The sequence below is a fragment of the Acinetobacter populi genome, from assembly GCF_002174125.1.
GTDB lineage: Bacteria > Pseudomonadota > Gammaproteobacteria > Pseudomonadales > Moraxellaceae > Acinetobacter > Acinetobacter populi.
The window spans coordinates 288,358-403,700 of the sequence record NZ_NEXX01000003.1 but is presented as its reverse complement, the minus strand read 5'-3'; the positions used below and the strand labels follow the sequence as shown (position 1 = coordinate 403,700).

Below are 115,343 nucleotides of genomic sequence, written 5' to 3'. Positions count from 1 at the left end.
GCGGACACATGCGCCCATTTTTGACTGGTATGCCGGCAAGATTTATCTTGCTGCGGGTCTGGGACATACAAAATGGGAAAGTGATAGCCGATCTGAAACATCAGCGATTAATGACCCGAATGCGCCTATTACCTATAAGGAAAGTACCAATGATTCTGCATATGCAGAGTTAACGATTCCATTTATTTCACCGGAAATGAAACTGCCATGGGCAAAATTACTGGAAGTGACTGCGGCTGGCCGTTATGAACGTTTTGACCTTGCATCGGATAATAGAAATGGCACAGTTTATAGTGCAGATTTTAATGCAACAACTCCGGCATTTAGCTTTAAATTTGCACCAAATGACACTTTAATGTTCCGTGGATCTTATGGTGAAGGGTTTATTGCACCAACTGTTTCTCAATTAAGAGATCCGGAATTATCAACTTCATTGACGGCAATTAATGATCCTGTTACAGGTGAGCGAGTACAAATTTATACCACAGGCGGAGGGAACCCGGAACTTGAACCGGAAAATGCAAAAAGCTATGGTGCAGGTTTTGTCTTTACACCACAATTCTTACCTGATTTTCGTTTGTCGGTAGATTATTTTAAAATCAAGAAAAGTAATAACATCACCAGTTTGAACGCACAAGCGATTGTGACAGAAAATGCAGCATCGGGTCGTTATGCAGATCGTATTATTCGTGATGCGGATGGAAACTTGGATACTGTGAATATTTCTCCTTTTAATGCTCTTTGGATGGAAACGAGTGGTATTGATACTCAACTTGCTTATGCATTTGATAGTGCAATTGGACGTTTAAATCTGAATGCGGGCTATACCTGGACACAAAAGTATTTGCAACAGGAGTCAATTGACGCAGAACCAATTGATTATCTAAATGATCCGGCTAGTGATGGGCCATTAAAACAACGTGTGAATGCATCCGCTTATTTGCAAGCCAATGATAAGTGGGGTTTTGGCTGGAGTATGCAGTATTATGGCAAATATAAGCTAAAAGATGAAACTTCGATTTTGTTGCAGGGCAGTGATACAGTCGCAAGTCAGACTTATCATGATGTCTTTGCACGCTATAAAATGCCAAAAGCAATCAGTGCTAAATATGGTTCTCCAGAGTTAACATTTGGTATTAAAAACTTGTTTAAGGATTATGAAGTAGATATGTCACAAACATATATCAGTAAATATACCGATCCACGTCTACGTCAGTATTATTTGAATCTTAAATTTAATTTCTAATATAATTTAATATTTCTAAATAAACCTATTATAAAATATAATAGGTTTATTTTTATATCACCATATTTTATTCACAATTGATTGATATCATCTTTAAAAGATTTAATCTGTTTTAAATATTATGGTGTCGTCGTATGGAATTTTATCAGCAGTTGAATGATGTAGGGTTGAGAGCTACAACTGCACGATTAAATATCTTAAAAATACTAGATCATCACCATGCACAAATCACTGCGGATGAATTATATCTAAAATGTCTGGAGATGAACTTAAATATCAGCCTGACAACCGTATATAAATGCCTTGCAGATTTTGAAGCAAAACATATCGTAAAAAGAATTTTTCTTGGTAAAAACAAAAGCTTATATCTAAAAAGTGATAAACTTGTAAGTTGTAATATCCTGTCTTTGAAAACCAAAGAACCCATTGCATATGATAGTGAAAATATACGCAAACAACTGGAAAATTTCTTAAAAGGGTTGGATTTGGACATTGCAAGCGTTGAGTTAAACATTTACACCTATTAGTCTACAGTTCCTGCTTTGCTTGACCTTGCCTCAATTTGGTAATTGAGTTTCCTTTTCGGTTGAAAAAAATTCTCATCTTCATATTTTATTCATTATTTTTAAATAGAATTACAAAGTAATTATATGTTTAATTTTAGACTTTACTAAGGGTAATATTAAAATGGTTTCTGAAAATATAAAAGTTTCACCATTTGATCAGAAGCGGCCATTGTATATGAAATATCGCTTAACTATTTTATATCGCTTTGTGCTGGCAATATTTGGTGGATATGCTCTGGCTGTTGTAAGTTCATTATTACTGAGTGTCGTATTTTCAAGTATACCTGCAAGTGCAGTAATGAGTGCAACCATGTTGGCATTCATTATCCACTGTGCCGTTTTTATATGGGTTTTTATGGTGAATTCAACCCTTAAAGCTTCGTTGGGTGTGATTATTCCACTAATTATATTTACGATTATTTATAAAATAATGAAAGGATGATCATACGATGAGAGTTGATGGCAAAAAAGAAGGGCCACGACAGTCCATGTCTTGGTTGCATACATGGATTAGTCTATTGCTTGGCTGGTTATTGTATGCGATTTTCTTAACAGGCACTTTGAGTTTTTTCCAGAATGAAATTACCATCTGGATGAAACCTGAATTACACCAATCTTTGACCAATCAAACCCAGCAACAACAGTTGACCACGGCCTTAAAAGTATTACAAGAACGGGCACCAGAAGCAGCAGGCTGGAATATTAATTTGCCGACTGCCAGACAAACGACCACCAGCATTAGTATTCAAAAGCAGGGAGAGCAGAATCAAGGTGGCGGTCGAGGTGGCGGCGGCGGTGGTCGAGGTGGAAATCAAATTATTCTTGATACTGCAACGGGTGAAGAAATAAAACCACGTGAAACACGCGGTGGCGGTTTCTTATATCGTTTCCACTTTGAACTTTATGGTATGGATCGTAGCACTGCCCGATGGATTGTTGGTATTGCCACCATGTTTATGTTTGTTGCGATCATTAGCGGTATCATTACACACAAGAAGATATTTAAAGACTTTTTTACCTTCAGACCGGGTAAAGGACAACGCTCTTGGTTAGACGCACATAATGCAACAGCCGTATTTGCCTTGCCATTTCATTTAATGATTACCTTTAGTGGCTTATTGTTGTTGATGTATACCTTGATGCCTTATGCCGTAAATATGGTGTATGAAGGTGGGCGACGAGAATTTTTACAGGCACAAAATCAAAATCCACAACAGGTAAGTCAGCCTAACCAAGGTGCCGAGCGTGGTGGTGAAGGTGGACAAGGTCAACGTGGCGAACGTGGTGGCAATCCAAACTTCCAAGGCGGCGAGCGTGGCGAAGGTGGCATGCAGGCACGTGGCGAAGGTGAGCAGGGTCAACGCGGTGAACGCGGCGGTAATCCGAACTTCCAAGGTGGCGAAAGAGCCGAACGTGGTGGTGAAGGCCGTATGCAGGCGCATGGCGAAGGCGAGCAAGGTCAACGTGGTGAGCGCGGTGGTAATCCGAACTTTCAAGGTGGTGAAAGAGCCGAACGTGGTGAAGGTGGTATTGAAGCTCGTGGCGAACGCGGCGGCAATCCAAACTTCCAGGGTGGCGAAAGAGCTGAACGTGGCGAGCGTGGTGGTGAAGGCCGCATGCAGGCGCGTGGCGAAGGTGAGCAGGGTCAACGCGGTGAACGTGGCGGCAATCCGAACTTTCAAGGCGGTCAAGGTGTAGAAGCAAATAATGCTGAGGAAAATCAACCTCGTGCTGCTTTTGCCAAGATGGCAGATATTACAAAAATGCTTGACTATGCACAGCAGCAATGGAAAGACAAAAACGGTGTTGCAAGTGTAAGTATCACTGCACCAAATACCGTCGATACAACTGTTGAAATTCGTGCAATTAGTTCAAATAGTTTAATTCATCGTAATCAAACACCATCATTAAAATTTAATGGGGTTACGGGTGAGTTAATTCCAACACCGGCAGAAGACGTAAAAACTTCCGTGCCATCTGCGATTTATAATCTCACAACCTGGTTACATCAGGCCCGAGGTGTTGATTTAACTTTGCGCTGGATTCTATTTTTATCTGGTGTTCTAGGCACCATGATGGTTGCAACTGGACTGGTATTGTGGGTTGTCAAACGTGCACCGGAAATTGCCAAACTGGGTTATAAGCCGTTTGGTCATCGCGTGGTAGAAAGCCTAAATGTTGCAGCAGTTGTTGGTTTACCCATTGCATGTGCTGCATATTTCTGGGCGAACCGTTTTATTCCTGCGCAATTGCCTGAACGTTCTGCTCTTGAAATTAAAGTTTTCTTTATTGTCTGGTTGGTGACATTGATTCATTCTGCGATCCGTCCTTATCGTAAGGCATGGCTGGAACAACTGGCCTTGGTTGCGGTGATGTATGCATTGACGCCAATTATTAATTTTGCCACAGGCGGCCGGGCATTATGGAGCAGTATTTATTACGGACAGTGGGTTGTAGCAAGTTTTGATATTATTTGCTTGTTATTGGCAGTGATTTTTGCTTATGCCTACTATAAATTGTATCGCTATCCACAAACACCTGTAAAAGTTAAAAGAGTTCGACCAGCAGCGGTAGATACACAGGAGCAAACCCCATGAATGCTTTGTTATTGTGGTGTATTTTGGTTTGGGGTTTTAGTGCTTTAGCTGCCAGTATGAGTAAGCATCAACGAGATATTTTTGTTGCAAAAGTTCCCGAACAAAAAACGCGTATTTTCCAAATTACTGGCTGGGTGATTCTGACCGTTGCAGCGATATTGGCGATTTTTTACAAAGGTGCGTCAGTTGGTTTGTCTGAGTGGATTGGTGTCATGAGCTTTGCGGCGTTATTGGTGGGTTTAACCTTGACGTACTTTCCCAAAAAGCTATTTCAGCTCAATATTGTGATTGCTGTTTTATTTATTATTGTATTGGTGCTGCGTTTGGTTTAACTTCAGTTAGATTAAATACACATAAATACCGAATCATTTAACCCATGATTCGGTTTTTTTTATGCAGGAATTTTATACAAATTATATACAAACAATTCTCATTATCATAATATGGGTAGTATTCTCTCTTTTTTTAATTTTAATGATCAGCATGAATATTGCTTTAAAGTTTAAACAGCATCAGTTGTTTGCCGATCTTTATCAGGCGCATTATGCTTGGTTATATCATTGGTTACTTAAAAAATTAAGACAAAATGAACAGGCTGAAGATGTCGCACAAGATACCTTTATGCGCATCTTATATGCACAAAATTTTGAAAATATTACCCATCCCAAGTCTTATCTGGCACAAACTGCAACACGTATTATTATTGATCAAGCTCGACGCAAACAGATTGAACAGGCTTATCTGGATTATTTAACGGCTCAAGACCAACAATACGAGATAGAAACGCCGGAAAGTATTTTGCTCGCGGTAGAGTTACTGGAAAGGGTTGCACGTATGCTAGATGGTCTGCCGGAACAACCCCGACAAATTTTCTTAATGCGTTATCTGGAGGGTTTGACTCAATTACAAATTGCAGAACAGCTTAATATTTCACGTCGTATGGTACAAGGTGCTTTAGCAAAAGCCATACAGCACTGCGATCAAATTCTACAGCATGATTAAATAAAGGCTTGCTATGTCTGATATTTCCGGTCAAATTCCGTCAACATCTGATGAGGATATTTCTGCCCAAGCGGCAGAATGGTTGGTGCGGTTGGATGATGAGGGCGCTGATCAGACCATACAACATGAATTTGCTTTATGGCTGGCCAAAGATCCAAGGCATATACAAGCCATCGAAAGAATGAAAAAATTATTAGGTGATGTTGAGGCCATTCATCAACATTATCCGCATGGTGAAATTGCTAAAAATATTCTTCAGGAGAGTTTAAAGACGGCAGAGCAGTCCAGAGCACATTATCTTTATCAGGGACTTGGTGTATTACTCATGTGTAGTGCGTTGGTCATTTTCTTTGCTTCGCAATATGCACCATTGGACTATTGGACCGCGGATCAACGCAATCGCAGTCAATCTTGGCAGCAGTACGCTTTACCAGATAACAGTCATGTCAAAGTCAGTGGTAAAACTGCTTACAATCTACAATTTGATCAGCAACAACGAACACTACAATTATTGCAGGGCAATATATTGGTGGATGTGGCAAAAGATGCCCGGCGCCCATTTAAGGTGGTGACTTCTCACGGTACGATTCAGGCATTAGGTACGCGGTTTATGGTGACACAAGATGGTCAACGGACAATTTTAACCATGCTGGAATCCAAAACTGCTGTATGGTCAGAGCAACAGGCTAATGAAAAAATTCAGGTGGTCGAGGGGCAACGAATTGAAATCAATGCTCAAGGTATCGTAAATCGACAACCTATCCAGATTAATGCACATCTATTGGAACAAGCGTGGGAACAACATAAACTGGTTGCCAATGGTGATGACTTAACCGATATTCTGGATTATCTGGCGATGTATTATTCTGGAAAAATTATTTTTGATCGTGCGAGTTTACAAGGCATTCAGGTGACAGCTACCTTACCGCTGGATGATGTTGAAAAATCATTACAGGCTTTGGCAGAGGAACTCAATCTGGATATACAGCATTCCATACCGTATGTTGTTAAAGTGGTGAGAAAAGAATAAGTCGGTTATAGAGCAATTTTAAATGTTTTGAAATTGATTGGTCTACATACTGATGGCTACTAACATCGTGATGTAGTATAAAGTAATACTTGGTATTACCATTTTAATGAAGGATTTTGTTCATGTCTATTGTCTCAATGTCTATTAAACTTGATTCAAGTTACAAAGATCGTTTAAATCGATTGGCAATAAGCAAAAATCGTACAAGCCATGCATTGGCAAAAGCTGCGATTACGAGATTCATTGAGCAAGAAGAGCGTATTGAAGCAGAACGCAGAGAAGCTGTGGCATCCTATGAGGATTATTTAGAGACAGGCTTACATGTGACTTTAGCGGAAGCCGATGAGTGGTTGGAGAGCTGGGGAACTGATCATGAAAAAGATGCGCCTCTATGTCACAAGTAATTTTAACTAGAAATGCTATTAATGATTTGAGTCGATTAAAGGCATTTTTGCAATCAAAGAACCCTGAAGCAGCGAAGGAAGCTGTTATAAACGATCCGATCCTACTTAAAGGAATTAGGCACTAAGCCGTTGGCTCATGTACCTGATGATGAGCGACCAGATTTTAGGGTTTTAATTATTCCTTTCGGTTCAAGTGGATACAAGGCTTGGTATCACTACAAAATTGGTGGGAATATTATTATCGTTTCGATCAAGCATCAGCGAGAAGCTGGTTTTTAAATTTTTGATTGTTTAATGATTTTCAGAATATTTTAAACCCTAAATATTTAACTCCTTTTTATTTCTAAAAATAAATCATGAATATCAGCTACTTAAAAAGTATTTAATAAAATTTAAAAAATTCGCGTGCAGAAATAATTTTCATTCGTCTTTATAAGTACGCATTCATTCAAATGGGGAAAATAAAGATGAAAACTGCACATGGTCCGTTGTTAAAACCACTGGTTTTGGCAATTCAACTAAGTCTAGTAGCTGGAAGTAGCATATATGCTGTAAATAGCCATGCTGAAAATCAATATTTTCAATCTTATAATATTGGTGCAGGTGCTTTAAGTGATGCCCTAACGCAATTTTCACTTCAGTCCGGCACAACCCTAACGATTGAGCATAGCAAACTCGAAGGTCTTAAAACAGCCGGTTTATCAGGTCAATACAGTATTGAAAGTGGTTTTAATACATTACTGGAAAATACACCTTACATCATTCAAAAAAATAAAGATCATTATATTTTGGTCAAAAAACCGCAAGTACAACAGCCACAAGTTCGTGATATGGGGCAATTAAAGCAGATTGATTTAGTTTCGAATAGTAGCCGTGAAGGAGTAGTAAGTGATGGTATAAATCAACTCCCTGTAATTGTTGTAGAGGCAGAAGATGCGAAATCCTATACCGTAAAATCCAGTAAAGCTGCGACTAAACTGGATCTAAGCTTAAAAGAAACTCCGCAAAGTATTACTGTTTTTACTCGTCAACAAATAGAAGATCAAAATCTGAATAATGTCAGTGCGATATTGGCACAAACACCAGGTGTGACTAGTATAAAAATAGGGCAAGAAGGGACTGGTTATGTATCATATTATTCTCGTGGTTTCACAATTAATAATTATTTGCGTGATGGTATTCCATCGTCTAGTGCATCTTTTGGCGGAAGTGATTATATCGGACTGGAAGATTCTGCCATATATGAGCGAGTCGAAATTACTAAAGGCTCAACAGGTTTGACTAGTGGTTCAGGCAACCCCGCTGCTAGTTTAAATTATGTACGTAAACGTCCAACCGAAGATTTAACAGGCTCAATTCGTGTACAGGCGGGTTCTTGGGATAATTATCGTAGTGAAGTTGATATCAGTGGTGCATTAAATGATGACAGTTCTATTCGTGGTCGTGCTGTTGCAGTTTATGAACAGGGTGGCAATCAGCAGGATCGTTATCATCGCCAAAATGCCGTATTTTATGGTGCATTGGATATAGATTTATCTGATAAAAGTACATTAACTACCGCGATCACTGCACAGCAAATTAAACTTGATGATTCTTCAATACATAGTTTTGGGTTTATTACCAATGATACCCCACCGCAGCAACAAACCACTTTCGGACGCAAAGACAACTCCGCAACGGAATTTGCCTATAATGATATTAATAAACTCAATATTTTATTAGGTATCGAACATCAATTTAATGACAACTGGCAAGGTATTATAAATTACACCTTTAGTAATAACTCTAAAGAACAATTATCCAGTGGCGTGGGTACAGCAGCTATTGTTTACGATTCAGTATACACTGCATCTAGTGGGTTAGTTTATCAGCCTGGGGAAATGTCATTTGGCAATCGTAAATTGATAAGTTCTCCAGAAGTACGAGCTTTAGACATTTATGCTTCAGGTCATTTTAACGCTTTTGGTCATGAACATAATATTAGCTTTGGCATTAATGGTTATACCAATAAAGACAATGGTTATACCCTGATTGCACCAGATCGTGCAGTGCCGATCGCTGGTTATAATGGTCATGTACCTAGTCCGAATTTTGAAAATTCTACACGATATAACAGTATCGTAGATGAACAACAACTCGGTGCTTTTGCAGCAGCAAAATTACAAATTCTTGATCCTTTGAAACTCATAGTCGGCTCACGGTTTAGCAACTGGGAGCGAAAAGTCAGTGGCAGTGAACAAAAACAATCTGGCGTATTCACACCATATGCAGGCTTGATTTTTGATGTGAATCATAACTTCTCATTGTATGCCAGTTATACCTCGATTTTTAACCCTCAAACCAGCAAAGATGCTAATGGTAATTTTCTTGATCCACAAGAAGGAAATACTTTTGAAGCAGGCATTAAAGCCGATTTTTATGATGGACGTTTAAATTTGGCAGCTGCTTATTTTGATATGCAGCAGGATAATTACGCTATTGCTGATGGTACAAATATAACTCCCGAAGGTAATCAGGCTTATATAGGTGTTGATGGTACAACCGTCAAAGGTTATGAATTCTCGCTTTCAGGGGAAATTCTACCTAACTGGAACATTAATGCAGGCTACACGCATACTGATGCTAAGGATCGCAGTGGTAGTATTTTGAATGCACAGCTTCCAGAAGATACCTTTAAATTATTTAGTTCTTTTGGATGGAATAAAATAACTATTGGTGGTGGTGTAAACTGGCAAAGTGAGTTTTTCAACAGTAGTGCAACAACGGAGATTGCAAAAGCCAACCAACGTCAGGATGCTTATTGGTTAGTTAATTTAATGGGGCGCTACCAAGTGAATGATGCGGTTAGCATTGCTCTCAATGCAAATAATGTGCTGGACGAAGAGTATAAAACTTACGCCTATAACTCATGGGGTGATGGTCGTAACTTTACTGCTTCTTTGACCTATAAGTTTTAAAAGTAAATCCCTTCCAAAAATATAAATCCCCCCTAACCCTGAAAGGCATTGCCTTGCAAGGGGAAAGGAGGGAATTTCTACGAATTCAATGCATTATGTAATTCCTTGCGCAGTGCACTGCTTATCCTCCCTTTTTTAAATAGGTGAGCAGCTTTACGGAATATATTCCTCATGCGCAAGGCGGGATTTAGAATAAAGGGGGATTTTAATATGAAATAAGACTGCTTTTTTAAACATATGCTAGGTATAAAGCAAGACAGGAGATTTTTAATTTAAATAAATCTATTTTTTGGAAAAAGCAATCCATGCAATTAGGCTACCCAGCAAAGCCAAGAACATATCCTGATGTGCATCCCAGATATCACCTTGTTGGCCATTATAATTTTCTGCTTCTTCTGGAGATAAACCAATGGCAATCCACCATTCGATTAATTCATAAAACATACTGCTTGCCATCACCCACATAATACAGATCAAGGCAATTTTATAGGACTGCTTTAATGGGTTTAACCAGTGCTGGAAAATCTGATAAAAGAAAGGATAGAGTAAAAAACCATAGGCAAAATGTACAAAGCGATCAAACATATTGCGTTGCCAGCCAAAAAATGCATTTAGATCAAAATGAAAGAATGACTGAATCCATTGATTATAAGGCACATAAGAATATAAATAATGCGCAGCAACAATATGTACTGCCAGAAATCCACAATATAAAACAAAACTGAGATTGGATAATTTGATTTTTTGATTGGCATAGAATAAGGCAATTAACATTAATACTGTGCCAACCTGATGCAATAAATAGGACTGCATTTCTAATGGATTTATTGATGCAAAGATAATCATACTAAAAAGTATGACAATACAGGCCCATTTGATTTTATTCATTGAATAATAACACCATCTTTTTGATTCCATGAATAAATGCGTTTGCCAAAGAAAAATGATGAGGTGGGTTGACTAAACGTTTTAAAGTCAATGCCATTTAAATTTTTGATTGTATTGTAGGCGGTTTGGTTATAGGCAAAGCAGCCATCTTTTAATTCGGCATGTTGAATATTTAATTCTCTGATGATTTGTTGGGTGGTAGGGCTATCAGTCGGATCAATCTCTTGAGGGGTATAGCCTTTAAGTTCATTTTCTTGTGTCCATAATGCATTAGAATTGTATAGGGCATCATAATGATATTGTGAAAAATAAACATGGGAAGAATACTGGCCAAATTTTGAAGCTAATAAAACTTCGCTTGCAAACCATGCAATATTATTCCATGTTCCTTCCCGTAAGGCATAGTAGGGTTGAGCAAAAATATTATTTATATAATCAATGTATTCTTTTTCTTGAGCTTTTTTGGATAAAAAATCAGATTGGGTAGGATCAAAGTATGCATTATTATTTGAACTATCAAATTGCAAATAATTTTTATTCCACTGCGTTTCTACGACTTGATAACAAAGACTGCCTTGAGGAAAATTCTTTTGACCATGATTATTAAATAACTTAGTCAGGGTCAGATTTAAATTGGTATCTGATGTTGGACGATCTGGAAAATTTCCATATTCTCGGTAGCCCGGTAATAATCGATCAAAAATATTGGTGCCGGATAAATCAATTTTTTTAATTTTTAGTTGAAGTAAAACATCAGGCAGATACTGGTAAGTCCAGATATCATCATTTATCGTCAAATAGGCATCTTGTTTTTCAGTGGGTTGAAATAGTTTATTTTGTGTGAGTACATATTGATTGAGTGTTTGTGAGCTATCAGAAAATTTAATGATTTTGTTATTAATAGGGTATTGAGATAGACCAAAAAAATCCTGAGAAATCATTAATGATGGAGAGAATTGTTGATAATAAACTTGATAAAGTGTATCTAGACCATCAGAAGCAGTATAGGACGTATCGGAATTTCCACCACCTCCACAAGCAGTTAGCACGATTGAAGCAAAAATAAGGGTGTATTTATATTTTTTAATATCCATTAAACATCCTGAAAGTATGTCATCATTATTAGAATAACGATGACATACTAGCGATAATTCCTAAGGATAATCAATAGATATAAAATTCAAATTACAAATATTTCTTTAAATCCTTAGCTTGCTGTTCTGCATTACCTGTATAGGTTGACGGGCTAAGCTGTGCTAGACGGGCACGATCTGTTTCCGGTACTTGGGCTAGTTCTTCACTTTGTACAAAACCGACCATCATGTCACGGGTCATAGCTTGACCACGGGTTAATGCCTTGAGTTTTTCATACGGTTTTTCGATGTTATAACGACGCATCACAGTTTGAATTGGCTCGGCCAGAACTTCTTGTGCCTGATCCAGATCTTCCAATAAACGGTTGGCATTCAGTTCGAGTTTACCAATTCCTTTTAAGCAGGCATCAAACGCAATTAAACTTTGTGCCAGACCGACACCCATGTTACGTAGAACAGTCGAGTCTGTCAGGTCACGTTGCCAGCGGGAAATCGGTAATTTTTCGCCTAAATGTGCCAGTACAGCATTGGCAATGCCTAAATTACCTTCCGAGTTTTCAAAATCAATCGGATTGACTTTATGTGGCATGGTTGATGAACCGACTTCACCTTCTTTTAAGCGTTGTTTGAAATAACCCAGAGAAATATAACCCCAAACATCACGGTTAAAGTCGATCAAGATGGTGTTAAAACGACGCAGGGCATCAAATAATTCTGCCATATAATCGTGCGGTTCGATCTGTGTAGTGTATGGGTTAAACGTTAAGCCCAGTGATTCAACAAATGCCTGTGAATGTGCTGTCCAGTCAATATCTGGATAAGCAGATAAATGCGCATTGTAGTTACCTACAGCACCATTGATTTTACCCAGTAATTCCACTTGTTCAAACTGGCGGATTTGACGCGATAAACGATAGGCGACATTGGCCATTTCTTTACCCAGCGTTGTTGGGCTGGCAGTTTGGCCATGCGTACGTGATAACATTGGCTGTGCGGCATGGGTTTCAGCCAGTGCAGCAATTCCAGCCAGAATTTGACGCATGCTTTGCAATAAGACTTCACGACCCTGTTTGAGCATTAAGGCATGAGACAGGTTGTTGATGTCTTCTGAGGTACAGGCAAAGTGGATAAATTCACCAGCTTCTTTAAGTTCGTCAATGTGAGCAATTTTTTCTTTAAGGAAATATTCAACTGCTTTTACATCATGGTTGGTGGTGCGTTCAATTTCTTTGATACGCAGTGCATCATCCTCGGAAAAGTCACGCACAATGGCATCAAGTGCCGCATTGGTGTCTGCACTAAAAGGCTGAATTTCGCCGATTTCAGCATGGTTTGCCAAAGCTTGTAACCAACGCACTTCAACAGTCACGCGGGCATGAATTAAACCAAATTCGGAAAGATAAGGACGTAAGGCATCGCATTTGCTAGCATAACGTCCATCAAGTGGAGAAAGTGCGGTTAAGGTTGACAACATGGCAAATCCTTCATTTCAGTCAGGCGCAATTATAAAGATTCAGATTCCACTTCAAGCTGTTGTTGCTGATGCTGGAGTTCTGCAAAATATCGAATGTGTTTAAGAATTTTCCCTTTGGAAAAAATCAGTTTCCATGGGCTGCCACCGAGTTCTCGCCAATAATGGGCGGCTTGTAATCCTGCAAATAACAAGGCACGGATCAGGGCAACTTCATGGGTGTTTTTAAAAGCCTGTGATGAGCCTTTTACCATGATGCGGGGTTTTAAATGGCTGGCGGTATCACTATAGGCTTGTGCAAGTGCGGCAATAATACTGCTATTTTGATAGTCATAATCAAAAAAAGCGAATTGGCGGATAATCTTTTGCTGCGTCTGCTCAATTTTTGCTTGATAGTCTTTGTGAGCATAGACTTTGGCTGATAATTGTAGCAATGCCATCGCATAGCCAAGTGCCTGTTTGGGATTTTTGGTTTTTAAGCGTGGATAGCGTTGTTTGGGCTGTGGATCATAGGGCATCACCAGACTTTGTTCCAGCGTATGTAAGCCAAGATGCAGATCACTTAAGGATTTAAAAAACACCAAACTATTGGAATTGGGGTTTTGCCCGACACGAATATTTAAAGATGCCTGTAACAGAACCGTTGCATAGTGCTGTCCCAATTCGCCAATCCGCTGTGAACCGGCAGTGGCAATGGCATGCACCAGTTGAGCTGCCTGAAAAACCGCAGCAAGGGCAATCACTTGATGCTGTTCGGTATTGAATTGATCCTGATCGGTGAAGGGTGCTGGCATTGTCATGTTTTAACCCTGCAAATAATGGGGAAGCGGCGCATTGGTGCTATGAATTACACCACCACCCAGACAATACTGATCCTGATAGAATACCACGGATTGGCCCGGTGTCGCTGCACGTTGTGGCTCATCAAAGATCACCTTGACTCCTTGTGGAAACTCTTCATGAGGATAAATCACACAGCCTTGATCGGGCTGGCGATAACGGGTTTTGGCAGTACATCGGAAACCTGATGCAGGAATATCCTGTTCACCGGCAATCCAGTAAATTTCTTCACTATCGAGTTTGGTACTTAGCATGAGGGGATTTTCATGTCCTTGTCCAACCACCAGACGGTTATTGGGAATATCTTTATGCAGCACAAACCATGCACCTTCATCGGCATTTTTTAATCCGCCGATTCCAATGCCGCCACGTTGGCCGAGAGTGTAGTACATCAAACCATGATGCTTGCCAATAACTGTACCATCTTCCAATACAATTTCGCCGGGTTGCGCAGGGAGATATTGCTTGAGAAAATCATTAAAACGGCGTTCACCAATAAAACAAATACCAGTCGAATCTTTTTTGCTGGCTGTGGCTAACTCAAGTTTTTTGGCAATTTCCCGGACTTGTGGTTTTTCCAGTTCACCGACTGGGAACAGGGTTTTATTGATTTCCCGGCCATGTACAGCATGTAAAAAATAAGTTTGATCTTTATTGTTATCTACGCCACGTAACAATGGTGCATAGGCTTCACCTTTACTGTTATGACGTGTTTCACCACGACGGCAATAGTGACCGGTGGCAATATAATCTGCACCGAGTGTCACAGCATAATCAATAAATGCACGGAATTTAATTTCCTTATTACACAAAATGTCGGGGTTTGGTGTACGTCCGGCAGAATATTCTGCCAGAAAATGTTCAAATACCCGATCCCAATATTCCATGGCAAAATTGGCGGTATGCAGTTTAATGCCCAGACGATCTGCAACCGCTTGTGCATCGGCCAGATCCTTGAGTGCCGTACAATATTCCGTGCCGTCATCTTCTTCCCAGTTCTTCATAAACAGGCCTTCGACCTGATAGCCTTGTTCTAAAAGAAGTGCAGCCGAAACTGATGAATCAACACCGCCAGACATTCCGACGATCACACGTTTTTGCATATTGCTTGCAGGCATATTGAGTTAAGCTTCCAAATTTGAGGTAGGAGAAATAAAAGGGTGCTCATAAATCAGCGACAATGGATATTTTTGTCCATTTAACGCATCTTGAATGGCTTTAATGACCAAGGGACTGCGGGCACGTCCCGAGTTTTGTAATTCGGCTAGCGTCAGCCATGTGGCACGAATAATTCCGGTATCGAGTTTTTGTTGTGTATCTTTAATCGGTTTGGCTAGAAAACAAAAACGGAAATAGGTGCGATCTGGAAACATTGGTGGGGTATAAGTATAAAAGCCCAGTAGATCGGTAATTTCAACCTGCCATGCGGTTTCTTCCATGGTTTCACGCAAAGCAGCTTCAATCAGGGTTTCGCCTGCTTCGACATGCCCAGCCGGCTGATTATAAACAGCGTGGCTAAAGCCTTCGCTGTGTTCTTCGACCAGCAAAAAACGATCATCTTGTTGCACCACAGTGGCAACAGTGACATGGGCAGACCAGGACATTGTTTATACCCCTCAAAAAATTACGCTATATGATACGAAATTTAGCAGCTAAAGGCCAATATTTCTAAAAGATCAGGCGATTTTATCGATCTAAACAGCAAGTCTATACAGAATGCTCATTTTGATGCAATTTATGCTGATTCATGACTTTGACATAATGCAGGGCAGAATATGACAGAAAGGCCAGTTCTTTTTCCGTCAATGGACGTACTTGCTGTACAGGTTGACCGACATATAAATAACCACTTTTTAGCACTTTACGGGGCGGTACCAGACTGCCTGCACCAATCATCACATCATTTTCGATAATTGCATCGTCAAGGATAATGCTATTGATGCCAACGAGTACTCGATCGCCAATACGACAGCCATGTAAATTAACATGATGACCAACCGTAACTTCTTCACCAATAATCAGTGGGGAGCCTTGAGGTTTTGACGCATTTTTATGGCTGACATGCAACATACAATGGTCTTGTACATTGCTGTTTTTACCAATCTGAATAGAATCTACATCACCGCGAATGACAGCGAACGGCCAGACGGAAACATTTTCGGCCAAACTGACTTCACCTATGACAACGGCCATCTCATCAATATAACAACTGCTGTCAATCTGTGGGCGATGCTCGAGGTAGGAGCGAATATTATGTGTCATGGCGACCTGTAGCGGTGAAAGAAAACCACAGCATTATAAATAAAAAAAGCATTCACTTGGATAGGGTCTGTTGACATTTGATAAATAGATCATAGACGAAATGTTAACAGACCCTAAATGAATGCTTTTATTTAGCGGTTTATTCAGGATTAGAATAAATTACTAAAGAATAATTTGATATGGTCAATTAAACGCGAGAAGAAGCCAGCTTCTTCAACGGGTGTTAATACCACAAGTGGTTGCTCGGCAATGACTTTGCCATCAACCAGTGCAGAAATCTTACCAACAACCTGACCTTGTTTTAGCGGTGCTTCAAGTTTTGGATTTACATCCAGTTTGGTTTCGATTTTATTGCTTTGACCTTTTGCCATGGTCACGGCAAATGGATCGGCCACCCCAAGCGAGGCTTTATCTTCTTTACCAAACCAGACAGGTGCATTGGCCAGTGTTTTATTGGCAGGACGGATCACCACAGTTTCAAAGTTACCAAAACCCCAATTGAGTAATTCACGGGTCTGGGTAGCACGAGACTGCATGGTAGGTGCGCCGAAAATTACCGTGATCAATCGCATTGGACCGCGTTTACTGGACGTGGTTAAACAATATCCAGCTTCATTTGTATGACCGGTTTTTAAGCCATCAACACTTGGGTCGGTATATAGCAGAGCGTTACGGTTACCTTGCTTGATACCATTAAAGGTAAATTCTTTTTCAGAATAGATCGGATAATATTTTGAGCTGTCATGAATGATATGTTTTGCCAGTACTGCCATATCCAGTGCACTGGAATAATGTCCTTCGGCAGGCATACCGGTTGCATTGGCAAAATGCGTATTTTTCAGGCCAATACGTTCCGCTTCCTGATTCATCATGTGGGCAAACGTGCCTTCATTGCCCGCGATATGTTCTGCCATGGCTTTGGAGGCATCATTCCCGGATTGCACGATAATCCCACGCAGCATTTCCAAAACAGTGGCCGTGCCATTGAGTGGGACATACATACACGATTCAGCGCTACTACCACGACACCAAGCAGACTCATTCATACGAACTTTTTCATTTTCAGTCAGTTCGCCTTTTAATAGTTTTTGCTCGATGATGTAACTGGTCATCATCTTGGTCATCGAGGCAGGGGCAAGATGTTCATTTTCGTTTTTTGCCGCAAGGATCTGACCTGATTCGTAGTCCATGATGACATACGCTTTATTGTCCAGTTCCGGTGGTGAAGCAATTACAGTCGCTGCATAAGTAAAACTATATGATGTACTTGCTAATAAAAATAATGCAGCAGATGCAAGTTGGCGTGCCATTATTAGAGTTCCAGTAATTAAATTTTGATGTGGGATGAGTGCGTCATTCTAAAATAGTCAAGGCAACAAACCAAATGGTTTAAGGTCTTTATTAAAAAAAATTGTCATAAATCTATTTTTTCTTGCCCCATTCAATCATATCCAGACAGACTGCACGATTTTCTTCGCTACTGGCTGTGCTGACATTCTGACGGAATTGTTGTAACAGGTTTTTGTAATCTGTATCTTCTTCATTTAAAAACTGTACAGCAAGTTGGGGGTTGGACACATCTTTGAGTTTAACATCAATATAACGTTTGTAGGCTTGATCAAAATTTTTATTGTTACCAATCAGTTTTGGACAAATTTCTGAAAATACCTGTGCGTAGGCCAGATCTTCCTTTAATGATCCGATATCGGAACTGACATCGACCACATCATCATTATTATGATTGCTATGGGCATCCTGTGCTGCATTGGCAAATACCGACAATCCAAGCAATACAGTAGAAATACAGGCTGTTTTAATCAATTGATTCATTATAAAAATTACCTTTATTGGGGCATGTTCACATTTGACACGTACGTCAATCGTAGATGAAATATCAATAAGTGACATTACACGTTAAATTGCGTTTACAATACCCAACTGTTTTTAGTTTCGCTATATAAGTTTTGTAGAGATTTTACGTGAATATATTGATTTCCAACGATGACGGTGTTTTTGCACCGGGAATAATTGCGCTGGCCAATGCCTTGCGTGAAATTGCACATGTCACGATTGTGGCGCCGGAAAGTGAGAGAAGTGGATACTCTTCGGCCTTAACGCTGGATCGTCCATTACGACCTATTCAAATTTCCAAAGACGTCTGGGCCGTGAATGGTACGCCAGCAGATTGTGTCTATTTGTCCATGAACGGATTATTTAGTGACAGAGAATTTGATCTGGTGGTCAGCGGTATTAATAGCGGTCCGAATCTGGGGGATGATGTTTTGTATTCCGGCACAGTGGGGGCTGCATTTGAAGGCCGTTTAATGAAGCAGCCAGCAATCGCCGTATCTTTTTGTGGACAACATGTACGGACTTATCAGGATCCCAAGGATTATGAAAAAGCGGCACAGTGGGTCAAATCGTTTATTCAAAGTGGTTTGCCACAATTGCCGGCAAGACATATTTTTAATATTAATATTCCCGATGTTGCACATTATTCCGGTGTACACATTACCCATCTTGGACAGCGATCACAGTCAAAACCGATAACTACACAAGTTGATCCACGGGGCCGTCAGGTTTACTGGATTGGACTTTCAGGCGAAGCAGTGGCTGCACCAGGTAAAGTTGAAGGCATTCAATCCGACTTTTATGCGATTGCCAATGATGCCATTAGTATTACCCCGATACAGATGGATGCGACCAATTATGAAGTGTTGCATGAGTTAAACCGGATTTTGTCAACACAAGCACCCTCAACACAGAGTGGTATTGGTGAACAGACCTGATCGTTTGGGCTGTAGTGCAATTGGTGGTGAGTAGGTGATAAGCGCGCTTTTTTGTTTAAAAAGCAGGCAATTATCCGCAGTTATGTTATGAGTTTGTTTCATTCCCGATAAAGAGATATAAACTTTTCTTTTTGATTTGTTATGCTACGGCAAATACCTTGATTGATTGGATAGATGAATGGCTTGGGCAGCACCTTTGTTGATGAATAATAAATCTATAAAGACAATCTTATCGGCAAGTCTTCTTGCAAGTACAGTATTGATTGTTGGTTGTGCCTCAAAGCCAACCGTAAATAGTTCTCGAGTATTTTATGTGCCCGAGTTCTATACTGTACAGCCGGGTGATAGCCTAAGTAAAATTGCTGCAAAATACGGCCTCAATTACATGGATGTTGCGCGTTTAAATAATATTGATGCAGTTGATAAAATTTACGTCAATCAATCCTTAAGATTGCGTGACAATGACAAATCCTCGACCCGATTGGTACGCGGAACACCGATTGAAGCAGCACCAGAAATCAAGCGGCAGAGTATTGCGACGCAGGCACAAACTGCAACAGTGCCAACGCGGACAGTTCCTGTACAGCCTACAACGCCGCAAGTTGGATTAGGGGCAACGACAGCACCACAGATCAATCCGGGCAATGCGGCTGTCACCAATAGCCAGATTAAATGGGTTGTTCCGAGTTCAGGACCAGTTGTTGCGCGTTTTGATCTCAATCAAAATCGAAAAGGCATTTATTTTGGTGGAAAAATTGGTGATCCGATTTATGCGGCGGCCAATGGTGAAGTGGTATATGCCGATGATGGTTTAACCGAATATGGCAAATTAATTCTGATTCGTCACAGTAATGGTTATATCACAGCATATGCCCACAACAGTAAATTGCTGGTTAAAGTTGGCGATCGCGTTACTAGCGGACAAAAAATTGCCGAAATGGGCAATAGTGGCGCCTCCAGTACCATGTTGCAATTCCAGATTCGTCTGGATGGAAAACCGATTGACCCGACCACAGTATTACCTATCAGTTAATTTACTCAGCTTTAGTACGCGTGGTTTATATTCAAAGCCCTTATATTGAAATCGATTTTCTTGTATAATCGCTCATCGAATATGTAAAAATAACAAAGCTGTGAGCGATTATGTTAGATAATTTACGAGCAATGGGTGTTTTTGCTTGTGTGGTAGAGCGTAATTCTTTTAGTGGGGCAGCTAAAGAACTCGGTATTACAACAAGTGCTGTAAGCCAGCAAATACGCTCATTAGAACAAGAAATGAATGTAACATTATTGCATCGTTCTACCCGAAAGATTAGTTTGACCGAAGTGGGGCAGGCTTTTTATCAAAGTTGTCAGGAAATGATGGCAGCTGCGGAACGGGGTAAAATCCGAATCAGTGAGTTGCAGGATAATCTCATTGGAGAATTGCGTCTTGCTACCACACCTGAGTTGGGGGCAATGCATATTGTGCCTGCATTATCACAGTGGATGATGGCACATAGCAGTTTAAAAGTTCGAATTGAGGCAGCACATCATTATGTTGATCTGGTTGATCAGCATATTGATATTGCGATTCGCATGAGTCCCAAAATGGAACAGCGCGACGATTATGAATTTATTCCGATGGCTCGGGTTGAACAGGTACTATTGGTATCACCCTCATATCTAAATCAGAATCCTCCAATTGACTGTCCTCAGGACTTGATCAAGCATGAATTATTACCGATTGATCTGATGACGGATTATTCGAAGTTTAGTTTTACCCATGCAACAAGTGGCGAGAAAGTACAGATTGAAATGCCTGTACGTATTCAGACTAACAATGTGTTTGTGGCAAAAACGCTGTGCCAAAATGGTCATGGTATTGCCAGAATACTCTATCTTGATGCACAACATGAGTTGAGAAAATCGGAATTAATTGAGATTTTACCTAACTGGAAGTTACCGGAATATATTTTGTATGCGGTGATTTTAAAGCGTGAACAGCAACCGGTAAAAATTACTCGCTGTATTGAAACACTAAAAAACTTTTTTGCCCAATTGCCGGGTGGACGATAAGTTTTTATTGTGTTTCCAAATCTTATGATCTATTTATGTCTTTTTTATTGTATCCACTCTCTAACTGACGTTGTACTTTAAATAGTTTTTTAGAAGTACAACGCAATTGTACGAGATAACATTTTCTTCACCGAATGTAACGTCTGCATGGCATTACATGCTATGTTAAAACGCCAAGCAATTTTCATTTTTAAAATATGATGCCTATTTGCTTTAGAATCATACCCATCATTTTTATCATTACTTTGCTATGTATTGGGATTACAGGATGTGGTTTACCAATGAATCAGACTAAACCTGAGAAACCGTTTAAACCTGAAATGTCGTATTGGTTGAATGAAACCAATGTTCAGGAAAAAATCGATCAGGGGCTTACTGCTTATCTGGGCTTAAACGATGCCTTTATTAGTATTGCGTCGAGAGTCTATTTGATTCGCCATGCACAGCATCATCTGGATTTACAATATTATATTTGGAAAGATGATTTTATTGGTCATCTGATGCTTTCTGAACTTTTAAAAGCTGCGGATCGTGGTGTGCAGGTTCGTTTGCTGATTGATGATCAAAATGGGACACAGCTGGATCCTACCTTAAAAACATTGGTAAAACATCCGAATATTCAAATCAGATTTTTTAATCCTTATAAATTTCGCCATTTACGGGTATTGGATTATATTTTGCGCTTAAAACATATTAACCATCGTATGCATAATAAATTGATTATTGCTGATGGGATTATTGCCGTGACAGGCGGGCGTAATATTAGCAGTGAATATTTTGATGCCAGTGAACAGTTCCAGTTCACCGATATGGATATTTTGTTTTATGGTCATGCGGTTCAACATGCCAATACAGTTTATCTGGAATTCTGGAATGATCGGTTAAGTTATCCGGTACAGCAATTGATTGGTTCAGGCGATGAGCAGCAACTAGAGCAGTTAAGACAAAACTATGCTGCGTATCACCTTCATGATCAGAATGTTGATGAGAAAATTCGGCAAGCACAAGAATTATTAAAAGTTCATTTACAGGATGATCCGGTGGAATGGGCAGTGGCTCATTTTGTTGCAGATTCACCGAAAAAAATCACGGGTCAGGCAACCGGCAACGAACTGATTTATCATCAAATGTATCAATTGATGGGGCAGCCAAAACAGCATTTGGAACTGGTGTCTGCATATTTTGTGCCGACACAACGAGGCGAACAATATTTATCATCACTGGCAAATCGCGGTGTTGATGTACGGATTTTAACCAATTCATTTTTGGCCAATGATGTCGCTGTGGTGCATGCCTTTTATCAGAAATATCGTAAAGACCTACTTAAAAACGGGGTACAGCTTTATGAATTTAAACCCTATATCCATCGGGATAAACCGACTTGGTATGAACTGATTACCGGAAATATTATCCCTGCTAAGGGCAAAAATAATTCTAGTTTGCATGCAAAATTCTTTGATATTGATGGCAAAGTGTTTATTGGTTCATTTAATTTTGATCCACGATCTGCCAACCTGAATACCGAAGTAGGTTTGGTGGTCGAGTCTGATCGCTTGCAGGATCGTATCTCTCAGTCATTGGATCAATACTTACCCCAGATTGCATATCAACTTAAACTTGATGCACAAGGAGAGATTATCTGGATTGAATATACTGAGGATGGAAAACAAATTACACATAGCAAAGAACCTGAATCCAATAAGTTCCAACGATTTATGATTAAATTTGCTGCAATTTTTCCTGTAGAGTGGTTAATGTAAGATGGATTTAATACAAAAAGAAGCTGTCATAGGGACAACTTCTTTTTAACATCAAACAACTGCTTGACTTAGATTATTTTAAAAAGTCCTGAATAACTGGTACTAGACGATCAAGTAAGTCATCTGCCTGTTGCTGTGTCATGTTTAATGGTGGTAATAAACGTACCACATGACCGGCAGTCACATTAATAATTAATTGTTTTGTATCACGTGCGATGGCGACCAGTTCGGCGCAATCTTTGGGTAATTCAATCCCAATCATCATGCCAAAACCACGCACTGTGACATTCAGATGTGCAAGGCGGGCAGTAAACTGCTCAACCAGATATTGCCCAATCTGTGCAGCATTTTCTACGGCATTTTCTTTTAAAATGGTATCAATGACTGTATAGACCACACGACTGCCCAGTGCTGTACCACCATAAGTTGAACCATGATTACCAGCTGCCAGTACACCCACCGCTGGACCTGCCACCATCACCGCACCAATTGGGAAGCCATTACCTAAGCCTTTGGCTGTGGTGAGTACATCAGGCTTGATGGTGGTGTGTTGGTAGGCAAAATATTTACCTGTACGACCATTCCCGGTTTGAACCTCATCCAGCATCAATAACCAATTGTGCTGGTCACACAATTCACGTAATTGCTCTAGATAATGAAAACCTTGTGGTGCAGTATTAACACCGCCTTCACCCTGAATCGGTTCAACAAAAATGGCAACAATATCATCACGTTCACTGGCAAGTTGGGCAATGGCTGCGACATCACCATAAGGTACGCGTAAAAAGCTATCAACCAATGGCTCAAAACCTGCCTGAACTTTTTTATTGCCAGTTGCGGATAATGTTGCAATGGTACGACCATGAAAAGAATGATCGGCAACGATAATCTTACCGTTGTGAATACCCCGATCATTACCATATTTACGGGCAATTTTAATTGCACCTTCATTGGATTCTGCACCGCTATTAGAGAAAAATATCTCGTCCATGCCGGAAACTTCGGCAAGTTTTTGTGCAGCAGCGGTTTGCCATGGAATTTCAAAAATATTACTGGTATGAATCAAGGTATGTGCTTGCTCTGCAATGGCATCGGCAATCACAGGGTGAGCATGACCTAAACCACACACAGCAATTCCGGTCAATGCATCTAAATATTCCGTGCCATCTTCGGTATAAAGATATGAACCTCGACCTCGGACAAAGGCGATCTGTTGACGACCATAGGTTGGCATCAAATGACTAGGTTGATCGCTTTGAATTGGTGCGGGCGTATACTGGTTCATTTCTATCTCTTTATACAAAAACAAAGTGTTAATCTAAGCAAAATATTGTAATAAAAGAAAGCCTGAACGCCGATATTTTTGTCGAAAAAACCAATTGGTACTACGCAATGAGGATGTTTTGTCTATAATAGGCAGATTGATAAAGAGGAATACACCATGACCGAACAAGTACGTGATACCGAAGCGTTGATCCGTGATCAAATTGCCAAACATGCGGTATTGCTTTATATGAAAGGTACACCACAATTTCCACAGTGTGGCTTTTCTGCCCGTGCAGTAGAAGTTTTGAGCCAGATTGGTCGCCCATTCGCTTATGTGAATATTCTGGAAAATCCTGATATTCGTGCAACTTTACCAAAAATTGCCAACTGGCCAACTTTCCCACAATTATGGGTGGCAGGTGAATTGGTTGGTGGTAGCGACATTATGCTGGAAATGTTCCAGAATGGTGAATTACGTACCCTGATCGAAGAACACAGTCCTGAGCAAGGATAAGACGAGCATTGCTCGTCCCTTGCGCAAGGCGAGCAGCTATGCTGCGAGTTACAAGGATAAGCAAAACACTGTTTGCCCTTTGCGCAAGGCGAGCTGTAGCTATGCTGTGAGTTGCAAGGATAAGCAAAACATTGTTTTACCCTAGTGCAAGGCGAGCAGCTATGCTGTGAGTTGTAGGGATATTTGCCAGTTATTCAAATGTTAAGCTTAAGCAAAGCATTTTTTGCTTAAGCTGCTTTTAAAAGAGGGGATAACAAACCCTATTTAATGATGATCAAGAGAGTTATTCAATCACTTCATCGCGCTTAAATACATATTCAGATGCATTTGAGTTTTCTTCATCAAAATAATAACCATCCAGATCAAACGCTTTCAATTGTTCAGGCTGTGTGAGACGATTTTGGATAATAAAGCGTGACATTAAGCCTCGGGCTTTTTTTGCATAAAAACTAATGACTTTATATTTGCCATTTTTTTGATCTAAAAATACAGGTTTGATAATATTTGCATTTAAAATATTTTCTTGTACAGCTTTATAGTATTCATCAGAAGCAAGATTAATCAGAACATCATCTTTTTGTTGCTGCATATCCTGTTTTAATAAAGTACTAATCCGATCTCCCCAGAATTGATATAAATCTGATCCGCGTTCATTTTTTAGTTTTGTTCCCATTTCCAGACGATACGGCAGCATTAAATCCAGTGGACGTAATAAACCATACAAACCTGAAAGAATGCGTAAATGTTGTTGGGCAAATTCAATATCCTGTATAGATAAGGTTTCCACATCAAGCCCGGTATAAACATCACCTTTAAAGGCAAAAATAGCTTGTCTGGCATTATGTAAGTCGAAATCTTTTTGCCAATCACGAAAGCGTTCAACATTTAAGGTGGCCAATTTATCACTGATTTTCATTAAGCTGGCTAATTGTGTAGCAGAAAGTTTGCGACAGCTTTCGATCAATTCTGCGGATTGCTCTAGACAACGCGGCTGGGTAAATTGCTCGGTGGCAAGTTCTGATTCATAATCGAGTGTTTTTGCAGGAGAAATAACAATAAACATAATGATCGGACAAATTTGAAATGGAGTTTAAATACTGTAACAAATGCTGAAATTTATGCCAAGAACTGATTTGTATTGCCTGAATACTTGCTAGAATAGGCATGGACAAAATAGGTGTGTTATGACAGAACAAATTTTCCTTCAAGGTGAAGCCGGACAAATCGAAATTTTTGAAGATCGTCCAGAAGACATTAAAGCGATTGCAGTTGTCACCCATCCCCATCCATTAATGGGGGGAAATCCACAGCATAAAATTCCCCAGTTGATTACAGATGTTTTGGTTGAAAAAGGATGTCTAGTATGGCGGCCCAGCTTTCGTGGTATGGGACAATCCCAAGGAACACATGATCATGGCAATGGCGAAAGTCGTGATGTGGCACTGTTGAGTCTGGAATTGCAAAAAAGATATCCAGATTTGCCCTTTATTGCGGGTGGTTTCTCCTTTGGTTCCCATGTGTGGTCGAAAAGTTTTCATTTACTTCCCGAGGAAAAGCGACCTGAAAAACTACTACTCGCAGGTTTGCCCTGTGGTTTTGTACGCGGTGCTGTAGATTATCAAACACCGCAAATCGATAGTGATATTCTACTTGTACATGGCGAGCAAGATGATATTACACCTCTACAAGATGTAATTGACTGGGCAAAACCACAACGTCATCCGATTACCATTATGCCGGGTGCCAATCATTTTTTTACAGGTTACTTAAAACCTTTGAGATTAATTATTGAACGGTATTTTTTAATTTAATTCGAGATATAAATTAAATCTACTCAGTAAAGCTGAATTGAATAAGATGATTATTTTTAGATATCAGCTTTATTGAGAGGATTATTTTTTAAAGAAGAGATTTTCTTAATAATTACGACACATTGACGTATTGCTGGTATGATCCGGTCCCCATGAACGGTAGCCCTGCGTATCAATATGAATTTGCCCAGAAGCATAAACACCTAGACCCATATTGAGAGTTTGACCATGTTGGGTCCAGAAATTACATAATTTAATTTTGGTATCTTCAATCAGGATAATATCTTCAGGTTGGGTGGGTTGTTCCGGCCCAATGCGAAAATCGATTGCTGCATTGTGTACATGTTTGGAACCTGCTGCACCACCTGCACAAATATTTAATGAATAATCCCGATAAACTGATGTAATTTCATAATTTGTAAGGACTTTGGTATCGACTAAATATTGCAGGATTTTTAATGTTGGTAATAAATTCTGCCAAAGTTCTGGTGTCGGTACCGAATAGGGTGCATAACCACATTTTGCCCAGTCTCTTGCATTACGCAATAGTTGATAAGTAGGCACAGCAGTGTTGACACGATTTTCTTTTAAAAATTTCTCGTATTGCTGTACACGCTCTTTATGATCACTTTGATTTAACCAGACCAGATAATTTGCTGGCGGCTGTTGTAACCAGACTTGCTGTGCCGGGGCTTGCGGTGGTTGCTGCGGGTTGATAATGATTTTTCGGGCAGTCTCTGGCAACCTCTGCATTGGCTGAGTTGATGTCGTGGTACATCCAGATAATATGAATGGACATAAACTGAGAAGTAAAAAGCACTTTGCAGTATTTTTAAATTTAATGGGGGCTATAATTTGCGTCATTTTTATAGTTTATGGCTAAAGTGAGAAAGATACAAAATGTACTTTGCAAAAAAATGTACAACAAACGTATGTTGAGGGTTAAAACAGCCATAACCCTCAAATTTATGATGATATTATCGTTCCAGAAATTTCAATTTGTCTGGTTTGCCATTCCAGTCTTCTCGATCTTCTGGCTGGTCGCCAATCTGGGTAATGTTGGGCCAGGTTTGAGAAAGTTCTGCATTGATTTCAATAAAGACTTCCTGTCCCTCGGGCAGCTCATCTTCGGAGAAGATTGCATTGGCAGGACATTCTGGCTCACATAGGGCACAGTCGATACATTCGTCCGGATTGATGACCAGAAAGTTGGGACCTTCATAAAAACAATCAACAGGACAAACTTCTACACAATCTTGATATTTGCATTTAATACAGTTTTCAGTAACGACAAAGGTCATGGCGACAGCTATCCAATATTCAGTTTGGTGAAAATTTTGCTTATTCTAAGGAAAAAAAACATAAAGTACCAATCTCTTTTATTGATAACGGTTATAAAAACAATGTAAAAGCAGAGCTGAAGGCATGATATGACTGCATTCTTGCTTAAATTTCGAGATTAATAAATCTATTTACAAAGTATCAATAGGCTGTATTCGATTTATCCATAATTTTTATATGGTTTTTTTCGCCTAATACTGAATTCATCTCACAATATAAGGTAAAATAAAACCATATTCTATTTATGGTTTTATTTAAATGGCTGAGTTACTTTCTCCTGCGGGTTCTTTAAAAAATATGCGTTATGCTTTTGCCTATGGTGCAGATGCGGTGTATGCCGGGCAACCACGCTATAGTTTGCGTGTACGTAATAATGAGTTTGATCATGACAATTTAAAAATTGGCATTGATGAAGCGCATGCGCTGGGGAAAAAATTCTATGTGGTAGTAAATATTCAGCCGCATAATGCCAAATTAAAAACTTTTATTCGCGACCTTGAACCCGTGGTTGCCATGCAGCCAGATGCACTGATTATGTCTGATCCCGGTATTATCATGATGGTTCGAGAGAATTTTCCCGATATGCCGATTCATTTATCGGTACAGGCCAATGCAGTGAACTGGGCAACGGTAAAATTCTGGAAAAATTATGGCATTAGCCGAGTGATTCTTTCTCGGGAATTGTCGATTGAGGAAATAGCCGAAATACATACTCACGTTCCGGATATCGAACTTGAGGTTTTTGTGCACGGTGCTTTGTGCATGGCATATTCCGGTCGTTGTTTATTGTCCGGTTATATGAATAAGCGTGATGCCAATCAGGGGGCTTGTACCAATGCTTGTCGTTGGGATTATCAGGTTCATCCGGCACAGGAAAATGAAACCGGTGAAGTGGTATTGAAACCCTCCATACAAAAATCTTCTGCACAAAAAATTGAACCGGTATTACTACAACAAGGTGATAAACCGGAATTGATGGAAATGGATGAAGATGAACATGGTGCATATATCATGAATTCAAAAGATCTTCGTGCTGTGCAGCATGTTGAGCACTTGCTTAACATTGGCGTGGAGTCGCTTAAAATCGAAGGAAGAACCAAATCCTATTTTTATTGCGCTCGCACAGCACAGGTCTATCGTAAAGCCATTGATGATGCTGTCGCTGGAAAACCCTTTGATCAAACATTGATGACCACACTGGAAGGTTTGGCACATCGTGGCTATACCGAAGGTTTCTTGCGTCGACATGTACATCAGGAATATCAGAATTATGAAACAGGGTCATCTCGCAGTTTTCATCAGCAATTTGTCGGTGAAATTCTGGATCGTGACGGTGATTATGTCCGTGTTGCAGTAAAAAATAAGTTTTTATTGGGAGATCGACTGGAATTGATGACACCACAAGGCAATCATATATTTGTGTTAGAAGAAATGCTGGATAAAAATCATCGGCCAATTTCCGATGCAAAAGGTGATGGACATATTGTCAAAATTCCGGTTGAGCAAAGTATTGCCATTGAATATGCCTTATTGATGCGGTTTTTGCCGGAAGTTTCCAATCTGGATCGTATTGCTGTACAGGCATGTGGATAATGCTATGGCTTTGCTGATCACTTCAAAATGTATCAATTGCGACATGTGTGAACCAGAATGTCCGAATCAGGCGATTTCTGAAGGCAAAAAAGTTTATCAAATTGATGTGGATTTATGTACCGAATGTGTTGGTTATTATGATCAACCGACTTGTATTCAGGTTTGTCCGATTGATTGTATTATTCCCGATCCTGCACATATCGAAAGTAAGGAAGAATTGCTTATCAAGGCAAAACAGTTGATGCAGCAATAATTAGTATCCAATGATAAAAATTGGTGATCAATTCATCAATTGTCAGGCACAATTAACCTGTTGTACTTTGATCAAACCTGATTTGAATACAAATCAATGTTTAGGATCGCAGTACAACAGGGCGTATCTTTAGAAAATAAGATGTTGTGCAGACACTAAACAATAACTGCCCATAGCCAGTACAAAAGCACCCAGAATATAGCGGTATTTTTGTAGTTGCTGTTTATAGCGTTGTAATTGTTGCATCGTAATCATCATATTCTCCATTTAATTAGAATCCTTATTCACTAATGTTTATCCATTCGATTAATTCACTTGATCCAGCGCTTCTTGATAGCGGCGGTTTACTTCGTCCCAATTGATCACATTAAAAAATGCAGCAATATATTCCGGACGACGGTTTTGATATTTTAGGTAATACGCATGTTCCCATACATCCAAACCTAAAATAGGGGTGTTTTTCTGTATTAATGGGCTATCTTGATTGGCAGAACTTTCCACAACCAATTTCTTTTCCGGAGTCACGGATAACCATGCCCATCCTGAACCAAACCGAGTCAGGGCTGCCTGAATAAATTTTTGTTTAAACGCTTCAAAGTTATCAAAATACTTGTCAATTTCTCCGGCAACTTTTCCGGTAGGATTGCCACCAGCATTTGGTGCCATTACTGTCCAGAACAGGCTGTGATTGGCATGTCCGCCACCATTGTTGATCACTGTATTTTTAATATCTGCGGGGACATCATTAACACGGGCAACCAGTTCTTCAATAGGCAATTTTTCCCATTCGGTGCCTTCGATGGCCGCATTGATATTATTAATATAGGTTTGGTGGTGTTTGGTATGGTGGATTTCCATGGTTTTACTATCGATATGCGGTTCTAATGCATCGTAAGCATATGGAAGTGGGGGAAGTTGATATGTCATAGTCTACCTTGGAATGATAAAGTTGTTTACATATGCTAATAATTATCATATACAAAAGTAAATTTCAATCATTTACATGTGATAATTGTTTAAGACTTTATCTCATCATGGATTTATGTGACACTAGTGATAAACAAGTCAGAGTAATTGGTGATGAGTACAGAAAAAACACGTCCATGGATCGTGATACTGTTGGTATTGATTTTATTGGTATTTATTCTTGTAGGTGGTTACGCACTTTATCATGACGCATCGTCTATTCTGGGTTATTTGTTTTTGGGATTAGGTCTAGGTGGTTTAATTGCAGGCTGGGGTGCTTTGATGAACCATAAAGAGAATAAATAATACAGAAAGAAAAATTACCAGATTTAGGATAAGCGTTTTATGCCAAACATTGAAATCATTCAGGCTGATATCACCACAATCAAAGCTGATGCCATAGTCAATGCTGCCAATTCTTCATTATTGGGCGGCGGTGGTGTGGATGGTGCCATTCACCGTGTTGGCGGGGTAGAAATCCTCGATGAATGTAAAATGATCAGGGAAAAGCAGGGTGGCTGTCGTACCGGACATGCAGTTGCAACAGGTGCAGGGAAGTTACCAGCACAATATGTGATTCATACTGTTGGGCCAATCTGGCAGGGTGGCAACAATGAAGAAGAAAAGCTTCTGGCAGAATGTTATGTGAGCAGCCTTGAGCTTGCAGAAAAATTAAAATGTACCAGTATTGCTTTTCCAAATATTAGTACCGGTGTCTATCATTTTCCCAAAAAAGAGGCAGCAAAAATTGCACTTACTGCGGTAAAGAAACAATTGCATCATTTAACATGTATTCAGCAGATCATTTTTGTCTGTTATGATCAGGAAAATTATTTGATTTACCAAGACATCATGACTTATTTTTCAGATTTATAAGACCAGAAGTAATGCAATTTAAAATTCAAGCGGTGCCTACACATATTATTACCGGTTTTTTAGGTGCTGGTAAAACTACGGTATTAAAACATCTATTAAGTCAGAAACCCGCAGATGAAACGTGGGCAGTACTAATGAATGAGTTTGGTGAAATTGGCATCGATCAGACCTGGATTGCCGAGCAAAATGGTGTGGCAGTTAAAGAAGTATTAGGCGGTTGTTTATGCTGTACCTCACAATTACCCATGCAAATCGCACTGGCTCGACTGCTTTCGGAATTTAAACCGACACGATTGTTTATCGAACCTACAGGTTTGGGACATCCTAAAGAACTGGTAGATCAACTAAGTCAGGTACACTGGCAGACCAGTTTGTCATTACGTCAGGTGGTCACAGTAGTTGATGGACATAGATTGCATGAGCAGCTCTGGCAGCAGCATGAGATTTTCTTACAGCAAATTGATGTGGCGGATATTGTATTGGTGTCCTATCATCAGCAAATGTCGGCGCAGGATGAACAGCAACTGGCATTTTTAAAACAAGCATATGCTGAGGTGGATAAGCAGTGGTTTTTGATTGATCATGGCCAAATTGCATTGACACAACTAGATCAATTGCATACTGCTGTGCAGATGAAAAAACAATCTTTGTTAATCCAGCAACATCAGAATTTAAGCCAGACAGAAATGGCCGAGCCTAAAACACTGCCGTATCACTATGTTTCTAAAAAACAGGTTTTCGGACAACAAGCCTATATTGTTGCCGGCTGGCATTTACCTAAATCGTGGCAATTTGATGCAGATCAACTGTTATCAAGTCTACAGCAACTCAAACACTGCGAACGAATCAAAGGCAAACTCAATACCAGCCAAGGCTGGATTGATATTAATGCCATTCCGGCAAATTTTCAGATTGATTTTGCGGCACATGCCGGACTGGATAATCGTCTGGAAATTATTAGTCAGGTTGAACAGGACTGGTTGGCGATTGAGAAAAGCTTACTTGATAGCCAGATCGACAATCTCCAGTAACACTTTACCGATCCTGTTCTTCCGCTGAATTAGCCGGTAATTGTTCTGTCAGACGAGTGACCAATAGCTGGTCAATTTTATAATGGTCAATGTCGACGACTTCGAATTTAAAACCTTCATGTTCGACATAGTCGGCAGGACGCGGAATCTTGCGTAAGCGATACATGATAAAACCTGCAATGGTTTCATAGTTTTCCCATTCCGGGAATTCCTCAATATCCAGCGCATGTTTGACATCTTCAATTGGTGTTGAACCATCGATGAGCCAGGAATTTTCGTCACGTTTGATAATCTGTAAGTCTTCATCTATTGGGGTAACCCAGTCACCCATCACGGTAATCATGATATCTGACAGGGTGATTACCCCCACAACAAGCGCATATTCATTGATGACGACAGCCAGTTTTTCTTTGGTGGCACGAAAGCGATCCAGTAGCTCAGATAATGTCAAAGAATCAGGGATAATCAAAACATTGCGTATGATAGATTCATTCAGTTGAATAAAGGATTGATTATTCATGATTTTAACCAGAATATCCTTGGTGTCGACATAACCGATGACTTGATCGATTTGTTCATTACACACCAAAAATTTGGAGTAGGGATATTCTGCGATTTTCTGACGAATACTGTGTTCTGATTCTTTTAAGGTAAAATACACCACATTTTCACGCGTGGTCATACTTGATGGAACTGTACGTTCCTCAAGCTCAAACACATTTTCAATGAAATGATGTTCCTGTTGCTGGAGTACACCAGCCTGTGCGCCAGCATCAACAATTGCAGAAATATCATCAAAGGTAATATTGTCATCACGCGTGGTATTGATTTTAAGCAAACGAAAGATCAGGTTGGCAATCGCATTAATCACCCAAGCCAGTGGCTTACAGATTTTGATAAAAATACTGATGGGGTTAATGACAGCAATCGAGATTTTTTCTGGCGCAATCATTGCCAGACGTTTGGGCATCAGATCGGCAAATAGGATAAAAAGAGATGTGACAAAGGTAAAAGAAAGCATAAAACCAATGGTTTGGGCCCATGGACCGCTATAAAAGCGTTCCACAAAACCCATCAGATAAGGGCGAAATGCTGCTTCACCCAGTATCCCGCCAAGAATTGCCACAGCATTTAAACCAATTTGCGACGCAGCAAAAAAGTCCGCAGAGTTTTCCTGAAGTTTAAGAACTTTTGTTGCCCGTTCATCACCTGCTTCGGACAATAGTTTTAGCTTAATTTTTCGCGCACCCGCAAGGGCAATTTCCGAAAGAGACAGAAATCCTGCGCCGATTATCAATGTAATAATGACAATGATATTTTGAAATAAGCTCACGAATCACACCTATATGGAGTATTTGTATCTTAAGATACTGATCTTCTAAAATCCGATCTTTTGAAAATAATTTTTGATTCACACCTGTATCTGATCGATGATACAAAAAATTAAAATAGATTTGAAAGTTAGGGTTTGTTCTGAGTATTGTACTCGAAATTTTTATTGGAAGTATAAAAAATATCAAAAAATCAAAGGTAGGGATGATCAGGATCCCTATCTTTGAAGAGAGTGTGTAGATATATATTTTTAGAAGTGTGAATAAGGCGGTACAGGACTATTATTATTCGCCAAAAATTCACGTTTTTCCTCTTCGACCATTTGCCGTGCAACAAATAGGATTAACTGACGTAACCAGCGATGTGCGGGGTGATGATGTAATAAAGGGCACCATGCCATTTTTAATTCAAATTCTGGAATATAAAAAGGTGGATCTTTAATCACCAAACGAGAATTATTGGCTTGTAATCGTGCTATGCGTGACGGTAACGTAGCGATCAGATCGACATTTTGTGCCAATAGCGCAGGCATTTGATAATGCCGGGTAAATACCGAAATTTTGCGTTTTTGCCCGATGCGTTCCAGTGCCTGATCAATCCAGCCTAAGCCGGCTTGTTTTTCCGGATTTACCCCGAAACCAACACCCATACCTGTTTTGGACACCCAGATATGCTGGGCATCCAGATAGGTTTTTAAATTGAGATGTGATACAGCAGGGTGTCTATCATTTAATAAGCAGCTAAAACTGTCGCGCCATACCAGCACTTGGTGAAAACTTTGTGGAATTTCATTAAAACGATTGATAGCGAGATCAACTTTTCCTTGCTCCATATCTCGATAGGAGACATCGCTAGGCGTTAGAAAATCAAGAACAACATGGGGCGCTTCGGAACGTAAAGCCTTAATCAGGCGTGGCACCAATGTTGCTTCTGCATAGTCAGACGTCATGATGCGAAAGACACGGTTTGAAGTATAGGGACGAAACTCGGTACGAGGTTCCAGAATCATGGATAGATCTGATAGGGCATCACGGATACGTGGCTGTAATTCCAGTGCACGTTCGGTTGGGGTCATACCTTCAGAAGAGCGAATGAGTAAAGGGTCATTAAACAGGGTTCGTAAACGGCGTAATATATTACTCATCGCCGGTTGGGTTACGCCAAGTTGCTCGGCGGCACGCGTAACATTTTTTTCTCGTAATAATACGTCTAAATAAATTAATAAATTGAGATCGACCCGCTCAAGATTCATCTAAAGAATACCACAAAATAACGTCCTGAAATTAAGTGAATTATGCCACATTTCTAAATGATTGTATGCATATAAATTAAAAAAATGTCTGATGAGGGAAATGAGCCGAGAAAATACACAATATAGGGTGAAAAACCACTTTTTCACAGAGATAAAGTACCATTAGACATAAGTCGTAACAGGTTTTTTAGGCTCTTTTTTCGAGAAAAATAAATTTTGAGTGAGAAAAATATTTCAATAAAATTAAATTTAATCAAATAGTTAATTAATTTGTATTTAAATATGTTTTGGTTGTGATCATAGCATTTATTAAATAAATACTGAAAATCAAGGTAGAATATTGGATTAATGAAATGACTACTACTATGCTGTGTTTCATACAAAAGCAGGGTGTTTTGCAGTCGCTAAATACCAACTTTTAATCGATGATCCTAACATAAAATGCAGGAATATATCATGACTTATCAATCAGCTTTAGAGCACGTACGCTCCGTTAAAAACAAATTAGGTGGCACATGGAATGCGATCCGCCCAGAAGATGCGGCACGTATGATTGTTCAAAACCGTTTCCACACTGGTCTGGACATTGCGAAATATACCGCTGCTATCATGCGTAAAGACATGGCTGAATACGATGCAGACCACAGCAAATATACTCAATCATTAGGATGCTGGCACGGTTTCATTGCACAACAAAAAATGATTGCCAACAAAAAATATTTTGGTACAACATCTAAGCGTTATATCTACCTTTCTGGTTGGATGGTTGCTGCACTTCGTTCAGAATTCGGTCCATTGCCAGACCAATCTATGCACGAAAAAACTGCTGTACCTAAATTGATCGAAGAAATCTATACATTCTTACGTCAAGCTGATGCCAAAGAATTAAATGATTTGTTCCGTGCATTACAAAAAGCTGAAGCTGCTGGTGATGCTGCAAAAGTAAAAGAAATCGAATCTCAAATCGACAACTTTGAAACTCACGTTGTACCAATCATTGCCGATATCGATGCTGGTTTCGGTAACGAAGAAGCAACTTATTTGTTGACTAAACAAATGATCGAAGCAGGTGCTGCTGCAATCCAGATTGAAAACCAGGTTTCTGATGCGAAACAATGTGGTCACCAAGCTGGTAAAGTAACTGTGCCACACGAAGACTTCCTTGCAAAAATCAATGCAGTACGTTATGCATTCCTTGAGCTTGGTGTTGATGACGGTGTAATCGTTGCGCGTACTGACTCTGAAGGTGCAGACTTAACTCAAAAAATCCCTGTATCTAAAGAGAAAGGTGATTTGGCTTCTCAATACATCAGCTATTTAGATACGCAAGAAATTGACATCGCTGATGCTAAAGAAGACGAAATCCTGATCAAACGTGATGGTAAATTACATCGCCCAACACGCCTTGCTTCTGGCTTGTATCAGTTCCGTGAAGGCACACAGCATGACCGCGTTGTACTTGACTGTGTAACTAGCTTACAAAACGGTGCGGACATGATCTGGATCGAAACACCAACACCAGACGTTCAAGGTATTGCAAGCTTTGTAAATGATATCAAGGCACAAGTTCCAGATGCGAAACTTGTTTATAACAACTCTCCATCATTCAACTGGACATTGAACTTCCGTCAACAAGCCTATGATCGTTGGGTTGCTGAAGGTAAAGACGTATCCGCATATGACCGTGCGAAGTTAATGAGTGCTGAGTATGATGATTCTGAATTGGCTGCTGATGCTGATGACAAGATCCGTACTTTCCAAGCAGATGCTGCGCGTGAAGCAGGTGTATTCCATCACTTGATCACTCTGCCTACTTACCATACAGCTGCTCTTTCTACACATGAGCTTGCGAAAGGTTACTTCGGTGATGAAGGTATGTTGGCTTATGTTGCTGGCGTTCAACGTAAAGAAATCCGTGGTGGTATCGCATGTGTGAAACACCAAGCAATGGCTGGTTCAGACATCGGTGATGATCACAAAGAAATCTTTGCTGGTGAACAAGCGCTTAAAGCGGGTGATGACAGCAAAAACACCATGAACCAATTTGCAGCACACTAAGTTTTAAAAGACTTGGTTGTAGTTTGAAATAGTTCAGCGCAAAAATGTTGCTTCATTGATTAAAGACATTGGATTGATGAAGTAACATAAACTAAAAGCTGGATTCTGTAATAAGCAGAATCCAGCTTTTTTTATCATAAAAAATCAACAGGCTCTATTAAAATACAATTTATTAAAGCGCTACTTGATGAATCAGCGCTTTAACAATTTGATTTTTATCAGTACAGTAAAATTTAAAGCAATAATGATTTAATGGTTATGCTCTGATGCTGTAGCAGAATGTGTATGAGAGCTTTGTTGTTGCGCAGCATCTTGTTGCGGCATCTGCATTTCCTGCTGTTTTTTGCGCTGTTGACTTGGCATATAATCTGGTTCATTACTAATGGCAAGATATAGGATTGCCATAAAGATTGAGCCAAGTACACAGGCAATAATCACACCTTTCCATCCAAATATTGATTTTGAGGCGAGGTTTTCGTTACTCATATCTTTCACCTAAAGTATAAATCCTGAAATGTGAATCTAAGTCATTAAAAATCTAGGCGGATTGTGGCATGCTTAGCCCATCCACCCAAAAGTTATTTGTTAAGCCTTTTGTTAAAATTTCATACTAAGGCGTGTCCAGTAATTACGTCCAATACTATTGAACTGTTCCTCACTGGCATAGCCAAAACCTGCATTACCGGCTTTATTTAGATGTTCTGCATAGGTTTTATTCAATACATTATCGATACCGACGGATAAATCAACGGAGGAATTTAAACGATAGGAAGCATTGAATGACAGTGTGCTAAAACGCTTACTTTCTGCCAGATCATAACCGACAATATTTCCCTGATGGTAGGCAATCCGGTTTTGTTTGGCAACTGCACGTAAATATGCACCCAGACTATAACGATCTGCAACATATCTTAAGTTAAAGCGACCTTCTAGCGGGGCGATTTGGGCTAATGCGCTATGTTCACTATGATTTTCACCCCAAGCATAAGCAAGGCTGGCATCGGCTAGAATACGATCGGTAAATTGATAAGCAAGACCTGCTTCTGCACCGGCAATACGTGCATCAACATTTTTTGCCCCTGCGCTGATGCCATGGCTCATTGAACCCATCGCATGCTGATGGTAGCTCATCAAAATATAATCCTGTATTACACCAGCATAGATAGAGGTCCAGCCACGCAATGCGCCTTGCTCATATTGCAAGCCAAGATCGAGCTGGGTGGTCTTTTCAGGATTTACACCATTAAAAGTATTACTTGAACCTGCATTGCCATGTACCGGGCTAAAGAGTTCCCAATAATCGGGCATACGTTCTACATAGCCGAGTCCAACATAGCTTTTCAGTGTTGCATCAGAATTTTCACTTTCTAGACGAATGAAGCCGCTAGGCAGTGTTTTTGCAAGTTTGGTATTGTAGCCACTGATTTTGGATGCTTCACGTAGATCCTTAACCTCTATATGATCGGCACGAATACCTGTGACCAGTTGGTATTGTGGATGTAATGGATAGCTTATTTCAGTAAATATGCCAGAGGACTGAAATTGCATATCCTTGCTACGTCCAGCATCGATATAACTATTGCCCATACCACTGCGACTGGCATGTTGGTTATATTGATGGTCAACCCCCGACTTGATGCTCAGTTTGTGCCAGTCATAAGTCCCTGCAAGGCGGGCGTTTATGGTTTTACGGGATACATTACTGGACATTGGCATAGACATACCGCCAGATGGTGTAAATTCACGTAAGCTAAAGTTATCCATGACATGATCATTAAAACTATAGTCAATCTGTGCTTCAAGTTTTTTAAAATATTGACCTAAATTTTCCTGTGTATAACCAAGGCCAAGACTTTCCCGAGCAAACTTGGCACCGTCCATACTGCGTCCAGCATATTCGGCTTCGCCATCGGATTTTCCTGCTTTGAGTTCGACATGCGTATCTGTATCTGGCGTCCATCCTAGTGTTAGATCAGCATTCCATTTTTCCCAAGCGGAAGGTACAGTTTTTCCATCACCATCCTGATAACTATTCGATTTGGATCGGTTGGCATTCAATCGGCTATAAAAATGGTCATTTCCTACAGCAACATCTACATTGTGATCTATCCGCCCAAATGAGCCGATCACAACACTGGCTTGTCCTTGATAAGGTTTATCAGCATCAAAACGGGGCACATCGCGTTCAAACATCACCGTTGCCGCAGATCCTGTATTGGCATAAGCAACAGTTTGTGGACCTTTAATGACGGTGATGCGGTCATAACTTTCGGGAGAAATATAAGAAGTTGGTGCATCCATTCGACTTGGACAAGCACCTAGATTCTCACTGCCATCGGTCAAAACTTTTATTCTGGAACCAAACAGTCCACGGAATGTAATATCACCATTGGTACCACCACTATTGATGCTATTAAAACCTGCGATGCTTTTAAGATATGCGGCACCATCACTGGCAGGAATGGGTTGGATTGGCTGTTTTGGGTCAGCATGAATCATTAAGCCATTGGCTTCTGTATATTCATTTTGGGCAGTGACCACGATGGGTGCAAGTTGTAGGGTTGGCTCATCCTGTTGCTCTGAATGTGCAATCGCCAGAGTCGAGCTGAAAGCAAGTGTAATTGCAGCCGTAAGCGGTTGTAATCTAAAAAACGTAAGCATAATTGTACTCAAACATAAATTTAACGGGATTAAAGGGCATAGGCCTTTAATCAAAGAACGTATTTAAATTTATGCAAATACAGGCGGGGCACGTCCTTGTGGTAAGAGAAAGAGACGTTGTAAGGCAAAATAAACATGCGCCAGTGTGCGTTTAAACAGCAATAAACGAACCTGAATACGCTCCAGAACTTCTTTTACCCCAAGTTCAGGTGGCAAAACCAGATTGGCATAGACCGTACAATACTGACATTGGTGATGAATATCATGATGATGACCGTCATGTATAGTTGAAGACGTACTAAGTTGATGCTGTGAATGATCACTTAGACTGACATGATGTGATGAATGTTGCGGAGTATGCTGTTGCTCAATCGATAGGGCGCGTGAGATCGTTTCACAGATGGGTGAAATCTGATATTGCACGGGTAGCAACGCTTGTAAAAAAACAGCAATTTGCAAAAATACTGCAAAGAAACCAAGCAGTATGCCACTACGATAAAACAAATAATGCACTCAAAACAAAACTTTGCGCTACTATAACATAGACTTTGAGTTTTTAAACGGTGAATAATTTTAGATCAGACCTTATTCTGTTTGTGTGCTTATGGTGAGGACGCTGGCGCAAATATTGACAGGATTGCAAATAAATTGCATAAATCAAGTTGAATTTTAATGCCAATACCCTCATGTTAGTGAAATTGGTTCTCATTGAATACTGGAATAAAAACTATATGCTATTTCATTTACCGAAATTACCTGCCGAATTACGTATCGTTCATCTGAATAGTCGTGTTGAACAACAACGTCGCCGAATTGCACAAAGTACAATGGGGCGGATCGAACAATTACAATTTGCGGCGCAATTAAAAAAAGAGGCGGTATTACGCAAAAAGCATAATAAAAAAATCTTTGTATTAGATTTTAAAGGTGATATTCAGGCCAGTGCAGTCGAGCAGTTACGTGAAGAAATCACTATGATTCTGGCTACGGCAAAAGCAGGTAAGGATCGTATCGTATTGCGTCTGGAAAGTCCGGGCGGTGTGGTACATGGTTATGGCTTGGCTGCGGCACAATTGGTTCGTTTACGTGATGCCGGATTTCATCTCACCATTTGCGTAGATAAAGTTGCAGCGAGTGGCGGCTATATGATGGCATGTATTGCCAGCGAGATTGTTGCCGCACCTTTTGCAATTCTGGGTTCAATTGGTGTTGTGGCACAATTACCCAATTTCAATAAATTATTAAGACAGCATAACATTGATTATGAAGTTTTTACCGCAGGTGAATATAAACGTACTGTGACGGTTTTTGGTGAAAACTCAGAAGAGGGCAAAGCCAAATTTGAACAGGAGTTGCAACAAACTCATCAATTATTCAAACATTTTGTCGAGAACTATCGCCCACAATTAAATGTCAGTGATGTTGCAACAGGTGAACATTGGTATGGTGAAGATGCATTGAAGTTAAAACTGGTAGACAAATTGCAAACTTCGGATGCCTATTTGCTTGAACATTTACCACAGCATGATATTTATGTGATTAATACTCGGAAAAAACCGACTTTAGGTGAAAAACTGAGTTTACAGGCAGCGCAAATGGCGCAATCCGTATTGCCTGTAGTGATTGAAACGGCGCGTGAAAGTTTGATGAAATTGTCACAAAGAAGTATTGAGCTACGTGATCCCAAGATTTAATCATGTTGAAGTAAAAAATCAGTCTTTAGGCTGATTTTTTTGTGTCTGCTAAATGCTCATATATGTTTTTGATATTTAACTGCGATGTAGGAGAAGATCCGGATTCACCAGAGCAATTCTGCCGAATTACCAACAGACCTAAATAAAAGATTAGAAAGCACAGGCAACTATCGTTACAATACCGTCATCTTCAAAAATATAGAGCAATCCATGTTGGTTATTTTCTTAAAAGATGGTCAGAAAACAATTGAATTCACCGATTTTCCGGGTGAAGATCCGATTAAATTTATGATGAATTTTAAGAAAATTTTTCCATCTACTTTTGATTTATTACTCCCGGTTTTACCGGAAGATGAAACTCGTCTTGATGAGGTCACATGGGAAAGTAATGAGCAAAATTTTAAGCTTTTTAAACGTTTGATACAGGAATGGGCAACGGTTGAGATTCGTCTGGCTGCATTAAGCAAATATAAAAATCAGGAGTTTGCCAATCAATTGGTAAAACAGGCGCAACAGGCGCGCAAGAAATTTCAGCATGCCCAGCCTAGATTGAATCTATTATATGCCGACTATGTATTTTTACAGGCAATTCATAGCTTACTTGATGCCGAGTTGGTCGAACTGGGTGCAAGTTTTTATTTGCCAGTTTTACGCAAGAACTGGCGGGCGGATATTCCATCTGAGGTATTAAATGTTCGTGTTGATGCCTAATCTGAAAGAATGTTGAAAGTACAAATTAGTACAGTAAAAATTAATAAAGCCAATCAACAATGAGTGTTGATTGGCTGGTTTTATTGTCTTAATGCTGTATTGTCTGCAATCTCTCAGTTGCATGGGTTATCGTCATAATGTCCCTTGTTGTCATTTCAAATCGTCAAATTATTGTTATCAAGTCTTTGTATGACTCAATATAGATCAGGTTTCTTACAAAGAGATGAAAGTTGATTAAATACCAGCTTATATGCTTACTTTTTAAGCATTAATATTGTTTAGGAACTGTGAAATTTTTGATATTACGATTTCAGGTGCTTTTAACCAGACACTATGCGGATTACCTTTAATGTCTGTCGGTAATTTGATTTGTTCAATATGCGGATAGTGGTATAAATTGGCAAGCGCAACAATTGAGGTCATAGGCGCCCATTGATCTCCTTGTATTTGTAGAAAAAGATTAGCAGCATTGCTTTTATGATAGTCCGCTACAATATGACGATAATTGCCTCGGATTACGATACTGGCAAAATCATTGATCAAACCTTTTGCTTCCCGTTTGCCAAAACCAATCTTATCACCGGGTAAATAACCGAGTGTGTTGACCAATAAGCGAAAAGTGTAGGCTGTTGCCAGCATTTTATAACGTGCTTTTCCTTTCCAGTGTTTATAAAAAATATTTCCGGTGGCAATACCGATCACATTACATGGATGATGTTGGGCGTAGAGTGTGGCAATATGTGCCCCCAGACTATGTCCGATAAATGTTGGAGTTTTAGACATTGCAAACTGCTTGGCATCGGCAACTAAAGCCGGAATAAATTGTTCAATTAAATCTGCATAGCCATAAGAATGATGGCGATCTACCTTGGGTAAATTCTTTGCATAACCGGGATAGTCGGCAGTGATGATGGCAATATTGGCTTGATTCAACAGAGTAATCAATTTTTGATATTTATCAATAGTGATACCAATGGCGGGCAAAAGAATGGCAATATGCTGGACGTCCTGATCGGGGAAATAGTGTTGAATTTCAACATTAAAAATATGATTGAGCTTAAATGAACTTTGCATGTGTTGTCCTTTTTGAATTTGCCTTTGTATAAGAATCCCTGATGCTGCGATTTCTGGAGATTGAGATGTCTTACCATCTAGGCTTCATATTCAGGATTGTTTATTTCACCAAAGATCATAAATCCATGATGTTTTTTCCAATATTACCTAAACTGAATTTAGGCTGTCATAGAATAGTGCCGCAATACTGAAATTATAATTGCTGAAATTGGAGTAATCACTCTAATTTTGGTCAGTCTTATGATTCTGTTAATTTTTAGCCTGATGAATGGTTGATTTTTCATATTAATTTTGCAAAAAATAACGCAATATATTCTCTAACAATGAATAATAGTCCACAATCTAACGATCTCTAAGCAAAAAATTTATTTTTTATTTTGGAATAATTATGTTACGACGTGCGAAAAAATTAGTTTTGGCATTGTGTGTAGTTGCTGTCAGCAATTATAGTTTTGGCGAACCAGTTTTAATTAAATCTGAACAAGACATTTATGAATATCAATTAGATAATGGATTCCGGGTGGTATTGGCACCGAATCAGAAAGAAAATAAAGTATTTATCAATACCATCTATTTCACTGGGTCTTTAAATGATCCGCAAGGCAAAGGTGGTTTGGCACATTTGCTGGAACATCTGGCATTTAAAGGTACAGAGAATATCAAGCAAGAAGAATTCCAGCGGAGACTGGATCAATATACCTTAAGCAATAATGCCAGTACCAGTTATTACACCACGCAATATACCAATATCGTGCGCCCGGATAAAAATGCGCTTGCAGAAATGATGCTTCTTGAAGCCGAACGCATGGATAAACTGGTGTTACAGGAAAAATTTGTACCCAGTGAAATTGAAATTGTGCGTCGTGAACGTGAGATTCGACTGGATCAGCCTTTTGCTGTCATGATGGATCAAATCTGGAAAGCTGCCTATGGTAATCAATCTTTAGGACGTTTGCCTATCGGTGATTTGGAAGAGCTAAAATCGATTCAAATGCCAGAACTACAAACTTTTTATCGTCAATATTATGCACCGAATAATGCAGTGATGGTGGTTGCCGGTAAATTTGATATACAAGAGATATTAAAGGATATTGATCAGAACTTTTCCGGCATTCAATCGCGTGCTTTACCTGCACCAGTAAAAGTGCCGGTGCTTCAACCTGAACAAATCAAGCAGCGTGATTTTGTGGTCAGAAAAGGCAGTGACCTAGCGAAATTCCATATTTATATCAATGCTCAAGATCAGGCAATTCAGCCAGCATTGTCGATCATCCCTTATTTGTACACCATGGAACCGAGTGGTTATCTCTATCAGAATATGGTGCAAAACGGTATCAGTACCGGAGTCATGTCGACCACATGGCTGGATCAGAATTTTAATCTGGTATTTTTAGGTGCGGTATATGCACCGACTCAAGATGCCAAAGCAGTCGAAAAGACCTTGACACAGAAGGTTGAAAATACAACACCTTTTTCTGCCACTGATCTGAATCGTATCAAGAATATTGCCAAGAATAGTCAAAAAAATATGATGAGTAGTTCGGTTGCAGTGGGTACGGCTTTAAGCAGTTATCTTGCCAATCAACAAACTTGGCAACAATTTTTTAAAGATCAGCAAGCGGTTCAGGATTTGAATATTGAGCAGGTTAATCAGGTATTAAAAAACTTTCTGGTGTCCAAACATCGTATGAATGGCGATATTCAACCGACACCCGAAGATCAGAAACAGGCACAGCAGCAACTGACCGAACAAAATAAAACACTGGATCAGCAAGAAGCACAAGCACAGCCTTTGAAAGATCCAAAGGTCTATGAACAAGAAGTCATTAACTTTGTTAAACAATCTGCCCAACTTCTTGGCAAAAGTGAGCAAAAAATTCAGCGTGGTCAATTTTCTAATGGAATGAAATATGCATTATTTCCAACTTCAACTCGCGATGATCGGGTATATGCCACAATCAACTTAAATTTTGGTAATGAAAAATCATTATTTAATCAAAGTGAAATCATTGATTTAAGTGCCTACCTGATTTTACGTGGTTCAGACAAACAGACGTTTCAGGACATTACCGATAAGTCAATTGCGCTTGACGGTAGTGCCTCGGTCAATAGTAGCCTGAATAGCATGCAAATCAATATTAGTGCACCTAAAGAAAATTTTGAGCAATATTTTGATTATATTATTGATGTCTTAAAGCATCCGCGCTTCGACCAAAAAGAATTTGATCTGATTAAAGCACAGTCTTTACAAAGTTTGGATCGACCATATACCGAACCTGAAGTGGTTGCCGGTTTAACCCTGTCCCGCTTAATCGAGCGATATCCGGCAGGGGATTTGCGTTATCATTTTGAACCCGAATTTGCCAAAAAGCAGCTTGAACAAGCGACGAACCAGCAAGTAAAAGATTTTTATCAAAAATATTTTGCCATGAATCATGCACAAGTGGCTGTAACAGGGGCGTTTAATGCCAAGCAGATGCAGCGACTTTTAAAGAAATCTTTTGCATACTGGAATTCAAAACAACCCTATGCACCTGTTTTAGATCAATATCAAAGCTATGCTGCACAAGCCCAGCATGTTCTAGCAGAACAGCGAGAATTTGGTAATTACCAGAGTGTTCTGACAGTTCCTGTTGGTGTATATCATCAGGATGCCCCAGCATTGATTGTATTTAGCCATATTTTGGGAAATTCACAATTATCTTCTCGCTTAGCCAAGGCTTTAAGGGAGAAAAATGCGCTGGTATATGGTTTTGCAAGTCGTTTGAATCTGGATGACGAAACAAATGCAGGTGCATTAACAATCAGTGCCAATTATACATCAGGTCGGGCCAGTCAGGTTACTCAGACCGTGCATCAGGTCTTACAGGATTTACTGCAACATGGGGTGACTGAGCAAGAACTTGAAGCTGCAAAAGCCAATATTATGAAACAACGTGCGACGATGTTAGAAGATGATCGTAATATTCACCGTATTTTGACCAATCAACTAGAACAGGATAAAACTATGGCAAGTCGCGCTCAGCGTGATTTAGCCATTGCAAAATTAACCGTTGCTGATGTGAATGATGTGATTAAAAAATATATCAAGCCGAATCATTTTGTTGAAGTTATGGCAGATCAATATGGCGAGCAAATAAAATAATAATTGGTTAAAGATATATTTAGCGTTAAAAAACGCCTCGAGATGAGGCGTTTTGTTTAATGGTCGTGATCATGTTTGTGGGTATGAAAATCTTCCATTTTCCGAAAACGCAGATAATTATCAAATTGTTCGCAGTATTCATCATAATTATCTTCAAGCATGGCCTGAAATTGCTGTACCAGATAAGCCATAACCTGATCTTTGGCATCTTGCATTTCTTTACCATCTTTAAATGTATTGGCACTGACCCAAGTATTAAAGCGTGCTGCTGCAAATAACATGGCAGAACTGACTTGACCACGACGGTCGCCAGGTTCAACAGTTTCCCCTGTTTTAGGCCGACAAAATTCATTGGCAAGTTTGATAAATTGATCGGCACGATCAAAAAATGCTGCATTTAATGCTTCTTCTTCTGTTACATCGGTGGCATCAATACGATTAGACACAGGCTAAACTCTCAACATTTAAAAACGGCAATAGTATAACAGGCAAATGCCCGATACCAATATAGATTGTAAGGCGCGAGAAATGACAGCAGTAAAATTTTTGACGATTTTTAATGGGTTGGCTGAATATTAAACGGTTGCAGGGACTTTCGCTATGGGTACAGTTTGATACTTCTTGTTTTTTAAGGTGATCTTGGTTAAGATTGGCACCGCTTCAAAGTTTTGATTTAGCTTTAAACACTGCGCACTTTGTTGGTTGTGCAATGGAATCAAAGCATTATTTATATAAGATACGACGCATGCGTTTGTCTTACATAAAATTTAGAAGCGTGAGGTGTACTGTGCACCACAAGTAAATTTTTATAGGGCCTGTAGCTCAGTCGGTTAGAGCAGTGGACTCATAATCCATTGGTCCCCAGTTCGAGTCTGGGCGGGCCCACCATATTTTTAAAAAGCACTTAGATAGAATCAATACTAAGTGCTTTTTTTATAATGATAACAATAAGCTATGTGTAGAATGTTTGTTGGAGTAAATCGACAAACGCATCTCTGGCCTGATGTAATCCTGTATTTTTATGCCAGATAAAATAATTTTGTACCGCAGCCAATTCTTCAAAGCTATAGCCTTTTATACTGCCACTCTGTTTAAATTGTTCAAATATACCTTTTGGTACCAAAGAGATACCGGCACCGGCGCTGACACAACCTAGAATGGTGCCATAACTGGCAATGCTGGTGATCGGTACCGTGATATGATATTGAGCCAGCCAATGTTCCAGTGCTGTTCGATAGGGACAACCTTCTGGCCACATCAATATATTTTTTCCGATCAAGTCCTGTGGTCGTTGTATTTCTCCCAGTGTAGAAGAAGCAATCAACACCAGATCTTCCTGATATATTGCTAGACATTCCAGTTGCGGATGTGCTGGATTGACAGCAATGATTGCGCCATCAAGTTGATGATTAACGACATCACTGACCAATTGTGACCATGTGCCAGTACGAAACTGCATGTGTACTGCAGGGTAGTGTTGATGATAGTGTGATAATAATTTGGGTAATCTTGCTGTGGCGGAAGATTCAATTGCTGCAATTTTTAATGGCCCAGATGGCATTGCGGAAGGTTTCAAAGCCTGTCGTGCTTGCTCACATAAAGACAGAATCTGGTTCGCATAATCAAGGAATATACTGCCAGATGGACTAAGGATCAGGCCACGGCCTTGCCTAATAAAAAGTGTCACATCGAGTTCTTCTTCAAGACGCTTTATCCGTGTTGTGATATTTGATGGCACGCAATGTAATACTTCCGAGGCACGGATAATACTGCCTTCATCAGCAACCATTTTAAACATGCGTAATTGTGAAAGTTTCATGCAATATTCATTTAAACAGAATGATTGGCTTAATATAAGTTATTTGTAGTCAGTGATCTAGTGTTCTAATCTGCAAGCAGTTATTTTGGCTTGGCTGATCAATTGGATATGGATAATACGCATGTTTTGATGACTTTAGGTTTTTTTGCATTTTGTGGTGGATTAATTGATGCTGCTGTCGGCGGTGGTGGACTGGTGCAATTGCCTGCACTTTTACATGCTCTACCACAGAGCAGTTTAGCCACTGTTTTAGGAACCCATAAGTTGGCAGTTTTGGCTGGAACAATATCGTCTGCTTTTAGTTATGTCAAAAGAATAAATATTGTATGGCATCTAATGTTACCGACGATGTTTTCGGCATTTGTTTTTGCATTTTTGGGTGCGATGTCGATTAGTTTAATTCCCAAGGAATTGATGCTATATCTGGTTTTTCTACTTTTATTGATCATGGCAATTTATACCTTCTATAAAAAGGATTTAGGGCAAATACATCGCTATGTGCAATGTGGTCGGAAAGAAATGATATTGGGCATATTTTTTGGCGGCTTAATTGGCTTTTATGATGGTATTTTTGGACCGGGCAGTGGAAGTTTTCTGCTTTTTATTTTTGTAAAATGTTTTGGATTTGATTTTTTAAATGCTTCTGCATCAGCAAAATTGGTCAATCTAGGCACATTTAGCGCTTCGTTATTGTTTTTTATTCCATCAGGCCATGTGTTATGGAAGATTGCTGTGATCATGATGTTGTGTAGTGTCATCGGTTCCTTAACAGGGACATTTTTTGCTTTGCGTTATGGTAGTGCTTTTATTCGAATCTTTTTTCTTATTTTACTGGTGTTTTTAATTGGCAGGATGGGGTTTGCTTTGTTTTTCTAATTTAGAAATAGATAAGGTGGAGACCTTTTATAGATCTCTAAATTTTAAAACCAGTAATGCTTTTGACATCACTGGTTTATTAATTAACATGCATGCATTAACTTCAAAACTTTAAGGTTTAAAATTAAAGCAATGACTGCTGATAATATTTATGGTCTTTCTTGTAGATATTTAGGCGAACGAGGACCATATAAAAGTCCAGAACTTTGACGGCTAGACATTGTTGAGTTGGCATTACTTTTATCGTAAGGGGTAAATAACTGATAATTTAATGCATTCGAATAAGTATGGGCTGAATCATTTAAGCTACTTGATATCTGATCAATTAATGCACTGGCAAGCATACCGATAAGATTACCTCCACTATTATTTGTCGGTTGTGCTATAGACTGTTTACCTTCCCATAAAACTTGATTAGTCCTTAAGTCAATTAACTTGGCTTCGGCAGCTACACTTGTGACACTTTGGATCAATTGATATTTTGTTCCATATTCTGTGACTTTTATATATAAGGCTGCATCAGCACCAAAAACCTCTCTAAGTTTAGTGGTTGGTATAGACTGTGCATCATTTCCATTGGTGACACCATTTTCTTTTAGCATCTTGTCAACTATTGACATTGGGAAAACATAATAACCTGCTTCTGCAACTGGCTGATCAACAGTTGTCCAGTATCCATATGTTGCTTTGACATCAGGTGTATTATTAATAGGGGGAAGTACCAGTATGGATTTTGGCATATTCGATTTATACGTGGAATAATCATAAGTAAGTGGTGTGGTTGTACATCCTGTTAAAACTATTCCAAGTAATATTGTAGAACAGAGCATTTTTTTCATGATTTTGGCTCGCTTAGGCTTTTCTCATTGAGCAAACGATTAATAAGAGTCGTAGACTCTGGATAAACCTGTTTTTCCAACTGAAAATAATTTTCAGCTTTTGAATAATTACCTTCTTCAAGATACATAAGCCCAAGATGAGCATAGAATCCTGGTGGAATTGCCAAATTTTTTGCTTGTGCTTTTTGTATATCTTTTTCCAGAGTATTTATTTGTGCGCTTGGTGATGCTTTTGTAGTATCACTGTACATTAAATAAGTTTGGTTCGGATATGAGCCCCAATAATACAAAGACTTTGGGGTTGTGGTACAACCAAAAAGTCCGATCATACAGCATAGTGCAAATATTAAATTTTTCATTATTGATGTTACTCGAATTATTTATTGGGAGTCCATTGTTGATTTTGTATTCCAGAAACTAAATTATTCACGGCTTCACGAACTGCTAAATCTAAAACTTTGCCATTTAAGGTTGAATCATAGGAAGCAGTAGAACCAAAACCAAGAACTTCTCGCTCACTTAACGCATATTCGCCTGCACCTTGTACTGAATAAACCACTTCAGATGTTTGGACATCTACAATATTTAAATTTACTTTTGCGTAAGCAATTTGCTGTTTACCGCGACCTAAAATTCCAAAAAGTTGTTGATCACCTACTTCTTTACGGCCAAATTCTGTAACATCACCAGTAATGACATAGCGCGCACCTTTGATGGTTTGACTTGTTTTACTGTAGCCAACTTCCTGATTAATTTCAGACAAATTATCTCGATTTAGAACTGAAAAATAACCGGTTTGCTGTAAATGTGTTTCTAAAATAGTTTTTGCTTGACTACCTAAACGATCTGTATTGTCAGAGAAGATACCTCGCATATAACTAGAACGGTTGTCGAATTTTCCAATTGAAACTGGTGTTTTAACGCCTGAATAACGAACAGCAGTTGTAGCAGTATTGACTTGTGGACTTTGAATTGTACGAGCGCTTTCAGTAGTGGTACATGCAGTGATACTAAGTATAGATAATGCAATAATTGGTATGAAAATAGAATTCATTTTTGTGACTCTTGTGGTTAAATTAAGGCAGTTATTCTACTTACTATACATAATAAAAAATACGTTTTTTTAAAAGATAATCAATACTTTTTTATTGATAATTCAATAATTTATTTATTTTTATAAAAAGTAAATGCTAATTAGTAAGAGAAACTTAATAGTACTGCTAATATTTAAAAAGGATCTGTAATCCAATATAAACTCTTGGCTAGCGGATATTTGTAATAGAAATTTTCAGGCCAAGAGCTATTGATAAACAGTTTAAGGTTTAATTTTTTTATTCTGAAAAATATCCATTAAATTGACATTGCTGGCTTCTGGGCGGTCATCCAGCAGAATACTGGCATAGTCTTCCAGATGCTCTTCCATTAAAGACGTGGCCAGTTCATCATCTCCTTTTTCAATTGCATCGAGGATCGCTTTATGTTCCTCGACAGAACAATTGTTATGTTTGGGAATCTCATACATGCCAATCAATAAAGAAGTTCTTGCGATCAGTGTCTGAAGATAATTGGTCACGATGGTATTTTTATTAACTTCACTTAAACGGATATGAAACTCGCCAGAAAGTTTAATCCATTCTTTCCAGTGCCCAGAACCACGTACTTCCGCTTCCTGATCAACCAGATCTTTAAGCGGGTTTAAATCAATGACTTTTGCCTTGCGCGCCAGTTTCTTGACAGTTTCGATTTCCAGCATACTCCGAGCTTCGAAGACTTCCTTGGTTTCTTCCAGACTATGTGTTGCAATTAATGCACCACGATTGGGCTGAATTTCGATGACCTTGTCGTGTGCAAGTCGAACAAATACCCGGCGAAGTACGCCACGGGTCACACCAAATGCCTTACACAGTGGTGCTTCGACCAAGCGGGTGCCTGGCGTAAGCTGACGGTTGAGGATAGCATCAACAATGGCATTATAAATATGTTGATCAATTTCATCATTGCTCATTTCTGTGTCTTGTTGTGGTGCATCAGATGACATTGAGTTCTCCATGGTAACAATTATGCACTGGATGATGTGGGAAATATAAACAAATACATGCAGTAATTTAAGTGGCAATTCTGGAATATTTTTTTATTTCTCGCTAGTCATTTTTGCATAGAATTTAGACATTTATTGCACTGGATTGTAACAATCTAGCATTATTAAAATTTCTACATATCAAAAAGTTAAAAGTAATTTTTTTTGTATATACAAATTGAATTAATTTTCAGATATTTTTTTCAGCTCTTTATTCTAAATATTGAATAGAAATCATAAGTTTTAAGTTGGTCCGTTTTTTGCTTTAAATAAGATTGTGCACAATCTTATTTAAATATAGTAAACAATATATAAATATTTTGAGCACAAATTTAAAAAACACTTTGGGGTCAATCATGTTTGCAATAGATAAATTAGTTCTGGCATGTGCATTAACTACCTGTACGGTGGTCAGTCATGCCGATTTGAATGTCATGACAGGTGATGTCAATCTTAAAATCAGTGGAGTGATCGATACAGGGATTGCTTCTGTGACCAATGTCAAAGCTGGAACGCAAACCAAAACAACAGGCGTGGATAGTATTTTGGGCGTATCTAATCTTGGAGTAAGTGGGGATTATCAGATTGATGACGATTACAGCGCTTATTTTAAATTGCAGGCAGGTTTTAACCCGTCTAAAGGGGAACAAAGTAAAGATGGGGAATTGTTTGACCGCAATGCCTATGTTGGATTAAAAACACCCTATGGTTCTGTGAGTTTGGGAAAACAATGGACATTTAACGATGATTGGTTCGTCGGCAGTGTATTTAAAGGTGGTTATAATTCCGGTGCCATGTTTAAGTTTTCCGAATTTGATGCGGTCAGTGAAATTTATTCCAATTTAATTAAATATACTTCGCCCAATTTCAATGGATTGCAGATCGGGGCAATTTATGGCTTAAAAGATGATTCCGATAAAAATACCCATGGTCAGATTTTTACCACTGCTGTGAAATATGACGCACAACAATGGATGGTTGGCGCTGGTTACGAATATCATGAGGCGCAAGATACCGACAATCATTATAAATTGACCACATTGGCCGGTAAATATCAGATCGATCAATGGATTGCCCGCTTAGGCTTTGCTTATGCTGATATTTCCGGTCCGGGAAAATATGCGGCAATTCCAAGTAACTTAGGTAAACAAAAAGCATGGAGCAGTGAAGTGGGTGTAGATTATTTGATGACACCAAAATTAACTTTATCTGGAGATATTCTCTATCGTAAAAATACCACTTTTGATACCAATACCACAGTTTACCGGGCCTTAGCGATTTATCAGATTCGTAAACCTATTAGTCTATTGGCCAATATTGCCTATTTAAACAATGCAGATGGTGCATCTGAAAGTCTGGTAAATACAGATTCCGGACTACAAGGCGGTGGCTATACAGATAGAAGCCAACTTTCAACTGCGCTTGGTATAAGACTCACTTTCTAAGTGTGGCACTAAGCAGAAGCGGTGAAATACATCATGTATTTCATTGAATTAAAATCTAAAAATAGTGAGTTTTCACCATGATGAATGAATCGGAAGCAGTGATTAAACCTTCTTATGATCCAAAGCTGACCAATAGTGATTTGGCACCGTTAAAAAAGCAGACTTGGGGATCATATAATATTTTTGCTTTTTGGATGTCTGATGTACACAGTGTCGGTGGCTATGTCACTGCTGGTAGCTTGTTTGCCTTGGGATTGAATAGTTGGCAGGTTTTGATTTCCTTATTGGTTGGGATTGTGATTGTACAGTTTTTTGCCAATTTGATCGCCAAATCCAGTCAACAAACCAGTGCGCCATTTCCAGTGATTTGTCGTGCCACTTTTGGGGTACAAGGGGCGAATATTCCTGCTGTAATTCGTGGATTAATTGCGGTTGCATGGTATGGGATTCAAACCTATCTGGCATCTAGTGCATTCTTATTGGTGATACTTAAATTTTTCCCCGAGTACAGTGCTTATGCCGATGTCAATCAATATAGTTTGTTAGGCTTGTCTTATCTGGGCTGGGTTGGTTTTATGCTGATGTGGGTACTTCAGGCCATTGTTTTCTGGAAGGGCATGGACGGTATTCGTAAATTTATCGATTGGGCCGGACCTGCTGTGTATGTGGTGATGTTTGCCATGGCTGTCTGGCTGATTTATGAAGCAGGCTGGAGTAATATCGACTTTAATCTGGCTGGGGTAAAATACGAAGGTTTGGAAGTAGTACCAGTCATGATCGGTGCAATTGCCCTAATTGTGTCTTATTTTTCTGGTCCAATGCTCAATTTCGGTGACTTTTCTCGTTATGGTAAGTCTTTTGAAGCGGTCAAATTTGGTAATTTTCTCGGTTTACCCGTTAACTTTTTGTTTTTCTCAATCCTGACTGTGGTGTGTATTGCTGCAACTTTGCCTATTTATGGACAACTGATTACCGATCCTGTAGAGATGGTGGGTAAACTGGACAATACCTTTGTGGTTATTCTGGGTAGTTTAACGTTGATGATTGCAACAGTCGGTATTAACATTGTGGCAAACTTTGTTTCTCCCGCATTTGACTTTTCCAATGTGGCACCGAGTAAAATTAGCTGGCGTACAGGTGGGATGATTGCTGCAGTAGGTTCAATTTTTATTACTCCATGGAATTTATTTAACAATCCGCAAGTGATCCATTACACCATTGATATTTTAGGTGCTTTGATTGGACCATTATTCGGTATTTTGCTGGCAGATTTTTATGTGGTGAAAAAGCAAAAAATTGTGGTGGATGATTTATATACCATGAATCCCGAAGGCAGCTACTGGTATGAAAATGGTTATAACAAAAAAGCTGTGTATGCCTTGATTCCTGCTGCACTGGTCCCGATTATGGGGGTATTGATTCCGCAATTGTCTGCTATGGCAAACTTTTCCTGGTTTATTGGTATGGGACTTGGGTTTGTAATCTATATTGCATTAATGAAGAAAAAATAATGCAAAATTGAGTTGATGATGCCCGTTGCAAATATTGTGTTTTGTGACGGGTTTAAGTTTTAAGCAGAGACATTAGCACATTGTGTAGAGTATGGAAGTAGTGCCAGATCGGGTAAAATAAGCAATGATTGCAAGTTTTTATTTGATCAGTGCACATCTATTTTGACGGTTATTGAACAAAAGTATCGGGTTGGTTCTGTTGCTGGATTTTCCTGCACAGACCAAGGCACAACCTGAAATAAAAATGTTTTATGTATTTTAGGCTATGAATTATGGGTAGAAAGGTTAGATATGCGTATACAAGTTATTAATCCCAATACGTCTTTAGAAATGACCGTTTCAATTGGAGAAAGTGCCAACAAAGTTGCGGTAGCGAATACCGAAATTATTGCGGTTTCTCCGGAAGAGGGTGTGCCTTCTATTGAAGGTCATTATGATGAAGCCATTTCTGCCATTGGTGTATTAAAACTGGTACAACAAGGTCGAGAGCAGGGTGTAGACGGTCATGTGATTGCCTGTTTTGGTGATCCGGCGTTACATGCTGCGCGGGAAGTGGCTGATGCACCTGTGATTGGTATTGCGGAGGCGGCTTTTCATATGGCAACGCTGATTGCGACCAAATTTTCGATTGTAACTACTTTAAGTCGTACTAAAATTATTGCGGAACATTTATTGCACCAATATGGTTTTGCCCATAAATGCGCACAGATTCGCTGTATTGATTTGCCCGTTCTCGATCTGGAAAATAATGAACAGGCAACCTATCAAAAGTTGCTGGAAAATTGCCTTGCAGCAAAACAGCAAGACGGGATTGGGGCGATTGTGCTGGGGTGTGGTGGTATGGCAAAACTTGCCGAACGTGTTGCCGCAGAAATTGATATTCCAGTGATTGATGGCGTAACGGCTGCGGTAAAACTCATTGAGGCCCTACATGGTTTGGGTATTAAAACCAGTAAATGGGGCGATTATAATTATCCCGAACAAAAATAATCAGTGACTTTAAAATAAAAAGGGGCGCTGCAATGACAACGCCCCATTTTTATATCAAAATCCTCATTAAACTGGATAATGGCGAATCCTCCAGGCACGGTGGATTTTTTGATTGCGTTTATAATCCGGCCCAATGGTCCAGTGGGTGATTTCTTCCACCTGATACATGGCTTCGATTTCTTCATCGAGTTCAAAACCGCGGTAGTTATTGGAAAAATACAGGGTACCATCTGTGCTTAAACGATTCATAGCACGTTTTAATAAGGATAAATGATCACGCTGTACGTCAAAGGTACCGTAGAATTTCTTGGAATTCGAGAAAGTAGGTGGATCAATAAAAATCAGATCATATTGCTCATGACCTTCTTTAAGCCATTCAAAACAATCACTTTCAAAAAACTGGTGTTGCTCATCAGGATGATCAACAGTAAGGCCATTTAACACAAAGTTTTCTTTGGACCAGTTCAGATAGGTGTTAGACAAGTCTACACTCGTAGTACTGGCAGCACCACCCAAAGCCGCATGTACGCTTGCGGTGGAGGTATAACTATACAGATTTAAAAAGTGCTTGCCGCGGGCTTCTTTGGCAATCTGTAAACGAATCTGACGGTGATCAAGGAATAAACCGGTATCCAGATAGTCGGTCAAATTAACCAGAAGTTTGGCTTGACCTTCACGTACGATAAAGCGTTTTGATGCGCTGCTTTGTTTTTCGTACTGAGTTTTACCAGCCTGACGGGCACGGGTTTTGATAAAGATATTTTCACGGCTTAAGCCTGTGACAGCACGCAGCGTTGCGAGTGCCAGATTAAAGCGTTTTTTGGCTTTTTCTGGATCGATGGTTTTAGGTGGTGCATACTCCTGTACATGCAGTTTGTCACCATATAAATCCACCGCAATATTAAAATCGGGCAGATCGGCATCATACAAACGTAGGCAATAAATATTGTCCTTGATGGCCCATTTTTTATAGCCGGACATATTTTTTTGCAAGCGATTGGCAAAGTCCTGTGCACCTTCGATTTCAACAGCTTGTGGTTGCCATGTGGCTAAAAATGGCTGGTTGATACCGAGTGGTTTGATTTCTCCGAAACGAATGTAAATGGGTAATTTACCATTCATTAAACGTAAAGTTTCGGTATGTTGAAGTGCTAATACATCAGCCTGTTCAATTTGTGCAGCGATAACGGCAGCAGACTGATTTGGGAAAGTTTCCTGTAATAGTAGGGATAAACCCTGATATAACGCACGATTGGACGCTTTGTCCCCTAGACGTTCACCATATGGTGGATTGGTCACAATAAAGGCTTTTTGCTGTTCTTCAAGCTGAAAATCAGGCCAATCTCCCAATACCCGTTCTTCAATCCGGATATCATCAATAATGCGTTCAAAACCTGCGGCAATGATATTTTGACGAGTGGCTTTTACAGCTTCCCAGTCGGCATCAAAGGCATAAAATTTGGGCAATGGTTGTTCCAGTGCTGCATAATGACGCTCAACAGCTTCTTTTTTGATACTTTGCCACAGATCATGATCGTGGCCATGCCAGCCATTAAAGCCAAAACGACGTACCATACCCGGTGCACGATCGGTCAGAATCATCAATGCTTCGATGATAAATGTGCCCGAACCACACATAGGATCAAGAATTAAATCGTGTTGTTTCTGTTTTAGCTGAGCTTTTTGCAAGATTGCTGCGGCCAGATTTTCCTTAATCGGTGCATCGGTCATATAACGGCGATAACCGCGTTTATGTAAACTATCACCAGATAAATCTAGACAGAAGATATGTGCATCCTTACCTGCCAATACATAGAGGGTGATTTCTGGTTGTTTAATGTCGATGCTTGGACGTCGACCTTGACTTTCCATAAAGCTATCCACTACACCATCTTTGACCCTTAAAGTGGCAAACTGTGGATTTACTCGGATTTCACGTTCGGTGTGTAGGCGAATGGCGAAGGTACTTTGTGGTGCAAAAATTAGTGACCAGTCAAAATTTACAGCAGCCTCAAACAATTCTTCGGCGACATCACGGGCATCATGCTGATACTCAATTTCGTGCTGAAAAATAGGCACAAGTACCCGTGAGGCAAGGCGTGACCACATACAGATGCGATAAGCTGTTTCCAGTGTACCCTGAATGATTAAACGACCCATTTTACGTTCGGTAATGGTTGCACCAAGCTGTTCTATTTCTTCTTGTAACAGGTTTTCCAGACCATCAGCACAAGTAATCCAATAGGTGTTTAAACGCAAAGAGCTATTCATAAAATTAATAAACCAAAATTATTAGGTGCGAAATATGGCAAAGTTTAACGTATTTTCAGTCGAAACACTCTGTTTAATTTTTTATTCCTGTTTATTTTGTGATGATAATCACAAGTTTTGGATAAATAAGCAGATATTTTAAAACTTGGCATTTTTTTTGCTGTTTTACTGATCGATGATTGCCGCATCAAAATTTGTAATCAAATGGTGCGTATGAAGTTCAGTTGCTAAGGAAGATATGCTTATGAATAGTTCGGTACAATATAGTTTAAGTTCTGACCGGGATATATTTGCAATTGCCACACAAATGTATGTGCGGTTAAGACGTGTATCTGGTCGAGTAATGGATGTCAGTTATTTGGTTGAAAATCATAATTATGCACAATATATCATTGATCTTGCATTGGGGACACAGGATGCAGAGTTAGAGCGTTATGCATTGCGTTTAAAAAACTTAATTCAGCCTGAGCACGAGCAAGCTGTACAGCAACAAGAATATCTCTCGGTTGATACAGCGACATCAGCCGAATCAAATGAAGATCAAATCAGTGAAGAAGAAGTGTTTAAGGCGCAAGTGCCACATCATTATATTGGTGCTTTGCGATAGTGGTTTAAATGCAAAATAATTCCATCAGAATCTTCCTATTTAAGATTGAAATACATGAAGGTTGAAATAAGTATCGAAGATTCTGAGCCATTTCGCAAAAAGGGGTTTTATCAGGTTTAATCCTGTAGCTGTTTAAGTAATTCAAAACTACGTAATCGTGCCTCAGGCGCATAAACATCGCAGGTGAAAATTAATTCATCTGCTTGTGTGACATTTAAAAATTCTATCAATTGCTGTTTTACGGTATGTGGTGATCCGAATTTGGCAACACCAAGAAAATTATGTACAGTATTTTTTTCTGCTTCATTCCATAATCCATGCATGGACTCAATCGGTGGTTTTAATTTGATGGATTGTCCACGAATTAATCCCAAAATACGCTGATAAATGGTTGTTGCCAGATATTCCGCTTCTTCGTCACTGTCCGCAACCAGACTGGGCACTCCTAAAATGACATATGGTTTTTCCAGATCGTCGGAAGCCTGAAAGTTTTCCCGATACAATTGAATCGCCTGCATCATCATGCGTGGGGCAAAATGTGAAGCAAAAGCATAGGGTAAACCCAGACGCGCAGCCAGTTGTGCACTAAATAAACTTGAACCCAATAAATATACCGGTACATGGGTACCTTCTCCGGGTGTTGCAACAATTTGTTGTCTTGGTTTGGCATCATCAAAGTAATTTAAAATTTCCAGCACATCATGCGGAAATTGATCTTCGGTTTCCTGACGACCTCGTCTTAGGGCACGCATGGTGGTTGGGTCTGTACCCGGTGCACGGCCCAGACCTAGATCAATGCGGTTGGGGTACAAGGTTGCCAAAGTACCAAATTGTTCGGCGACAACAAGCGGAGCATGATTTGGGAGCATAATACCGCCAGAACCTAAACGTAATGTTGTGGTATTGGCTGCCAGATAACCTAGTAGGACACTGGTGGCGGAACTAGCAATACCGGACATATTATGATGCTCGGCAATCCAGAAACGATGATAACCCCATTTTTCGGCATGTTGTGCCAAATCGAGTGCTTGGTGTAAGGCTTGTTGTGCAGTACCATGATCATGGATTGGGGCGAGTTCTAAAATAGAAAATTTACACTGCTGTATTGTGCTCACTGACAATGTCCGGAAATTTAAATCATAAAAAAATTATAGCGGTTTTGTCCGGTCTGTTTTATACAGATTTGTAAGGCACTTTTTAGAAAAAATAGCAGTCGAAGTACAAAAAATCCTTAATACTTTAATAGATGAAAACATAGCCTTATTCTAATATTAGTTTAGGATAAGGCTACGCTTTGAATGATGAATCAGAAAAGGCTTAGCGATATTTTTTCTGATAACCTTTTTTCCAGTCATTATGACGTGGAGAATATTTTACCTTTTTATAGTTACTGCGTTGATTGACATTACGGTCATCACCAATTTTATTGCCCAAAGCGCCACCACCCGCAGCACCCAGCGCAGCACCGATCAGTTGACCGGTAGAACCATTCATGCTTTTACCGACGGCACCACCAGCGACTGAGCCTAGTCCTGCACCTATTGCCGATTCGGTACGGGTAGATTTTTTACTTGCTGCTGCGGCACCACCGGCACCGCCAATAACCGAACCAATTGTTGCACCGTTAGAACCACCTACCGATTGTCCAACCACATTACCGACGACACTGCCTAATGCACCAGCGGCAGCAACACGGGTGGTACTATCTGCATAACTACTGCCTGCAACCAGCAGGCTACTCGAGAACAGGGCGGTATAAATCCATTTTGCAGTTTGCATATCTATCTCCACTAAAGATGTATCAAAATTTTTCAATGAATGCACTGTAGCAAACTGCCTGTTGCTAAAAATGAAGAGATTTTTATCGAATGCTCTTTTTGGGTAGCCTTGTGTTGCAGAAATTTTACCAATTGTAATGACAAAGTGATGCTTATTGTGTTCTAAGATCAAAATGTGATGCAAGTTTAAAGTGCAATTTTAAAAGTTTAATTTAGTGCTATCAGCAATCAAGGTAGGATTTATCGACAAGAATAGGTAAACTATGCGGCATTTTATAAATTACCGTTTTCATGTGATGTTGTAATTGCATGAACAAGATGGATTGAGAAAGTCAGTATATGAAAGAGTCACTACGTTTACGTTTAGATCAATTGTCTGATCGTTATGAGGAATTAACTGCACTTTTGGCGGATGCCGAAGTGATTTCCGATAATAACAAATTTCGTAAACTCTCCCGTGAACATAGTGATTTGCAGGAAATTACCGAAGTCTGGCAGCAATATACTCAGGCCGAACAAGATATTGCCACCGCAGAAGAAATGCTTGCCGATCCAGATTTTAAGGAAATGGCCCAAGAAGAAATCAAAAGTAATAAAACGCTCTTAGAAGAACTGGAAGGGCGTTTGAACATTTTGATGATTCCAAAAGACCCCAATGATGCCAATGCTGCATTTCTGGAAATTCGTGCCGGAACCGGTGGTGATGAAGCTGCGATTTTTTCCGGTGATTTATTTCGTATGTATAGTAAATATGCCGAGTCACAAGGCTGGCGTATTGAAATTCTGTCCGAAAATGAAGGCGAACATGGCGGTTATAAGGAAGTCATTTGTCGGGTTGATGGTGATGGTGTCTATGGTCGCCTGAAATTTGAAAGTGGCGCGCATCGGGTACAGCGTGTACCTGCAACTGAATCACAGGGTCGGGTACATACCTCGGCCTGTACAGTAGCAATTTTACCGGAAGTCGATATTGATACCAGTGTGGAGATTAATCCTGCCGATTTGCGTATCGATACTTATCGTGCTTCAGGTGCGGGTGGTCAGCACATTAACAAAACTGATTCTGCGGTACGGATTACCCATATTCCAACCGGTACTGTAGTGGAATGTCAGGACGAGCGTTCACAGCATAAAAATAAAGCCAAGGCCATGGCTTTACTGGCTTCTCGTCTGGAAAATGCCAAACGTCAGGCACAGGCTGATGCAACTTCTGAAATGCGTCGTGATCTGGTCGGTTCCGGTGATCGCTCCGAACGTATCCGAACTTATAACTATCCGCAAGGTCGCATGACCGACCATCGTATCAACTTAACCTTGTATAAACTCGATGCTGTTATGGAAGGTGATTTAACAGAATTGCTGGATAGTTTACATCGTGAATATCAGGCCGATCAATTGGCGATGCTGGCGCAGGAAAATGGCGGTTAATTGAATTAAATCTCTTTTTCTGGACATTATTTTTGAAAATTGCACAAGCCTTAAGCTTAAGAGGACAAGCAGATAGCTATGAACGTCAGGAGGCGACATGGCTATTGGAGCATATTTTAAAATTATCGGCACTAGAACTCAAATTGCATATGATGCAAGCCTTAACTGCCGAGCAGGAACAAGCCTATCTTGATGGTTTGATGCGTCTAGCCAAAGGTGAGCCTTTGGCTTATATCACCGGAACACAACCATTCTGGACACTGGATTTAAAGGTCACACCAGATACACTGGTACCGCGTCCGGATACCGAAATTCTGATTGAAACCGTATTGAATCTGGATTTACCTTATCAGGCCAATGTGGTTGATCTGGGCACGGGAACCGGGGCAATTGCACTGGCTCTGGCTTCTGAACGGCCACACTGGCATATCACCGCTACAGATATTTATGCTGCCACATTGGACGTTGCCAAAGAAAATGCGATAAGGCATGGTTTGGATCGGGTACAATTTGCTTTGGGGGCATGGTATCAAGCCTTAACTGCACAAAAATTTGATTTAATCGTGTCGAATCCACCATATATCGATCCACAGGATCCACATGTGCTGAACCTGCAACATGAGCCTCAACGGGCTTTAGTGGCAGATCAACACGGTTTGGCAGATTTGGAACATATTATTACTACTGCGCGCTATTGGCTCAAACCCAATGGTTGGGTGGTACTGGAACATGGTTTTGATCAGGCACAAGCGGTACAAACACGATTTAAACAAAATCATTATAAAAATATTACGTCAATTCAGGACTATGGTGGCAATGACAGGGTGACCCTGGCACAATTTTGATCTATGCTTATGGACAGCAAATATAACAACATGAGAGAGAACAATGTCCGAACCAGTACAATTACGTGATGCGCTGATCAATGTTTTTCCAAAATTAACGCCCAAAGATTTTCCCGAAGTGCTCAATACAGAATCTTTAACTACATGGTTTAATGTCTGGCTGGAAGAATTCCCTGAATCTGAAAAATATGTGGCCAGTGGTCATGTCAAGGATTGGCTGTGGGAACTTGAAGATGATATTGGACAGCTGGACATTGCAAATAAATATGATCTTGATTTATCCACTGTCGTTCAGAGAATTTCCTATTACCTGAGTGGTCCGGGTGATGAAGATGAGCAGGAACTCGAAACCGATCATGATGATGAAGATGATCTGGATGGTGAAACTGAAATTGATCCGGACACCTATCGGGCAATTTGTCTGGAAAACGTGCTCGACGAGTTGCTAAAAAAAGGCATCAATGCCATTACGGTAGAATTGGATCAACAGATTATTTTAATTTTAAGTGATGCTAACGCTGAACAGCTTGATGTTTTAACGTCTTTGATCAGTGATGTCTATCCGGAAGGTGAGGTCAATTTCTATCAGGCGGAGCTGTATCCATCCCATTATGATTTTGAAAATATTTTGGAATAATCACTTTTATAGAAGCTGTTCTTCAATAAGTCTTTGGCCTTGGGCGAGGCTGGATTAACCAGCCATCGCATCAACCGCCGTTTCTCGTACACTAACTTTAGGTTTTTCTGCTTCAAGGCCAAGTTTGGCAAATAATGCCTGATCTTTACCTTGTCCGGCATTTGGCGTGGTTAGCAATTTTTCACCAGAGAAGATGGAATTTGCACCTGCCATAAATGCCAGTGCTTGATCGGAGTCGCTTAAAGACTCACGTCCCGCAGACAAACGGATATAACTGGTTGGCATTAAAATACGTGCTGTGGCAATGGTACGAATCCATTCAATCACATCAAGTTTTTCTACATTTGCCAAAGGTGTTCCTTCGATCGGTACCAGCATATTAATCGGTACTGATTCCGGATGTACTGGCAGCGTGGCAAGTTCATAAAGTAAGCCGATACGATCCTGTTGTGATTCACCTAAACCGACAATCCCGCCACTACATACTTTTAAACCAGCATTACGCACATGATCTAGGGTATCTAGTCGGTCATCAAAAGTTCGGGTACTGATGATATTGGAATAATATTCACGTGAAGTATCCAGATTATGATTGTAATAATCCAGTCCGGCATCTTTTAGACGTTCTGCCTGTGAGGCATTGAGCATCCCCAGAGTCATACAGGTTTCCATACCCAATGCCTTAACTTCACGTACCATTTCCAGCACATAAGGCATATCGCGTTCATGTGGATTACGCCATGCAGCGCCCATACAAAAACGGGAAGAACCGGATTCCTTTGCTTCAATCGCTTCACGAATGACTTTTTCTACTGCAATACGCTTTTCCGCTTCGAGTTTTGAATCATAACGTGCTGATTGTGAGCAATATTTACAATCTTCTGGGCATTTGCCGGTTTTGATCGAGAGCAGGGTACTGACCTGAATGGTATTTTTTTTGAAATTCTGGCGATGCAGGCGCTGGGCTTCAAACAACAAATCCATAAAAGGTTGTTGATATAAGGCTTCAATTTCTTGTCTTGTCCAGTCATTACGTTGCATGAGTTTCTTTCCAATCTTCGCCAATAAACTACGCCATAACTATATAATGGATTGCGTCAGTTGTTATAGACCAATTCTTCCATTCTTCTACAATTTTAGTTAAGGCAATTACTTTTCTATCTTTGTTATATCAAAAACTATACCAACTCTAAATTACTCGTTTGTGGTCAAAATCAAAGGAATCACTGCCGATTTGCTGAGTTTTAGTGCAGTTTCCCGTGGCAAAAATTTTTCTTGCACCAATTTAGTATTACTTTTTATGAAAATCGTAATACTAAATTGGCATAAGCTTTGCTTTTAGTTTATGAACAGCAAAAAGTGATCTAGGGTTCCGATGTTGCAATGATCAACATGACTGGACCGAGAGATGACGGTTCGTAAGAACTACACGGAGGGATAAAAGCCCGGGAGGTCAGGAGATGAATCTCGCTATTCATTTCTAAAACTGAATCGATTTATCCGCAAGGAGTTGTTATGAACACATCGAAATATCATGAGCAAAAGGCACTCTGGCAAGAATTATTACCCGGTGGTCATCATTGGTCTGGACGGATACCGCGTGGCACAGTTTTACAATTTGAAGCATTGGGTAGCAATGCCAATGTATCTTTGTATTGTGTCAATGCACAAGAAAAGTTGGAACGCTTTAATATGCCGGACAGTTTAAAGGCCCAGCATACGGCATTTTTAACAATCGGCAATGTGTTGTATTCCGATCTTGGTCATGTGATGGCATCGATTGTTCGCGATGATCATGGTTGGAATGATGCGATCTGTGGTCCGAGTACAGCGGAACAGATTCAGGATCATTTTGGCATACAGACTTTTCAGGATGCGCGCAATGCCATGTATCAAAATGGTTTGGACAGTTTGCTGGTAGAAATGACCAAATTTTCTCTGGGTGTTGAGGATTTAACTGCTACGGTAAATTTATTTTCCAAAGTCAGTCCTGATGATTCAGGAGCACTTTCTTATTGTGATTCAGATAATTCCGGACAGATTATTGAATTACGTTTTGAAATGGATTGCTTGGTATTTCTGTCTGCTGCACCGCATGCACTGGATGCGGCAGCAAACTATCAACCTGCCGATGTACAACTGCGTTTATTTAAAGCTTTGCCATTGCTGCAACAGGATATTTGCCGAGATTCATGTCATCAGAATCAGAATGGTTTTGCCAATAATCAGCGTTATTTTGCATTAGACAATTATTAATATCAGGAGAATAACAATGACAAATTTGGCATTACAACATTTTGAACACGAATTATTAAGTGAAGTCTGTCCTGCTGGCGAAGGATGGATGTGTGAAGTTAAAAAAGGGCAATATTTTCGTATAGTGGATTTAGAAGGCAATCAAGCAGTGGATACGTTGTTTATCAGTGCAGCCAATCCACAGGAACGTTATAGTGCAACTGATACCATTGCCAAAAATCAGCAAATTTATCTGGAAAAAGGCACCACGTTATATACCAATCTCGGCCATGCGATTGCCACCATTGTTGATGACAATTGTGGGCGGCATGACACATTGGGCGGTGCCTGTTCCTGCGAGAGTAATACCGTACGTTATTCCCATGATAAATATCCAATGCACAGTTGCCGCAATAATTTTATGCATGCATTGGCCACTCATCCGGTTGCAAAAAAACATGGTTTAAATGTTCGCCATATTGGACCCAATATTAACTTCTTTATGAATGTACCTGTCACTTCAGATGGTCATCTCAAGTTTGATGACGGGATTTCTGCACCGGGTAAATATGTGGAGATTCAGGCCGACATGGACTTGATCGTGTTGATCTCCAATTGTCCGCAACTGAATAACCCCTGTAATGCCTATAATCCGACACGGATTCAGCTCATCGTGCGTGATGCAGAATAAGGGGCAAATACATGTTTAATAAAGTTTTGATTGCCAATCGTGGCGCAATTGCCTGCCGGATTATTCGTACCTTAAAACGTCTCGGGATTCAGTCGGTTGCAGTTTATTCCGAAGCTGATCGTGATTCACTACATGTCAGTCTTGCCGATGAAGCTTTTTGTATCGGGGCAGCACCAGCCAGCCAAAGTTATCTGAATGTTGAAAAAATTCTACAAATTGCCTTGCAAAGTGGGGCAAATGCGATTCACCCGGGTTATGGTTTTTTATCGGAAAATGCTGCATTTTGTGATTTGTGTGAACAACGTGGTATTGCTTTTATTGGGCCTACCTCACAGCAAATGCGGGATTTTGGTTTAAAACATACTGCACGGGAACTGGCGATTGAAAATCAGGTGCCATTATTACCGGGGAGTAATTTACTGGCAGATGAAGCCGAAGCATTAACCGAAGCTGCCCGAATTGGCTATCCCGTAATGCTAAAAAGTACCGCAGGCGGTGGCGGGATCGGCATGCGTCTGGTCTGGAATGAAGCCGAATTAAAAGAAGCCTATGCTACCGTGTCCTATTTGGCGCAAGCCAACTTTAAGGATGCAGGACTTTATCTGGAAAAATTTGTCCAGCATGCCCGTCATATCGAAGTACAGATTTTTGGTGATGGTCAAGGCAAAGTGCTGGCACTCGGTGAACGGGACTGCTCGGTACAACGCCGTAATCAGAAAGTAATTGAAGAAACGCCAGCACCGCATTTATCTCAAACACAGCGTGATTATCTGCAACGGGTGGCGATTCAACTGATGCAATCGGTGAATTACCGTTCGGCAGGGACAGTTGAATTTGTGATGGATACCGAAGCCCAACATGAAGATCAGCAATTTTATTTTTTGGAAGTCAATACCCGTTTGCAGGTTGAACATGGTGTGACCGAACAGGTGTTTGGCATAGATCTGGTGGAGTGGATGGTGACGCTTGCCAGTGGTGATCTCGTTTTACCGGAAACAGTGAATGCACCGCAGGGTCATTCGATTCAGGTACGTTTATATGCCGAAGACCCGATTAAAAATTTTCAGCCCAGTGCAGGCTTACTGACAGAAGTTAAGTTTGATCCGAATGCCCGTATCGAAACCTGGGTGGAAACTGGTTCTTATGTTTCTTCTTTTTATGATCCGATGATTGCCAAAATTATTGTGACTGCTGCCGACCGTGAGCAGGCAATTCAGGCGATGTCGGATACATTAGCAAACACCAGTATTGCAGGCATTGAAACCAATCTTGAATATTTGCAGGAAATTGTCGCAGGTCAGGTATTTAACAGCGGCACACAAACCACACGATTTTTAAATGATTTTGTCTGGAAAACCCAAAAAATTGAAGTCTTGCAGGCAGGGATTCAAACTGCGGTGCAGGATGTCACCGGACGTTTGGGCTATTGGGATGTGGGTGTGCCACCATCGGGTGCAATGGATCCTTTAAGTTTAAATATGGCCAATCAGTTACTTGGCAATCCGTTTAATACTGCGGGGCTGGAATGTACCTTGCAAGGACCTACGCTTAAATTTCATTGCGACAGCCAGATTGTATTAACAGGCGGTGAGATGCAGGCTGTGCTTGATGGTGAAAAACTTGCTATGTACTGCACTATTGCCGTGAAAAAAGGACAAGTCCTGAAATGTGGAAAAGTAACTACAGGTTGCCGCAGTTACATCGGAATTAAAGGTGGTTTAAACCTTCCCGAATATTTGGGGAGTCAGGCAACATTTACATTAGGACAATTTGGCGGACATGCCGGACGTAATTTATTAATCGGTGATATGTTGCCGATTACGGAAACGCCTACAACGCAACAACAGCACAATAACCTGACTGTACAACAGATACCGCAATTTGGTCATCACTGGGAAATTGCAGTGATGTATGGGCCGCATGGTGCCCCGGATTTCTTTACCCCAGAGGATATTGAGACTTTCTTCGCCCATGAATTTGAAATCCATTATAACTCTAGCCGCACCGGAATTCGCTTAATTGGTCCAAAACCACAATGGGCAAGAACCGACGGCGGAGAAGCCGGTTTACACCCATCAAATATTCACGATAACGCCTACGCCATTGGTGCCATTGATTTCACTGGGGACATGCCAATTATTCTGGGACCTGATGGTCCAAGTCTAGGCGGTTTTGTCTGTCCTGCGGTGGTGGTGCATTCCGAATTATGGAAACTCGGACAACTAAAAGCTGATGATAAGGTGAAGTTTATCCCAATCAGCTATACACAGGCACAAACATTAAACTTTGCTTATTGTGATCTGATACAAAGCAAAGATGTCGCTGATCTAACTCAATTACCGGAGATTGAGGTTGAAACAGATACCCTAAAAGATGCAGTATTGGCAACGCTAGCAGGACAAGGTGATGTGCCACGCGTGGTATATCGTCCGGCAGGCAATCATTATTTGCTGGTTGAATATGGTGATTTGGTACTCGATCTGAATCTTAGATTTAGAATCCATGCTTTGATGCAATGGGTTAAAGATCAAGATATTAAAGGTATTATTGACCTTACCCCGGGCATTCGTTCACTACAAATTCATTTTGATTCGACAGTTTTAGATCAGAAAAAATTGCTGACTTTGTTGCAACAGGCAGAAATGGAATTACCTGATGTTAAAAATATGCAGGTGCCGTCACGGACAGTTTATTTACCGCTGGCTTGGGAAGATTCACAAACCAGGCTTGCCACCGAAAAATACACGCAATTGGTACGTGCAGATGCACCGTGGTGTCCAGATAATGTTGAATTTATCCGTCGGATTAATGGTTTAGCATCGAAACAGGCGGTCAAGGATATTGTGTATAACACCAATTATCTGGTGATGGGACTCGGAGATGTTTATTTAGGTGCACCTGTTGCAACCCCGCTTGATCCACGGCATCGTTTGGTGACCACAAAATATAACCCTGCACGAACTTGGACACCTGAAAATGCCGTCGGTATTGGTGGTGCCTATATGTGTGTTTATGGCATGGAAGGACCGGGTGGTTATCAGTTTGTTGGACGTACCACGCAAATGTGGAGCCGCTACCGTAAAAACGCCAACTTTGACGCCAATAAACCGTGGTTATTACGCTTTTTTGATCAGATCAAATTTTATGAAGTCAGTGAAGAAGAATTACTGATCATGCGTGATGACTTCAAGGCTGGACGTTTAACCATTCGTATTGAAGATGGCATATTAAACCTAAAACAATACAATGATTTCCTGAATGAGCATGAGGACAGTATTCATGCCTTTAAACAGGTACAACAGCAAAATTTTGAAGCGGAACGCCGTCGCTGGCATGAGGCAGGATTGGCAGAATATGTGTCTGATTCAGCAGATGAAATCGACGATGACAGTGCAGTGATTATTCCAGAAAACGGACTGGCAGTGGAATCGCATATGCCGGGTTCAATCTGGAAAGTTGAATGTGCTGTTGGTGATATTGTCGAGGAAGGGCAGATATTGGCAGTGATTGAAGCCATGAAAATTGAAATTCCAATCGTCGCACCGGAAAAAATGAAAGTACATGAAGTGTTGGCAGAAAAAGGCCATACCGTCAAAACAGGGCAGGTGTTGTTTACCTTGGCTTCAATGAACTAAAAAAGTATGGGCTATGTTAAAAATATAGCTCATTACTCTATGTAAAGATTAAATAGTGTCGTCATCAATATAATGCTGTAGTTTTGGCATCGCCTTAAATTTTGGTAATATTTCAATTCGTTTAAGCCACTGGCAAATAGCAGGGTAAGGCGCCAAAGAAATTCCCCCTTCAGGGATATGAGCAATATAAGCATAACAAGATAGATCAGCAATGGTTATGTTTTTTGTTGCCAACCATTCTCGCTGTTGCAAGTGCTGTTCCATAAATATCAATATTCTTTTTGCGATTGTTTGCGCATGCTCTAAATTTTCCTGATAATCCCATTGCTTCACTGCTCGTGCAATTGCACAACCATATTTTATTTCGCCTGCTGCAATAGAGAGCCATCGTTGAATGTCTGCGGCACCCATAGGATCTTCGGGTAACCAGTGGCTGTTTGGGGCATATTGTTTTGCCAGATAAATTAAGATCGCATTGCTATCAGTAATAGTTTTCTGGTCATCAATCAAAATGGGGATTTGTTGCAAGGGATTTAAATGCCTAAACATTTCAGTTGTTCGTATTTCACTTGGTGCATGAATAATTTCATAAGGCAAATCAAGAAATAACAGGAATTGTTCAACTTTATGACAGTGTCCTGACAATGGTGTCGAATATAAAATAAGTTTTTTCTGCTGCATATAGATTGTGTCCCTTAAATTTGAGGATGCGTATTAAAGTAAAAAAAACAGCAATAGAACTCTTTTAAAGCATGTTTATCACATCATACTTTTTACTTTGATCAAATATAGTGCATGTTTCTTTCTTTTTTGGGATATTTTCTTTGCTAAAACTGGCATAAATCATGCTTTATAAAAAATAAGTATTACGAAATTTGTAAAAAGTAATACTAAGGAGAAAAGCATGAAACATTGCCTCAATCACAGCAATCAATTTGCGATATGGCTTTTACAACGACTGGCCCAGATTTTTGCTGCACGCGCTCGCTTTTATCAGACATACTATGATGATCTGAATAAACACTAAGGTGCAAATCAATGGCAAAACAAAAGCTTACCAGAATCAGTATTACCTTACCTGAAGAAACGCTACAGGCACTGGATATTATGGTCGATGATCAGGGTTTTGACAGTCGTTCGCAGGCGCTGGTGGATATGATCAATCATCGTCTGATTGCGCAGCAGGCCATTTCCAATGCGGTGATGGTGGGGACTTTAACCTTGTTATATGACCGTAACTTTCCCAATATTCGTATCCAGATTGGGGACTTACAGCATCAATATCTGGAACAGGTGATTAGTTCTCTCACTGTTCAACTTGATCAGGACAAGGTGTTGGAGGTCATGCTATTACAAGGGGTAAGCACCGAGCTGGACTGTATTAGCCAGCAATTTATTGCCATCAAAGGGGTGATCAAGGGGCATCTAGAATTGATGGATGCTGTTATGCCGCCATTACAACAAAACGAGTAGGGTGAAACTGTGCAAGAATTTTGGACACTACAGGATTGGCGAACTGCCTATCAAGAAAAATATTTTGAACTTGATGATTTATATCGTTATGTCGCAAGTATAGATAACCACAATCATGCCTGGATTTCTCTGGCCAGTAGAGAGCAGCTGCAACAGCAGATTGATGCATTAAGTCATGAGCATGCCAAAGCACTGCCTTTATACGGCATACCTTTTGCGGTTAAGGACAACATTGATGTTGCAGGATTTTATACCACTGCGGCCTGTCCTGATGCAGCTTATATGGCCGAACAGGATGCAACTGTGGTGGCGAAATTAAAGCAGGCTGGTGCAATCGTGATTGGTAAAACCAATTTGGATCAGTTTGCCACAGGACTGGTGGGTGTGCGTTCTCCCTATGGTGCGGTGCAAAACAGTTTTAATCCCGAATATATCAGCGGTGGTTCCAGTTCCGGATCATCGGTCGCAGTGGCCAAAGGGCAGGTGCCTTTTGCTTTGGGTACCGATACCGCAGGCTCAGGGCGTGTTCCTGCGGGGCATAATAATATTGTGGGTTTAAAGCCAACCAAAGGTTGGTTTTCCAGTAAAGGCTTAATTCCTGCCTGTCGTTTAATTGATGTGATTTCAATTTTTAGCTTGAATGTCGATGATGCTTGGGAAGTTGCACAGATCATGCAAGGTTATGATGCACAAGATGATTATTCACGCCATCACCCGGAAAATGTTCCGGCCTCTTTTTCTAAATATAAAATTGCAATTCCAAAGCAATTACAATGGTATGGCGATGAACAAAGTCAACAGGCATTTACACTCGCCATCGAAAAGCTAAAAACGCTTGGATATCAAGTAGCATCGATTGATTTTTCTATCTTTAATGAATTGGCAGCAGCACTTTATAACAAGGCATGGGTGGCAGAACGAACTGTTGCGGTAGAGCGTTTGGTAAGGCGTGAACAATGTCATCCGGTGATTGCGCAAATCATTGCACAGGCAGACCAATTTGCTGCCACCGATGCCATGCGGGCAGAATATGATCGTGCTCATTTACAGCGTCAGATTCAAACTGTACTTACCGGTTATGATGCGCTTATGGTACCAACTGCGCCCACCATCTATAGCATCGAAGATGTTGAAGCCGATCCTATTAATAAAAATAGTCACATGGGTGCTTATACCAATTTTGTGAATCTGGCGGATTTAAGTGCTTTAGCATTGCCGAATGTCATCCGTGCAGATGGTTTACCTTCAGGTGTCACTTTTATTGCCCCAGCTTGGCACGATCAGGCATTGGCGCGCTTTGGACAACAATGGCAGGAATTGGGCAATTTGGCAGTCGGTTGTTCAGCACAGGCATTGCCTGAGTTTTATCAGCCGAGTGTGGCAATTGAATCTTCGCATTATGTTCGTTTGGCAGTGGTAGGCGCACATTTAAGTGGGATGCCACTGAATTTTCAGTTGACCACACGACAAGGGGTTTTACTACAAAAAACACAGACCTCAGCACATTATCAACTGTATGCCTTAAACAATACCACACCACCCAAACCCGGCCTGCAATATGTCGAACAGGGGGAGTGTATTGCGGTAGAGGTATGGGAAATTCCAAACGCATTGTTTGGTGCAATTGTTGCCGAAGTTCCAGCGCCTTTAGGCATTGGCAATGTGCAATTACAAGATGGCTCATGGGTAAAAGGCTTTATTTGTGAAGCTTATGCGCTTCAGGATGCTGTCAATATCAGCCATTTCGGCGGGTGGCGAAATTATATTGCTGCACGCCAATCTTCTTCTCAAGCAAATCGCTAAATTTCCAATTTCGGGAGAATGACATGATGATTCGTACAGCAACACTTTCTTTATCAGTGGTTTTTGGCATGCTGCTAACAGCTTGTGACAATACTGCAAAAACACCGGAAGCTCAGGCAAAATCCGAACAATCAAGTACTGCAACCACTCAACCGATTACCATTGGTTATAGTGATTGGCCTGGTTTTGTGGCTTGGCAAGTGGCCATTGAAAAAGGCTGGCTTAAAGAGGCAGGCTTGAATGTCGAATTCAAGTGGTTTGATTATTCCTCTTCACTGAATGCTTTTTCTGCCAATCAACTCGATGCGGTATTGGTCACCAATGGTGATAACCTAATTACCTCTACTGGTGGCACCAAGGGAATTATCATCATGGCAACTGATTATTCCGCAGGCAATGATGTGATTATTGCCAAAGACGGTATCAATACTATTGCCGATCTAAAAGGGAAGTCTGTTGCAACCGAAAAAGGTCTGGTCGATCATTTACTGTTATCTACTGCACTGGATGATGCCAAAATTCCTTTATCCGACATCAAACTGGTCAATTCCGTGACCAATGAATTGCCACAAGTTTTTGCCAGCCCGGATATTGCAGCAATTGCAGTATGGCAGCCTGTCGCCAATCAGGCACTTAAAGCGGTGGCAGGTTCCAAAATTATCTATAGCTCTAAAGATAAACCGGGATTAATTTATGACACTTTGTCGGTGAATATGTCGCATTTATCTGCACATGAAGAAGACTGGAAAAAAGTCATTCAGGTATGGGATAAAACTGTCAAATATATCAATGATCCTGCTACTCATGCTGATGCAGTTAAAATCATGGCAAATCGGGTGGGCGTTGATCCTGCGCAATACGAACAATTTGTGGGTGGAACGCATTTACTGGATGTCGCAGCCAATAAAAAGGTGTTTGTAAAAGGCAATGGCTTTGATTCGATTTATGGTTCGACCTATCACGTCAATAAATTTAATGTCGAAAATGGTATTTATACAACCGAAGTGGATGCCGATGGATTGATTTCTGCAAAATTACTGGATTCGATTCAATAAGCCTGATCCATTCTAAATAAAAACCGTTTTATTGCTGAAATAAAACGGTTTATTAGTAAAGTCGATTATTATTCAAATTACAAAATTAAATCTGTGTACTTTTGGAAAATACATTGATGACGATAATCCCGCTAATCATCAGCCCTAAACCAATCAATGCCGCCAGATCCAGTTGTTGTTTATAAAGTACCCAGCCTACAGTTGAAATCAGGATAATTCCTGCACCTGACCAGATTGCATAGGCAATGCCAACCGGAATGGTTTTGAGGGTTAGCGACAAGCAAAACAAAGCAATCACATAACCGACAATGGTAATCAGAGACGGGACCAGCACAGTGAAACCATTTGATGCTTTTAAGGCGGATGTGGCAATCACTTCTGAAATAATGGCAATTGCCAGAAAGACATAGGACATATAAAGAATTCCAAATATTATGTCACGATTTTGGCATGTTCAAACAAATGTTGCTGTTCCCGTTTTGACCATGCAATGGCATCAACGCTGGCGGGCGATTGACCGATGAAATGAAAATCGGGCGAGTAAAAATCCAGTTCATAATAAAAGAAATACTCTGTACCGTGCAAAAGTTTTTGTTGTCTAAGTTGACCATTTTGCAGTAATTCAAATTGGTCCAGATTGATAGCGGTGCCAATATGTTCCGATATTGTACTATAACGAATTTCATCACTGCCTAGTGCAATAGAAACCTCATAACTGTTGATGTCATCATCATGGATATGTTGTTGAGCAGCTTTTCTTAGATCAGCAATATGTGTAAATTTTTCTTCAATCTCAGGCAAACGACTTTGTACCATTGCGATATGTTGGCCACTAATGATCAGTCCACCCTCCATTTTGTATTGCTGTTGTGTGGCCATGTGCTCGACTTGTTTTAATCTTAAACCCAAAAAAAGCCCTGTCGTTGCTTGTTGTCGCCAGTCCTCCACATAAGCACCAGATGGAGCAAACTCCAGAATACAATTACCAATCGGATAAAGTTTGGCCGGTTCTGGCCACTGTGTACGAGGCTGATAACTTTGTTCAATATGCCAGGATAATAACTGGTTTTTTTCGTCCCATAACGTATCGCCAATCCAGCCTTGTCGATCATAAATTGACGTGTTATGTGCATCACTTAAACGTAGATCTATGCTAAATGACTTGGACTGAAACCAGTAAACAATGGTGTCTTCATCGGTGAGTCCATTAAAAAAAGTGATACTTTTTCGTCTAAATGCACCCAGCAGGTAATGGGGTAAAGCACACTGCGTTAAATCGCTGATAGGCAATCTGGCTAAAATATCATGGATTAAATGCATAGATTTCTCCTGTGTTTTATTGTTGTTCTGCCAGACCAAAAGAAGATAAGGGAATCGCATTGTTTAAGGTTAATTCTCCTTTTGCGATTCGCTGTTTTAAATAAGAAAAAGTTTGCGCTGTCTGATTAAATAAATGATCGCCACCTTTGAGGGGCTGATATTTTGGCGCCTCATTTGGCATCACAGGGGCAATGACATAGTCATAATCACAGGAGAAAAATAGCGGAAAAGAATAGCGTTCTTCTTGTACCCGTTTCACCCGATGTTTGGTGGCAAGATAACGGCCATTGGAAAGTATTTCCATCATGTCACCAATATTCATCACCATACTGTTTTCAATCAATGGAATGTCAATCCATTCGCCCTGTTTGTTCAACACCTGTAGCCCGGGAGCCGTCGGTAATAGCAAAGTAAAGCATTCATAATCGGTATGCGCACCAATTCCGACGCTATCTTCGGCAGCTGGATTGTAGGGATAATGGATTAAACGTAACTGACTAGGCGGATGTTGTAAATGTGGGGTGAAAAAGTCTTCACTCAAGCCCAATGCCAGTGCAAAGCCCTGAAATATTTGATGTCCAACAGTTTTGACATGTTGGTAATAGGCAAGCACCTGAGTCTGAAATTCAGGAAAATCTGGCCACAAAGTAGGACCTAACAAAGGGCGACGTGGTGTGCTAAGCGGATAATCATAATTGACATCATAGGCTTCTTTTAAATCATAGGTATTGGATGCAAATTGCTCTTCACCAATGGGCACATAGCCACTGTGATTTTCTGATAAGCCAATATAATGCTGCATTTTTAGCTTTTCTTCTTGGGCAAAATAGGCTTTTGCAATGTGCTGAATTTGTGTAAATAACTGAGGATTAAATTGATCACCCTTAATATATAAAAAACCAACCTCTTTACAGGCTTGATCTAGGGCTTTTGCAACGTCAAGTCGATCAGCCAAATTTGGACTAGAAAGTTTGGAGATATCCACCATGGGTAGAACATAGTTATCTTCATGCATTTGAATTCACCATCAGGCTGGTCGTCCAGCAATAGATTAAGGCAGTTGGGTCGTCCCAAGGCCTTGCAAAATTACTTTTGTGTACTCACTTGTGTCATTCGTGGAATGCTTGGCAGATTCTGCATGGCAGGATCGATTTCTATATCATCCTGGGCATGTACCAGATGATTGACATGGGCTTTTAGCTGCTTGAATTCGTCACTTTGCATGATATCAGGCGTTCTTGGACGAGGTAAATTGACCTCGATAATTTCCCTGATTTCACCGGGATTGGCTTTAAGTGCCACAATGCGATCTGCCAATAAGATGGCTTCGTCCATATCATGGGTGACAAACAAAATCGTGATATCAATATTTTGCCACAGGTCTAATAAATGCTTCTGCATCTTTTGCCTGGTATAAGGATCAAGCGCACCAAACGGTTCATCCATTAATAATAATTTGGGTTCGTTGACCAGCGCACGGGCAATGGCAACCCGTTGTTTCATTCCTCCGGACAATTCATGCGGAAACTGATTTTCATATTTTTCCAGACCAATAATACCGATCCATTCCCGTGCCATTTCTTCTGCCCGAGTACGGCTGATGCCTTTCATTAAAGGACCAAACATGACATTTTCTTTTACCGTTTTCCATGGAAACAGGGTATAGCCCTGAAAGACCATACCACGTTCAGGACTGGTGCCTTGAATTGGCTTGCCATCGACCAGCACTTTACCACTGTCAAAATCATCCAGACCAGCAACTACACGACTTAAAGTCGATTTCCCACAGCCTGATGGGCCAATGATACAAATAAATTCACGCTGATGAATTTTTAAGTCAATTTGCTTTAAAATTGTGCGTTTTATGTGATCATGTTGAAAGACTTGGGATAAGCCTTGAGTTTCCAGAATGACGGGGCGAGCATAAATTTGATTAAAATAGTTTTCGGCATTGAAGTCTTGTTTCATCTTACTTTGCTCCTTTTTTCCATTTAAATAGGCGTTCACCGAGTTTCATCAGGATAAAATCCGTAATTAAACCAATTACGCCAATGATCAGGATTGCAGCATAGACATTGGCAAAGTTTTGATAGCGTGCCTGCTGGGTGATAAACCAAGTAATGCCCGATGTTGCACCAATCAGTTCGGAGACAATCAAATACGTCCATGCCCAGCCTAGTAATACCCGTTGATTCTGATAAATATCAGGCAATGCCGCAGGAATCACCACATGAAACAGGCTTTTTAGTTTGTTGGTGCCAAGGGTGAATCCAGCTTCAATCAGACCGCGATCCACCATACGGGTGGTATTGGCAATAATCAGAATTTGCTGGAATAGTGTACCGATGACAATGATGGCAATTTTTGGTGCATCATTGATGCCTAAGATTGCCACAGCCAGCGCACCGAATGCGGGTGCCGGTAAATAACGGAAAAACTCGACAAAAGGTTCGGTCAGTCTGGAAATAACACTAGAGAAACCACATAGAATGCCCAAAGGCACACCGATAATTGATGAAATAATAAAGGCAGTAAAAACAATTTTAATGCTATGCCACAAACTTTGATGCAACCATGGTGCATCTGCTTGAACAGGCGGTGTGGTAAACGAGGTGACTAAAGCTCTAGCAACTTCATGCGGTGCAGGCAAATAAATCGGATTGACCAATTTGCCTTGAGGTGGGGTTTCTCCCCGATTTACTGCATTTTGTGCTTCTTGATAGAACACATCTTTGGCTACCCGGCTATTGACCTGAAAATAAGTCACATCACCCGAGTTGGTTACTTGTACCTGCGGATGCCAGATAAAAGGTAAATAGCTGACAGCACACCAGATCAGGATTGGGATCAGAAAAGATGCCAGACTGAGCAGCAGTGTGTGGTTTCTGGATAGAAGTGTATTTGACATAGGCTCTACCGCTTAGTATTACTTTTTTAAAAAATAGTAATACTAAATAAGCAATATTAATGCCATTCATCTCATTTGGGTTAAAAAGCCGCATAAATGCTCATTTAAGATAAATTGTCTCTAGCAATGAGGAAGTTTAGAGCGTTTACGTAGTGTTAATTGTGTAGCCTTCTTATCAGTATTTGGTTTGCTTTACATTGATATTTGAGCTTATGCAATGAATGTTGCTTGCAAAATAGGCAAAAATTGTATAAATATGGGGATTCGTTATTTTTAAGTTGATTAATTTAATCGACTTTATTCTCGCAGTTATTATGGTGTAGTGATTACGGCATAGTTATTGCTTGGATAATTTTCGTAAAGTTGTGGTCAGGGAAGAATTGCATAGAAGGATTTAACCATGCAAAAAAACAAATCATTGTCTGTTAGAGAGGTAGGTATTATGAATACGAATAAAGCTTATCTAGGTGTATATATGGCATTGGCACTTGCGGCGAATGTGGCATACCATGCGCTAGTAAGTAACTTGTTTACTTGATCACTCCATCCATTCTTTAAATACTTGTTGCTGTCAATGCTCGGGCAGCAACAAGTCATAACCAGAACAAAAATAAAAATGCTGCTGTGTGAGTGGATCAATAAAATCAATTTTTTTTGCCAATAATTGTAAGGGATTGGAAAAATCTTCCATTTCTAAATGCTGAACCTCAGGATAAAGACGATCGTTTTTTAATGGCATACCGAGTGCATTCATATGTACCCGAAGCTGGTGTTGCTTTCCGGTAATCGGTTTTAATTGATATTTTGCCCAGTTTTGATTGTGTTCAAGCAGTGCAATATCGGTCACACTATTGCTTTCTCCCTCAACGATTTTCATACGATAAAAAGGTTCGCCCTTTTGCATGCAAGCAGAAAATCTAAATGGAAAATTTAGGCGGCACAAAAACGGGGCAATGGCATGATAAGTCTTGTATATCTCTTTTTTTACAAAAAGTTGTTGATAAAGATGCCGGCTTTCTACTTGTTTTGAAAATAGAATCAGTCCGGCAGTTTCCCGATCTAGTCGATGAATTGGACTCAGTAGAGGATTTGCAGTTGCTTTTTTTAATCGGGTAAGCAAGGTTTGTTGTACATATTGTCCGGTGGGGCTAACCGTTAAAAAATGCGGTTTATCCACTACGATCAAATGTTCATTTTCAAAAATAATCTGATGAGCAAAAGGAACTTCGGTTTCATGTGCCAAATGACGATAATAATGAATATGCTGATCACCGACATACGGACTCAAAATATCAATGCTTTCACCATGCTGATTGATCACCAAACCGTCATCAAAGCGTTGTTTCCATTCCTGTTCCTGCACATGGGAAAATTGGCCTGATAAAAATTCAAAAATCGTTTGATGCGGTGAATCTTTGGGTAAAAAAACCGTGCTGGCACTGACACCTTCTCTCATTGGGGGAATAATGGTTGATTGCAGCATAGATAAAATAGTTGAGTAAGATTTGGTTTCATATTTTAAAGGTTTTTCGCTCAGATTGGGTATTGCGATAGGGCAAGACACGATATTTTTATTTTTGCTGTTATTGCACAACCAATTTTATGAATTCGTTTGAGCGCTCGAGCTTTAATAATTGCTGCAAAATACAACATCATGATTCGCTCAAAATAATGCTTAATGATATGATGAATGTGGTTCTTATAAAGTGATAGTGTGATGAGTGACAATCTAAATCTTAGATTAACAAGCGAGCAGGACACTGCAAAACTGGCTTTGGCTTTAGTACAAGGTTTTGGTGCAGGTCTGGTATTTTTGATTGGTGATTTAGGGGCAGGTAAAACCACATTAACCCGCTATTGGTTACAGGCGCTGGGACATCAGGGGGCAGTAAAAAGTCCAACGTATACATTGGTAGAGCCTTATAATATTGATAATCGGCCAATTTATCATTTTGATTTGTACCGCTTGCAGGATCCATATGAACTGGAATTGATGGGAATTCGTGATTATCTTGAGCAAGATAATAGTCTATTGATTGTTGAGTGGCCGTCAAAAGGTGAGGGGATTTTACCTCCGGCAGATTTAACATTAAAAATAATCTGTGAAGATGATATCCGACAAGTAGAACTAAGTGGAGAACGCACAGTGTTACAAGGTATTGAGGACAGTTTTTATGCAAACTGAATCTCTTCCATTAGAACCAACACAAATTTCCATGGCAGATCGTGTCAGTCGACGGATCCAGACTTTGGCACCGGCACTGGCAAACCAGATTGCCGCAGGTGAAGTGATTGAACGACCTGCTTCGGTGGTCAAGGAATTACTGGAAAACGCGATAGATGCTGGTGCTACAGAGCTTGTGGTCCGGGTTGAGCAAGGTGGAACCACATTAATTGAAATCATTGATAATGGTTTTGGTATTCACCCGGAAGATCTCCCGCTGGCAGTCATGCGTCATGCAACCAGCAAGGTGCGCAGTTCAGAAGAGCTGGCAGCCATTCAGAGTCTGGGATTTCGGGGTGAGGCACTGGCTTCAATTGCTGCGGTATCGCGCTTAACGCTGGCAAGTAGCCAAACAGATGATGGCATTGGTTATCAGATCGAATTGCATGGTGCAGCCTTACAAAATGAACAAGCACTTGCCAATGCCATGAATCGTGGTACACACGTTCGGGTACAGGATTTATTTTTTAATGTGCCTGCCAGACGTAAATTTTTAAAACGACAAGCAACTGAATATCAGCATATCGAAGAAGTCGTGCGTCGTATGGCCTTAACACATTTTGATATTCATTTTACCCTTGAACATAATGACCAGATTCGTCTGAACCTGCCACGGGCTGATAGTGGCGAATTACGTTATCAACGGGTATTACAACTTTTGGGACGTCAGTTTGCAGAAAATGCCTACTGGATTGACGCAGAAGCAAACGGAATCCATATGGCGGGCTGGCTTGGTCATCCCTCGGATGCCCGTGCGCAGGCAGATATGCAATATATTTATGTCAATGGGCGTATTGTCAAAGATAAAACCATTAGCCATGCCTTGCGTATGGCGTATGATGGTATTTTGCATGGTCATCAACATTCGGCATATTTATTATTTCTGGAAGTTGATCCGCATGAAATTGATGTCAATGTGCATCCGACCAAGCATGAGATTCGTTTTTTAAGTCAACGTGAAGTGCATGAGTTTGTACGTCATTTTGCCAAGGAAACATTATCGCAATTTCAGACTGCAAGTGCAGACCTTGCAGTAGCAATGAAACCTTTACCGGAACATGTCGAACCACAGCCCCGTTATCAGGATGCTTTGGCATTACATCAAGTGTCATCACAACCGTCTTCGGATCATTCAGCACACGCTTCTCAAGGGCATTCAGTCAGTTATCAAAATAATCATAAACTGGGTGCAGATTATGTGGCCAATGTTGTACAAAAATATCTTGCACCTTTAAGAACACCACAAGATTCAAGTCTTGAGAATAGCGATAGTGCACAAGTTGATGTTTTAGCAAACACGTCCGAACATGATAGGCCAGTACAAGCAAGCAATCCGGTAGATGAATATCCATTAGGGATTGCGATTGCCCAGTTGCATGGGATTTACATTCTGGCACAAAACACCGAAGGTTTAATTATCGTTGATATGCATGCCGCACATGAACGGATTGTACTGGAACAGATGAAACAGGCTTGGGATAAACCCGAGTTCTGGCAATCACAGCAATTACTTTTGCCCAAAGTGGTAAAAATCAGTATTTCACAAGCAGATCGTTTGCAGCAGCTACAGGACAAATTGCACCGTCTGGGACTGGAGGTTGATTTATACGGTGATGATCAGGTTTTGATTCGTGGTGTTCCGGCCATATTACAAAAAGCCGATCTGGAGCAATTGATTCCAGAGTTATTGAACGATCTTGATCCTAATGATGATGTACAGGGTCTAACCCGTAAACGAGATCAGCTTTTGGCGGGTATGGCATGTCATGGTGCAGTGAGAGCCCATCGGCAATTGAGTTTGTCGGAAATGAATGCCTTGCTGCGGCAGATGGAGCAAACCGAATTTGCGAGTCAATGTAATCATGGTCGACCAACCTGGCGCGCATTTCCTTTGGCACAGCTTGATAAACTTTTTGCGCGTGGAGAATAATTGTTGTGGCAAGTGATTTACCAGTGATTAATATTATGGGGCCGACCGCAAGTGGTAAAACTGCATTGGCGTGTGAGCTATATGATCTTGGCAATTTTGAGATTATTTCGGTAGATTCTGCGTTGGTCTATAAAGATATGGACATTGGTACAGCAAAACCGAGCAAGCAGGAACAGCAGAAATATCCGCATCATTTGATTGATATTATTGATCCGACGCAGGTGTATTCTGCGGCAGAATTCGTTGAAGATACCGAACGACTGATTGATCAGATTCATGCCAAAGGCAAGATTCCTCTTTTGGTCGGCGGGACCATGCTGTATTTTAAAAGTTTGCTGGAAGGTTTGGCAGATAATTTACCCAGTGCAGATGCCAGCATACGTGCCAGTATTGAAGACATGGCAACACAACAGGGCTGGCAATTTGTCTATGAGGAATTGAAACGCGTCGACCCGCTAGCAGGTGAAAAATTTAAAGTTAGTGATCGACAACGGATTATTCGTGCACTAGAAGTCTTTATGATCACAGGGACACCGATTACTCAGTTACAGGCACAACAAACTGTACGTCGCAATGAAAAATATAAATTTGAAAATTATGCTTTATTACCAGATCGGCAGGAATTGCATCAAAGAATTGAACTACGTCTCGAAAAAATGTGGGAAATCGGTTTTTTAAATGAAGTTGAGAGTTTGATTAAAAAATATGATTTAAGTCCTGAGATGCCCTCAATGCGTAGTGTTGGTTATCGTCAGGCTTTGGATTTTTTGCTAAAAGGTGATGTACGTCACATAAATGAGCAGGAAATGCGTTTAAAATCGTTATATGCGACACGACAATTAGCCAAACGTCAATACACTTGGTTACGTTCTTTGCAAGAAAAGCATCAATTTGATACTTTTTATACGCCTGAACAGGGTGTTAAGGGCTTGCGAAACAGATTGATATAACGCAAAATTTATGGGTTCATCTTTTATTATAAAGTTTAATTGAAATACTAAGGTGAATTTTTTTGCGCTGATATTATTTTTTTGGAGTTAACAATGTCTAAAGGTCAAACTTTACAAGATCCGTTTTTGAATTCACTAAGAAAAGAACGTATTCCAGTCTCTATCTTCCTAGTTAACGGGATCAAATTACAAGGTCATATCGAATCTTTTGATCAGTATGTTGTATTATTAAAAAACACTGTAAGTCAAATGGTTTATAAACATGCGATTTCTACAGTTGTTCCAGCACGTAACCCTCGTCCTGCTGGTGCGCCTGTAAGCCAAGGCGGATTCGGCGGACAACCGGGTGGTTTCGGTGGTGGTCAACCAGGTGGTTTCGGTGGCGGACAACCGGGTGGTTTCGGTGGTCAACCAGGTGGCTTTGGTGGTCAAGGTGGTTTCGGTGGTCAACCGGGCGGTTTTGGCGGTCAAGGTGGCTTTGGCGGTCAGGGTGGTTTTGGTAACCAAGGTGGTTTTGGTGGTCAAGGCGCTGGTTTTGATGATCAAAAATTTGAAGATGGTAATGATGACGAAAACAATCGTTAATTATTAAATCTTATTGCACCAAATTAGGCAATCTAGTTTGGTGTTTAAAAAATAAACCCCGATGTGTTTTATCTGCATCGGGGTTTATTTTTGCATTGTTTTTAGTGGTGATTTAGGGTTCGCTTGGAAAATACTGCGTACAGTGATTCAGAATGTGGCAAAACAGTTCGGCAGTTTTTTGCGTATCATATAGTGCAGAATGTGCTTCTTTACCGTCAAAATCGATACCTGCCTGAATACATGCTTTTGCCAATACGGTCTGTCCAAAAGTGACTGCACTTAAGGTCACTGTATCAAATACCGAAAAGCTATGAAATGGATTCTGATTTTTGGTACCGGTTCTTGCAATGGCAGCCTGTAGAAAACCCAGATCGAAATGCGCATTGTGGCCAACTAGAACGCAATGCGTGCATTGCTGTGCTTTACGAACTTCATTTAATGATTTAAAAATACGTTTTAATGCATCTTTTTCATTTTCTGCCATCGCCATACGCAGGGGATTAAAAGGGTCAATTCCGGTAAAGTCGAGCGAACGACGATCAAGATTTGCGCCTTCAAATGGATTGATATGAGCATGAAAAGCAGGACCCGGAACGAATTTTTGGTTTTCGTCATAGACAATCGGGATACAGGCAATTTCCAGCAGTGCATCAGTTTTGGCATTAAATCCTGCGGTTTCGACATCTACAACGACAGGTAAAAAACCACGAAAACGCTGACCAATCAGAGGTGCCTGCGTGAGTTGTTCAGTCATTGCAGACTCCAGTTGATGGTTTGACCAGCAAATAATGGAATGATGTCATCATTTGGGAAATATGTTAATCGTTCTGCAATGGTTTGCTCTTTGCGTACTAAAGTAATGGTTTTGCTATTACGTTCTAAACCATAAAAATCCGCACCAAAGTGGCTGGCAAATCCTTCAAGTTTATCCAGTTTACCCATTTGGTCAAACGCCTGTGCATATAGCTCAATGGCATAAGGTGCGCTATAGCAGCCAGCACAACCACAGGCATTTTCTTTCTTGCTTTGTGCATGCGGCGCAGAATCGGTTCCCAAGAAGAATTTAGGATTTCCACTGGTGGCAACTTCAAGCAATGTGGTTTGGTGAGATTGTCGTTTTAAAATAGGTAGGCAGTAAAAATGGGGTTTGATGCCACCGACCAGCATGTCATTACGGTTAAATAATAAATGTTGCGGTGTAATGGTTGCAGCCACCTGACGTCCCTGTTCCAGTACAAAATGCGCAGCATCGGCAGTCGTAATATGCTCAAGCACGAGTTTAAGCTGGGGAAATTGACGTAATAGTGGTGTCAATACTTCATCAAGAAAACGTTTTTCCCGATCAAAAATATCAACATGGGAATGCGTAACTTCCCCATGCAAGAGCAGCGGAACCTGATGTTCTTCAAGTTGTTCAATCACATGGTAGACTTTGCGAATATCACTTACACCATTATCCGAATTGGTGGTTGCACCAGCAGGATAAAGTTTAATGGCATTGACCACAGAAGAATCTTTAATTTTTTTGATTTCATCGCTAGGGGTGTGGTCGGTGAAATATAAAACCATACGAGGATCAAAGTCGATACCCTCTGGCACATGTTGCATAATGCGTTCACGATAGGCGACTGCTTCTTCAACAGTTTTTACCGGTGGCACCAGATTCGGCATACAGATCGCACGATGGAACTGTTTTGCCAGGTCGGGAACGGTGCGTTTTAAAGAATCGCCATCTCTAAGATGGGCATGCCAATCATCAGGTTGCAGGAGGGTAAGAATATCCAAGGCTATCGAACTTATCAGAAAATAATACGCATGATAAAACAATTCCCACCAGATTTGTATGACATCCCTTATATTTTATTGAGTTTTATCAAGCCTGTTCATTTGGTGATTACGGGTCCAACTTTAAAAAAATTGTATATTTATTCAATTTATCAAAGGATTTTTAGGTATTTTGTTTTAGAATAAAGCATGGTCAAGTGAGTCCTCCTCCACCTTCAATACTACAAATCCAGTGTATTTAGGGTGTTATATAAATGTTTATCAAATTTTTAAGAGCTGATAATGGGTAGCTATCTTTTTTTACAGGCACTTACTGTTATTTTTCTTTTGTCGATTTCTACGACTTTATTTAATAAGAAGGTTTTAGGCTTTCCCGCGGCCATTGGTGTACCAATAGTTTCAGCATTATTTGTATTTATATTGCAGTGGGCGGCAAGCTTATTTAATAGCAGCGATATTATTGCCATCAATATTGAAAAGATTGAAGCGACGGTCCGCAGCTTTAATTTCTACGATTTTTTGATCAATGGGGTGATCTGCTTTATTTTGATGGCATCTGCCTTAAAATTTAAGGTATCTGATTTAAGAAAATACTGGAAACCGATTGGTATTCTGGCTTCAATTGCACTGGTGCTATGTGCAGTATTTTTTGCCGGTATATTGTATGGTTTTCAATGGCTCGTAGGTCATCAGGTCAATATCTTGATTCTGTTGCTGCTAGGTGCAGCACTTGGAGCAACCGATCCGATTGGTATTAAAGGTGTACTTAGCTCTATTCGTGCGCCACATCATTTGATTGTTAAACTTGAAGGCGAATCGCTGTTTAATGATGCCATGTGTATTGCCTTGTTTATGACCATTTTAAATATTGTACAAGGTGATCATATTACAATCAGCCATGTTCTTGTGCATTTGCTGATGGAAATTTCCATTGCTGTGGTGATCGGATTTGCAACGGGTTATGCTGCTTTATGGATTTTAAAGCAAAAACATGAACTTGAATCCTTGATTATGACCACAGCAGTCTTGGCCTCTGGTGCTTATTTGATTGCATTATTTGCCAATGCTTCAGCACCAATTGCCTGTGTGATCGGTGGATTGGTGGTTGGAAATAAATGGCAGGAAGTGCTGGCAGAAAAAGAAATTAAAGAGGTCAATCACTTTTGGCATACTATGGAAGGAATTATTAATGCCTTCTTGTTTACCTTGATCGGTCTGGAATTATTCATTATTGATTTAAGCAAGGAATTGATATTTGGTGGGATTATCGCCTTTATTATTCTGCATGTGTCGCGCTTTGCTGCAAACTTTCTGGCCTTTTCATTTTTCCCTTCTGTCAACAAAAAAAGTTACAACGGTAGTTTGACTATTTTGTCTTGGGGTGGGGTCCGTGGCGGCATTTCACTGGCATTGGTGCTTGCAGTTGCCAATATTCCGGCACTTGCTGCCTATAGTGATATTTTAATTGGTTATACCTTTATTTGTGTATTGTTGTCCGGTTTGGTTTGTGGTCTAGGCTTACCACAGGTTATGAATGCCTTTTATTATAATCCGAATGAACCACGACAAGGTTTTGCTGGCTGGTATCAACGTATGTGCCATCGCATGAATGTAAAAGGTTTTCAATATGTGGTGGATGAGGATGAACGTGGTAATGAAATCATCAGCATTTATGATCCAACTGCTTTGATTAAGAAGAAAAAGAGCAGTGATGAGGTGCGTGATGACAAAACCGTACAAGAAGTCGAACAAGAGGTTAAACGTCTCGAACATCCGGATAATTTCTAAGTTTTATCAATATGTAATGCCATAATCAGCAGATTGTGGCATTACGTTTTATAACAAAACATATAATTTTTACAATCTACTCGTCGAATACATTGGTTATCCTAAACAAGTCACATAAACAAGCGTATATAGAGAAAATAGGAATAAACAATATGAACATTCCAAAATTAACCTTAAATGATGGTCGGTCAATTCCTGCTTTGGGCTTTGGTACCTATAGCTTAAATGGTAGCGAAGGTGTAGAAACCATAGTACGTGCCATCGGCAATGGTTATCGTTTGCTGGATTCGGCATTTAATTATGAAAATGAAGGGGCTGTGGGGCAAGCTGTACGACAATCCAAGCTGGCAAGAGAAGAGTTATTCATCAGCTCAAAACTTCCGGGACGACACCATCGTTATAAAGAAGCCATCGCCACTGTGGAAGAATCATTATATCGGGCACAACTGGATTATTACGATCTGTATTTAATTCACTGGCCAAATCCAAAAGAAGGTTTGTATGTCGAAGCATGGCAGGCACTGATTGATTGCCAGAAAAAAGGTTATATTCAATCCATAGGCGTGAGTAATTTTTTACCCGAACATATTGAGACGCTGAAGAAAGAAACCGGTATTTTACCAGTAATTAATCAGGTCGAATTGCATCCTTATTTTAATCAGCAACAACAACGACAATATGATGCTGAACAGAAAATTATCACCATGGCATGGAGTCCATTAGGTCGTGGTAAAGAGCTGTTTAACGAGCCTGTGCTTGAAGCAATTGCCAAAGAAACTGGAAAAAGTGTGGCACAGGTGATTCTGCGCTGGCAAATTCAACTGGGCGTGATTCCAATTCCCAAAGCCTCCAGTGATAAAAATCAGTTAGCCAATAAAGAAGTCTTTGGTTTTGAACTGAGTGAGCAACAAGTACAGCAGATTAACCAGCTAAGCCGTGCAGATGGAAGAATTAACAATCAGGATCCGGCGGTATATCAGGAATTTTAAAGAAAAATAGCTTTCTTGTTATTTGAATTAAGGCTGTTGATGGTTTAGATCAGATTGAGATCATTAAATCATCAACAGCTTTTTTTAGAATATTATTTGCCAAGTGGCTGTGTAATAAAATCTTTTCGCATCACGGTATATAACATTAACAGCACACCGACAAAGGCGATACTACCACCCGCCAGTCCAATATGACTTAATCCCAAATGACTGGTGACGATACCGCCAATCAACGCTCCGCCACCAATACCCACATTATACAGTGAAGAATAGATTGCCATGGCAACATCGGTGGCATCGGATGCAAGTCTTAACACCAGTGCCTGCATACTTAAGCCAAAGCACATAATACCAATACCCCAGAACATCGATACCACACTGATCCCCAAATAACTTAAAGCCATAGGTAAAAGAAAGATTAGGCATAATGCAATGCACATGGTCGATAATACTGGAAATGAATGCGGTATTTTTTGGCTAAAGCGGCTAAATAGATATGAACCCAGAATGCCGGCACCACCGTAAAACAGCAGAATAGAGGTGGTTTGCTCGGAGTCCAGATGCGAAATTGCAGCAGCAAACGGCTCGATATAACTATAGGCAGTAAATTGTGCTGTAATGATTAGCACAGTAATAATAAATACGCAGATCAGTGAAGGTCGTTTTAACAATATTGGTAGGCTTGCCAATGAACCTGCATTTTTGCTGGGTACTTGTGGCAATGTTTTCATCAGGATAAAAGCAACCAATGCTGCGAGAACACCAATCAACATAAAAGTATCACGCCAACCAAAAATTTCACCAATAATACGGCCAAAAGGAATACCCAAAACCAACGCCAGCACGGTACCTGTCGATAATAAGCCTAAAGCCTGAGTTTCTTTGCCCGGTGGTGCCACCCGAACAGCAAGAGAGGCAGTAATTGACCAGAAAATTGCATGTGAAAATGCAATGCCGATACGTCCCAGAATCAGCACATAGAAATTCCAGGCGATGCTGGTAATCACATGACTTAAAATGAATAATACGAATACTGCAATTAATAAACGCTTACGTTCCAGTTGGCGGGTAAGTAACATTAGTGGAAGAGATGTAAGCGAAACAACCCAGGCATAGATCGTCAGCATAATCCCTGTATGCTCGACTTTCATTGAAAAACTCTCTGCAATATCACTGAGCAGAGCGACAGGAACAAATTCTGTGGTATTAAAGATAAAGGCGGCTAACGCCAGTGCAATCACACTGATCCAGTGACCAGTGACCGCAGGCTGCGCTTGGGTACTCGGGGACATGGCAAAAAACAACAATTTGGGAAAGAATAAAGTGGGCAGATTTTAGCATATTCATTATTTTATGGGGTTATTAAAATTATATATAAATCAATACAATATAATTGATTTTATAAATGTGTTTTGGCATATAAGTCACATTGCTAAATAGATTTTTTTTAATCAATTTAACCAATAAAGAACGTAGCAGAAAAGATGCTTTCTCACTGAATGATGTATAAAAAAATCACATCAATCCTGATGGATCAATGTGATGGTTAATACGTTTATAATCGGTATAGCATCGCGTTAAACGCTCTATAGCTTGATTGAATGATTTATATTTTTACCACATTAAATCATCTGGGATGACATAGGCTGCATAAGGATCTTCTTCATCTGTCGATTGATCTTCTGCCTGTTTTTGTATGCCGATAATATATCCTTGCATACGGGCATCAATTTTTTCTGCCAATGCTTGGGGAATAAAAGCATAGTTTTGCTCTAATTTGGCAATTGCCAGACTTCCCGAAACCACAGCATTATAAACTTGCTGATTCACATATAGTTTTTTGATTTTATTTTCATCAATAAACTGATAGGTCATGTCTCCATCAGTTGCAGTAATTTGATGTTGCTTAATCATCTGGATGATATTGGCTTTTAAGGTTTTTTCTTCTAAAAGTTGTTGTTTGGCCTGATTGAGTTCATTGTCTTTGGCAAGTTTTTCCTGCTTGGCCTTTTCAATTTCGGCTTTGAGTGCAGCCTGTGTATCCTGTCCGGTTTTTTTGGCATGCTGTGCCTGTTTTGATGATTTCTTTGCCTGTTTGTTATCAATCAAGCCTGCTTTGAGCAATTGCGCCTGTAATGCATTTTTAACCATCAATTTTCTCCCTATACCGAAATTAAGAACTAAGAACGCTTTAAGTATAGATACCAATACGTAATACTCAAGAGCGCAGTGAGTATCGCAGGGATTAAAAATGCATTAATACCAAAAAAATGATAAAAAACGGTCGCAATGATACCGCCAAAGAAAAAACCAAACAAAATAAGGAAATGTAATAACAAACGACGCGGTTCAACTTTTAGCCCTCGGGCGATATAGCCGAGTGCGAGTCCGATATCGGTAATGACACCAGACAAGTGCGTGGTTCGAATAATCGCACCCCGATAATGACTGACCATAGCATTTTGCATTCCCATGGCCGCCGAACCCCAAAGCAATGCGTAACGGGGGAAATAGGGCAAAAAGACCCAGCACAGTAAAATAAATAAACTGACAAAGGTCAGGGGAACGCCATAACTGCGACCAAGTTCCAGATTACTATTACCGAGAATAAAACCGCTATAGAACGATCCCAGCATGAAACATAGTGTGACCAGGAAAAGATAGAGCATCATGCCATAATCAAGATGAGATAGGGCAATGGCAAACATACTGACATTGCCTGTCATATGTGAAATGGATTGATGTAATACCGTGATCAGTCCCATGACATTGATCATGCCAGCATTCATTGCCAATAAAAAAGCGCCAAGCTGTATCCAGTTAGGCAGTTGTTGAAAAAACATGTGCGTCATTCAATTGTAGAAATTATTTAAATGATATTTTACAAATATCAGGATAAAGTTTACATCCAATCGAAAAGGAAATGCGAGAAATAAATCTGTTTTTCTACTAAAGAATGAACGAAGCAATCAAATAGATAAGGTAAAACAGTACAACTCGGGTTAAAATAAAAAGGTAAGTAATTAAAAAGATATCTTAAGGATCGGCAGCGATGAGTAGCAACCAGTTAATTATTTTTGATACGACTTTACGTGATGGCGAACAAAGCCCTGGCGCAGCGATGACCAAAGAAGAAAAAATTCGTGTTGCGCGTCAACTGGAACGACTTGGTGTGGATGTGATTGAAGCTGGTTTTGCTGCCGCAAGTCCTGGCGATTTTGATGCAATTTCCAGTATTGCCAATATCATTAAAGATTCGACCATTTGTTCACTGGCTCGTGCCAATGAAAAAGATATTGCCCGTGCCGGTGAAGCGATTCGTCATGCCAATCGTGGTCGAGTGCATACATTTATTGCCACCAGCCCGATTCATATGCAGCATAAATTGCGTATGAGTGAAGATCAGGTGGTGGAGCAGGCAGTCAAAGCCATCGGCTGGGCACGCCAATATACCGATGATGTCGAATTTTCCGCAGAAGATGCGGCACGTTCCGATATGGATTTTCTGGTCAGAATTTTTGATGCAGTGATTCAGGCAGGTGTTAAAACCATTAATGTCCCAGATACCGTTGGTTATATGATTCCAGAAGTGTGGGGCGCCCGTTTTAAGGATTTACTTGAACGTGTACCCAATTCGGATAAAGTTATCTGGTCTACGCATTGCCATAATGATTTGGGTATGGCGGTGGCAAACTCTTTGGCTGCGGTACAAAATGGTGCCCGTCAGGTTGAATGTACCATCAATGGTCTGGGAGAACGCGCCGGTAATGCATCACTGGAAGAAATTGTGATGGCAACTCGAGTGCGCAAGGATTTATTTGATGTCACTACCAATATCCGTAGTGAAGAAATCGTGCCAACTTCGCGGTTGGTATCAACCATTACCGGCTATGTGGTACAACCAAACAAGGCCATTGTCGGGGCAAATGCCTTTGCGCATGAGTCCGGCATTCACCAAGATGGCGTATTAAAGCATCGCGAAACCTACGAAATTATGCGTGCCGAAGATGTGGGTTGGAAAACTAATAAACTGACCTTGGGTAAATTGTCTGGTCGTGCGGCATTTCGTGCTCGCCTGGATGAGATTGGCATTGCAATTGAATCCGATGAGCATTTGAATGAATTGTTCCGCCGCTTTAAAGATTTGGCCGATCGTAAAGCAGAAATTTTTGATGAAGATTTACATGCATTGGCTTCAGGTCAAGATACTTTAACTGCAAAATATCAGTTAAAAGAACTGGAAGTGACCTCAAAAACAGGTCAAACCCCTCGTGCTCATTTGTTATTGAGTGTTGATGGTAAAGAAGCTGCGGCAGCAGAAAATGGTTCTGGTCCCGTCGACGCAGTGTTTAAAGCCATTGAAGTGATTGCAAAATCCAAGGCAACACTGGAGCTATATCAGGTTAATGCCATTACCAGTGGCACAGATAGTCAGGGTGAGGTGCTGGTTCGTTTGAATAAAGATGGACGTATTGTGACTGGTCAGGGTGCAGATACCGATATCGTCATTGCCAGTGCTAAAGCTTATTTAAGTGCATTAAACTGGTTAGGCACCGAAGCAAAAACCAATCCACAAAAAGATGAGGCAACAGCAATTTAATGTTGAATCGCCAGCAGTTGCTTTTACAACAAATGGGAATCCGACACTGGATTCCCAGACAGCAGATTACGGCGAAAAAAAGTGTGGATGTGCTATGGCGTGATCAATCAATTGAGATTGATCCGTCCTTAGACAGGGCAATGCCAACACAGCAGACCATTCTTCCTACGAATAATAGTCGTGAAAATAAGATTGAAGCTTCTACAATCAATCTGCAAAAAGTTGTAGGACATGACAATACGGTACAGTTATCAGATCATACGACATCACAAATTCAAGTCAAAGCATCCAATGTCGATATTTCACCGTCATTAAAAAATGATCTTGAAATTATTGAAAATACAACAGTTTCCCAAACAATTGAATTTCAGTTTGATGTCTTGGTGCACGAGAATTTTTTAATTTTTGCCGAGATCACAAGCGAACTACAGCGTAAGTTGTTTTTGAATATACAAAAAGCCTGTTTTGCCGAGCATCATCTGTTGAAATGGCCATTACATATCCAAAGTTGGGAGAGTAATGATTTGATGGTGAAAAGTTATTTACAGGGCTTTTTTGCAATTCATGCTAGAAAGACTTTGATTTGTCTTGGTGATTTGATATTGAGTCAATTCGATGATGATTTATTGCAACAGGATTCATTAAAAAATAATCAATGTGCTTCATTACAACAATTAATTGATTCACCAGAGCAAAAACGGGCATTATGGCAGAAACTTTATCCGCTGATTTATGCTGTTGAATAGTTTATTTCGCATACATACCGAGTACTGCCATGAAAAAGAAAGTTGTTATTTTTAGCCAGATTTTTCCGGAGTTTGAAGAAAAACTCAAACAACAATTTGATGTGGTGAAAATCGATCCCAAATTAAGTGATCAACTGGGTGATGTAAACCAACAAATTCGTAATGCAGTTGTGGACGTACATGGCATGATTGGTGCCGGACGAGTATTGGGACAAGCCCAGCTTGAAACGGCCCAGCATTTAGAGATTATTTCCAGCGTCAGTGTCGGTTATGATAATTATGATCTAGCCTATCTAAAAGAACGAGGCATTACATTGGCACATACGCCACATGTGCTTACCGAAACCACAGCGGATACTGCTTTTGGCTTATTGATGAGTGCAGCTCGCCGCATTGCCGAACTGGATCAATGGACCAGACAGGGACAATGGCAACGTACTGTTGCACCGGCACAGTTTGGTATGGATATTCATAATAAAACACTCGGCATTATTGGACTTGGTCATATTGGTGCTGCCATTGCCCGCCGTGCTTATTATGGCTTTAATATGAATATTGTCTATCATGGACGCCGTGAAAAAATCGAAGTTGCCGATGCATTTAAAGCACAGTTTTTAAGTTTGCAGGAATTACTTACCCAATCCGACTTTGTGGTCGTTGCGGTCGATTTAAATGCACAAACCCGACATCTGATTTCGACTCAAGAGTTTGCGCTGATGCAATCTCATGCAGTTTTGGTCAATATTTCTCGTGGTGCAGTGATTGATGAACATGCGTTATATCAGGCATTAAAGCAGAAACAAATTTTTGCAGCAGGGTTGGATGTATTTGAGAAAGAACCATTAACTGAATCACCACTGTTTGAGCTGGATAATATTGTAGTAACCCCACATATTGGTTCTGCAACTCAGGCGACGCGTTATGCCATGAATAAACTGGCCTATGAAAATCTGGTTTTAAAATTAAATGGTGCACAACCGAAATATTTTGTGCAATAAATATAGGGTGTTATATGAAAAAAAATATCTTATTTGTTATTAGTGGGCTAATTCTTTCTAGTTCAGTATTTGCAAATGATAAAACCTCATGTTTAGGTGGGAAACCTGCTCCAAAAGATTTTAATTTTACTGATATGACTTTTATTTGTGCCGGTGTTGAGCAGGATGGCCGAATGACTTGGTCAGATATTCAAAAAAAGGGATATAGGGTTACTAAAATTGAACTTGATCATCGAGTGGTAGTAATTCTAATTGAAAAATAAAAAAGTCCACGCTATCTAATGGTGGACTTTATGTTTATTTTCTTACAATCAAGTGCGTAAAATCAGTTCATAGCCTGAATATTTACGGATATTAATCACGCCAGTATCCATAATTAGATATTGTCCTTTAATACCCTGTAATTTTCCCTGAATGATGGGTGTTTTATCCAGATTGTGGCTAGTAATTTTCACAGGATATTGATTGACCGGATAAATAAATTCGTGTGGTTCTGCATCCAGAAAATTTAATTCATCATCTGGAAATTCATTGGCCAGTCCTGCCAGTTCCATATGGAATTGATCCAGCAACTGCTCTTTTTCTTCCTGCAAATCCAGTGGTTCTGCTTCGCCTTTAAGGAGTTTGCGCCAGTCGGTTTTATCCGAAATCATTTCTGCGAGCAAAACCTCGACATAGCCGGACATACGACGGGAACCAACTTTCATGATTGGTAGGGCCTGTGTAGCGCCCTGATCCAGCCAGCGTGTTGGCATATTGACAATACGGGTAATGCCGACTTTTAAGGCACTGGAGTTGGCAAGATAAACAATGTGTGGCTGAAAGCAGACATTTTGTGCAAAGCTTTCTTCGCGACAGGTACCAAGATGATAATGGCAGGTTTCTGGTTTTAAAATACACATATCACATTCGGCTTTGGTTTTAAAACATTTAAAACAATGCCCTTGAGAATATGACTTTGGTGTTTTTGCACCACAGGAAACGCAGAAAATACGACCAGTCCATTCTAATTGTATGTTTTCACCAATTAAATGCATCAAATCGGTATTGAATTGATCTAAAACAAATTTATACTCAACATGGCTAGGAGTGGCGTTCGTTTGCGTGGGTACAGGACTAACCAGTGCCTGCATTTTATGACAAATGCCTTTATATTCCATTGCTTTGCTCGACTTTTAAGGATTTCAAACATGGCGGATTTCGATTTTATCCCATTCTTGCTGCAATTGCTTGCAGAAGAAAAAGTGAATACGGCGATGACAGTAGATATCGAACCGCAGTCAAATTGGGAGGGACAATGGCAATATTGTAGCTTAAAGCAGGTGTTAAATCTGCCATTTGCTCAGCGCTATGATCTTGCAGTGGTTAATTTGATCAAACAGGAAAATATTCAGCCGGAAAATATAATTGCGATTGATCATGCACTGGTTCGGTTAAGGGATTTATTTGCCAAAAAAATTATTGTGCTGGCGGATATTGGGCTAGAAAAACAATTACGTGCTTTGGGTTTTAATCAATTGTTAGAAGCTGTTCCGGAAAATAGCCCGGTACACATCTGGCAATTTAATATTCTGACCTATAAGCATGTGCCAGACTGGTTTAATTCAAAATTTTGGGCCAATCCGGAAAACTGGGATAAATATCGCTGGTAGGCCATATCCTTAAACTTTGCAGAAGTCTCTAATTATTTAACTCTCTTCATGTTCATACTTACTTACAGTATTTAATTGCATTCTTGATCGGCTCGGAGTGTAATGTGATAGATAACAATGATGGGAATGAAAATGTCTAATTTATCAGATTTAGTTGAAGTTTTGGCAAAGCAAGCATTGGGTGGACAAACCAACCAGCAAAATCAATCACAGTCATCAGGTTCGGGATTAGGTGGAATTTTAGGCTCGGTTTTGGGTCAGGTGATGAATCAGGGGAGTGCTAACCAGACCAGTAATACCAATAATGGTAATACATCATCACAATCTGGTCTTGGTGGTATTCTCGGTTCGGTGCTAGGTCAGTTAGGCCAGCAAGGTGGGCGCAGTAATACAGCGGCGGCTGGTGGCGGTACATCGGCATTATTGGTAGCAGTGTTGCCAATTATTCTGGCATGGATCCAAAAACAGGGTGGTTTACAAGGTGCTTTATCCAAATTACAACAAGCTGGGTTGGGTGGACAAGTCCAATCTTGGGTAAGTCCGGAAGCACCAGAAAACACTCCGATTCCACAGCAGCAAGTCCAGCAGTTATTTGATGAGCAGGATGTTGCAAAAGTTGCTGAGGAAACCAATGTCCCGACTCAAAATATCTATGCGGCTATTGCAGCGGCTTTACCTCAGGTAATTGATTCTTTAACGCCAAAGGGTGAACAAAGTAATCAGCAGGAAGCAGATAATGATATTCAGAATGTATTGAATCTGGTGTCTGGATTTTTAAAGAAATAAAAATTAATAGAATGTTTTGATAAAGCCTTATTTAATATAAGGCTTTTTTTTATGTGTTTTGCCATAAAAGAAAAACCCCGGCCATATGACCGGGGTTTTAAGAATAATCAAGGATCAGGATTAGAAGTTATATTCCATACCTAAACCAAATACAGTTTTCTTGTCATCAGATGCTAACCAGTCTTTTTTCTGTTGAGCAAGAACACCATAAACACGAGTTTGTTTATTCAGGCTATAGTCTACGCCTACGCCATATTGATCAATAGTACGATCTGATGCGCCATCACGAGAAGTTTCAGCGGAAACATATTCTGCTTTTACTTTCCATGGGGTAGAAGGAATTGCATAGGCAGCAGTAATGCTGTAAGCATCTTCTTCCAGGCCGCTATAATCAGGAACAGTATTATCAGATGGTTCAGCATGTTGCCATAATCCACCAACGACAAGACCTTTAACACCAGCATTACTAAAGTCATAAGAACCAGTCAGACGATATGCATCACTGAAAATACCTGAAAGGCCTACACCATTATATTTACTAGCGATACCAAAGTTACCAGCAAGTGCAACAGCCAGACCGATATCTTTATTATCATAGCTTACAGAAGTAGAGATACCATCACCAAGACCATCGCGTTTACCTTTTTGGCCTAGTGCTGCGCTATCAGTAGAACTTTCACCTTGTTGTAGCATAATGTTAAACTGTACGCCACCTAACAGGTTTTTATCAGTTTCAAAACCAATTACGTTGTTTAAACGATCTTCACCTGCAAGAACAGCAGTCATATCCAGAACAGTGTGGTCATTAAAGATGTCTTGGTTGCTACCAGCAGCAGTTTTTAGATAAGAATCGTATTTACCAGCTTTTAATGTCCCGACGTTGGCAAATTTTAAGCCAAGGAAACGGTTACGTGCGCCTAAGTTGGCGTCAGAGCCTGAACCATCAGTATCAATTGACCATTCTGCTAAATATACAACAGAAATATTGTCCGTAAGTTTCTCGTCGCCTTTTACCCCAATACGCGATGCGTTAGAGTTTAACGCAGTTTGATTATTACCAGCATAATCATTGTTATCTACTTGGTCTAAACTTACGTGTAATTTACCATAAAGTGTTGGTGCTGCTTGAGCAGTACTTACACATAATGTTGCAACTGCGGTAGCGAGAAGCAATTTTTTCATTGAAATATTCTCCAAAATTTAGGTCTTACCTAATCACTTTATTTCTCGATTATCTTATGCAACATAATTTTACATAAGCTTACGAACTTGCTAAGCAGTATCAGCAATGAATATGACATTGACATGAAACATTCATGACAGTTAGATGACAAAGGTGTGGTTAATTGATAGACTAATTTTAGAAATATTATTTATAATCATATGGATATCTGTGTTTTTTGATTTTATCACCGGTTGTTCCCGCGATTGATTTAAAAAAATCCAGATGCTTTATCATGCTAATGCTGATTTTGTATTGTAAATAAAATGCGTAAAAGCTATTCATTTCTGCTTGAAAAATGTTGATGTTGCAAAAATAAAACAGAGTGTTTTGAACATTGGCTAATATTTAGCATATAGTTTAACTACAATTAACACATCAAAATTAATTTAAGTTGAGTGAAAAAATGAAAGGTTTAAAAGCATTATCTTTGGGTTTATTGGTGGCAGTAGGGTCTAATTTCGCATTGGCAGCACCAGTAGATTATAAAATTGATCCTACACATACAGCGACAGTATTTTCTTGGAACCATTTTGGATTTTCTACACCGAGTGCAAATTTTAGCGATATTCAGGGTGTAATTCAGGTGGATGAGGCAAACCCGGCAAAATCTTCAGTTGACGTGATTATTCCGATCAGTAGCGTGAACACCAATGTGAAAGCACTGGATCAGGAATTTCAGGAAGAAGCATGGTTTAATGCTGCAAAATTTCCAAATATTACGTTTAAAAGTACTAAAGTTGAAACCAAAGACAAAAAACATTTCAAAATCACTGGTGATCTGACAGTTAAAGGTGTAACAAAACCCGTCGTTTTGGATGCAACTTTAAATAAATTGGGTATCCATCCAATGTCGAAGCTCCCAACTGTAGGTTTTAATGCGACCACAACATTTGATCGTTCCGCTTTTGGTATTGGCAATTATGTACCCAATGTTGGCGATAAAATCACTGTCAATATTACGACAGAAGCCTCAGCTGCAAAATAATCTGACTGAATTAACAAAAAAATGCATCGATCACAATCGGTGCATTTTTATTTATAAAATTAAAATTCTGGCGAATCTAATTACTAATATAATTTTGCAATTGTTCGATCAGGTTTTGTTGTTCCTGAATAATTCCTTTGACTAGATCACCGATTGAGACCAACCCAATTAATTTGCCGTTCTCAAGCACAGGCAAATGGCGTAAATGTCGATTTGTCATTAATTTTAGACATTCGTCTACGGTATTTTTTGGATCTACTGTGATGACTTTATGCGTCATGATGTCTGAGACACAGGTGTCATAAGAAGAACGTTCCATCAGTGCAACTTTTCGTGCGTAATCACGTTCTGATAAAATCCCGATCACATTTTCTTCTTCTACCACAATCAGGGCACCAATACCTTTGTCTGCCATTAAGCTGATTGCTTCCAATACGGTTGCATCTGGCGATATGGTATAGGTTGTATGTTCTACTTTCTCTTGTAATACATGCGCGACTGTTAGCATCTGAGTCTCTCCCATGACTTTTATATTATTTCAACATAAGCTATAGCGCAATTTGTCATAAAAGCAAAGTAAATTTTAAAGTTTTTACTCAGAAGGTTTGTGTTTACACGTCTTTAAGGTAATTGTTTCAGTTAATAAAATCAGGTTAATAAAAACAGGACAATAAAAAACGAGACAGGAGCGTCTCGTTTTTTTACTTTAGCAAGAATTAGTGATGATGACCATCTGCACCATGGACATGGCCATGATCTAATTCTTCTTGCGTTGCAGGACGAACTTCAACGATTTCTACATCAAAGTTTAAGTCTTGACCAGCAAGTGGGTGATTGCCATCGATGATTACATTTTCATCTTGTACATCTTTTACTGTGACGATTTGTACACCATCTTCAGTTTGTGCTTGGAATTGCATACCAGGTTGAATGTTATCAACACCTTGGAACATTTGACGTGGAACTTCTTGTACCAGTTCTGCGTGATATTCGCCATAACCTTCGGCAGCCGGAACATTCACAGTCAGTTTTTCACCAGCAGTTTTGCCAGTTAAAGCATTTTCCAGACCTGGAATAATGTTGCTTGCACCATGCAGATAAGCAAGCGGCTGACCATCTGATTTATCAAGAATTTGACCTTCACCATTGGTTAGTGTGTAGTTAAATTTTACTACGTGGTCATTTGCAATAGCTGTCATTATCGATCTATCCAATCGTGAGTTGTAAAACAACATATAATAAAGAGAATATTTGCAAATTGGGAGTGAATTTACATGAAGAAGCGCGCTTTTATGCAAATAAGTGTAAAAAAACATCACTTGAAGGTGATGTTTCTCTGGAATTGTAACGATATTTTTAATGTAGCTTAATTAAAGGTGTGGTGCCTTTGCCAAATAGATCCCGGGCAGCCAACAAACTGGCACGCGTATAGCCCAGCACAGCGGCCTGATGGACACGATAGAGCGAGTGATACATGGTTTTTGCCATGAGGCCTTCCACGTGAATGTTACCCAATAACTCACCAATGGCGGTATTTTGTGTCAGGGATACCAGTGAACCACGATCAGTAAATTTAAACATGGGTAAAGATTTCCCTTTTAACTTTGCCAGAATTGCATCAATCAGGAAAGCGGCTTGTTGACTGGCAACCTGTGCGCGTGGTGCCAATACCGGTTGTTTGGCGATGGGTTGACAATGTGCACAATCACCAAAAGCAAATATTTTGGGATCATCAATACTTTGTAAAGTCGCATAGACTTTGATGCGTCCGATCCGATCTAGACTTAGCCCAAAATTTTGTGTGACAGCGGGTGCCTTAATGCCGGCAGCCCAGACTTTAAGATTGGAATCAAAGGTTTTTCCATCCTGACAATACACCCGCTCGGCATCAATTTTTTCAACTTTGTGTTGGGTATAGACATGAATGCCGTACTTGTGTAGTTGCTGCAATGCACCAGTGGCGACTTTCTCTGACAGGGCGGGTAAAATTCGAGGGGCGGCTTCAATCACGTTGATTTTTACTTTATTCGGATCAATGCCATCTAGTCCATAGCGGTGAAAATCCTGAGCAGCCTGATGTAGTTCTGCAGCCAGTTCTACGCCTGTAGCACCTGCACCAATGATGGTGATGTTTAGCGGTTTTTCACGAGGTTGGGCGTGGGCCTGTAAATAAAGATTGAGTAAGTCACGCTGGAAAATATCTGCTTGAGCACGATTGTCGAGAAAATGACAGTTTTCTTTGGCGCCCGGCGTACCGAAATCGTTGGAGGTTGAACCAATCGCAATCACCAGTGTGTCGTAAGGGATTCGACGTTGATCGGCCAGTTGGATTTCTCCCTGAACCAGTGGGGCCAGAATAATGTCCTGATTTTCCCGATCAATATCCTGTAGAGAACCGAGCTGGAATTTATAGTGATTTTTTTTGGCGTGGGCGAAATAATTAATTTCTTCGCTGGCACCATTTAGTGTTCCAGCGGCAATCTCATGTAATAAAGGTTTCCAAATATGGGTGAGGGTAGCGTCTACCAGGGTAATCTGAATATGTCTTTTTTTACCAATACGTTGTCCAAGTTGAGTAGCCAGTTCGAGACCGCCAGCTCCACCACCGACAATCACGATGCGATGCTTTTGTGCCATGATATTTAATTCCTATTATTTTAGTCAAGATTAGCAATATCATGGCATGTAAAAGGTAGGTTGTCATTTGCTCAGAATGACTTATGGGGTCGTAATCGGGTAAATCACAGCTTTGATGCTATGTCCTTGAATTAATTGAATCCAACTCTTGATCCATGCCACCAATCTATGCCACCAACTGGCTTGATCAAGCGCAACGTCCTGAACAATATCCACTTCATGAATGATCTTTTTAAATTGTGTTACATTTATTTTTGCCAAAGGCATGGCTGTATGAATCAAAGGTGCATCTAATTGTTGCTGTAAGAGTTGAATACTAAACGCCATTTGTTGCGGTTGTTTCAATGGTTCCAAAATTTCTAAAGGACTTTTTTGCAAGATAAAACGTTGAGATGTGTTATCAAATTGCTGAGCATTTAACACCATATCGTCTGTTAACAAGCTTAGGGTATGGTAACTGTTACTTTGCGGCAAATTAATTTTATATATAGGTTTTTGCCCGCCAATCACTGGAATATCGGCAATGATCTGATCATGGCGAAATAACTGTTTGGTCTGTGTGTAATTATAGGCAATATTCATCAATGTATAGGCAACATCGGCACGTTTTTGCTTGGAAGCCGTTCCCATCACCACCACAATTAAACGTCGATATTCATTGGTGTTGGGATCAAGACGATTCGCGGTTAATGCCAGATTATATCCAGCAGCCTCGGTATAACCAGTTTTCAAACCATCAACACTTGGATCTTTTTTTAGCAGAATATTGGTGGCATGGTGATGGATATCTTTATAACTAAATTCCTGCTGTTTGGAATAATTAAGATATTCCGGTGTATTTTTGACAATGGCCTGTGATAATAAGGCAAGGTCAAATGCAGATGCATAATGATTCTGCATGGTAATTCCAGATGGATTATCAAACTGGGTATTGTGCATACCCAATTGTTGAGCCGTGTGATTCATCAGTTGTAAAAATTGTGGAATATCACCGGAAATCAATGTGGCCAGTGTCAGGGCTGCATCATTGGCAGACATGATAATCAAACCCGAGATTAATTCCTGTACCGAGATTTGATCGCCCGGATGTAGTCTTAAACGGGACTCGTCACCTTTTACAGTGGTCACAACCTCAGGAACGGTGACAATCTGTTCAAGATTCAACTTGCCTTGCTCAACTGCCTGAAGTGACAGATAGCCAACCATCATTTTGGTTAGGGAAGCTGGTGCCCGATGTTCATTTTCATTATATGAGGCAATGACTTGGTGCGATTGCGGATCAAGGATCACCCATGCTTTGGCTTCTACCGTCTGGGGATCAATACTAAGGACTTGAGCAAAACTAACGCTGCTGATACTGCTGACTAAAACAACAAGAAGGGAGTGGCAAAAACGGAACACGGCAGACCTGAATTAAGCATGAAACATAAGGCGTAGATGCTAGACTGTTTTAGACCGAACTGCTACTAAAATCTGGCGGTTTCGCCGAGAAATCATACAAAGAAAAGTGTCATTAAAATATGTCAGAATGCTGTGTTTTTTTATCAGATGTGATGTGTGGCAAATATTTCAATCGGTCCGGATTAGAGTCGTATGAAAACAAGTGCTACACTATGGAAATTCGTATGAGGACCAGTATAGATGATTCACTATCAGCTCGAATTTGATGATTTTTCTCAGCATTTAATTCATGTAACGATCCGTTTTCTTGCCAATCCACAGCAGCAACTCTGGTTGGCTTCATGGATTCCCGGCAGCTATCTGATGCGTGAATTTGCCAAACATGTTGAAGGTGTACAGGCATTTGATGAGTCTGGACGCCAGTTAAAAATTGCCAAAACGCATAAAAATAAATGGCAATTGTTTAATAATGATCATGAGCTGATCACGGTCGAATATAAAGTCTATGCCTATGACTTATCCGTGCGTGGCAGTTATATCGATCAAAGCCGTTTATATGTTAATCCAACCACTGTCTGTATGGGCCTGACCGATCAGGAAGATACAGCGCATGAACTGGAATTATTTGTACCGCAGGCTTTGCATCATTTTACCTATGCAGGGGCTTTGCCAGCAAAATCATTGGTTAAAGGCCGTTTTAATCTCAAGGCAAAAGATTATGCACAATTGATCGATAGCCCGTTTGAGTTGGCAGTGCAGGATCGCTTTAGTTTTGATGCAGAAGGCATTGCACATGATTTTGTGATTTCAGGTCGTCATCATGCCAATTTGCCACGTTTGCAACAGGATATCGAAAAAATTTGTCGTACTGAAATACAGATGTTTGGTTCTGCGCCATTCCAACATTATACCTTCTTGACCATGGCGACAGGTAGTTTATATGGTGGACTGGAACACTGCGAAAGTACCAGTCTGATTTGTCCGCGAGATGATTTGCCCAAAGCCGATGAAAAACCTGAACCAAGTAAAAACTATCAACGTTATCTTGGACTTTGTAGTCATGAATATTTTCACTCTTGGTTGGTGAGATTCATTCGTCCGGAAAATTTTATCAATCCGAATTTACATGAGGAAGGCTATACCAGCTTACTGTGGATTTTTGAAGGCTTTACTTCTTATTATGACGATTTGATTCTGGCCAGAAGTGGCGTTATTTCACAGCATGATTATCTCACTTTATTAACGGATCAAATTAATCGTTATTTACAAAATCCCGGACGTAAAATTCAATCGGTGAGCGAATCAAGTTTTGATGCGTGGATCAAATTTTACCGTCAGGATGAAAACTCCAATAATGCTGGAACCAGCTACTATAATAAAGGTGCACTGGTCGCGTTATGTCTGGATCTAGGATTACGCAGTCATGGTTCGAGTCTGGATGCCTTGATGCAAAAATTATATGCCAATACTCAGGCTGGGATTCAGGTACATGAGCAGACGATTTTTGAATTATGTAAAACCCTGACCGGGCAGGACTGGACGGATCGTTTGAGTTATTTGATCCATAGTACCGATGATTTACCACTGGATCAGGTCTTGGCAGAGTTTGGTATAGAGTATGAATTACAAACCGAAAAAACATTGCCATTTGGTGCAAAAGTACAGGAAAAACCAGAAGGCTTATTGATCCAGCAGGTATTTAGAGATTCTAGTGCAGCACAAGCTGGCTTGTCGGCACATGACATTGTCATTGCATTGGACGACATTCGCATTACAAATAATTTGTGGCAAGCCAAAGCCAAAGAAAAAAATGCCATTTCCTGCCATGTTTTCCGTCGAGATGAATTAATGGTTTTTGATCTTGAACCACAGGAGTATGTATTGCATACGGTTAAATTATCGGTTGCAGATCAGGACAAAGTCACACAGTGGTTATTTAATTAAGGTTTCTCACTTTTTGAATGCAGGCATATTTTAGTCTGTACAAATATGCCTGACTTAGTTCGAACCTGTAAATGTTTGATATGGATACCATGCAGCAATTTGAGATTACCGCCCTTAATCCTGATTTGGTGCAATCGCATGCACAGGTTTATGGCTTACGTGCGATTGCACGGCAATTTTTCTGTGCCGAACGTGTGCAGTCCTTAACTGTCCAGAATCATGTGGAAAAAGCACGCTGTATTACGGCATTGGTTGATGTTCTTATACGTGCAGGAAGTTTGCACAAAGTATTAATTGTATCGAGATTTAGTCATGTGCTGGATCAGATCAGCTTGTGTTTTAGATTGCATACCCAATTAAAAACAGTGGTACTTTCCGGAACTACTCATGCCGAAGGACAGGTGAGTTTTAGCACTTATCAGCATTTTTTTGAAGTTTATGGTTGGGATAATTTGGATGAAATTTTTGCCAGATTTGACCTGATTGTTGTCGATGAGCCTGATGATGAAGCAAATCAGGTTTTTATTAAAAAACTGGCACTCTATCTACAGTGGATTTTATATATTTATATGCCAAAACCGAAGATGTTGTTTTAAGGGATTGCAGGGTCATTTTAAGGATTTAATGCAGGAATTTTGATTATTCAGGATGGCGATTAATTTTGATCATGTGTCAGGTGAATGATCTGACACATGATGAGCATCATTAAAACAATATTTGATTAGAACGACACCATTTTTCCAGGATTAATCCATGCACCTAGGCCATATGCGCCTTTGGCAATTGGAATCGCCATTGGGGCAAGTTCCCGTCCGAGTAGGATATCTTTGTGGGGAATTTTGGTCAGCATTTCAAAGTCGTCTGAGTGCCCGATAAAATCATCGGAAATGGCTTTACCGATCCGCACAGTTTGGGCGACACCATGACCACTCCAGCCATGAACTGCATAAATTGGAAATTTTTCACCTGATTTACGACTGTCAACAGCACCGTTGTAGGTTAAATCTGTTTCTCCACTCCAGACAAAATCCAGTTCTACTGACTTGAGTTGTGGGAAAACATGATTAATCCGGCCCAATAAATATTGATAGGTTTTTTCTGGATTCCAACAACTGCCTGTACCTTGTCCGCCAAATAATAAGCGATTGTTAGAAACACCACGGTAATAATCAATCTGGAATTGGGTGTCATATACTGGAAAATCAGATGGAATAAGTTCTTTTAAATCTACTTCCAAAGGCGCTGTGGTACTGACATAGGTAAAGAATGGAATGGTGGTTTGTGTGTTTGACGACAGTAATTTAAAAGAGGCATGATGTACTGCAATCACCACACTTTTGCGCGCTTTAATTACGCCTTGAGCTGTCTTGACATAAATACCATCGGCAGTTTCCTGAATTTCAGTTACTTCTGTTTGTTCATAGACCTGTCCGCCATTTTTACAGAAGCCATAAATTAAGCCACGGGTAAGGGCGAGTGGATGAATCTGACCACCAAGATGGTCAATCAAACCACCAAAATAGCAATCTGAATTGAGGTAGCTTTGTAATTCATGTTTGCCAACAATCTGGGTATGATCTTCACCTAAAAATTTGCGTGCATCTGCACCTTGGGTTAAACCAATCAAATGACCTTCATGTACGGCAGCGGTAATATGACCTTTTTTACGTTGTAGGGATAAGTCGTACTTTTCGATGATCTCATCAATTAAAGACATGGCTTCTGTCGAGGTGAAATGCCACAGTTTTTTTGCATCTTCGGTGCTGAAATGTTGAATCATTTCTTCTGCTTCCCAGCGCGCAAGCCCCGGCGTCAGTTGACCGCCATTACGTCCCGAAGCGGCACTGCCAATCCGGTTCTTTTCGACTAAAATGGTGTCCACGCCTTGTTCCGAGAGATGCAATGCTGTGGAGGAACCTAGTAAGCCTCCACCGATGACCACCACATCACATTCCAGATCATGTGATAATGTATCAAAGCAATGCCATTCCTGTAGTGAACTTTCGTAGTAGTTGGCAGGATTATCTAGCTCTGCTCGTTGCGGATTAACCCAATTCCACTCTTTATCCATCTTATTGTGGATACTGTTTCTAAATTCAACATCATCTAGAATGATAGGTTTATTTATAGTTTGCATTGCAATACTCCGATAGAAATAATCAATTCATTAACATGCTTCATTGATGGTAATATTCTGTTTTGTCAGCTTTTTATAGATAAATAAAGCCAGACCAAAAGTCAGCCAGATAAAACCAAACTGTAATGCGGCTGCATCAAGGTTGAACCATAGACACACAATAGTGAGTACGGATAACCACGGTACAATCAGATTAAGAAAAATATTTTTGATGCCATGTCTTTGCTTTTGCTTGATATAAAAAAACATAAAGACTGAGAAGTTTACTGCGGTAAAGGCGATCAGGGCACCAAAGCTAATCAGGCTGACCACAGTATCCAAACTCAAGAAAATTGCCAGACAGGAAATTAAACCAATGACTAGTACCGAATAAATTGGTGTTCCAAATCTGCGACTGGTCTGGCCGAAAATTGCTTTTGGAAAGATATTATCGCGTCCCATAATATGAATAAGACGTGAGGCACTGGCATGGGTTGCCAGTCCAGAAGCAAAGGTATTCATGATCTGTCCGCATAGAAAGACCGACTGGAAAAACACACCGCCAACATATAAGACAATTTCTGGTAATGCTTCCGATGGATTATTGAAGCGCAGATTATTGGGAAAATAGAGCTGGATAAACCATGAGGCGGTAAAGAAGATGCAGCCGCCAATCAAGGTGGTTAAAATGACTGCCCGTGGAATGGTTTTTTGCGGGTCTTTGGTTTCATGCGACATGGTGGTGACTGCATCAAAACCTAGGTAGGAAAAGCAGAGAATAGATGCGCCTGCAACCAGTGGGGCAATCGAGTGATCACCATTGATCAAAGGTGTCATAGTTAAAACATGTTCATAGCCTTGACTTGTGCCAATGCCTTTAATCACCAGATAGACAAATACCATCATCAGGAGTGTTGGAGCGAGCACAAAAATCAGGCTAATATTGGCAAGAATATGGATTCTAAAGCAATTGATCAATGTCACTACCGATGTGGCGATCATCACCCAGGCCCAATAGGGTATGCTGGGGAAAAGTGCTTCCAGATAGATTGAAATCAATAATGCATTAATGAGAGGTAACAAAATATAATCCAGTAACGCACACCAACCCACCATGAATCCGGCATTTGCACCACAGCTATCCGTGGTATAGGTATAGGCAGAACCCGGTTTGGCTGAATGGCGACTGAATCGGGCATAACTAAAGGCGGTGAGTAACATGGCAACCAATGCTAATAAATATGCTAATGGCACACGTCCATGAGTAATGCCAGAAACAATACCGAAGGTATCAAATACCGTCATTGGCGTCATATATGCGATACCAATAATCAATACTTGCCATAATGATAGTTTTTTGCGCTGAATATCATTATCGTGCATTTTAATTTAACCCAATATCTATTAATATGCAAATGCAGTTTGCAACAAGTATGCCATATATAGTTTTTATTTAAATTTTTAAGTGAGGTGGAAAAATGGCGAAATATCCAATTGAAATTAGACGCGCGGCAATTAAAGCATATAAAGAAACAGATTATAAAGTTGCGGTATGTAAGCAGTTTGATATTTCCAGAGTGACACTGGATGCATGGATCAAGCTCGAAGAAGAAACCGGTGATTTGCATCCCAAACCTGCAAAAAAACGCGGTGCATCTACTCATATCAAGGATTGGGACGCATTTGAAAAATTTGTTAAAAATATAAAGTTTAAAAATATCAGTGACTTGGTTGTATTATTTGAACAGGAATTTGGTTATGAGGTGTCCTATGCAGTACTAGTACGTGCGATACATGTTTTGGGCTTGCGCCGTCGAAAAGGCCGTTTTTATGGCTAAATTGCGCCTGAAATATGCAGTCAATGTGGCATGATATAGCCTAAAAAATGTAAAGTTCGTTGTATTAAAAAGTACACAATAAAAGCAAAAAATATAAATTTAAAATATTAAAAACGTAAAATTAAATGATTAAAAATGTAAGTTATATTTATTAAAAAAGTAAACCATATAAATTAAAAACGTAAATTAATAAAATTAAAAAAGTAAGGTTATATTATTAAAAAAGTAAATTATATAAATTAAAAATGTAAGTTTAATTAATTAATAATGTAAAGTAATTATATTAAAAAGGTAAATTTAAATTATTAAAAAAGTAAAGTTTAAGTATTAAAAATTTGAATTGGAGAGGGGGCTACAAGGATAGAAGAACTTTTTTGATGCACGACAACAGAATAAAAGCTAGGATTGCACAACAATGAAGCAGTTGGTTTTTCATGACTTGCACTGGCTTATACTTGGCTTGATGATATAACCTATGTTCTGTTTATTTTTACATGTTTGCCCAAGGGAAGAATTGATGACGCCAGAGATAGAACAACATCCCTTAGCCCCATTTTTGCCTCAAAATGCCAAACTTTTGATGTTAGGAAGTTTTCCACCACCTAAACAGCGTTGGAAAATGGATTTTTACTATCCAAACTTTCAAAATGATATGTGGCGTATTCTTGGTTTAATCTTCTTTCAAAACAAAGATTATTTCATTGATCATGCAGCGAAAAATTTTAATTTACCTTTGATTCAGGCATTTTTAAATGAACGGGGAATTGCAATCTATGATACTGCTGAGCAAATTGTACGTTTAAAAGGCAATGCTTCAGATCAGTTTTTACAGATCAAAAAGGCAACAGATATTCCGCACTTGTTGCAGTACATTCCCTTATGCCGGCATATTATGACCACAGGTGATAAAGCTACCGATACATTGATGACGGTTTTAACTGAAGACACGGTTAAACCTACCTTACAGCACAGTAGTTGCACATGGATCAATGGTCAGGAAATCTTCTTGCATCGCATGCCGTCCTCATCAAGAGCCTATCCATTGGCTTTAGATAAAAAGGCAGAACAATATGCGGCTTTTTTTCAGTCAATTAGCATGCTGTAATTATTTTGGTAACTTAATCAGGTGGTGAATTCATGCTTGGAATACGTCATTGACAATATAAACCATATAAAGTTTGCATGATGACCAAAATTTTTTCATCGCTAATCTGATAAAAAATCTGTTTGCCATCGCGTCGTGTTGCAACCAGACTGGATTTTCTGAGCACAGTAAGTTGTTGCGATAAGGTGGGCTGGTGAATATCGGTCATCTTTTCGATGGTATGTACATTGATTTCACCATTAATCAGTACGCATAAAATTTTTAAACGGTCTGGATTGGACAACACTTTTAGGCAGTCTGTCACGATGTTAATTTTGTTAAAGTCAATTTGCATCTGTTTTTCTGATGGAAGCATTTGCAATACAAATCCCTTAAAATAGACATTGATTAATATATAAAATTATATAATATTTAATATAAAATTGTAACAATGAAAATGAAAGATAAAAACCAAGGAGTAATAGCATGCATGATTTCCTGCTGGCATTCATTGGCGGTACGATGCTTGGTTTAAGTGTCGTGGGCTATTTATATGTAAATGGGCGAATTGCAGGGATTAGTGGACTCATTGCTCAGGTTCTCGATAAACAAACAATTTTCACCACGCCTGCTTTATATTTTTTAATGGGCTTATTGATTACACCATTTTTTTACCGCATGTTTATCACGCCTGATATTGAGATCAAACAGTCACCTTTATTATTGGTTATCGCCGGCTTGTTGGTCGGAATAGGTACTCGAATGGGCAGTGGTTGTACCAGTGGACACGGGATTTGTGGTATCAGCCGTTTATCTAAACGTTCGATGGTCGCAACATTAAGCTTTATGCTATTTGGGTTTATCACTGTGTTTGTGATACGCCATGTGATAGGGGGATAATGCATGAAAAATTTCGCAGCGTTTATCTTCGGAGCGATATTTGCTTTAGGCTTAATGATTTCAGGTATGTCTAATCCTGAGAAAGTATTAAATTTTCTAGATATTTTGGGTGATTGGGATGCGAGTCTGGCATTCGTTATGGCAGGCGCAATTCTAATTGCTTTTATCCCTTTTCAAAAAGTGGTAAGAAACCCGCAAGCCAAAACATGCTTTAATGAGAAAATACAGTTACCCGACAAGCAAAATATCGATAAAAAATTACTGGTGGGGAGTGCCTTGTTTGGCATTGGTTGGGGAATTGCGGGTATTTGTCCTGCACCAGCTCTGACTTTGATTGGCTTAGGCCATTTTCAATCTTTATATTTTATTATTGCAATGCTGATAGGTATGCGATTGTATGCCCGTATTGCAAGAGGGCAATAATATGTATGCACAGCCGATTGTGAAAGATTTTTTTGATGAGGACACCAATACCTATAGCTATGTGGTGATTGATCCGGTAAGCCAATACTGTGCCATTATCGACAGTGTTTTAAATTATGATGCTGCATCGGCAACTACAAAAACCACGCATGCTGATGAGATGATTGCTTTTATTCATGCCAAAAAGCTGAACGTGCAATGGATTCTGGAAACCCATGTGCATGCCGACCATCTCACTGCCTCACAATATTTAAAATCTAAATTGGGCGGTCAAATTGCCATGAGTCATAACATTGCTGTGGTACAAGAAACTTTTGCCGAAATTTATCATGTCGATTTGGCACGCCTAAAAACACATCATGGTTTTGATTATTTGTTTAAGGATTATGAGCAATTTAAAATTGGTGAAATGATTGCTTATAATATTCCCACACCAGGGCATACGCCTGCATGTTTAAGTTATGTGATTGGTGATGCAGTTTTTGTCGGGGATACCTTGTTCATGCCGGATTATGGTACAGCCCGTTGTGATTTTCCAAAAGGCAGTGCGGCAGAACTTTATGATTCTGTACAAAAATTATTTGAATTGCCTGATGCCACGCGTATGTATTTATGTCATGACTATTTACCAGAAGGGCGTGAACAGTATTGTTGTCAGACGGATATTAAAACCCAGAAAAACAATAATATTCATATTCATCAAGGGATTCAAAAACAACAATTTGTTGCAATGCGGCAACAACGGGATGCCACGCTCGATATGCCAAAATTAATTTTGCCTTCAATTCAAATCAACATGGATGCCGGACGCTTTCCGGAACCTGAAAGTAATGGGATTCGTTATTTAAAACTACCCTTGAATTATTTTAACTAGGCTGTTTAATCCTGCTGTAATGCTTGATTTTTATGCTATCTTTGCTATACATAAGCAATAATGGATAAGGTTGGACAGGTATGTCGGCAAAACAACATATTATTTTAATTCATGGAACATGGTGTACAGGGGATTCGTGGGGGGATTTTGTCCCTGCTTTGCAGGCATTGGGCTTAACAGTTCATACCCCGACTTTACGGTATCATGATTTGCCGATGGCAGAAGGTGCAGAAAAAGTTGCCTCTGTTAGTCTAACAGATTATGTTGATGATTTAAGCCAGTTACTTTTATCACTAGATAGTCCACCCATTATTCTGGGGCATTCACTGGGCGGATTGTTGGCACAATTACTCGCTGCCCGACATCCGGATCGGCATAAGGGCGTTGTATTATTGGGACCTGCACCGATGGCAGGTATTTTTGCATTATATCCCACGATGTTGGCAGCATTTTACCGGCATTATTTACAATGGGGTTTCTGGAAAAAGCCTTTGTTTCCTACTGAAGATCGAGTCTTTAAGTATTGCATGAATCATCAGCCGGAACATTTACGTCAGCAATTTTATCGTAGTTTGGTGGCAGAATCCGGACGTGTCTATGCCGAAATGGCATTTTGGTTTCTGGATCGAAAAAAAGCAGCAACTGTTGATACCGATGCAATTCAAACCCCAGTACTGGTGATTTCCGGAACGGATGATAAAATTGTGGTGGCAAAAATAGCCAAAGCCACAGCAAAAAAATATAAAAACGCCACCTATATTGAGTTAAAAGGTTCGGACCATATGTATGACATGGGACAGTTTATGCCACAAACTGTAGCATTGATTGATACATGGATGCAGCAGTATCATTTTAAATAATATTAAGCTGCCTATGCGGCATTAACCAAATCAAAGCATTGCTGGAAATTGCACCAATATTTCTAAGCTGCCTATGCGGCATTAACCCATTTTTATATTCACTACACTTGTTAGCGCAGTTTCTAAGCTGCCTATGCGGCATTAACCATAATACAACTCAACCGATTTGGGGCGAGACTTTTCTAAGCTGCCTATGCGGCATTAACCGGCGTGAAGCTTATGCGGATCTGTTTGCAGTATTTCTAAGCTGCCTATGCGGCATTAACCATATCTTTTTGCAAATCTGCTAGCCGTTTTTCTTTCTAAGCTGCCTATGCGGCATTAACCATCAAATTCCACATGTTTCTATTAAGTATTGATTTCTAAGCTGCCTATGCGGCATTAACCAATTACTCATTAATCACCCCGATAAAAAAATGTTTCTAAGCTGCCTATGCGGCATTAACCGTGGCTCTGGTAGTGGTTGCCAATGTGTAGGTTTTCTAAGCTGCCTATGCGGCATTAACCCTTTGCGCAATGTTGAATATCACGACTGCAAATTTCTAAGCTGCCTATGCGGCATTAACCTTAAAATTTTTAAAAAAAGCTAAGCAATTTTAAAGTATTAGGGCAAAAATTGATAAAATACCAAAGTCTTAAACTTTGGCTCTAAGGTTTTGATTAAACAAGATATAAATGAGTGTTAAAAAAATTGGGTTTTTAGGGTCATGAGGCACGTAAAAATTCATTTAAAATTTTACCAAATTTCACTGGTTCTGACATTAATGGCACATGTCCGGATTTGTCCATAAGATGAATGGTTGCATCATCGAGTTGTTGGGCAATTTCCAGTTGTCCATGATACCCATATAAAGAAGATTGTTTCCCAATAATAAAATGTGTGGGTTTATCTAGGCTTGCAATGGCATCACGATAGTCTTCATCATGTTCAAGATAGGTGTGCAGATACCAGAGAATATATTGCAACGATTGTAATGGCATAAGGTGAGATTGGACTTTATTCAAAGGCAATTTACCCAGTAATGCAGTCAATGGCGAATGTGGATTTTGCAATTGCATAAATTCCAGCCATAAGTTTAGCAGTTGAATTTGTATATCTTTTGGTAAATTGGCAATAGATGAATAGTGTTGATAAGGCTCCACCAGACCAGAAATTTTAAGCATTAATTGTAAAAGCTGCTGCTGTTGCTCGCCCAATAAACCAAAATGCCATGATTCATCATTCTTGATTTTTGCAC

At 40.0% G+C, this 115,343-nt stretch carries 112 protein-coding genes, 1 tRNA gene, 1 pseudogene, 1 CRISPR repeat array and 1 riboswitch (2 of these 116 only partly in view); of the genes and pseudogenes, 61 read left to right on the top strand and 53 right to left on the bottom strand.

Annotated elements, in window-relative coordinates; genetic code table 11:
• From CAP51_RS11020 to CAP51_RS10975, 10 genes are all read left to right on the top strand, one after another.
• On the top strand, positions 1-1,246 hold the 3' end of the coding sequence (locus CAP51_RS11020) for a TonB-dependent receptor (protein ID WP_087620797.1). The gene continues 1,538 nt to the left of window position 1, outside the view; the window shows 1,246 of its 2,784 coding nt (coding positions 1,539-2,784); its start codon lies beyond the left edge, outside the window; it ends in the stop codon at positions 1,244-1,246.
• A gap of 134 nt (positions 1,247-1,380) precedes the next feature.
• Entirely contained in the window at positions 1,381-1,773 is a 393-nt protein-coding gene (locus CAP51_RS11015) for a Fur family transcriptional regulator (RefSeq protein WP_087620796.1), read from the top strand.
• 160 nt (positions 1,774-1,933) lie between these two features.
• Complete coding sequence (locus tag CAP51_RS11010) at positions 1,934-2,254, top strand: iron transporter (protein WP_245809136.1); 321 nt, start codon at positions 1,934-1,936, stop codon at positions 2,252-2,254.
• A 7-nt stretch (positions 2,255-2,261) separates the two neighbouring features.
• Complete coding sequence (locus tag CAP51_RS11005) at positions 2,262-4,409, top strand: PepSY-associated TM helix domain-containing protein (RefSeq protein WP_087620795.1); 2,148 nt, start codon at positions 2,262-2,264, stop codon at positions 4,407-4,409.
• The gene (locus tag CAP51_RS11000) at positions 4,406-4,741 is read left to right on the top strand and encodes a DUF3325 domain-containing protein (protein WP_087620794.1); all 336 of its coding nucleotides are present in this window, start codon (positions 4,406-4,408) and stop codon (positions 4,739-4,741) included. The genes CAP51_RS11005 and CAP51_RS11000 overlap by 4 nt, the downstream gene beginning before the upstream one ends.
• 151 nt (positions 4,742-4,892) lie before the next feature.
• On the top strand, positions 4,893-5,411 hold the full coding sequence (locus CAP51_RS10995) for a sigma-70 family RNA polymerase sigma factor (protein ID WP_171294775.1): 519 nt from the start codon (positions 4,893-4,895) through the stop codon (positions 5,409-5,411).
• A gap of 13 nt (positions 5,412-5,424) precedes the next feature.
• Complete coding sequence (locus tag CAP51_RS10990) at positions 5,425-6,441, top strand: FecR family protein (protein WP_087620792.1); 1,017 nt, start codon at positions 5,425-5,427, stop codon at positions 6,439-6,441.
• A gap of 122 nt (positions 6,442-6,563) precedes the next feature.
• A complete protein-coding gene (locus CAP51_RS10985; protein ID WP_087620791.1) occupies positions 6,564-6,845 on the top strand; it encodes a ribbon-helix-helix protein, CopG family in 282 nt (93 codons plus the stop codon).
• Positions 6,846-6,974: 129 nt separating this feature from the next.
• Positions 6,975-7,124, top strand: a complete 150-nt coding sequence (locus CAP51_RS17490) for a hypothetical protein (RefSeq protein WP_245809135.1) — start codon at positions 6,975-6,977, stop codon at positions 7,122-7,124.
• Between the two features lie 188 nt (positions 7,125-7,312).
• Positions 7,313-9,802 carry a TonB-dependent siderophore receptor gene (locus CAP51_RS10975; RefSeq protein ID WP_245809134.1) on the top strand — a complete coding sequence of 830 codons (2,490 nt, stop codon included), beginning with the start codon at positions 7,313-7,315 and terminating at the stop codon, positions 9,800-9,802.
• Between the two features lie 282 nt (positions 9,803-10,084).
• Here CAP51_RS10975 and CAP51_RS10970 read toward each other — a convergent pair whose 3' ends face one another.
• From CAP51_RS10970 to CAP51_RS10930, 9 genes are all read right to left on the bottom strand, one after another.
• Positions 10,085-10,690, bottom strand: coding sequence for a DUF2238 domain-containing protein (locus CAP51_RS10970; protein ID WP_087620790.1), 606 nt, complete (start codon positions 10,688-10,690; stop codon positions 10,085-10,087).
• Positions 10,687-11,784: a hypothetical protein gene (locus CAP51_RS10965; RefSeq protein ID WP_087620789.1), complete on the bottom strand. Its 1,098-nt coding sequence runs from the start codon at positions 11,782-11,784 to the stop codon at positions 10,687-10,689. The genes CAP51_RS10970 and CAP51_RS10965 overlap by 4 nt, the downstream gene beginning before the upstream one ends.
• A gap of 91 nt (positions 11,785-11,875) precedes the next feature.
• Positions 11,876-13,255 carry an adenylosuccinate lyase gene (gene purB, locus CAP51_RS10960; protein ID WP_087620840.1) on the bottom strand — a complete coding sequence of 460 codons (1,380 nt, stop codon included), beginning with the start codon at positions 13,253-13,255 and terminating at the stop codon, positions 11,876-11,878.
• A gap of 32 nt (positions 13,256-13,287) precedes the next feature.
• Entirely contained in the window at positions 13,288-14,049 is a 762-nt protein-coding gene (locus tag CAP51_RS10955) for a lysogenization protein HflD (RefSeq protein ID WP_087620839.1), read from the bottom strand.
• Positions 14,050-14,058: 9 nt separating this feature from the next.
• Positions 14,059-15,198 carry a tRNA 2-thiouridine(34) synthase MnmA gene (gene mnmA, locus CAP51_RS10950; protein ID WP_087620838.1) on the bottom strand — a complete coding sequence of 380 codons (1,140 nt, stop codon included), beginning with the start codon at positions 15,196-15,198 and terminating at the stop codon, positions 14,059-14,061.
• Between the two features lie 21 nt (positions 15,199-15,219).
• A complete protein-coding gene (locus tag CAP51_RS10945) occupies positions 15,220-15,699 on the bottom strand; it encodes an NUDIX hydrolase (protein ID WP_087620788.1) in 480 nt (159 codons plus the stop codon).
• A 103-nt stretch (positions 15,700-15,802) separates the two neighbouring features.
• Complete coding sequence (locus CAP51_RS10940) at positions 15,803-16,357, bottom strand: gamma carbonic anhydrase family protein (RefSeq protein WP_087620787.1); 555 nt, start codon at positions 16,355-16,357, stop codon at positions 15,803-15,805.
• Between the two features lie 149 nt (positions 16,358-16,506).
• Positions 16,507-17,667 carry a D-alanyl-D-alanine carboxypeptidase PBP5/6 gene (gene dacC / locus CAP51_RS10935; protein WP_087620786.1) on the bottom strand — a complete coding sequence of 387 codons (1,161 nt, stop codon included), beginning with the start codon at positions 17,665-17,667 and terminating at the stop codon, positions 16,507-16,509.
• Between the two features lie 112 nt (positions 17,668-17,779).
• Entirely contained in the window at positions 17,780-18,187 is a 408-nt protein-coding gene (locus CAP51_RS10930; RefSeq protein WP_087620785.1) for an MCR_0457 family protein, read from the bottom strand.
• 149 nt (positions 18,188-18,336) lie between these two features.
• Here CAP51_RS10930 and surE point away from each other — a divergent pair, with 149 nt between their 5' ends.
• From surE to CAP51_RS10910, 4 genes are all read left to right on the top strand, one after another.
• Complete coding sequence (gene surE / locus CAP51_RS10925) at positions 18,337-19,146, top strand: 5'/3'-nucleotidase SurE (RefSeq protein ID WP_087620784.1); 810 nt, start codon at positions 18,337-18,339, stop codon at positions 19,144-19,146.
• Between the two features lie 178 nt (positions 19,147-19,324).
• Positions 19,325-20,179, top strand: coding sequence for a LysM peptidoglycan-binding domain-containing M23 family metallopeptidase (locus CAP51_RS10920; protein WP_087620783.1), 855 nt, complete (start codon positions 19,325-19,327; stop codon positions 20,177-20,179).
• 110 nt (positions 20,180-20,289) lie between these two features.
• Positions 20,290-21,204, top strand: coding sequence for a LysR family transcriptional regulator (locus tag CAP51_RS10915; protein ID WP_087620782.1), 915 nt, complete (start codon positions 20,290-20,292; stop codon positions 21,202-21,204).
• Positions 21,205-21,401: 197 nt separating this feature from the next.
• Positions 21,402-22,964, top strand: a complete 1,563-nt coding sequence (locus CAP51_RS10910) for a phospholipase D family protein (RefSeq protein ID WP_425426797.1) — start codon at positions 21,402-21,404, stop codon at positions 22,962-22,964.
• 73 nt (positions 22,965-23,037) lie between these two features.
• Here CAP51_RS10910 and CAP51_RS10905 read toward each other — a convergent pair whose 3' ends face one another.
• On the bottom strand, positions 23,038-24,249 hold the full coding sequence (locus tag CAP51_RS10905) for an aspartate aminotransferase family protein (RefSeq protein ID WP_087620780.1): 1,212 nt from the start codon (positions 24,247-24,249) through the stop codon (positions 23,038-23,040).
• A 156-nt stretch (positions 24,250-24,405) separates the two neighbouring features.
• Between CAP51_RS10905 and grxD the strand changes: the two genes are divergently transcribed.
• Positions 24,406-24,744, top strand: a complete 339-nt coding sequence (gene grxD, locus CAP51_RS10900) for a Grx4 family monothiol glutaredoxin (protein WP_087620779.1) — start codon at positions 24,406-24,408, stop codon at positions 24,742-24,744.
• A 283-nt stretch (positions 24,745-25,027) separates the two neighbouring features.
• On the opposite strand, the gene yaaA is transcribed toward grxD, so the two are convergent.
• The gene (gene yaaA / locus CAP51_RS10895) at positions 25,028-25,807 is read right to left on the bottom strand and encodes a peroxide stress protein YaaA (protein WP_087620778.1); all 780 of its coding nucleotides are present in this window, start codon (positions 25,805-25,807) and stop codon (positions 25,028-25,030) included.
• A 121-nt stretch (positions 25,808-25,928) separates the two neighbouring features.
• On the opposite strand from yaaA, the gene CAP51_RS10890 reads away from it, so the two are divergent.
• Complete coding sequence (locus tag CAP51_RS10890; RefSeq protein WP_087620777.1) at positions 25,929-26,555, top strand: alpha/beta hydrolase; 627 nt, start codon at positions 25,929-25,931, stop codon at positions 26,553-26,555.
• Between the two features lie 105 nt (positions 26,556-26,660).
• Here the strand turns inward: CAP51_RS10890 and CAP51_RS10885 are convergent, their stop codons facing one another.
• Entirely contained in the window at positions 26,661-27,419 is a 759-nt protein-coding gene (locus tag CAP51_RS10885; RefSeq protein WP_213062688.1) for a D-Ala-D-Ala carboxypeptidase family metallohydrolase, read from the bottom strand.
• A gap of 113 nt (positions 27,420-27,532) precedes the next feature.
• Positions 27,533-27,856: a ferredoxin FdxA gene (fdxA, locus tag CAP51_RS10880; RefSeq protein WP_087620775.1), complete on the bottom strand. Its 324-nt coding sequence runs from the start codon at positions 27,854-27,856 to the stop codon at positions 27,533-27,535.
• Between the two features lie 298 nt (positions 27,857-28,154).
• Here fdxA and trhP point away from each other — a divergent pair, with 298 nt between their 5' ends.
• Both trhP and CAP51_RS10870 read left to right on the top strand, forming a co-directional pair.
• Positions 28,155-29,489 carry a prephenate-dependent tRNA uridine(34) hydroxylase TrhP gene (trhP, locus tag CAP51_RS10875; protein ID WP_087620774.1) on the top strand — a complete coding sequence of 445 codons (1,335 nt, stop codon included), beginning with the start codon at positions 28,155-28,157 and terminating at the stop codon, positions 29,487-29,489.
• Between the two features lie 4 nt (positions 29,490-29,493).
• Positions 29,494-29,742, top strand: a complete 249-nt coding sequence (locus tag CAP51_RS10870) for a YfhL family 4Fe-4S dicluster ferredoxin (RefSeq protein ID WP_087620773.1) — start codon at positions 29,494-29,496, stop codon at positions 29,740-29,742.
• Between the two features lie 129 nt (positions 29,743-29,871).
• On the opposite strand, the gene CAP51_RS17610 is transcribed toward CAP51_RS10870, so the two are convergent.
• Both CAP51_RS17610 and CAP51_RS10865 read right to left on the bottom strand, forming a co-directional pair.
• Positions 29,872-29,997: a hypothetical protein gene (locus CAP51_RS17610; RefSeq protein WP_281249264.1), complete on the bottom strand. Its 126-nt coding sequence runs from the start codon at positions 29,995-29,997 to the stop codon at positions 29,872-29,874.
• Positions 29,998-30,048: 51 nt separating this feature from the next.
• Entirely contained in the window at positions 30,049-30,669 is a 621-nt protein-coding gene (locus CAP51_RS10865; RefSeq protein ID WP_087620772.1) for a superoxide dismutase, read from the bottom strand.
• A 153-nt stretch (positions 30,670-30,822) separates the two neighbouring features.
• On the opposite strand from CAP51_RS10865, the gene CAP51_RS10860 reads away from it, so the two are divergent.
• Genes CAP51_RS10860 through CAP51_RS10850 form a run of 3 tightly spaced genes read left to right on the top strand, consistent with a single transcriptional unit; the run spans position 30,823 to position 32,615 of the window.
• Positions 30,823-31,014 (top strand): hypothetical protein, encoded by a 192-nt coding sequence (locus CAP51_RS10860; protein ID WP_087620771.1) that lies wholly within the window; start codon positions 30,823-30,825, stop codon positions 31,012-31,014.
• Positions 31,015-31,053: 39 nt separating this feature from the next.
• Positions 31,054-31,584 (top strand): O-acetyl-ADP-ribose deacetylase, encoded by a 531-nt coding sequence (locus CAP51_RS10855; RefSeq protein WP_087620770.1) that lies wholly within the window; start codon positions 31,054-31,056, stop codon positions 31,582-31,584.
• Between the two features lie 11 nt (positions 31,585-31,595).
• On the top strand, positions 31,596-32,615 hold the full coding sequence (locus CAP51_RS10850) for a CobW family GTP-binding protein (protein ID WP_087620769.1): 1,020 nt from the start codon (positions 31,596-31,598) through the stop codon (positions 32,613-32,615).
• 4 nt (positions 32,616-32,619) lie between these two features.
• Here the strand turns inward: CAP51_RS10850 and paeA are convergent, their stop codons facing one another.
• Together paeA and CAP51_RS10840 are read right to left on the bottom strand one after the other, a co-directional pair.
• Positions 32,620-33,948: a polyamine export protein PaeA gene (gene paeA, locus CAP51_RS10845; RefSeq protein WP_087620768.1), complete on the bottom strand. Its 1,329-nt coding sequence runs from the start codon at positions 33,946-33,948 to the stop codon at positions 32,620-32,622.
• 249 nt (positions 33,949-34,197) lie between these two features.
• Positions 34,198-35,199, bottom strand: coding sequence for a LysR family transcriptional regulator (locus tag CAP51_RS10840; RefSeq protein WP_087620767.1), 1,002 nt, complete (start codon positions 35,197-35,199; stop codon positions 34,198-34,200).
• Between the two features lie 453 nt (positions 35,200-35,652).
• Here CAP51_RS10840 and CAP51_RS10835 point away from each other — a divergent pair, with 453 nt between their 5' ends.
• Positions 35,653-37,257, top strand: coding sequence for an isocitrate lyase (locus CAP51_RS10835; protein ID WP_087620837.1), 1,605 nt, complete (start codon positions 35,653-35,655; stop codon positions 37,255-37,257).
• A gap of 249 nt (positions 37,258-37,506) precedes the next feature.
• Here the strand turns inward: CAP51_RS10835 and CAP51_RS10830 are convergent, their stop codons facing one another.
• The 3 genes from CAP51_RS10830 to CAP51_RS10820 all read right to left on the bottom strand — a co-directional run bounded on the left by CAP51_RS10830 (position 37,507) and on the right by CAP51_RS10820 (position 40,422).
• Positions 37,507-37,743: a hypothetical protein gene (locus tag CAP51_RS10830; protein WP_087620766.1), complete on the bottom strand. Its 237-nt coding sequence runs from the start codon at positions 37,741-37,743 to the stop codon at positions 37,507-37,509.
• 111 nt (positions 37,744-37,854) lie between these two features.
• Positions 37,855-39,918 (bottom strand): TonB-dependent copper receptor, encoded by a 2,064-nt coding sequence (locus tag CAP51_RS10825; protein WP_087620765.1) that lies wholly within the window; start codon positions 39,916-39,918, stop codon positions 37,855-37,857.
• A gap of 69 nt (positions 39,919-39,987) precedes the next feature.
• A complete protein-coding gene (locus CAP51_RS10820; RefSeq protein ID WP_087620764.1) occupies positions 39,988-40,422 on the bottom strand; it encodes a DUF2946 family protein in 435 nt (144 codons plus the stop codon).
• A gap of 227 nt (positions 40,423-40,649) precedes the next feature.
• Here CAP51_RS10820 and sohB point away from each other — a divergent pair, with 227 nt between their 5' ends.
• Both sohB and CAP51_RS10810 read left to right on the top strand, forming a co-directional pair.
• Positions 40,650-41,612, top strand: coding sequence for a protease SohB (gene sohB / locus CAP51_RS10815; RefSeq protein WP_087620763.1), 963 nt, complete (start codon positions 40,650-40,652; stop codon positions 41,610-41,612).
• Between the two features lie 210 nt (positions 41,613-41,822).
• Entirely contained in the window at positions 41,823-42,323 is a 501-nt protein-coding gene (locus tag CAP51_RS10810; protein WP_087620762.1) for a hypothetical protein, read from the top strand.
• A 261-nt stretch (positions 42,324-42,584) separates the two neighbouring features.
• Here the strand turns inward: CAP51_RS10810 and CAP51_RS10805 are convergent, their stop codons facing one another.
• Complete coding sequence (locus tag CAP51_RS10805; protein WP_087620761.1) at positions 42,585-43,397, bottom strand: alpha/beta fold hydrolase; 813 nt, start codon at positions 43,395-43,397, stop codon at positions 42,585-42,587.
• A 388-nt stretch (positions 43,398-43,785) separates the two neighbouring features.
• Between CAP51_RS10805 and CAP51_RS10800 the strand changes: the two genes are divergently transcribed.
• Positions 43,786-46,542: a M16 family metallopeptidase gene (locus CAP51_RS10800; RefSeq protein ID WP_087620760.1), complete on the top strand. Its 2,757-nt coding sequence runs from the start codon at positions 43,786-43,788 to the stop codon at positions 46,540-46,542.
• Positions 46,543-46,598: 56 nt separating this feature from the next.
• Here the strand turns inward: CAP51_RS10800 and CAP51_RS10795 are convergent, their stop codons facing one another.
• Entirely contained in the window at positions 46,599-46,988 is a 390-nt protein-coding gene (locus tag CAP51_RS10795; RefSeq protein ID WP_087620759.1) for a DUF3144 domain-containing protein, read from the bottom strand.
• 365 nt (positions 46,989-47,353) lie between these two features.
• On the opposite strand from CAP51_RS10795, the gene CAP51_RS10790 reads away from it, so the two are divergent.
• Positions 47,354-47,430: transfer RNA gene (locus tag CAP51_RS10790), tRNA-Ile, on the top strand.
• 64 nt (positions 47,431-47,494) lie between these two features.
• Here CAP51_RS10790 and CAP51_RS10785 read toward each other — a convergent pair.
• Positions 47,495-48,361 carry a LysR family transcriptional regulator gene (locus CAP51_RS10785; RefSeq protein WP_087620758.1) on the bottom strand — a complete coding sequence of 289 codons (867 nt, stop codon included), beginning with the start codon at positions 48,359-48,361 and terminating at the stop codon, positions 47,495-47,497.
• Between the two features lie 108 nt (positions 48,362-48,469).
• Between CAP51_RS10785 and CAP51_RS10780 the strand changes: the two genes are divergently transcribed.
• A complete protein-coding gene (locus CAP51_RS10780) occupies positions 48,470-49,237 on the top strand; it encodes a sulfite exporter TauE/SafE family protein (protein WP_087620836.1) in 768 nt (255 codons plus the stop codon).
• A gap of 149 nt (positions 49,238-49,386) precedes the next feature.
• On the opposite strand, the gene CAP51_RS10775 is transcribed toward CAP51_RS10780, so the two are convergent.
• From CAP51_RS10775 to CAP51_RS10760, 4 genes are all read right to left on the bottom strand, one after another.
• Positions 49,387-50,076, bottom strand: coding sequence for a DUF799 domain-containing protein (locus CAP51_RS10775; RefSeq protein WP_087620757.1), 690 nt, complete (start codon positions 50,074-50,076; stop codon positions 49,387-49,389).
• A complete protein-coding gene (locus CAP51_RS10770) occupies positions 50,073-50,435 on the bottom strand; it encodes a DUF4810 domain-containing protein (protein WP_087620756.1) in 363 nt (120 codons plus the stop codon). Before CAP51_RS10770 ends, CAP51_RS10775 begins: the two co-directional genes overlap by 4 nt.
• Positions 50,436-50,452: 17 nt before the next feature.
• Positions 50,453-51,130, bottom strand: a complete 678-nt coding sequence (locus tag CAP51_RS10765) for a CsgG/HfaB family protein (RefSeq protein WP_087620755.1) — start codon at positions 51,128-51,130, stop codon at positions 50,453-50,455.
• Between the two features lie 261 nt (positions 51,131-51,391).
• Positions 51,392-52,126 (bottom strand): GntR family transcriptional regulator, encoded by a 735-nt coding sequence (locus CAP51_RS10760; RefSeq protein WP_087620754.1) that lies wholly within the window; start codon positions 52,124-52,126, stop codon positions 51,392-51,394.
• Positions 52,127-52,509: 383 nt separating this feature from the next.
• Between CAP51_RS10760 and CAP51_RS10755 the strand changes: the two genes are divergently transcribed.
• The 3 genes from CAP51_RS10755 to CAP51_RS10745 all read left to right on the top strand — a co-directional run bounded on the left by CAP51_RS10755 (position 52,510) and on the right by CAP51_RS10745 (position 56,099).
• Complete coding sequence (locus tag CAP51_RS10755; RefSeq protein WP_087620753.1) at positions 52,510-53,598, top strand: porin; 1,089 nt, start codon at positions 52,510-52,512, stop codon at positions 53,596-53,598.
• A gap of 80 nt (positions 53,599-53,678) precedes the next feature.
• Positions 53,679-55,109, top strand: a complete 1,431-nt coding sequence (locus CAP51_RS10750; protein WP_087620752.1) for an NCS1 family nucleobase:cation symporter-1 — start codon at positions 53,679-53,681, stop codon at positions 55,107-55,109.
• Positions 55,110-55,400: 291 nt separating this feature from the next.
• Entirely contained in the window at positions 55,401-56,099 is a 699-nt protein-coding gene (locus CAP51_RS10745; RefSeq protein WP_087620751.1) for an aspartate/glutamate racemase family protein, read from the top strand.
• A gap of 66 nt (positions 56,100-56,165) precedes the next feature.
• On the opposite strand, the gene rlmKL is transcribed toward CAP51_RS10745, so the two are convergent.
• Positions 56,166-58,370 (bottom strand): bifunctional 23S rRNA (guanine(2069)-N(7))-methyltransferase RlmK/23S rRNA (guanine(2445)-N(2))-methyltransferase RlmL, encoded by a 2,205-nt coding sequence (gene rlmKL, locus CAP51_RS10740; RefSeq protein ID WP_087620750.1) that lies wholly within the window; start codon positions 58,368-58,370, stop codon positions 56,166-56,168.
• A gap of 244 nt (positions 58,371-58,614) precedes the next feature.
• On the opposite strand from rlmKL, the gene CAP51_RS10735 reads away from it, so the two are divergent.
• The gene (locus CAP51_RS10735; protein ID WP_087620749.1) at positions 58,615-58,977 is read left to right on the top strand and encodes a hypothetical protein; all 363 of its coding nucleotides are present in this window, start codon (positions 58,615-58,617) and stop codon (positions 58,975-58,977) included.
• 116 nt (positions 58,978-59,093) lie between these two features.
• Here CAP51_RS10735 and CAP51_RS10730 read toward each other — a convergent pair whose 3' ends face one another.
• Positions 59,094-60,092, bottom strand: coding sequence for an LLM class flavin-dependent oxidoreductase (locus CAP51_RS10730; RefSeq protein WP_087620748.1), 999 nt, complete (start codon positions 60,090-60,092; stop codon positions 59,094-59,096).
• Positions 60,093-60,294: 202 nt separating this feature from the next.
• Entirely contained in the window at positions 60,295-60,756 is a 462-nt protein-coding gene (locus CAP51_RS10725; protein WP_087620747.1) for a glycine zipper domain-containing protein, read from the bottom strand.
• 338 nt (positions 60,757-61,094) lie between these two features.
• Between CAP51_RS10725 and prfA the strand changes: the two genes are divergently transcribed.
• Genes prfA through CAP51_RS10710 form a run of 3 tightly spaced genes read left to right on the top strand, consistent with a single transcriptional unit; the run spans position 61,095 to position 63,665 of the window.
• Complete coding sequence (gene prfA / locus CAP51_RS10720; protein ID WP_087620746.1) at positions 61,095-62,183, top strand: peptide chain release factor 1; 1,089 nt, start codon at positions 61,095-61,097, stop codon at positions 62,181-62,183.
• Positions 62,184-62,215: 32 nt separating this feature from the next.
• Positions 62,216-63,028, top strand: coding sequence for a peptide chain release factor N(5)-glutamine methyltransferase (gene prmC, locus CAP51_RS10715; RefSeq protein ID WP_087620745.1), 813 nt, complete (start codon positions 62,216-62,218; stop codon positions 63,026-63,028).
• A 43-nt stretch (positions 63,029-63,071) separates the two neighbouring features.
• Positions 63,072-63,665 (top strand): hypothetical protein, encoded by a 594-nt coding sequence (locus CAP51_RS10710; RefSeq protein ID WP_087620744.1) that lies wholly within the window; start codon positions 63,072-63,074, stop codon positions 63,663-63,665.
• 54 nt (positions 63,666-63,719) lie between these two features.
• On the opposite strand, the gene bioB is transcribed toward CAP51_RS10710, so the two are convergent.
• Complete coding sequence (gene bioB / locus CAP51_RS10705) at positions 63,720-64,706, bottom strand: biotin synthase BioB (RefSeq protein ID WP_087620743.1); 987 nt, start codon at positions 64,704-64,706, stop codon at positions 63,720-63,722.
• A gap of 312 nt (positions 64,707-65,018) precedes the next feature.
• A riboswitch (guanidine-I (ykkC/yxkD leader) is annotated at positions 65,019-65,119 on the top strand.
• A gap of 61 nt (positions 65,120-65,180) precedes the next feature.
• Between bioB and CAP51_RS10700 the strand changes: the two genes are divergently transcribed.
• The 3 genes from CAP51_RS10700 to uca are packed head-to-tail and all read left to right on the top strand — an operon-like array spanning position 65,181 to position 70,226.
• Positions 65,181-65,921, top strand: a complete 741-nt coding sequence (locus CAP51_RS10700; protein WP_087620742.1) for an urea amidolyase associated protein UAAP1 — start codon at positions 65,181-65,183, stop codon at positions 65,919-65,921.
• Between the two features lie 16 nt (positions 65,922-65,937).
• A complete protein-coding gene (locus CAP51_RS10695; RefSeq protein ID WP_087620741.1) occupies positions 65,938-66,591 on the top strand; it encodes an urea amidolyase associated protein UAAP2 in 654 nt (217 codons plus the stop codon).
• An 11-nt stretch (positions 66,592-66,602) separates the two neighbouring features.
• Positions 66,603-70,226, top strand: a complete 3,624-nt coding sequence (uca, locus tag CAP51_RS10690; RefSeq protein ID WP_087620740.1) for an urea carboxylase — start codon at positions 66,603-66,605, stop codon at positions 70,224-70,226.
• A 48-nt stretch (positions 70,227-70,274) separates the two neighbouring features.
• Here the strand turns inward: uca and CAP51_RS10685 are convergent, their stop codons facing one another.
• Positions 70,275-70,907 carry a glutathione S-transferase family protein gene (locus tag CAP51_RS10685; RefSeq protein WP_087620739.1) on the bottom strand — a complete coding sequence of 211 codons (633 nt, stop codon included), beginning with the start codon at positions 70,905-70,907 and terminating at the stop codon, positions 70,275-70,277.
• 357 nt (positions 70,908-71,264) lie between these two features.
• On the opposite strand from CAP51_RS10685, the gene CAP51_RS10680 reads away from it, so the two are divergent.
• Genes CAP51_RS10680 through CAP51_RS10670 form a run of 3 tightly spaced genes read left to right on the top strand, consistent with a single transcriptional unit; the run spans position 71,265 to position 74,557 of the window.
• Positions 71,265-71,699, top strand: a complete 435-nt coding sequence (locus CAP51_RS10680) for a CopG family ribbon-helix-helix protein (protein WP_087620738.1) — start codon at positions 71,265-71,267, stop codon at positions 71,697-71,699.
• 9 nt (positions 71,700-71,708) lie between these two features.
• Positions 71,709-73,502: an allophanate hydrolase gene (gene atzF / locus CAP51_RS10675; RefSeq protein WP_087620737.1), complete on the top strand. Its 1,794-nt coding sequence runs from the start codon at positions 71,709-71,711 to the stop codon at positions 73,500-73,502.
• Positions 73,503-73,528: 26 nt separating this feature from the next.
• Positions 73,529-74,557, top strand: coding sequence for an ABC transporter substrate-binding protein (locus CAP51_RS10670; RefSeq protein WP_087620835.1), 1,029 nt, complete (start codon positions 73,529-73,531; stop codon positions 74,555-74,557).
• Positions 74,558-74,642: 85 nt separating this feature from the next.
• Here the strand turns inward: CAP51_RS10670 and CAP51_RS10665 are convergent, their stop codons facing one another.
• The 6 genes from CAP51_RS10665 to CAP51_RS10640 all read right to left on the bottom strand — a co-directional run bounded on the left by CAP51_RS10665 (position 74,643) and on the right by CAP51_RS10640 (position 80,268).
• The gene (locus CAP51_RS10665) at positions 74,643-74,972 is read right to left on the bottom strand and encodes a DMT family transporter (protein ID WP_087620736.1); all 330 of its coding nucleotides are present in this window, start codon (positions 74,970-74,972) and stop codon (positions 74,643-74,645) included.
• A gap of 17 nt (positions 74,973-74,989) precedes the next feature.
• A complete protein-coding gene (locus tag CAP51_RS10660) occupies positions 74,990-75,877 on the bottom strand; it encodes a hypothetical protein (protein WP_087620735.1) in 888 nt (295 codons plus the stop codon).
• 16 nt (positions 75,878-75,893) lie between these two features.
• A complete protein-coding gene (locus CAP51_RS10655) occupies positions 75,894-76,892 on the bottom strand; it encodes an isopenicillin N synthase family dioxygenase (protein WP_087620734.1) in 999 nt (332 codons plus the stop codon).
• A gap of 71 nt (positions 76,893-76,963) precedes the next feature.
• Positions 76,964-77,845, bottom strand: coding sequence for an ABC transporter ATP-binding protein (locus tag CAP51_RS10650; RefSeq protein WP_087620733.1), 882 nt, complete (start codon positions 77,843-77,845; stop codon positions 76,964-76,966).
• A gap of 1 nt (position 77,846) precedes the next feature.
• Complete coding sequence (locus CAP51_RS10645) at positions 77,847-78,785, bottom strand: ABC transporter permease (protein ID WP_087620732.1); 939 nt, start codon at positions 78,783-78,785, stop codon at positions 77,847-77,849.
• Between the two features lie 571 nt (positions 78,786-79,356).
• Positions 79,357-80,268 (bottom strand): pseudouridine synthase, encoded by a 912-nt coding sequence (locus CAP51_RS10640; protein ID WP_087620731.1) that lies wholly within the window; start codon positions 80,266-80,268, stop codon positions 79,357-79,359.
• Between the two features lie 234 nt (positions 80,269-80,502).
• On the opposite strand from CAP51_RS10640, the gene tsaE reads away from it, so the two are divergent.
• The 4 genes from tsaE (at position 80,503) to hfq (ending at position 84,474) form a co-directional block, all read left to right on the top strand.
• Positions 80,503-80,970: a tRNA (adenosine(37)-N6)-threonylcarbamoyltransferase complex ATPase subunit type 1 TsaE gene (tsaE, locus tag CAP51_RS10635; protein ID WP_087620730.1), complete on the top strand. Its 468-nt coding sequence runs from the start codon at positions 80,503-80,505 to the stop codon at positions 80,968-80,970.
• 31 nt (positions 80,971-81,001) lie between these two features.
• The gene (gene mutL, locus CAP51_RS10630) at positions 81,002-82,939 is read left to right on the top strand and encodes a DNA mismatch repair endonuclease MutL (protein WP_087620834.1); all 1,938 of its coding nucleotides are present in this window, start codon (positions 81,002-81,004) and stop codon (positions 82,937-82,939) included.
• A 5-nt stretch (positions 82,940-82,944) separates the two neighbouring features.
• Positions 82,945-83,889 carry a tRNA (adenosine(37)-N6)-dimethylallyltransferase MiaA gene (miaA, locus tag CAP51_RS10625; protein WP_087620729.1) on the top strand — a complete coding sequence of 315 codons (945 nt, stop codon included), beginning with the start codon at positions 82,945-82,947 and terminating at the stop codon, positions 83,887-83,889.
• 93 nt (positions 83,890-83,982) lie between these two features.
• Positions 83,983-84,474 (top strand): RNA chaperone Hfq, encoded by a 492-nt coding sequence (gene hfq / locus CAP51_RS10620; protein WP_213062687.1) that lies wholly within the window; start codon positions 83,983-83,985, stop codon positions 84,472-84,474.
• A gap of 112 nt (positions 84,475-84,586) precedes the next feature.
• Here the strand turns inward: hfq and rnt are convergent, their stop codons facing one another.
• On the bottom strand, positions 84,587-85,228 hold the full coding sequence (gene rnt, locus CAP51_RS10615) for a ribonuclease T (protein WP_425426795.1): 642 nt from the start codon (positions 85,226-85,228) through the stop codon (positions 84,587-84,589).
• Complete coding sequence (gene pyrC / locus CAP51_RS10610; protein WP_087620726.1) at positions 85,225-86,259, bottom strand: dihydroorotase; 1,035 nt, start codon at positions 86,257-86,259, stop codon at positions 85,225-85,227. Before pyrC ends, rnt begins: the two co-directional genes overlap by 4 nt.
• Before the next feature lie 282 nt (positions 86,260-86,541).
• Between pyrC and CAP51_RS10605 the strand changes: the two genes are divergently transcribed.
• Positions 86,542-88,047, top strand: coding sequence for a cation:proton antiporter (locus tag CAP51_RS10605; protein ID WP_087620725.1), 1,506 nt, complete (start codon positions 86,542-86,544; stop codon positions 88,045-88,047).
• Positions 88,048-88,199: 152 nt separating this feature from the next.
• Entirely contained in the window at positions 88,200-89,036 is an 837-nt protein-coding gene (locus tag CAP51_RS10600; RefSeq protein ID WP_087620724.1) for an aldo/keto reductase, read from the top strand.
• A gap of 92 nt (positions 89,037-89,128) precedes the next feature.
• On the opposite strand, the gene CAP51_RS10595 is transcribed toward CAP51_RS10600, so the two are convergent.
• The 3 genes from CAP51_RS10595 to CAP51_RS10585 all read right to left on the bottom strand — a co-directional run bounded on the left by CAP51_RS10595 (position 89,129) and on the right by CAP51_RS10585 (position 91,879).
• On the bottom strand, positions 89,129-90,328 hold the full coding sequence (locus CAP51_RS10595; protein ID WP_087620723.1) for a sugar transporter: 1,200 nt from the start codon (positions 90,326-90,328) through the stop codon (positions 89,129-89,131).
• A gap of 322 nt (positions 90,329-90,650) precedes the next feature.
• Entirely contained in the window at positions 90,651-91,187 is a 537-nt protein-coding gene (locus tag CAP51_RS10590; protein ID WP_087620722.1) for a DUF2058 domain-containing protein, read from the bottom strand.
• A gap of 29 nt (positions 91,188-91,216) precedes the next feature.
• The gene (locus CAP51_RS10585) at positions 91,217-91,879 is read right to left on the bottom strand and encodes a YoaK family protein (RefSeq protein ID WP_087620721.1); all 663 of its coding nucleotides are present in this window, start codon (positions 91,877-91,879) and stop codon (positions 91,217-91,219) included.
• Between the two features lie 209 nt (positions 91,880-92,088).
• Between CAP51_RS10585 and CAP51_RS10580 the strand changes: the two genes are divergently transcribed.
• The 4 genes from CAP51_RS10580 to CAP51_RS10565 are packed head-to-tail and all read left to right on the top strand — an operon-like array spanning position 92,089 to position 95,643.
• Entirely contained in the window at positions 92,089-93,636 is a 1,548-nt protein-coding gene (locus CAP51_RS10580; protein WP_087620720.1) for a 2-isopropylmalate synthase, read from the top strand.
• Positions 93,636-94,382: a hypothetical protein gene (locus CAP51_RS10575; RefSeq protein WP_087620719.1), complete on the top strand. Its 747-nt coding sequence runs from the start codon at positions 93,636-93,638 to the stop codon at positions 94,380-94,382. Before CAP51_RS10580 ends, CAP51_RS10575 begins: the two co-directional genes overlap by 1 nt.
• A gap of 29 nt (positions 94,383-94,411) precedes the next feature.
• Positions 94,412-95,380 carry a 2-hydroxyacid dehydrogenase gene (locus tag CAP51_RS10570; protein WP_087620718.1) on the top strand — a complete coding sequence of 323 codons (969 nt, stop codon included), beginning with the start codon at positions 94,412-94,414 and terminating at the stop codon, positions 95,378-95,380.
• Between the two features lie 14 nt (positions 95,381-95,394).
• A complete protein-coding gene (locus CAP51_RS10565) occupies positions 95,395-95,643 on the top strand; it encodes a hypothetical protein (RefSeq protein WP_087620717.1) in 249 nt (82 codons plus the stop codon).
• A gap of 48 nt (positions 95,644-95,691) precedes the next feature.
• Here the strand turns inward: CAP51_RS10565 and CAP51_RS10560 are convergent, their stop codons facing one another.
• On the bottom strand, positions 95,692-96,540 hold the full coding sequence (locus CAP51_RS10560; protein WP_087620716.1) for a DUF2797 domain-containing protein: 849 nt from the start codon (positions 96,538-96,540) through the stop codon (positions 95,692-95,694).
• 30 nt (positions 96,541-96,570) lie between these two features.
• On the opposite strand from CAP51_RS10560, the gene CAP51_RS10555 reads away from it, so the two are divergent.
• Together CAP51_RS10555 and CAP51_RS10550 are read left to right on the top strand one after the other, a co-directional pair.
• On the top strand, positions 96,571-97,032 hold the full coding sequence (locus CAP51_RS10555; protein ID WP_087620715.1) for a DUF6231 family protein: 462 nt from the start codon (positions 96,571-96,573) through the stop codon (positions 97,030-97,032).
• Positions 97,033-97,164: 132 nt separating this feature from the next.
• Positions 97,165-97,818, top strand: a complete 654-nt coding sequence (locus tag CAP51_RS10550) for a YidB family protein (protein ID WP_087620714.1) — start codon at positions 97,165-97,167, stop codon at positions 97,816-97,818.
• 120 nt (positions 97,819-97,938) lie between these two features.
• On the opposite strand, the gene CAP51_RS10545 is transcribed toward CAP51_RS10550, so the two are convergent.
• Entirely contained in the window at positions 97,939-99,000 is a 1,062-nt protein-coding gene (locus CAP51_RS10545; protein WP_087620713.1) for a porin, read from the bottom strand.
• Between the two features lie 446 nt (positions 99,001-99,446).
• Here CAP51_RS10545 and CAP51_RS10540 point away from each other — a divergent pair, with 446 nt between their 5' ends.
• Positions 99,447-100,028 (top strand): YceI family protein, encoded by a 582-nt coding sequence (locus tag CAP51_RS10540; RefSeq protein ID WP_087620712.1) that lies wholly within the window; start codon positions 99,447-99,449, stop codon positions 100,026-100,028.
• A 76-nt stretch (positions 100,029-100,104) separates the two neighbouring features.
• On the opposite strand, the gene CAP51_RS10535 is transcribed toward CAP51_RS10540, so the two are convergent.
• From CAP51_RS10535 to CAP51_RS10520, 4 genes are all read right to left on the bottom strand, one after another.
• On the bottom strand, positions 100,105-100,536 hold the full coding sequence (locus CAP51_RS10535; protein ID WP_087620711.1) for a CBS domain-containing protein: 432 nt from the start codon (positions 100,534-100,536) through the stop codon (positions 100,105-100,107).
• A gap of 208 nt (positions 100,537-100,744) precedes the next feature.
• Positions 100,745-101,227, bottom strand: a complete 483-nt coding sequence (locus tag CAP51_RS10530) for an FKBP-type peptidyl-prolyl cis-trans isomerase (RefSeq protein WP_087620710.1) — start codon at positions 101,225-101,227, stop codon at positions 100,745-100,747.
• A gap of 157 nt (positions 101,228-101,384) precedes the next feature.
• Positions 101,385-102,665 (bottom strand): NAD(P)/FAD-dependent oxidoreductase, encoded by a 1,281-nt coding sequence (locus CAP51_RS10525; protein WP_087620709.1) that lies wholly within the window; start codon positions 102,663-102,665, stop codon positions 101,385-101,387.
• Between the two features lie 81 nt (positions 102,666-102,746).
• The gene (locus CAP51_RS10520) at positions 102,747-104,066 is read right to left on the bottom strand and encodes a D-alanyl-D-alanine carboxypeptidase family protein (RefSeq protein ID WP_245809133.1); all 1,320 of its coding nucleotides are present in this window, start codon (positions 104,064-104,066) and stop codon (positions 102,747-102,749) included.
• 240 nt (positions 104,067-104,306) lie between these two features.
• Here CAP51_RS10520 and CAP51_RS10515 point away from each other — a divergent pair, with 240 nt between their 5' ends.
• Positions 104,307-106,010, top strand: a complete 1,704-nt coding sequence (locus tag CAP51_RS10515; RefSeq protein WP_087620708.1) for a M61 family metallopeptidase — start codon at positions 104,307-104,309, stop codon at positions 106,008-106,010.
• A 71-nt stretch (positions 106,011-106,081) separates the two neighbouring features.
• The gene (locus CAP51_RS10510) at positions 106,082-106,606 is read left to right on the top strand and encodes a DEAD/DEAH box helicase family protein (RefSeq protein ID WP_087620707.1); all 525 of its coding nucleotides are present in this window, start codon (positions 106,082-106,084) and stop codon (positions 106,604-106,606) included.
• A gap of 125 nt (positions 106,607-106,731) precedes the next feature.
• Here CAP51_RS10510 and CAP51_RS10505 read toward each other — a convergent pair whose 3' ends face one another.
• Positions 106,732-108,147 (bottom strand): NAD(P)/FAD-dependent oxidoreductase, encoded by a 1,416-nt coding sequence (locus tag CAP51_RS10505; protein WP_087620706.1) that lies wholly within the window; start codon positions 108,145-108,147, stop codon positions 106,732-106,734.
• A gap of 30 nt (positions 108,148-108,177) precedes the next feature.
• A complete protein-coding gene (locus CAP51_RS10500; RefSeq protein ID WP_087620705.1) occupies positions 108,178-109,509 on the bottom strand; it encodes an APC family permease in 1,332 nt (443 codons plus the stop codon).
• A 95-nt stretch (positions 109,510-109,604) separates the two neighbouring features.
• On the opposite strand from CAP51_RS10500, the gene CAP51_RS10495 reads away from it, so the two are divergent.
• Both CAP51_RS10495 and CAP51_RS10490 read left to right on the top strand, forming a co-directional pair.
• Entirely contained in the window at positions 109,605-109,964 is a 360-nt protein-coding gene (locus CAP51_RS10495; RefSeq protein WP_087620704.1) for a helix-turn-helix domain-containing protein, read from the top strand.
• Between the two features lie 517 nt (positions 109,965-110,481).
• Positions 110,482-111,069 (top strand): uracil-DNA glycosylase family protein, encoded by a 588-nt coding sequence (locus CAP51_RS10490; protein ID WP_087620703.1) that lies wholly within the window; start codon positions 110,482-110,484, stop codon positions 111,067-111,069.
• 46 nt (positions 111,070-111,115) lie between these two features.
• Here the strand turns inward: CAP51_RS10490 and CAP51_RS10485 are convergent, their stop codons facing one another.
• The gene (locus CAP51_RS10485) at positions 111,116-111,424 is read right to left on the bottom strand and encodes an ArsR/SmtB family transcription factor (RefSeq protein ID WP_087620702.1); all 309 of its coding nucleotides are present in this window, start codon (positions 111,422-111,424) and stop codon (positions 111,116-111,118) included.
• Between the two features lie 110 nt (positions 111,425-111,534).
• Between CAP51_RS10485 and CAP51_RS10480 the strand changes: the two genes are divergently transcribed.
• The 4 genes and pseudogenes from CAP51_RS10480 to CAP51_RS17700 all read left to right on the top strand — a co-directional run.
• The gene (locus tag CAP51_RS10480; protein WP_087620701.1) at positions 111,535-111,948 is read left to right on the top strand and encodes a YeeE/YedE family protein; all 414 of its coding nucleotides are present in this window, start codon (positions 111,535-111,537) and stop codon (positions 111,946-111,948) included.
• Positions 111,949-111,951: 3 nt separating this feature from the next.
• The gene (locus CAP51_RS10475; RefSeq protein WP_087620700.1) at positions 111,952-112,371 is read left to right on the top strand and encodes a DUF6691 family protein; all 420 of its coding nucleotides are present in this window, start codon (positions 111,952-111,954) and stop codon (positions 112,369-112,371) included.
• Positions 112,346-113,245 (top strand): MBL fold metallo-hydrolase, encoded by a 900-nt coding sequence (locus tag CAP51_RS10470; protein ID WP_425426794.1) that lies wholly within the window; start codon positions 112,346-112,348, stop codon positions 113,243-113,245. Before CAP51_RS10475 ends, CAP51_RS10470 begins: the two co-directional genes overlap by 26 nt.
• Before the next feature lie 80 nt (positions 113,246-113,325).
• Positions 113,326-114,003, top strand: a pseudogene (locus tag CAP51_RS17700) (alpha/beta fold hydrolase); the annotation flags it as partial.
• 101 nt (positions 114,004-114,104) lie between these two features.
• Positions 114,105-114,672: direct repeats of the CRISPR family, unit length 28 nt; unit sequence TTTCTAAGCTGCCTATGCGGCATTAACC.
• Positions 114,673-114,810: 138 nt separating this feature from the next.
• On the opposite strand, the gene CAP51_RS10460 reads toward CAP51_RS17700, so the two are convergent.
• Positions 114,811-115,343 carry the 3' portion of an alpha/beta fold hydrolase gene (locus tag CAP51_RS10460; RefSeq protein WP_087620698.1) on the bottom strand. 373 nt of this gene lie beyond the right edge of the window, so 533 of the gene's 906 nt are visible here — the last part of the coding sequence; its start codon lies beyond the right edge, outside the window; its stop codon occupies positions 114,811-114,813.

Coding starts and splice junctions, on each gene's coding strand:
- CAP51_RS10865 (WP_087620772.1), bottom strand. CDS start 30,669: ATGACATATCAACTTCCCCCACTTCCATATGCTTACGATGCATTAGAA.
- CAP51_RS10955 (WP_087620839.1), bottom strand. CDS start 14,049: ATGCCAGCACCCTTCACCGATCAGGATCAATTCAATACCGAACAGCAT.
- CAP51_RS10590 (WP_087620722.1), bottom strand. CDS start 91,187: ATGGTTAAAAATGCATTACAGGCGCAATTGCTCAAAGCAGGCTTGATT.
- fdxA (WP_087620775.1), bottom strand. CDS start 27,856: ATGACCTTTGTCGTTACTGAAAACTGTATTAAATGCAAATATCAAGAT.
- CAP51_RS10975 (WP_245809134.1), top strand. CDS start 7,313: ATGAAAACTGCACATGGTCCGTTGTTAAAACCACTGGTTTTGGCAATT.
- CAP51_RS10580 (WP_087620720.1), top strand. CDS start 92,089: ATGAGTAGCAACCAGTTAATTATTTTTGATACGACTTTACGTGATGGC.
- CAP51_RS10500 (WP_087620705.1), bottom strand. CDS start 109,509: ATGCACGATAATGATATTCAGCGCAAAAAACTATCATTATGGCAAGTA.
- CAP51_RS10565 (WP_087620717.1), top strand. CDS start 95,395: ATGAAAAAAAATATCTTATTTGTTATTAGTGGGCTAATTCTTTCTAGT.
- CAP51_RS10555 (WP_087620715.1), top strand. CDS start 96,571: ATGGCGGATTTCGATTTTATCCCATTCTTGCTGCAATTGCTTGCAGAA.
- CAP51_RS10970 (WP_087620790.1), bottom strand. CDS start 10,690: ATGAATAAAATCAAATGGGCCTGTATTGTCATACTTTTTAGTATGATT.
- CAP51_RS17610 (WP_281249264.1), bottom strand. CDS start 29,997: ATGATTACGATGCAACAATTACAACGCTATAAACAGCAACTACAAAAA.
- CAP51_RS10860 (WP_087620771.1), top strand. CDS start 30,823: ATGAGTACAGAAAAAACACGTCCATGGATCGTGATACTGTTGGTATTG.
- CAP51_RS10685 (WP_087620739.1), bottom strand. CDS start 70,907: ATGCAGCAGAAAAAACTTATTTTATATTCGACACCATTGTCAGGACAC.
- CAP51_RS10915 (WP_087620782.1), top strand. CDS start 20,290: ATGTTAGATAATTTACGAGCAATGGGTGTTTTTGCTTGTGTGGTAGAG.
- uca (WP_087620740.1), top strand. CDS start 66,603: ATGTTTAATAAAGTTTTGATTGCCAATCGTGGCGCAATTGCCTGCCGG.
- mnmA (WP_087620838.1), bottom strand. CDS start 15,198: ATGCAAAAACGTGTGATCGTCGGAATGTCTGGCGGTGTTGATTCATCA.
- CAP51_RS10495 (WP_087620704.1), top strand. CDS start 109,605: ATGGCGAAATATCCAATTGAAATTAGACGCGCGGCAATTAAAGCATAT.
- CAP51_RS10695 (WP_087620741.1), top strand. CDS start 65,938: ATGACAAATTTGGCATTACAACATTTTGAACACGAATTATTAAGTGAA.
- CAP51_RS10505 (WP_087620706.1), bottom strand. CDS start 108,147: ATGCAAACTATAAATAAACCTATCATTCTAGATGATGTTGAATTTAGA.
- CAP51_RS10905 (WP_087620780.1), bottom strand. CDS start 24,249: ATGAACCAGTATACGCCCGCACCAATTCAAAGCGATCAACCTAGTCAT.
- CAP51_RS10985 (WP_087620791.1), top strand. CDS start 6,564: ATGTCTATTGTCTCAATGTCTATTAAACTTGATTCAAGTTACAAAGAT.
- CAP51_RS10800 (WP_087620760.1), top strand. CDS start 43,786: ATGTTACGACGTGCGAAAAAATTAGTTTTGGCATTGTGTGTAGTTGCT.
- CAP51_RS10910 (WP_425426797.1), top strand. CDS start 21,402: ATGATGCCTATTTGCTTTAGAATCATACCCATCATTTTTATCATTACT.
- CAP51_RS10535 (WP_087620711.1), bottom strand. CDS start 100,536: ATGCTAACAGTCGCGCATGTATTACAAGAGAAAGTAGAACATACAACC.
- CAP51_RS10930 (WP_087620785.1), bottom strand. CDS start 18,187: ATGAATCAATTGATTAAAACAGCCTGTATTTCTACTGTATTGCTTGGA.
- tsaE (WP_087620730.1), top strand. CDS start 80,503: ATGAGTGACAATCTAAATCTTAGATTAACAAGCGAGCAGGACACTGCA.
- CAP51_RS10585 (WP_087620721.1), bottom strand. CDS start 91,879: ATGTTTTTTCAACAACTGCCTAACTGGATACAGCTTGGCGCTTTTTTA.
- CAP51_RS10850 (WP_087620769.1), top strand. CDS start 31,596: ATGCAATTTAAAATTCAAGCGGTGCCTACACATATTATTACCGGTTTT.
- CAP51_RS10750 (WP_087620752.1), top strand. CDS start 53,679: ATGAATGAATCGGAAGCAGTGATTAAACCTTCTTATGATCCAAAGCTG.
- CAP51_RS10725 (WP_087620747.1), bottom strand. CDS start 60,756: ATGCAAACTGCAAAATGGATTTATACCGCCCTGTTCTCGAGTAGCCTG.
- CAP51_RS10755 (WP_087620753.1), top strand. CDS start 52,510: ATGTTTGCAATAGATAAATTAGTTCTGGCATGTGCATTAACTACCTGT.
- CAP51_RS10490 (WP_087620703.1), top strand. CDS start 110,482: ATGACGCCAGAGATAGAACAACATCCCTTAGCCCCATTTTTGCCTCAA.
- CAP51_RS10995 (WP_171294775.1), top strand. CDS start 4,893: ATGAATATTGCTTTAAAGTTTAAACAGCATCAGTTGTTTGCCGATCTT.
- mutL (WP_087620834.1), top strand. CDS start 81,002: ATGGCAGATCGTGTCAGTCGACGGATCCAGACTTTGGCACCGGCACTG.
- sohB (WP_087620763.1), top strand. CDS start 40,650: ATGCTATTTCATTTACCGAAATTACCTGCCGAATTACGTATCGTTCAT.
- CAP51_RS10645 (WP_087620732.1), bottom strand. CDS start 78,785: ATGTCAAATACACTTCTATCCAGAAACCACACACTGCTGCTCAGTCTG.
- CAP51_RS10830 (WP_087620766.1), bottom strand. CDS start 37,743: ATGAGTAACGAAAACCTCGCCTCAAAATCAATATTTGGATGGAAAGGT.
- CAP51_RS10560 (WP_087620716.1), bottom strand. CDS start 96,540: ATGGAATATAAAGGCATTTGTCATAAAATGCAGGCACTGGTTAGTCCT.
- CAP51_RS10670 (WP_087620835.1), top strand. CDS start 73,529: ATGATTCGTACAGCAACACTTTCTTTATCAGTGGTTTTTGGCATGCTG.
- CAP51_RS11015 (WP_087620796.1), top strand. CDS start 1,381: ATGGAATTTTATCAGCAGTTGAATGATGTAGGGTTGAGAGCTACAACT.
- CAP51_RS10780 (WP_087620836.1), top strand. CDS start 48,470: ATGGATAATACGCATGTTTTGATGACTTTAGGTTTTTTTGCATTTTGT.
- CAP51_RS10760 (WP_087620754.1), bottom strand. CDS start 52,126: ATGGAGAACTCAATGTCATCTGATGCACCACAACAAGACACAGAAATG.
- CAP51_RS10745 (WP_087620751.1), top strand. CDS start 55,401: ATGCGTATACAAGTTATTAATCCCAATACGTCTTTAGAAATGACCGTT.
- CAP51_RS10525 (WP_087620709.1), bottom strand. CDS start 102,665: ATGGCACAAAAGCATCGCATCGTGATTGTCGGTGGTGGAGCTGGCGGT.
- CAP51_RS10890 (WP_087620777.1), top strand. CDS start 25,929: ATGACAGAACAAATTTTCCTTCAAGGTGAAGCCGGACAAATCGAAATT.
- rlmKL (WP_087620750.1), bottom strand. CDS start 58,370: ATGAATAGCTCTTTGCGTTTAAACACCTATTGGATTACTTGTGCTGAT.
- CAP51_RS11000 (WP_087620794.1), top strand. CDS start 4,406: ATGAATGCTTTGTTATTGTGGTGTATTTTGGTTTGGGGTTTTAGTGCT.
- CAP51_RS10550 (WP_087620714.1), top strand. CDS start 97,165: ATGTCTAATTTATCAGATTTAGTTGAAGTTTTGGCAAAGCAAGCATTG.
- CAP51_RS10470 (WP_425426794.1), top strand. CDS start 112,346: ATGCCCGTATTGCAAGAGGGCAATAATATGTATGCACAGCCGATTGTG.
- CAP51_RS10510 (WP_087620707.1), top strand. CDS start 106,082: ATGTTTGATATGGATACCATGCAGCAATTTGAGATTACCGCCCTTAAT.
- CAP51_RS10825 (WP_087620765.1), bottom strand. CDS start 39,918: ATGCTTACGTTTTTTAGATTACAACCGCTTACGGCTGCAATTACACTT.
- CAP51_RS10600 (WP_087620724.1), top strand. CDS start 88,200: ATGAACATTCCAAAATTAACCTTAAATGATGGTCGGTCAATTCCTGCT.
- CAP51_RS10475 (WP_087620700.1), top strand. CDS start 111,952: ATGAAAAATTTCGCAGCGTTTATCTTCGGAGCGATATTTGCTTTAGGC.
- rnt (WP_425426795.1), bottom strand. CDS start 85,228: ATGACTGAACAACTCACGCAGGCACCTCTGATTGGTCAGCGTTTTCGT.
- CAP51_RS10945 (WP_087620788.1), bottom strand. CDS start 15,699: ATGTCCTGGTCTGCCCATGTCACTGTTGCCACTGTGGTGCAACAAGAT.
- CAP51_RS10665 (WP_087620736.1), bottom strand. CDS start 74,972: ATGTCCTATGTCTTTCTGGCAATTGCCATTATTTCAGAAGTGATTGCC.
- hfq (WP_213062687.1), top strand. CDS start 83,983: ATGTCTAAAGGTCAAACTTTACAAGATCCGTTTTTGAATTCACTAAGA.
- grxD (WP_087620779.1), top strand. CDS start 24,406: ATGACCGAACAAGTACGTGATACCGAAGCGTTGATCCGTGATCAAATT.
- CAP51_RS10765 (WP_087620755.1), bottom strand. CDS start 51,130: ATGAATTCTATTTTCATACCAATTATTGCATTATCTATACTTAGTATC.
- CAP51_RS10480 (WP_087620701.1), top strand. CDS start 111,535: ATGCATGATTTCCTGCTGGCATTCATTGGCGGTACGATGCTTGGTTTA.
- CAP51_RS10655 (WP_087620734.1), bottom strand. CDS start 76,892: ATGCATGAAGATAACTATGTTCTACCCATGGTGGATATCTCCAAACTT.
- CAP51_RS10545 (WP_087620713.1), bottom strand. CDS start 99,000: ATGAAAAAATTGCTTCTCGCTACCGCAGTTGCAACATTATGTGTAAGT.
- CAP51_RS10990 (WP_087620792.1), top strand. CDS start 5,425: ATGTCTGATATTTCCGGTCAAATTCCGTCAACATCTGATGAGGATATT.
- CAP51_RS10810 (WP_087620762.1), top strand. CDS start 41,823: ATGTTGGTTATTTTCTTAAAAGATGGTCAGAAAACAATTGAATTCACC.
- yaaA (WP_087620778.1), bottom strand. CDS start 25,807: ATGTTTATTGTTATTTCTCCTGCAAAAACACTCGATTATGAATCAGAA.
- dacC (WP_087620786.1), bottom strand. CDS start 17,667: ATGGCACGCCAACTTGCATCTGCTGCATTATTTTTATTAGCAAGTACA.
- CAP51_RS10840 (WP_087620767.1), bottom strand. CDS start 35,199: ATGAATCTTGAGCGGGTCGATCTCAATTTATTAATTTATTTAGACGTA.
- CAP51_RS10530 (WP_087620710.1), bottom strand. CDS start 101,227: ATGACAGCTATTGCAAATGACCACGTAGTAAAATTTAACTACACACTA.
- CAP51_RS10640 (WP_087620731.1), bottom strand. CDS start 80,268: ATGCTGCAATCAACCATTATTCCCCCAATGAGAGAAGGTGTCAGTGCC.
- CAP51_RS10775 (WP_087620757.1), bottom strand. CDS start 50,076: ATGAAAAAAATGCTCTGTTCTACAATATTACTTGGAATAGTTTTAACA.
- CAP51_RS10940 (WP_087620787.1), bottom strand. CDS start 16,357: ATGACACATAATATTCGCTCCTACCTCGAGCATCGCCCACAGATTGAC.
- CAP51_RS10650 (WP_087620733.1), bottom strand. CDS start 77,845: ATGAAACAAGACTTCAATGCCGAAAACTATTTTAATCAAATTTATGCT.
- CAP51_RS10965 (WP_087620789.1), bottom strand. CDS start 11,784: ATGGATATTAAAAAATATAAATACACCCTTATTTTTGCTTCAATCGTG.
- CAP51_RS10680 (WP_087620738.1), top strand. CDS start 71,265: ATGGCAAAACAAAAGCTTACCAGAATCAGTATTACCTTACCTGAAGAA.
- CAP51_RS11005 (WP_087620795.1), top strand. CDS start 2,262: ATGAGAGTTGATGGCAAAAAAGAAGGGCCACGACAGTCCATGTCTTGG.
- CAP51_RS10540 (WP_087620712.1), top strand. CDS start 99,447: ATGAAAGGTTTAAAAGCATTATCTTTGGGTTTATTGGTGGCAGTAGGG.
- CAP51_RS11010 (WP_245809136.1), top strand. CDS start 1,934: ATGGTTTCTGAAAATATAAAAGTTTCACCATTTGATCAGAAGCGGCCA.
- CAP51_RS10785 (WP_087620758.1), bottom strand. CDS start 48,361: ATGAAACTTTCACAATTACGCATGTTTAAAATGGTTGCTGATGAAGGC.
- bioB (WP_087620743.1), bottom strand. CDS start 64,706: ATGCAACGTAATGACTGGACAAGACAAGAAATTGAAGCCTTATATCAA.
- CAP51_RS10660 (WP_087620735.1), bottom strand. CDS start 75,877: ATGCATTTAATCCATGATATTTTAGCCAGATTGCCTATCAGCGATTTA.
- CAP51_RS10870 (WP_087620773.1), top strand. CDS start 29,494: ATGGCTTTGCTGATCACTTCAAAATGTATCAATTGCGACATGTGTGAA.
- CAP51_RS10605 (WP_087620725.1), top strand. CDS start 86,542: ATGGGTAGCTATCTTTTTTTACAGGCACTTACTGTTATTTTTCTTTTG.
- CAP51_RS10885 (WP_213062688.1), bottom strand. CDS start 27,419: ATGACGCAAATTATAGCCCCCATTAAATTTAAAAATACTGCAAAGTGC.
- CAP51_RS10735 (WP_087620749.1), top strand. CDS start 58,615: ATGAATAGTTCGGTACAATATAGTTTAAGTTCTGACCGGGATATATTT.
- prfA (WP_087620746.1), top strand. CDS start 61,095: ATGAAAGAGTCACTACGTTTACGTTTAGATCAATTGTCTGATCGTTAT.
- CAP51_RS10595 (WP_087620723.1), bottom strand. CDS start 90,328: ATGTCCCCGAGTACCCAAGCGCAGCCTGCGGTCACTGGTCACTGGATC.
- CAP51_RS10770 (WP_087620756.1), bottom strand. CDS start 50,435: ATGAAAAATTTAATATTTGCACTATGCTGTATGATCGGACTTTTTGGT.
- CAP51_RS10485 (WP_087620702.1), bottom strand. CDS start 111,424: ATGCTTCCATCAGAAAAACAGATGCAAATTGACTTTAACAAAATTAAC.
- CAP51_RS10855 (WP_087620770.1), top strand. CDS start 31,054: ATGCCAAACATTGAAATCATTCAGGCTGATATCACCACAATCAAAGCT.
- CAP51_RS10570 (WP_087620718.1), top strand. CDS start 94,412: ATGAAAAAGAAAGTTGTTATTTTTAGCCAGATTTTTCCGGAGTTTGAA.
- CAP51_RS10575 (WP_087620719.1), top strand. CDS start 93,636: ATGTTGAATCGCCAGCAGTTGCTTTTACAACAAATGGGAATCCGACAC.
- CAP51_RS10920 (WP_087620783.1), top strand. CDS start 19,325: ATGGCTTGGGCAGCACCTTTGTTGATGAATAATAAATCTATAAAGACA.
- CAP51_RS10515 (WP_087620708.1), top strand. CDS start 104,307: ATGATTCACTATCAGCTCGAATTTGATGATTTTTCTCAGCATTTAATT.
- trhP (WP_087620774.1), top strand. CDS start 28,155: ATGGCTGAGTTACTTTCTCCTGCGGGTTCTTTAAAAAATATGCGTTAT.
- CAP51_RS10710 (WP_087620744.1), top strand. CDS start 63,072: ATGTCCGAACCAGTACAATTACGTGATGCGCTGATCAATGTTTTTCCA.
- CAP51_RS10700 (WP_087620742.1), top strand. CDS start 65,181: ATGAACACATCGAAATATCATGAGCAAAAGGCACTCTGGCAAGAATTA.
- CAP51_RS10805 (WP_087620761.1), bottom strand. CDS start 43,397: ATGCAAAGTTCATTTAAGCTCAATCATATTTTTAATGTTGAAATTCAA.